The following is a 115,343-nucleotide window of genomic DNA, read 5'->3' on the forward strand; positions in this document are numbered from 1 at the left end:
CCCGTGGTCATGCCTTCCGGTAGCCGTACGCCTCGGCCGCCGCCGCTTCCACCGAATCCAGGTCGCCGCCCGCCGACGCGGTCACCACCGCGGCGATCGCGCCCTCCAGGAACGGCGCGTCCACCAGCCGGGTCCCCGCCGGCAGCTCGTCGCCCTCGGCGAGCAGGCTCTTCACCGTCAGCACGGCACTGCCGAGATCGACCAGTACGGCCACCCCCGCGCCGCCGTCGACCGCCTCCGCCGCCCGGACGATCAGCTCCGAGCTGGTGCCGAGACCGCCGTCGGGGGTGCCGCCCGCCGGTGCGACGGGGGCGGTCGCGGCCCCGCCCGTCAGCCCCCGGGCGAGGTCGGCGACGGCCGAGGCCACCTCCCGGCTGTGCGAGACGAGGACGATGCCCACCGGCCCCGGCCCGCTCATCCGGCGGCCTCCGCGAGCGCCTCGAACAGCAGCGCCGACGAGGTCGCGCCCGGATCCTGGTGCCCGATACTGCGTTCGCCCAGATAACTGGCCCTGCCCTTGCGGGCCTGGAGCGGCACGGTCGCGAGCGCCCCCGCCGCGGCGGCGTCCCGGGCCGCCGCGAAGGTGCCGGCGGTCTCCCCCAGGGCGGCGACCGCCGGTTCCAGCGCGTCCAGCATGGTCTTGTCCCCGGCCCGGGCCCCGCCCAGCTGCGCCACCGCCGCCACCCCCGCCCGCAGGGCCTCGGCGAGCTCGGCGGGCGTCACCTCGGCGGCGTCGCCGAGCGCCTTCCCCGTACGCCGCAGCAGGGTTCCGTACAGCGGCCCGGACGCGCCGCCCACCGAGGAGATCAGCTGCCGTCCGGCGAGCGTCAGCACGGCGCCGGGGCTCTGCGGCGGCTCCTTGTCGAGCGCCGCCGCGACCGCGGTGAAGCCGCGCTGGAGATTGCTGCCGTGATCGGCGTCGCCGATCGCCGAGTCCAGCTCGGTCAGCCGCCCGGCCTCACGGTCGATCAGGGCGGTCGCGGCGGCGAGCCAGCGGCGGAAGAACTCGGTGTCGAGCACATCAACTCCTTGCGGTCGGCGGTTCCGGACGAGCCGTGCGTACGCGGAGGGCGCGGTCAGGATCCCCAGCGGAGCGCGGGGGTGCGCACCGGCGCGTCCCACAGCCGCAGCAGTTCCTCGTCGGCCTGGCACACGGTCACCGAGCACCCCGCCATGTCGAGTGAGGTCACATAGTTTCCGACGAGCGTACGGGCGACCACCACCCCGCGCTCGGCGAGTACCCGCTGGACCTCGGCGTTGAACCCGTACAGCTCCAGCAGGGGAGTGGCGCCCATGCCGTTGACGAGCACCAGCACGGGCCCGGTCGGTCGCCGGTCCTCCAATACGGCGTTCACCGCGAAGTCGGCGATCTCCCGCGAGGTCATCATCGCGCGCCGCTCCCGCCCCGGCTCGCCGTGGATGCCGATGCCCAACTCCAGCTCCCCGGCCGGAAGGTCGAAGGTGGGGGAGCCCTTCGCGGGGGTGGTGACGGCGCCGAGCGCGACCCCGAAACTCCGGGAGACGTCGTTCACCTGCCGGGCGATGGCCGCCACCCGCTCCAGCGGCGCCCCCTCCGCTGCGGCGGCCCCGGCGATCTTCTCCACGAAGAGCGTGGCCCCGGTACCCCGGCGGCCCGCCGTGAAGAGGCTGTCGGTGACCGCCACATCGTCGTTGACCAGCACCGTGGCGACCTGAACGCCCTCGTCCTCGGCCAGCTCGGCGGCCATCCGGAAGTTGAGGACGTCACCGGTGTAGTTCTTGACGACGAAGAGCACCCCCTCACCGCTGTCGACGGCCGCGGCGGCCCGCACCATCTGATCGGGCACCGGGCTGGTGAAGACCTCGCCGGGGCATGCGGCGGAGAGCATTCCGGGCCCCACGAACCCGCCGTGCAGCGGCTCATGACCCGAACCGCCGCCCGAGACCAGCCCCACCTTCCCGGCGACGGGCGCGTCGCGGCGCACGATGACCCGGTTCTCCACATCCACACTCAGCTCGGGATGGGCGGCGGCCATCCCCCGCAGGGCATCGGCGACAACCGTCTCGGGAACGTTGATGAGCATTCTCAACTGTCTCTCCTCGGGGTGGAGGGCGGACTTCCGAGCTGCGTGGACGCAGGCCGGAGCAGATGCGGTGAGCCGGTGTTCCCGGCGTACCGCGCCGGGTCCCCGCGCGGCCGGCGCCGGCCCGGCGCCGTTCGTCCTTCCGTCCTTCCGTCCTGATGAGGTGCCGGGCTGCTCCGGTCGGGGTCGGATCCTCCGGCGCGAACACGCGAACCAGTATCAGGCGTGAGTCTCCCCTCGCGGGGGAGAGCTCGCCATACAGTGCCGCCGTTCCGCCGTGACGGCCCAGGCGGGCCGCCGGGCGGGGGCGCGGGACATGAGGAGAGGCCCTGGCCCGGATGCCGGGGGCCGATGACGCCGTCCGGACGGGTGACGGCGCCGCCGGGCGCGGGCCATCAGGTGCGCGCGTGACTCCCGGTGGGCCGGGGGCGCGGCCCGGCCCCCGGAATCCGGGTCACCGCGTCACACCGGTCTTCACCGCCCGGATCCGGCGGCACCCCGGCGTCCGGATTCCGTACGGGGGAGGCGCCGTCCCGGATCCGTACCGCATGCCCGGCGGTGCGCCGTCCGGATACGCCGACAGGGCCGTCAGGCCCGCCGGCCCCGGCTCGCTGCCGGGGCCGCCCGCCCTCACACGGCATCCCGGGACACCCTCTAAGCTCCACGCCATGAGTGGTGGGGACAGCGGAAGAAGAGTCATCGACGGGCGGTTCGCGCTGGAGGCGCGGCTCGGCGGCGGCGGTATGGGTCTGGTGTGGCGCGCACGCGATCTGGTGCTGGACCGGGCGGTGGCGCTGAAGGAGGTGCGCCCCGCCGATCCGGGGCTCGCCGAGTACGACCCGGAGGCCGCGCGGACGCTGCGCGCCCGGGTGCTGCGGGAGGCGCGGGCGCTGGCGCGGGTCGACCATCCCAATGTGGTGACCATCCACCATGTCGTGGACGGCGGCGAGGACACCTACCCCTGGCTGGTGATGGAGCTGGTCACCGGCGGGTCGCTGCACGAACGGCTCGCCCGGGGGCCGATGGACCCCGCCGGGGCCGCGCGTCTCGGCAGGGAACTGCTCTCCGCGCTGCGCGCCGCGCACGACGCCGGGATCCAGCACCGCGATGTGAAGCCCGCCAATGTCCTGCTGCGGCCCGACGGCCGCCCGGTCCTCACCGACTTCGGCATCGCCGCCATCCGGGAATCGACCGCGCTGACCGCCACCGGATCCATCATCGGCACACCCGACTACATGGCCCCCGAGCGCATCAGCGGCGAGAGCGGCGGACCGGCCTCCGATCTGTGGTCGCTGGCGATGATGCTCTATGTCGCCGTGGAGGGCAGCCATCCGCTGCGCCGGGCGACCACCCTGGCGACCCTCGCGGCGGTCCTCAACGAGGAACTCCCGCCGCCGCTCCGGGCCGGCCCGCTCGCCGCCGTGCTGAACGCGTCGCTGGCCAAGGACCCGGCCGCGCGGCCGGACCCGCAGACCATGGACCGCATGCTGGCCGCTGCCGCCGGGCAGGGACCCCCGGCCGCGGCTCCCGAGGCGACCTCCTACCATCTGACCCCGCCGCGCGTCCCGCCCGCCGGGCCGCCGCTGGACGCACCGCCCGCCGGCCCGCCCCGGGGCCCCGATCCGCGCACCACCGCACCCGTGGCGGCCGGCTCCGCTCCCGGGCGGCTGCCGGGACGCCGCCGCCCCGCCGCCATCGGCTCCGCCGTCCTCGGTGTGGCGCTGACGGGCGTACTGATCTGGGCGGTGCTGCCCGACAGGAACGACTCCGGTCTCCCGTCCGGGGCCGCCGACCGGACCGCCTCGCGGACCCCCGGCGGCTCGGGGCCGCAGCCGGACGCGGAACCGGCGGCGGACGACAAGGCGAGGGAAACGGACGACAAGGCGGAAGAGGCGGGCGAGGATCTGCTGACGCCGGCCGGTATCCGGGTGGCCGTCCGCGAGATGAAGGCGGAGATGGGCACCGGCCGGGTGGGCAGATTCGTCGTCTACCCGGAATATGTCTCCGCCGATGCCATGGTGAAGGGGAGCGACAAGAAGTACGACAGCTACACCTACCGAGTGGGCCAGGGCGTCTCCCGAGGTCCGATCAGCGGAACGCTCGCCGGAGGCCGGCTTCCGGTGAACATCGACAGCTTCGACTGGGATCTGCTGCCCGCGCTGATGACCCGGGCGGCGAAGGACCTGAAGGTGAAGGACCCCACCTCGCGCTATCTGGTGATCAGACAGCCGAATGACATCTTCGGCACCGAGGCGGGCTTCGCCGTCTACTTCTCCGACGAGTACGGCGGCGGTTATCTGGAGGCCGATCTCCAGGGCAAGGTCACCAGGGTGACACCGGCGGATTCCTGACGCGGTGCGCCCGGCCGGGGCGCCCCGGGGAAATCCCGGCTCTTTCGGCCATGCGGTGTACTCCGGCCATTGTCCCCGCCGCGGATGCGCGGAGGGGACCGGCCGGATAGCTTTCTCTCTCGTTCAGGGAAAATTCGCACAGCGGCCGTTCGGGCTCTGCCGTCCGCTGTGCTCGAACCTCACTTCTGTTTCTCCGGCCACACCCGGCCCGGGAAACCGGCAGGGAATGCGCGCACGGTCTCCATTTCGCCCGAGGGGCACACCGTTACGCAGGAGGGCTTTGTTCCATGAGCGAGCACACCGCCATGACATGCGGAAGCGGCGATATCGACCGCTTTCGCGGGCAGGGATACCTCGTACTCCCCGGATTCCTCCCCCCGGACCTCGTCGCCCGCCTCAAACCGGAGGTCGACCACTGGGTCGACACCGGACTGCGCCGCCGCTCCATCGACGCCTGCCTCGCCCCCGACACGGACGGTCCGCCGCCCCTGGTCGAGCTCCAGTTACCCGCGCACGGTGAACTCGCCGCCCACCCGCCGCTGCTGCGGCTGCTCGCCGGGCTGCTCGGCCCCTCCTTCGTCTTCCACCATCTCCACAGCGACCGGCGCCCCCCGGACGGTCCCGGCAAGAGCTGGCACCACGACTACGAGCAGTATCCGCAGCTCGACCGGGTCCATGCGATGGCGCACGCCCTGCACTACATCGGCGGTCTGGAGCCCGGTATGGGCGGTCTCGCGATACTCCCCGGATCCCACCGTGACATCGCCGACAAGACCGCCCTCGCGCATTTCGGGACGGCCGAACTGCCGGGGGAGGTGCTGCTCGACAGACTGCCGCCGGGATCCACCGTGCTGCTGCACTCCGCGCTCTTCCACGCCCGCCGCGCCGCGCCCGCGTCCGGCGAAGGCGTGCCGCGGGCGTCCGGCCCCCGCTATATGATCGACGGTTCCTACTGCCAGACCGGCAGGAAATGGCCTCCGGTCAAACCCTACTGGCGGCATCTGCTGGCCGCCGGACGCGCACGGCGACTGGACCGGGGCGAGTGGCCCGACCTCTTCCGCGAGGCCCACTTCACCGAGTACCGGCACCGCGCCGTCCAACCCGCCGCGCCGCCCGGCGGACCCTCCCGTGCGGCCGGGGCCGGTCCCCGCCGCCCGCCCACGGCCCCGGCCGACCGCGACACCGAGAGGCAGCCCCATCCATGAGAGTGCTCGGTCCCGTTCCGTTCGACGCGGTGCTGCGGGAGTTCGCCCGGGACCATCCGTTCGACCCCGGCGACGAGGCCAACACCAACGACGAGGCGTCGGAACACATCCACGACGCCCAGCGGACCCTCGGCCACTGGTACCGGGTGCTGCTCGACCGCCGGGACCTCCTCGGGATCGTCCTGCCCTGGCACCTCGGCGAGGACGGCACGGTCGAACTCATCCCCCCGACCGGTCTCACCGTCGCCGCCGCGGTGGCCCGGCTGCGCGCGCTGGGCGCCGCGTACGCCGAGTCCAATCCGCTCTGCGCGCACAAACTGGACCGCCAGGCCGGCGCCCCGCTCCGCCCTCTTCATCTCAGTACCCGTGCCGCGCCCGGGGTCGACTACGAGGCTCTGGAAGTGCGGGAAGGGCTGATCCACCTCGACGGACTGCACCGGATGCTGGCCTGGGCGAGGGCCGGGCGGATCACCGGGAACACCCGGATCACCGCCTTCGTCGCGGCGGACGCGTCCTGGCCGGGCCGGGACCCCGTGCCGTCAGCCCCGGCCCACATAGGGCATGGCGCTGGGCATGACCGTGACGGACTGGATGTTCACCCCGAGCGGCAGCCCCGCCATGGTGACCACCATCTCGACCACATGTCCGATGTCCATGGTGGGCTCCACCCGGAGTGAGCCGTCAGCCTGCCGGACGGCGGGCTGTTCCCTGCCCTGAGGGGTCACATTGCCGATGTCGATCTGGCCGCAGGAGATGTCGTGGCGGCGGCCGTCCAGCGAGAGTGACCGGGTCAGCCCCGCCACCGCGTGCTTGGCGGCCGTGAAAGCGGCCGAATCCGGGCGGGGCACCTGGGCCGATGGAGCGCCATTGTTGATGATCCGCCCACCGCGCGGCGACTGCGCCTTCATGATCCGGAAGGCGGCCCGGGAACAGAGGAAGGTGCCGGTGGCGATGGAGTCCATGACCCGGTGCCAGTCCTCGGCGGACACCTCCTCGGTCGGGGTGTACGGCATGGTGTCGGCCGCGTTGTTGAAGAGTAGATCCAGCCTCCCGAAGCGCCGGACCACCTGGGAGAAGAGCTCGTCGACCGCGACGGGATCGGTGATGTCACAGGTCAGAGGGGCCGCGATCCCGGCGCTCGCGGTGGCGTCGGCGAGCTCGGCGGTCTCCTTCAGCGGTGCTTCGCGGCGGCCGGTGAGGACCACCGTCCAGCCCTCCGCCAGCAGCCCGAGCGCACAGGCCCGGCCGATTCCGCTGCCGGCGCCCGTCACCAGGGCCACCCTCGCGGAGGGCGCGCCGTTTTCCGTGGTTCCGGCCATGGCCGATGTCCCTTCGTCGTTGTCCCCGTGCCGCCCGGGCACCTCCGCGAGGTGATCTTGCCCGAGGTGTTCCACGAGTCTCGGCACGGCCATCGGGTACGTCAAGAGAGTGCGTTCACGCCAACAGAGCCCGTGCGCCAACCATATGCACCCCGAAATCCGGCGTAATTCACAACCGGCCCCAGGGCCATTGAGGTGGGAGTGGCGGATGGATATTCAAGAATTCCCCGGTGACTCGGGTGACTCCGTCGGGCGGCCTGTTCCGGCGCTCGGCGGAACAGCCGTCAGCCGCGAACTCTTCGAACGCGCGAAACGGTCCCTGGCGGGCGGAATCAGTTCCTCCTCCCGGCTCACCTCCACCGGACCGGATCCCTACCCCCTCTATATGAGCAGCGGTTCCGGAGCGCGCATCCGGGACGCCGACGGCAATGAGTACATCGACTACCTGATCTCCTACGGCAGCGCGATCCTCGGCCACGCGCACCCCTCGCTGACCGCCGGCCTCACCGGGGTGCTCGGCCGGGGAACGATGTTCGGGACCTGCAATGTGCCCGAGGTCGAGCTGGCCGAGCGGATCAGGGAGATGGTGCCCTGCGCCGAGCTGGTCCGCTTCGCCAACTCCGGTTCCGAGGCCGTCCAGGGCGCGATTCGCGCCGCCCGCGGCTACACCGGCCGGAACCGGATTCTCAAGTTCGAGGGCCACTATCACGGCTGGTCCGACACCCTCGCCATCTCCAACCGGCCCGCGGAGACGGAGACCGGCCCCTACGGCGCACCCCGCTCCGTACCGCATTCGCCCGGCATCCCGCCCGGCGTCGTGGACGATGTGGTCATCTGTCCCTGGAACGACCCCGAGGCGCTGCAAGCGGTGCTCGACGCGCACCGGGGCGAATTCGCCGCCGTGATCTGCGAGCCCATCGTGGCCAACAACGCCTGTGTGATGCCGGATCCCGGCTATCTCGACCGGCTGCGCGAGGCATGCACGGCACACGGAGCGGTCCTGATCTTCGACGAGGTGTGCACCGGCTTCCGTACCGGACCGGGCGGCGCGCAGACCCTCTTCGGGGTCCGGCCCGATCTCGCCGTCTTCTCCAAGGCACTCGGCGGCGGCCTGCCCATCGCCGCGTTCGCCGGTGTCCGCGAGGTGATGGAACCCCTGGCGTCCGGCCGGGTCAAACACGGCGGCACCTACAACGCCTCACCGCTCTGTGCCACCGCCGCCGTCATCACCCTGACCGCGCTCGCCGACCCGGCGGTCGTCAAACGGATCGACGAGACCGGACTGCGGATCACCGAGGCGATCCGCCGGGCCGCGCGCGACCGCGGGATCCCCTGCGCGGTCCAGGGCGTCGGCGCGATGTTCCAGGTGGTCTTCACCCCCGACGGCGCACCGGTCCGCCAGTACCGGGACACCTTCCGGATCCAGCAGCGGCGGTACGACACCTTCCGCCATGAACTGCTCCGCCGTGGTGTGCACTCCAACGCCTACGGTCTCGCCTGCTGGTTCGTCCCGGCCGTGGTGACCGCCGACGAACTGGCGGAGACCTGCGAGGCGATCGAGGGCGCGTTCGCCGCGCTGACCTGACCGGAGTGGAGGGGGCCGCACCCCCTCCACCCCGTGGACCGCGACTGGGCCGCGGTGGAGCGGTTCTGGCCGGTGGACGGCCACGTCGACGCGCTGCCCCGGCGCCACCGGCCCGAACCCGCCCCGGCGTACCGCGCGGCGGGACGATTCCGCAGGGCGTCCGCCGGCGGACGGCACGGCCTACGGCGGCGGGGCGGGGAGCCATGACGGCCCCGGCCCCGCCGCCGTGTGCCGCCCTCACCCCGCCCCCGGCTCCCGCCACATCGGCCAGAAGCCGGGTCCGTCCTCCGGAAGCCGCAGCACGGGCCCCGAGTCCATGAAGCCGAACCGCCGGTAGAGCGCGCGACTGCCCGGACTGGTCGCCTCCAGATACGCCGGCAGACCGTCCCGGTCGTATCGGTCCAGGGCGCTCCGCAGCAGCGCCCCGCCCAGCCCCCGGCCCTGCCGCGCGGGGTGCACCGCGATCAGCCACAGATAGGCGTGCGCCCGCTCCTTGGGATGGACCGCCGCGGTGAGCCTCCCCAGGGTCTCGATCCGCTCGTTGCCCGGGTCGACGGCGTCCCGGAAGAGCGCCGCCTCGTCGCCGTCCCCGTGGCCGCCGGCCGGCACCGGCAGCCACAGGGCCACACCGCCGCCGTCCACCCGCAGATCGACCCGGCCCTCGCTCAGCACGGTGTCCAGACAGGCCGCCATCAGCATCGGATGCGTCCGGCGGCGGTACTCCGCACCGGGAAGCACCCAGCTGCTCACCGCGTCGTTCCCGAACGCCGCGTCCAGCAGCCGGATCACCGGCTCCCGGTCGCGCGCGTCCGCCTCGCGCACCCGGTCGTCCCTGTCGTCCGTCACTCCCACTCCCTCATCACCCTCGCCCTCGGTCTTCCGTCCGCCCAAGCATCCCCCGCCGGAACCGGTCCGGCCGGACGTTCCGCACCGCCGGCACCCCCTCCGCCGCGCTCACCCGGGAGGAGGGCCGTCCCATGGCCGCCCGGCCCCGGTGCCGCCCGTGCTCAGCGGCCGGTCCCGTACCGCCGTTCGAGATGGATTCCGGTGAACACGGCGACCTTGGCCCGCAGCACCCACGGGTCGAAGGGCTTCCCGATGTAGTCGACCGCGCCGGCCGCGTACCCCCGCGCCGAGTGCTCCGCGCCCGTACCCATCGCGGTCAGGAAGATGATCGGGACATCCCGGGTGCGGCTGCGGCGCTTGATGTGCGCCGCCGTCTCGTAACCGTCCATGCCGGGCATCTGCACATCCATGATGATGACCGCGAAATCGTCGTGGTCGAGGAGCGCCTTGAGCGCCTCCCGGCCCGAGGCCGCAGCCACCAGCTCCTGGTCCAGTGTGGACAGCACCGCGCTCATCGCCAGCAGATTGTCCGCCTGGTCGTCCACGATCAGCACCTTCGGCATCCTCGGCGGCCCGGCCGCCGAGGGCCCCGTCGCGGCGCCGCCCGGCCCGGCCGTCGACAGCGCCGCGTTCCGCTGCGCCCGCTCCATGGTCTCCAGCTGGCGCTCCAGCAGTTCACAGCGTTCCTCCGCCAGATCCCGCCGGCGCCGGGCGGCCAGCAGCTCCGCCGAGAGCCGCCCCACCTCGCCCTCCAGCCGGTCGCGTTCGCGGAGCAGCGCCGACACATCGGGCGCCGCCTCGGCCAGCCGGTCCGCCCGCTCCCGCTCGGCGCTCCAGTCGGCCTCCAGCTGACCGAGCCGCACCTCCAGATCCGCGATGCGGTGCCGGCGGTCCAGCAGCGCCTCGCCCAGCGCGTCCCCGCGCACGGAGGACCGCCGCGAGACCCGGTCGGCGTCGGCGAGCTGCTGCTCCAGCACCTCCACCGCGTGACGCGGCGACGCGCCGGTCCGGACCGCGGTCATGTGGAGGCCCCGCAGCAGCTCGATCGTCCCCGGGGTCACCGCCGTCCCCCGGTGCTCGGCCAGATCCGTGAAGAGATCGGTCACCACCTCCCAGGGCGGCACCCGGGTCCCGCTCAGATAGCGCGAGAAGGCACCGGCGTCCCGCCGCCGCCGCGCCGCGTAACGCCGCACCGAGATGTCCAGCCCGTCGAAGAGCTCGCGCAGCGCCTTTGCCAGCGCCCGTGACTCCTCGGTCAGATCCGCCGCCAGCGGCTGGAGATCACCCATGGTCCGCCCCGCCCGGCAGGGCCGTGGCGCGCCCCGCCGGCGCCGTACCGCACATCGCACCGCGCACGGCGCCGCCGCCCGTACGCGCGGGCGGCACCCCCGCACCCGTATCGCCCGGCACGGCCGGCGGCACCAACGGCGTCGCCCGCGCCGACAACAGCGCACGTTCCATCGCATCCCTCTCGTCACCCGGCCGGCCTCCCGGGCCGGGGCGTTCCGGCGCGTGCCGGAACGGTGAGGCACAGCATGGAGCGGTACGCGGGCGTTGCGCCCGCCGGATGGCGATACCGGCAACGTTGCCACCGCGACACCCCCGCGGGCGGCCGGTGCCGTCCGCCGCCGGTCAGTGCGCCCCGGCTCCCTCCATGGGCAGGGACAGCAACTGCTCACGGACGGCGCCGTGCACCGCGTCCGCCTGATCATGGAGATAGAAGTGCCCGCCGGGGAAGACCCGCACGGTGAACGGCCCCTCGGTGCAGCCGCGCCACTCCTCCACCTCCGGCAGCGCCGCACGCGGATCCGCGTCGCCGGTCAGCGCCACCAGCGGGCAGCGCAGCGCCGGCCCGGGGACATGGACATGGGTCTCCGACGCCCGGTAGTCGCCCCGGATCGCGGGCATCACGATCCGCAGCAGTTCCGGATCGGCCAGCGCCTCGGCGGCCGAGCCGCCGAGCAGCTCCAGCTCCCGCAGAATCCCCCGGTCGTCCCGGAGATGGACGTGCTCGTTCCGTGCCAGCTGCGGTGCCCGCCGGCCGGAGACGAAGACCACCGACGGACCACTCCGCCCGTCCCGCTCCAGCCGGCGCGCCACCTCGTACGCCACCGTGGCTCCCATGCTGTGGCCGAACAGCGCCGGCGGGCGGCCGCCGAGCCGGGCGGCCAGCAGCGGAGCCAGCCGGTCGGCGAGCTCCGTCAGGCTGCCGGCACATGGCTCGGAGTGCCGGTCCTGCCGTCCCGGATACTGCACGGCCAGCACCTCGGCGACCGGCGCCAGCGCCGCCGACATCGCGTGGTACGCGGTCGCCGAACCCCCCGCGTGCGGAAAGCAGACCAGCCGCACCCGGGCGGCCGGGGCCGGGTGGTACCGCCGGAGCCACAGCCCCGCCTCGTCCCTGTGACGCGCCATCATTCCCCCTCCGCCGGCCCGCGGCCCGGGCCGTGTCCGGTGGATAGGCATGCCCATCACCCGCCCGGCCCTAACCGCGCGGCCCGGTCGCGCCCCCCGGGGCGACGCATGTCACCCCGGGTCCCGCCGGGCGGGGGTGAGGCGGCCGGTGAGTCTGGGTACGGATGCCGTCATGAGAGCTTCCGGTCGGGCCATGGGCACACTCATGGCCACGAGCGACCTTCATGTGGCCCATCCGGAGAACCGGCGGATCGTCGAGGAGATGCGTCCGGGCTCCGGCGACGACTGGCTCATCGTGGCCGGGGACGTGGCGGAGCTCGTCAAGGACTTCGACTGGGCGATGCGCACCCTGAGCGAACGTTTCGCGAAGGTCGTCTGGGCGCCCGGCAACCATGAGCTCTGGACCCCGCCGAAGGACCCCGTCACCCTCCGCGGCGAGCGCCGCTACCGTCATCTGGTGGAGATCTGCCGCGATCTCGGGGTGCTCACCCCCGAGGACTCCTACGCGGTGTGGGAGGGGCCGGGCGGGCCGGTCACCATCGCCCCGCTCTTCCTGCTCTACGACTACAGCTTCCGCACCCCCACCGCGGCGACCCGCGAGGAGGCCCTGGCCCAGGCGTACGAGGCGGGGGTGGTCTGCACCGACGAGGTGCTGCTGCACCCCGATCCGTACCCCAGCCGGCAGGCGTGGTGCCATGCCCGGCTGGCGGAGTCCGAGCGCCGGCTGGCCGGGCGCGATCCGGCTCTGCCGACCGTACTGGTCAACCACTATCCGCTGGTCAGGGAGCCCACCCGGGTGCTCTTCCACCCGGAACTCGCCCAGTGGTGCGGCACGGAGCGGACCGCGGACTGGCATCTGCGTCACAACGCCGCGGCCGTGGTCTACGGGCACCTCCACATCCCGCGCACCACCTGGCACGACGGTGTGCGCTTCGAGGAGGTCTCGGTCGGCTACCCGCGCGAGCGGAGCCGGCGCGGGCTCTCCCGGGGCCCGCTCCGGCAGATCCTCCCCGAGCTCCCGGCGGACCCGCGGTGATCGGCCGTCTGCTGCCCGCCGAGGTGTCGACCGCCCACGCACTGGACGACTCCGGCGGGGCGGACGGCGCCGGGCTGTTCCCGGCGGAGGAGGCCGCGATCGCCGAGGCTGTCGACCGGCGGCGCCGCGAATTCACCACGGTACGGGTCTGTGCGCGCCGGGCGATGGCCCGGCTCGGACTGCCGCCCGTGCCGATCGTGCCCGGTGTGCGCGGCGCCCCGGTGTGGCCGCACGGTGTCAGCGGGAGCATGACGCACTGCGCGGGCTACCGGGCGGCGGCGGTGGCCCGTACCTCCGCGGTCCTCGCCGTCGGCATCGACGCGGAGCCCCACGCGGCGCTGCCGGACGGCGTGCTGGCGGTGATCTCGCGGCCCGAGGAGGCGTCCTGGGTCGCCGCGGGCGGCGCCGGTCCCGGGGTCTGCTGGGACCGGCTGCTGTTCAGCGCCAAGGAGGCGGTGTACAAGGTCTGGTATCCGCTGACGGGCAAGGAACTCGACTTCGGCGAGGCCCTGGTGGGCTTCCACGCCTCGGGCGGGTTCACCGTCCGCTTCCTGGTGCCCGGCCCGGTGGTCGGCGGCCGGGAGCTGACCGGGCTGGCCGGCCGCTGGGCGGTGACCCAGGGGCTGGTCCTGACCGCCCTCGCGCTCCCCGCCCCGCGCTGAAGCGGGCGGGGGCGGCCGGCCCGGTGCGACCCGGGCCGGCGCGCGTCCGGCGTCCGGCGCTCACCGCACCCGCAGCGACTCAAGCAGCCGGGCGAGCGCGGCCCTGGTGTCGGCGAGATCCTCCGGTCCGCCGGACGCCGCCAGCCAGAGCGCCGCCTCGTTCATCGCGCCGGAGAGCAGATGGGCCAGCGGCGCCACCGGCTGCGGCGCGATCACCCCGAGCCGCACCAGGCCGGTCAGGGCCTCGGCCAGATGACGGGCCGACGACTTCTCGTCGAGGCCCCGCCATTCGTTCCAGCCGAGCACCGAGGGCCCGTCGATCAGCATGATGCGCTGGATGTCCGGATCGGTGGCCGCGGTGATGAACTCCTGGCATCCCGCCGTCAGCTGCTCCCAGGGGTCCTCCCGGGCGTCCGCCGCGTTCATCACCCGCTCGCCCACCTCCTGCTGCACCTCCTCCAGCACGGCCCGGAAGAGCTCCGCCTTGCCGGCGAAGTGGTGGTAGAGCGCCCCCTTGGTCACCCCCGCCGCCGTGACGATCTCCGCGAGCCCGACCGCGCCGTACCCCTGGGCGGCGAAGAGTTCCCTGCTCACGGCGGTGAGTGTCCGCCGGGTCCGCTCGCGCTGATCGGCTCGTGTCATCCCGGCCATGGTGCTCCCGTCCCTGTCCGCCCGATCCGGTGAGCGCGTCCGCCCCCACCGGTTGACATACCGATGGTACGCCAATAGCGTTCTTCGCATACCAACGGTATGTGAACGAGTGAAGGGCAGTGCCGTGCTGAGCAGCTTCTACCCCGTGATCGCCACCTCCCGCATCAGGGAATCCACCGACTTCTACACCCGTCTGATGGGTTTCGAGGTCACCTTCGAGACCGACTGGTACGTCAGCCTCCGCCACCCCGGCAAGCACCCCTGGGAGCTGGCCCTGCTGGACCACACCCACCCCACCATCCCCGAGGGCCACCGCGCCCCGGTCTCCGGTCTGCTGCTCAACTTCGAGGTCGACGACGTCGACGCCGAGTGGGAGCGGCTGGTCGTACGGGAGGGGCTCACCCCGCTTCTGGAGATCCGCAGCGAGGACTTCGGACAGCGGCACTTCATCGTGGCCGACCCCAGCGGCGTCCTCATCGATGTCATCACCGAGATCGAGCCCGCCGGTGAGTGGGCCGACAGCTTCCGCGCCCCGTGAGCCCGGCCCCCGGAGCGCACTCGAACAGACGCGCAGAACGCGCGGGCACCGGCCGCCCGGGCTGAAATGAACGGGTGACCGCGCCCCCCGACGACTGCCTCGCGCGCAATGAGTGGATCTGTGGCGAATACCTCTCCACCCGCCGCGAGATCCTGCTGGACGCCACCGCCCAGCATCTGAGGCTGACCGCGGTATCCGTCCTCCTCGCCCTGGTCATCGCCGTGCCCCTGGCCGTCGCCGCCCGCCGCTGGCGCTGGGCGGCGGGACCCGTCCTCGGTGTGACCACCATCCTCTACACCATCCCGTCCCTGGCGATGTTCTCCCTGCTGCTGCCGGTGTACGGACTCTCCGCCTCCCTGGTTATCGCGGGGCTGGTGCTCTACTCCCTCACCCTCCTCGTCCGCAATGTCCTCGCCGGACTCCGCGCCGTCCCCGAGGAGACCCGGCAGGCCGCCCGGGGCATGGGATACGGCCCGATCCGGCTGCTGCTGGCGGTCGAACTCCCGCTCGCCCTGCCCGCCGCCATGGCGGGTCTGCGGATCGCCACCGTCTCCGCGGTCTCCCTGGTCACCATCGGCGCGATCGTGGGCCACGGCGGTCTCGGCAACCTCATCTACTCCGGCATGAACACCTACTTCAAGGCCCAGGTGCTCACCGCCTCCGTGCTCTGTGTCCTCATCGCCCTCGCCGCCGATCTGCTCCTGCTGCTCGTCCAGCGCTTCGCCACCCCGTGGACCAGAGCGGTGAGCGGGTGAACACGATCACCGGGGCCTGGGACTGGCTGACCACCGCCGCCAACTGGTCCGGTGAGAACGGCGTCACCAACCGCCTGCTCGAACACCTCTTCCTCACCGCGGTCTGTCTCGGCATCAGCTGTCTGATCGCGCTGCCGGTCGCCCTGGTCCTCGGCCATCTCGGCAGGGGCGGCGCGCTCGCCGTCAACATCTCCAACATCGGCCGGGCCGTCCCGACCTTCGCCGTACTGGTGCTGCTGCTCCTCAGCCCGATCGGCGACTGGGGCTCCTGGCCCACCATCATCGCGCTGGTCCTCTTCGCGGTGCCGCCGCTGCTGACCAACGCCTATGTCGGCATGCGCGGAGTCGACCGCGATGTGGTGCGCGCCGCCCGCGGCATGGGCATGACCGGGTCGCAGCTGCTCCGCGGGGTCGAGATCCCGCTGGCGCTGCCGCTGATCCTCACCGGGGTGCGGATCGCCGCCGTCCAGCTGGTGGCCACCGCCACCATCGCCGCCCTCGCCGGCGGCGGCGGGCTCGGACGCATCATCACCGCGGGCTTCAACCTCGCCTCGACCTCTCAGGTCGTCGCCGGGGCCGTCCTGGTCGCCGTCTTCGCCCTGCTCGTGGAGGGGGTCTTCGAGGCCGGGCAGCGGATGGGCCCCGACTGGGTGCGGGGGACCGGCTGATGCGGCGCCGCCCCGTCCGTGCTCTTCTCACCGCGGCCCTCGCCCTCCTCGCCCTGTTCACCGCTTCCAGCTGCACCGCCGGACCCTCCCTGGAGAACCAGGGCGACATCACCGCGTCCCCGGGCGACAGCCGGCAGCTGACCATCGGCTCCGCCGGATTCACCGAGAGCGATCTCCTCGCCCGGATGTACGCCCTGCTCCTCGGCCACGCCGGATACGAGACCGAGGTCCTCTCCGTCACCAACCGGGAGATCTACGAACCCGCCCTGGAGAGCGGCCGGATCGATGTGGTGCCCGAGTACGCGGCGACCTTCGCCGACTGGCTGAACGCCAAGGCCAGCGGACCGGACGCGCCCCCGGTCGGCTCACCCGACCTCGCCACCACCATGACCGCGCTCCGCCGGCTCGCCGCCCCGCGCGGCCTCGACGTGCTCGACCCCGGCCGGGCGGTGGACCAGAACGCCTTCGCCGTCACCCGGGAGTACGCCGCCGAGCACCGCCTCCGAACCCTCGGCGACCTGGGCCGGTCCAAGCTGCCCGTACGCCTGGCGGCGGGCGACGAGTGTGTGCGGCGGCCGTACTGCGAACCCGGGCTGAGGAAGACGTACGGCATCGACATCACCGCCGTCGACCCCCTGGGCGTCGGTACCACCCAGGCCAAACAGGCCGTCCAGAACGGCCGTGACCAGATGGTGCTCACCACCACGACCGATGCGACGCTCGACGATTTCGGACTGGTGATCCTGGCCGACGACAAACACCTCCAGAACGCGGACTACATCGTGCCGGTGGTGAACCGGGCCCGCGCGGGCGGCGAACGGGTGACCGGCGCTCTGGACCGGCTCAACACGGTGCTCACGACCGCCGATCTCGCCACGATGAACGAGGAGGTGGACAGCTGGCGCAGACTCCCCGAGGACGTGGCGCGCGCGTATCTGGAGTCCAAGGGGCTGCTGAACGGGGGGAAGTGACGGCCGCCGGCGTCAGCCGGTGTGCAGGTTCTCCAGCCGCCGCCGCAGCACCTGGAGCGCCCCGCGCTGACGTCCCGGCACCCGCTGCCGCAGCGCCACCAGCCGGGGGGCCAGCTCACGCGCCCGAACCGGGTCGGGGATCTGCTCCCACTGATGATGGGCGCGGTCCACGGCACCCTCGACATCCGGATCGTCGGCGGTCTGCTCACGGGTCAGCCTGGCCTCGGCGGCGGTCATCCACAGCTCACAGCTGACCCCCGGCTCCCGGGCCAGCCGCGCCAGATCGGCCCGCACCTCGAGCCAGTGGATCGCCTGCGCGGAGCCGGGGCCGTGCGCCCGTGTCTCCTGTCGCTCCCACTCCGCGGCGGCGGCGGCGGCTTCACCGTGCCGTCCGGCGCGGGCGGCGGCGAGTATCGCCGGATGCGGGTCGGGCGCGGGCGCGGCGGCGGGACGCTGCTCGGCCGGTCCCCGGGGCCGTGTCCCCGCCCCGGGCGCCGTCGCGGTACGGGCTCCCCGGGCCGAGCGCCGGCCCGCGCCGGACGCCGGCACCGTGATCCGGCCCACGCGCGGCACCACACCGGTGCCAGAAGCGGTCGCGGAAGTGGTTCCGGCACCCGGGGCGACACCGGTGCCGATGGCCGTGGCCGCGCTCCCCGGTGCCGGCCCGGGTGAGGCGGCGGATACGGCTCCGGCGGCCGGTACCGGTGTGGTGCCGGGACCGAACCGGGAGGATCCGGAGAGGAAGAGGGCCCCCGCGGTCTCCGATTCACCGGCCGCGCGCTCGTGCAGAGCGTCCGGATCCGGGCGGGCACCGCCCCGCCAGATCGCGGCACAGGCCGCGAGATACCCGGGTACCGCCGCCCCGCGCCGCGCGGGCGGGGGAGCGATCCGGCCGTACAGCCGGATGGCCAGGCCCAGTTCCAGTCCGTCGTCCGCGATCCGCTGCCACGCCTCGCGGTCCGCCACCAGGTCGACGAAGACCGTGGTGGTGTCGGGCCGGCGGACGGTCAGCTCCGAGGCGAGCCAGTGCCAGGGCAGAGCGGTGTAGCGCAGGGTCGACGCGGTGCTGCGGGCGAGTGCCAGATGGGGCAGCCGCTGTTTGCGGTCGAGCTGTATCTGCCCGGCGATGAACAGGAACAGCGGCCCCTCCGCGGCGGCGGCGGCCCGCACCCTGGTCAGGACCGTCTGCGGATCGAGCGGGTCGGCGAGTTCGATCACCGTCGCCGCTTCGGTCCCGGTCAGCACGCTCGGCGGTACGGCGGCCAGTGCGGGCAGCACCGAACTCGCGTCGATGAGACGGCCCTTCCCGACCGGCGCCGCCGCGATCAGCAGCGCCGTTCCCGGCGCCCCTCTGTCCCCTCCGGTGATCAGCACACCCCGCACGGTATCCGACGCGGCCCGCCCGAACTGCCCGCCCCGCCCCGCGCGCCCACCGCGTCGTGATCCCCGGCCGCACTCGCCCGGCCGGCTTCCCGCACGGTCACCCCGGCGCCGCGAGTCCGCCCTGCCGGCGCGCGGCGCTCCGGCCGTTCCCGCGCGCCGCGCCATCGCCCCGGGGCCCCGGCAAGTGCGGTGTCGCCGCGCGGAGTCGGCGGTCCGTCGCCGGGCGTTCCGGCAGCGCGCCGCGGGAGGCGGGTCTCCGTTCGCGCGGGCGGTCCGCCGGAGGGCGTGGATCGTTCCGGTTGGTGTGCTCGGCCGGCACCGTCCCGGACAGGGTGCCCGGACGCGTGGAGCCGCGTGCCGGGGAGGGGGAGCCGCCCCGGGGTGCGCCGGGCGGCGGATGTCCGCCCCGCCCCGGTGGGCGGTCCGCCCGGAGGACCCGCGAACCCTCGGGTCGGCGTACCCCGCCGGCACCCTCCCGGTGCGCCCCGGCGGGCGGGTGCCCGGACGCGCGGGGGACGGGCGCCCCCGGCTCACCCGGCCGGACGGCCCCTACGCGTCGGAGACCGAGTCGAAATCCACCTCGTCCCGTGCGATCCCGCGCTCGTCCGCGTCCACGGAACGGCGCAGTGCCTCATGGAGCTTCGCCGGGGTGAGGACCCCCGCGAAGTGCGCCCCGTCCACCACCGCCACCCACCCCGCGTCGTACTGGAGCATCTCGCTGAACGCCTTCTTCAGCGGTGCCCCGAGCGGGACCCAGGCGTCCATCCGCCGGGCGAGGTCGGCCACCGTGCCCTGTTCGCCGGCGATGGTCAGGGCGTCCGCCGACACCCAGCCGTGCAGATCGCCGTCCGGGTCCAGGACCACCGCCCAGCGGGCGCCCTCCGCGCGCATCCGGGCCGCCGCCGCGCCGGCCGGCTCGTCCAGGCGGGCCACCGGCGGCTGTTCCAGGTCGTCCTCCTCGATGGTGGTGACGGAGAGCCGCTTCAATCCCCGGTCCGCGCCCACGAACCGCGCCACATACGGCGTCGCGGGCGCGCCGAGCACGGCGGCCGGGGTGTCGAACTGCTCGATGCGGCCCTGCCCGTACACCGCGATGCGGTCGCCGAGGCGCACGGCCTCCTCGATGTCGTGGGTGACGAAGAGGATGGTTTTGCGGACCTGGGACTGGAGCTTGAGGAATTCGTTCTGGAGGCGTTCGCGCACGACCGGGTCGACCGCGCCGAAGGGCTCGTCCATCAGCAGTACGGGCGGATCGGCGGCGAGCGCCCGGGCCACCCCGACGCGCTGGCGCTGGCCGCCGGAGAGCTGGGCCGGATAGCGGGATCCGTACACCGACGGATCGAGCCCGACCAGATCCAGCAGCTCGGCCGCGCGCTCCCGGGCCCGCGCCTTCCGCCAGCCGATGAGCGCGGGCACGGTCGCGGTGTTGTCCAGGACCGTGCGGTGCGGAAAGAGGCCGACCTGCTGGATCACATAGCCGATACGGCGGCGCAGTTTCACCGGATCGACCCCGGCGATGTCCTCGCCGTCCACGAGAATGCGCCCGGAGGTGGGCTCGATCAGCCGGTTGACCATCATCATGGTGGTCGTCTTGCCGCAGCCGGACGGACCCACCAGCGTGACCAGTTCACCCTCGGCGACCTCGAAGGACAGATCGTCGACGGCGGTCGTGCCGTCCGGATAGACCTTGCCGACCTGCTCGAACCGGATCATGCGGCCCACGGTAGGAGGAGTGCCGCCCCCGCGCACACGGACCGCGACCGTACGAGTCGGCCGCGCACCGGCCGGCGGTACCGCCCGCATCACCCGTGGGGAGCAATTCTTGTCATGAGCCTTGTCAGTTGCACGGGGTGACTGCTTCCATCGTTAGGAAAGTTTCCTTCCAATCCCGGTCCCCACATCACCAGGAATCAGGGAGACACCTTGACACCCTCATGGAACCGGCTGCGTTCGCTCGGCGGCGCCGGTGCGGTCGCCGCCCTGCTCATCGGCCTGATGACCGCCCCCGCGGCCCCCGCGGCCCCCGCGGCCGGCCGGCCCGCCGCTCCCGCCGTCCCGGCCGGGCACGCCGGGAACACCGGCACCGCCAAGGCCCCCACCCCCGTCGACGCCAACGGCCGCCTCACGGTCTGCGGCACCAGGCTCTGCAACCAGCGCGGCAAACCCGTCCAGCTGCGCGGCATGTCCACCCACGGCATCCAGTGGTACCCGCAGTGCGTCACCGGCGGCTCGCTCGACGCCCTCGCCAGGGACTGGAACGCGGACGTCCTGCGCATCTCCATGTACATCCAGGAAGGCGGCTACGAGACCAATCCGCGCAAATTCACCGACCAGGTCCACGCGCTCATCGAGCAGGCCAGTGCCCGCGGGATGTACGCCATCGTCGACTGGCACATGCTCAGCCCCGGCGACCCCCACCACAACCTCGCCCGCGCCAAGACCTTCTTCACGGAGATCGCCAAGCGCCACGCCGGCAAGCGGAATCTGCTCTACGAGATCGCCAACGAACCCAGCGGCGTCTCCTGGTCCCGGATCAAGAGCTACGCCGAGCAGCTGATCCCGGTCATCCGCGCACAGGACCGGAACAGCCCCGTCCTGGTCGGGACCCGCGCCTGGTCCTCCCTCGGGGTGTCGGAGGGGGCCGGTGAGACCGAGATCGTCAACAACCCGGTCAACGCCTCCAACATCATGTACACCTTCCACTTCTACGCCCTCTCGCACCGCGAGGAGTATCTGAACACCCTCGCCCGCGCGGCCGCCCGGCTCCCCGTCTTCGTCACCGAGTTCGGCACCCAGAACTACGCCGGCGAGGGCGACAACGACTTCGCCATGGCCCAGCGGTATCTCGACCTGATGGCGGAGAAGAAGATCAGCTGGGTCAACTGGAACTTCTCCGACGACCACCGCACCGGCGCCGTCTTCAAGGAGGGCACCTGCAACAGCAACGGTCCCTGGACCGGTACCGCACCGCTGAAGCAGGCCGGAGTCTGGATCCGCGACCGGATCAGGACCCCGGACAGCTTCCCGGCCCACTGACCCGCCGGACGCCCCGCGCACCCTCCGCACCCGTTCGGCGACCCGCGCCCGCCCCCGGTCCCACCCGTGTGATCCCATGGGCGGGCGCGACCGCACCGAACAGGAGTACCGTGACCAGCTACCGCCAGCCCGGAGTCGTCCTCACCGACCGCACCTTCACCGTCCCGCTCGACCACGCCGACCCCGGCGGCGAGCGGATCGAGCTCTACGGACGCGAGGTCGCCGCGACCGGCCGCGCCGGTGAGGAGCTTCCCTGGCTGGTCTATCTGGAGGGCGGCCCCGGCTGCGGCGCCCGCCGCTTCTCCGGCAGGCAGGCATGGCTCGAGCGCGCCGTCCGCGAGTACCGCGTACTCCTCCTCGACCAGCGCGGCACCGGCCTCTCCACCCCGCGCAACCGCCAGACCCTCACCGCTGTCGGCGGGCCCGATGCCCAGGCCGCCCACCTCACCCACTTCCGCGCCGACAGCATCGTCCGCGACTGCGAGCTCATCCGCCGGCAGCTCACCGGGGGAGAGCCCTGGTCCGTACTCGGCCAGAGCTTCGGCGGATTCTGCGCCACCCACTACCTCTCCACCGCGCCCGAGGGACTGCGCGAGGTCTTCATCACCGGCGGTCTGCCCTCGCTCGACGGGCACGCCGACGATGTCTACCGCGCCGCCTACCCCCGCATGCGCCGCAAGAACGAGGCCCACTACCGCCGCTACCCCCAGGACGTGGAGCGGGCCCGGCGCGTCGCGGCCCACCTCGCCGAGCACCCCGCGGTGCTGCCCACCGGATACCGGCTCACCCCCGAGGCGTTCCAGTCGCTCGGCATCCTCCTCGGCGGCGGCGACGGCAGCCACCAGCTCCACTACCTCCTGGAGGACGCCTTCATCCGGGTGGGCGGCCGCCATGAGCTCTCCGACGCCTTCCTGGAGGCGGCCCACGCCGCGCTCTCCTTCGCCGCGCGCCCCCTCTACGCCGTCCTCCACGAGGCGATCTACGGACAGGACGCCCGCCCGACCGCCTGGGCCGCCGAACGCGTACGCGCCGAATTCCCGCACTTCGACGCCGCCGCCGCGCTCGACGGGGGCGCGCCGCTGCTCTTCACCGGGGAGACCGTCCACCCCTGGCACTTCACCGCCGACCCCGCGCTGCGCCCGCTGCGCGAGACGGCCGAAATCCTCGCCGCCCACACCGGCTGGACCCCGCTGTACGACACCGCGCGGCTCGCCGCCAACGAGGTGCCCGTCGCCGCCGCCGTCTACCACGACGACCTGTACGTCGACACCGCGCACTCGCTGGCCACCGCCCGCTCCATCCGGGGACTGCGCACCTGGGTCACCGACGAGTACGAGCACGACGGGGTGCGCGCGAGCGGGACGCGGGTCCTCGACCGGCTGATCGCCCTCGTGCGCGACGAGGTCTGACCGCACCGCGCGGAGCACCGCCCGGCGGGGCGGGGGCGGTGCTCCGGGCCGCCCGCGCCGTAGAGTTCCGTCATGACCGACCCCATGAACGAGGCACAGCTGGAGCCCATGCCCGGCGACTGGCGGCGGGCGCTCGCCGTCGTCGCCCACCCCGACGACCTGGAGTACGGCTGCGCCGCGGCCATCGCGGGCTGGACCGACGACGGGCGGGAGATCGCCTATCTCCTCGCGACCCGGGGCGAGGCCGGCATCGACACCATCGCCCCCGCGGACTGCGCCCCCCTGCGCGAGCGCGAGCAGCGGGCGAGCGCCGCCGTCGTGGGTGTGTCCACCGTGGAGTTCCTGGACCACCGGGACGGGGTCGTCGAATACGGCACCGGGCTGCGCCGGGACATCGCCGCGGCCATCCGCCGGCACCGGCCCGAGCTGGTCATCACCCTCAACCACCGGGACACCTGGGGCGGCACCGTCTGGAACACCCCCGATCACCGGGCCGTCGGCCGCGCGACCCTGGACGCGGCGGCGGACGCGGGCAACCGCTGGATCTTCCCCGAGCTGATCTCCGAGCAGGGTCTCGAACCATGGGACGGGGTCCGCTGGGTCGCCGTCGCCGGATCCACCTCACCCACGCATGCCGTGGACGCCACGGCGGGTCTGGAGCGCTCGGTCCGCTCGCTGATGGAACACCGCAGCTATATCGAGGCGCTGACGGAGCAGGACCCGGAGAGCTACTGCCGCTCCTTCCTCCTCGGCAGCGCCGAGGCGGCGGGCGCCCGCTTCGGCGGCAGGCCCGCCGTCACCTTCGAGCTGTTCTCCCGCTGACCGGCCGACCCGCCGACCCGCCGACCCGCTGACCGGCTTACCCGCCGACCCGCCGTCCGGGGGCCACGGGCCCTCCGGGCGGCGCGGTCACCGCGGGGTTCGGACAAGGCGCGGTCACCTCGGGGCACAGGTACGGCGCGGTTCCAGGCCGGAAAGGAAGAGCCGCCGCTCCTCCGCCACCGGATCGAGGGCCAGCGCCCCGCACAACTGCCGCTCCGTGCGCTCGGGATCGGTGTTCCACAGCCGCACCGTCCCGTCGTTGCCCGCCGAGGCGAGCAGCCCCCCGTCCGGGCTGAACGCCAGGGTGCGCACCTGCCCCTGATGACCGGTGAGGGTGGCCAGCGGGGTGCGCCGCCCGGTGTCCCAGAGCACCACCGAGGAGTCGGCCGTGGCGGTGGCCAGCGTCCGGCCGTCCGGCGAGAAGGCGACGGCGTACGTCCGTCCGCCGGTCAGCACGGCCCGCTGCCTCCCGCTGCGCACATCCCACAGCCGCACGGTCTGATCGCGGCTCGCGGTGGCCAGGGTCCGGCCGTCGGGCGAGAAGGCCACCGATGTCACCCCGGCGGCGTGACCGGCCGGGGACACCGCCGGCACCCGCCGCCGGACGTCCCACACCGTCACCCTCCCGCTCCGGCTCGCGCCGGCGATCAGCCGGCCGTCCGGGCTGAAGGCGACGGCCGCGACACCGTGGGCAGTCGGACGCCCGGGGCCGAGGACGGCCCGCCGGGTCCCGCGGACCGGATCCCACAGAACGATCCCGATGTCCCCGCCCGCCGCCAGGGTGCGCCCGTCGGGGCTGAAGGCGGCATCGGCGAGGCGCCCGGTGCCGGCCCGGAGCCGCATCGGCGGACCGGACCGGCCCACGGACCACAGCAGCACGGCACCGTCACCGGGCCGCGACCGGTGCGTCCGCGCCGCGGCCGGTATCCGCTCCACCCCGAGCACCGCCGCCAGCGTCCGTCCGTCCGGGCTGAAGGCCACCGATCGCACCGGCCCGGCACCGCCCGGCAGCGTCGCGCGCCGCTCCCGGCGTGCCACGTCCCACAGCGCGCCGTCCCGGTCGTGGCCCGCGGTGGCCACCGTGGTGCCGTCCGGACTGAAGGCGATCCGGTTCACCAGGCTGCGGTGACCGGCCAGCGGCGTCTGGGCCGTGTTCCACAGCGTGATCCGCCCGGTCTCCCCGGCCACGGCCAGCAGCGGTGACCGCCGGTGGAAGCCGAGGCCGTGCACATTCCCGCCGTGTCCGGTGAGGGTGGCCCTGCGGGTGCGGTGCGGCGCGTCCCAGAGGATCACCGTCCCGTCGTGGCCCCCGGAGGCCAGCGTGCGCCCGTCCGGGCCGAAGGCCACCGAGCGCACCTCCGCCCGGTGTCCGTCGAGCAGGGCGGTCCCGACGCCGCGGCGCGTGTCCCAGAGCCGGACGGTGTGGTCCCGGCCCCCGCTGGCGAGCGTGCGCCCGTCGGAGGCGAAGGCGACCGTGTGGACGGGGCGGGCGTGCCCGGTCAGACGGGCGAGGAGGCGGCCGGTCGCCGTGTTCCAGAGGCGTACGGTCCGGTCGTCCCCGCCGGTGGCCAGCAGCCGCCCGTCCGGGCTGAAGGCCAGCGTCCGCACCGCGCCGCTGTGCGCGTTCAGAGCGAGCCGCACCCCGGAGGCCGCCGCGCCCCGGCCCGGACTCTCCCGGAACAGCACCTTCCCTTCGGTGTCCGCCGAGGCCAGCAGCCGGCCGTCCGGAGTGAAGCCGACCGCAGCGACCTCTCCCCGGTGCCCGCCGAAGACCCCCACCGCGGCCCGGCGGGCGGTGTCCCACACCACCACCCGGCGGTCGTCGCCACCGGTGGCGATCAGCCGGCCGTCCGGACTGAAGGCCACCGTCCGCAGCCGGGTGCGGTGCGCGGTGAGCGCGGCCAGCCGGGTGCGCTCACCGGTGTCCCACAGGGTGAGCGTCCGGTCCCCGCCGGCGCCGGCGAGCAGTCCGCCCGGCCCGAAGGCCATCGCGGACACCGGCCCCCGGTGGCCCGGGAGTTCGGCCACGTGGGCGCGGCGCGCGGACATGCTCAGCAGCGCCCCGCGCGCCTCACGGGTCCGCGCCGTCCGGTACGCCTCCACACTCAGCAGCATCGCCGTGCTCGGCCGGGCGTCGGCCAGGGCGAGGGCCTGCGAGGCCAGTTGGCGCGAGAGCGCCTCCCGCTGGGCGACGACCGCCTGTTCCCGCTGCTGGAACAGGGCCACGCCGCCGCCCGTGACCAGCATCAGCAGGACCGCCAGGGTCGCCGAGAGCCGGCGCTGCCTGCGGTCGCGCCCGCGCGCCGCGAGGCGTTCGGAGTCCCGCAGCGCGGCACTGGCGTGGAGGAAGTCCCGCTCCACCGGGTTGAGATCGCGGACATTGCCGTTGCGCTCCGCCCACTCGCGGGCGACGGCGAGCCGGGTGCCCCGGTACAGGGCCCCCTCGTCCCGGTCCAGCTCGGCCCAGGCGGTGGCCGCCTCGGTCAGCCGCCGGTGCACGCCGAGTCCCTCCCGGTCCTCGGCGATCCAGCCGCGCAGCCGGGGCCAGGCGGTGATCAGCGCCTCGTGGGCGAGATCGACCGTGTCGCCGTCGAGGGTGACCAGCCGGGCCCGGGTGAGGTGTTCCAGCGCGGTGCCGGCCTCCGGGGAGCCGTCCGCCGCCAGCTCCGCCCGGTGCGCGGGCCGCCTGGTGTCCTGGGCGCCCCGGCCGGGGCTGATGAGACGGAGCAGGATGCGGCGGGCATGCGCGGCCCGGGCGGGACCGAAGGAGGCCCAGGCGCGTTCGGCGGTGTCGGCGACGGCGCCGTGGACACCGCCGACGGCCTCGTAGGCGGCGAGGGTGAGGGTGCGTCCGCGGCGGCGGCGCCAGATCTCCAGCAGGGCGTGGGACATCAGCGGCAGCGCGCCGGGCTCACCCGCGGTCTCCCCGACGATCCGGGCGGTCAGCTCCCGCTCGACGATCAGCCCGGCGGACCTGGCCGGGCCGACGACGGCCTGGCGCAGCTCGGCCGGGGTCATCGGGCCGACCGGCAGATGCGCCTCGCGCAGGATCCCGATCAGGTCCGGGTGCTCGGTGCAGTGACCGTAGAAGTCCGCGCGCACGGCCGCGACGACCCGCAGCCCGCTCCCCGGCTCCCGGGCCGCCGTCAGCATCCCCAGGAACCGTGCCCGCTCCGCCGGGTCCCGGCAGAGGGTGAAGACCTCCTCGAACTGGTCCACGATCACCACCGTGTCGCCGGCCGGCTCCGCCCCCGGCCCGGTTCCGGCGCGCGGGACGAGGGCGCGGGCATGGGTGGCGGCGGGCCGGGGACCGGGGGTGAGCACCCGGACCGCGCCGCAGGGCGGGCCGCCGCCCCCGGGCGTGCGGAGCAGGGGGATCAGCCCGGCCCGCAGCAGTGAGGACTTGCCGCAGCCGGAGGCGCCGGTGAGGATCACGAAACGGTGGGCCGTGAGCAGGGCGCCGAGGCGGTCGATGAGCTGGTCGCGGCCGAAGAACAGACTCCGGTCGCCGGTCTCGTAGCGGGCCAGCCCCCGGTACGGGGAGTTCGCCCCGTCGCCCTCGTCCGGCGCCCGTCCGGCCGGTTCCAGGGCCGCGCGGTCCGCCCGGTGCCACCGGGCCGCCCACTCGTCCGGGTCGCCCCCGCACGCCCTCGCGTAGGCCAGGGTGACCGGCAGCGAGGGAAGCTGCCTCCCCGCCGCGGCCGAGGCCAGGGTGCTCACCGAGTAGCCCGCGAGCCGGGCCATCCGGCGGTAGGTCATTCCGCCCGCGGCCGAGCGCAGTCCGCGCAGATCCCGGGCGAACCGCGCCACCGGTCCCGCCTCCGGATCCAGCGGCCGTTCCCGGCGTCCCGCCATCAGCCCGCCCTCCGCTCACGGCACAGCGGCGCGCGAGTTCCCGCGCCGTGCCCCATCCGACACCGGGCGGCGCGGCCGGGCCAAGACATTGTCCGGACAGCTCGGATCCGGGTTTCCGGACAAAGCCGGGCCCGCTGGAATCTGTTGCGGACAGCGGGCCGCGGTCACTTCGCGACGGCGCTCCGGGGTCCCGGAAGTTCTCCTCATCCGATGTGAACGGAGACATCATCGTGCGATCGCGCACTCTCCTCACCGGCGCCGCCCTGGGCGCCGCACTGCTCGCCGGAGGGGTCGCCGCCCCCGCGCGGGCGGCCCCCGCCGCCTCGCCGGCCGAGGTTCCCGCCGCGGCACCGGACCGGGGACCCGCCCTGGTGCTCGCGGGGTGGACCACGGCCCTGAGGGCGGGCGACCCGGTCAGGGAATGCCCCAGCTCGGCCTGTCGCGTGCTCTGGCGCACCGCGCAGTCGGGGCAGCAGCTCCACTGGTACCACCGCGAGCACAACAGCGCGGGCAATCTCTGGTACGCGCTCGACAGTCCCCGCCATGGCTGGATCTTCTGCGGGAACGTGGCCGCGCCCTGCTGACCGGTGTGAACCGCGCGGTTCCGCGGCGCTGAAGCGCCGCGAGTCCGGACGAGGGCCCCCGCGCGGGCCGGTCGCACGGCACCCGTCCCGCCCCCCACCCGCACGGGGACGGGTGACCGGGCTCCCGGGGGATCCCCCCCGGGAGCCCATCGCCGTGTCCCCGCCCTCAGGCCCGGAGCAGCAGGGTGACGAAGCCGAGCGTGCCCCGGTAGCCGTGCAGCCAGGCGTCCCGGTGCTCTCTCGCCGCCCGCAGCGCCTCGGCGCTCTCGGGATGCGCGGAGTTGTCCAGCCCCCAGCGCGCCAGTGTGCCGGTCCAGGACCACTCGTAGTCGTCCCACTCGGCGAGGCTGCTGACATGGGCGTGCACCGGGGTCCAGCCGTCCGCCGTGATCCGGTCGACGGTCACCGCGAGACTCTCGTACTCATCGGCGGTGAATCCTGCGGCAAGGGTCCTCGCGTCCGGCTCCCGCTCCCAGAAGCCCTCGCCGATCAGCACCGATCCGCCCGGCGCGAGATGCGCGCGGGCCGCGGCCAGGGAGGGCAGCAGCCCGCCGAAGGCATGGGTGGAGCCGACACAGAGCACCAGATCGAAGGGGTGTGAGGGGGCGAAGTCCCGGGCGTCCCCGGCGTACAGGGCGATCTGGTCGTCGAGACCGTTCGCGGCTATCACCTCGCGGGAGCGGTCGATCGTCGCCGTGTCGATGTCGATCCCGACGGCCCGGAGCGCGGGCCGGTCCCGCGCGGCCCGTTTCAGCCAGGTCCCCTCCCCGCAGCCGAGGTCGAGCAGCCGTTCGTCCCCCCGGGGCAGCGCGCGGTCGAGGAGTCCGGCCACCGAGGCGTCGGCGAGCGGGGCGGCGATGGGGTGGTCACCATGGGCGATGGCGCTGATCGTCTGTCGGTCCATGCCCCGAATCCTGCCCTTCTCGCTCGCGGCCGTCGCCCGGAATTCCGGCCGTCGTGGCTTTCGGCCCGCCCGCCTGTCGCCGGCCCGCACGCCCGCCGCCGCCGGACGGCCCGCATGCGGGCGAGGAGGAGTGTGTCCAAGGGCACGGCGGTGCGGGAGCGACCGCCGGAATGAGCCGGGAACACCCCGCCCATCTCCCTCCCGCGCGGGCCAAGTCGGCCGGGACCGGGCCCTGTTCCCCCGGCGTCCGCGAGGCGGTCCCGGCCGGAATCGCCGGCATTCCCGCACCCCGGGGACCGCTCCCCACCCGCCCCGGCCCCCTTCCATGTATCAGGCACCCTTTACGTGATGTTTAATGCAATCGGTTTATTGCCAACGATTCGCAAGAACTGCTGATCTTCCGTAGGGGTGTGGAACCGTGTCTGCCCGACCGATCCGAGCGAAGCGACCGACTCGTCCGATACGCGGGCTGGCCGCCGTCGCCACGGCAGTCGCCCTGACCGCCGGCGCCGCCGCCTGCTCCAACCCGGCCGGCTCGGCCGCGGGCGGCAAGGGGGACGGCGAGTCGGCGGTCGTCGGCATCGCCTACGAGCCCGAGAGCCTCAGCCCACTCCTCGGTTTCGGCAAGGACGGCAACTCCAAGATCTTCGACGGGCTCCTCGCCCTCGGCCGGGACATGAAGCTGAAGCCGGCCCTCGCCGCCGCCCTCCCCGAGATCAGCGCCGACGGCCTCACCTACACCTACAAGCTCCGCCGGGGGGTGAAGTTCAGCGACGGGAAGCCCTTCGGAGCCAAGGACGTCGTCTTCACCTACCGGACCATCCTGGACCCGAAGACCAACAACGCCTCCAAGTCCGAACTCGACGCCGTCGAGGACGTCCGCGCGACCGGCGACGACACCGTGGTCTTCACCCTGAAGTACCCCTACGCGCCCTTCGCCCAGCGCACCGTCCTCCCCATCGCCCCCGAGCACATCGCCGGGAAGCAGGACGTCAACACCGGCCGCTTCACCACCGCGCCGGTCGGCACCGGACCGTACATCCTCACCAACTGGTCCAAGGGCGAGAAGATCCAGTTCAAGGCCAACCCCGGCTACTGGGACGGCGCGCCCGCCGTGAAGAAGTTCACCATGGCGATCATCAAGGACGACGATGTGCGCGCCACCCGGCTCCGCGCCGGAGACCTCGACGGCGCGATCCTGCCGCCCAACCTCGCCAAGGGCTTCGCGGGCGACAAGGCGAAGCGCACCCACGCCGCCACCACCTACGACTACCGGACCGTGACCCTGCCGACCGGCAACAAGGTCGCCGGCGACACCGCCATCCGGCAGGCCCTCGACATCGCCGTCGACCGGCGGACCATGGTCGACAAGATCCTCGAAGGGGCCGGAAAGCCCGCCCACGGCCCGGTGCCCACCGGCAGCGAGTGGTTCACCGAGGGCACCGAGCGCACCTTCGACCCCGGGAAGGCGAAGAAGATCCTCGACGCCGCCGGCTGGAAGCCCGGCGGCGACGGCATCCGGGCCAAGGACGGCGTCCGCGCCGCGTTCCCGCTCTGGTACCTCTCCGGCGACAAGCTCCGCCAGGAGCACGCCCTCGCCTACGCCTCCGACGCCAAGAAGGCCGGCATCGACATCAGGACCCAGGCCGGCACCTGGGAGGTCATCGAGCCCCGGATGAAGCACGACGCCGTCCTCGCCGGCGGCGGCGCCCCCGGCGACCCCGACTTCGACCAGTACCTCCTGCTCACCTCCTCCCTCGCCGGGGACGGCTTCAACAACATGGCCTGGTACGACAACCCCGTCGTCGACAAGGCACTCCGGGACGGCCGCGAGAGCGGCGAGAAGGCCGTCCGCAAGGCCGCGTACGACACCGTCCAGCGTGAACTGGTCAAGAACCCCGGCTACACCTTCCTCACCCACATCGACCACCTCTATGTCGTCAACGACAACTGGGACGGCCTCTCCACCCAGATCGAGCCGCACGACCACGGACTCGCCTCCGGCCCCTGGTGGAACGTGGAGAAGTGGACGCCCAAGGGCAAGCGGAAGTGACCCTCGGACCCACCCGGAAGGAGACCGCGCCCCCTCCGGCGCGCGGTCTCCCCTGGGGACAGATGGGACGCATGGCGGGCCGGCGGCTCCTCTTCGCCGCGCCCGTCCTGCTCGTGGTCACCTTCGGTGTCTTCGCCGTCGCCGAGGCGTCCCCCTTCGACCCCGTCAAGGCGTACACCGGCACCGCCGGACTCACCGCCTCCCAGGAGAGCCTGGACCAGATCCGCGCCAACCTCGGTGTCGACCAGCCGGTGACCACCCGCTGGTGGAACTGGCTCACCGCCGCCCTGACGGGCGACTTCGGCGACTCCGCCACCATGCGCAGGCCCGTCGCCGAGGTCATCGCCGAACGCCTCGGCTGGTCCGTCCTGCTCGCCGTCACCGCGTTCGCCGTCGCCGTGCTGCTCGGCACCGCGCTCGGAGTGCTCGCCGCCCGCCGCCGGGGCGGCCCGCTCGACCGGATCGCCGGCTCCGCCGCCTACACCCTGGAAGCCGCCCCCGCCTTCTGGCTCGGCCTCCTCGCCATCTGGTTCTTCGCCGTCGAACTGCGCGTACTGCCCTCCGGCGGACTCACCGACACCGCCAGCGAGATCGTCACCCCCGGCCAGGTCGCCACCCATCTGATCCTGCCCGCCGCCGTCCTCGGCATCTCCCAGCTGCCCTGGTTCTTCCTCTACGTGCGCCAGGGAGTCGGCGACGCCCTGGACGAGGACCCGGTGCGCGGCGCCCGCGCGCGCGGCCTGAGCGAGACCACCGTCCTGCTCGGACACGCGCTCCGCTCCGGAATGCTGCCGATGCTCACCCTCATCGGCTCCCGGGTCCCCGAGCTGATCACCGGCGCGCTGCTGGTCGAGACCGTCTTCAGCTGGCCCGGCATCGCCGCCGCCACCGTGGAGTCCGCCACCGCCGCCGACTTCCCGCTGCTGGCCGCGCTCACCGTCCTCGCCACCGCCGCCGTCCTGCTCGGCAATCTCCTCTCCGATCTGCTGTACGGACTCGCCGACCCGAGAGTGGGCTTCGATGGCTGACCCCCGGCCCGTGAAAGCCGAAACCCGGACCGCGAAGGCCGAAACCCGGACCGCCAAGACCGAAAGGCGAACCGCGAAGGCCGCGGCCGGGACAGCGGAGGCGGCGACCCGCCCCGGGACGGCCGGCTCCCCGGCCTGGCGCTCCCGGGGCCGCACCCGGCGCTCCACCCGTTCCGTCCGTGTCTCGGTCTCCGCCGTGATCGTGGCCGCCGTGGTGCTCGCCGTCCTCGTCATGCCGCCCGTCGTCCAGCTCGACGAACAGGCCGTCGACCTCTCCCGGAAGCTGCTGCCGCCGTCCTGGGAACACCCCTTCGGCACCGACGACGTCGGCCGCGACCTGCTGCTCCGCTGTGTCTACGGACTGCGGGTCTCCCTCCTCGTCGGCCTGGTCGCGGCGCTCGCCGCCACCGTGGTCGGCACCCTGGTCGGAGCCGCCGCCGCGGCCTTCGGCGGCTGGACCGACCGGATCGTCATGCGCCTGGTCGACACCTTCGCCTCCGTACCGCATCTGCTGCTCGGCATCTTCATCGTGGCGATGTTCCGCCCCGGGGTGTGGCCCGTGGTCGCCTCCGTCGCCCTCACCCACTGGCTCTCCACCGCCCGTATCGTCCGCTCCGAGGTGCTCTCGCTGCGCTCCCGGCCGTTCATCGACGCGGCGATCTCCGGCGGCGCCTCCCGGGCACGGGTCATCGGCCGCCATCTGCTGCCGGGCGTACTGCCCCAGGCGGGCCTCGCGGCGGTCCTGATGGTGCCGCACGCGATGTGGCACGAGTCCGCGCTCTCCTTCCTCGGCCTCGGACTCCCCTCCCACCAGGCCAGCCTCGGCAATCTGGTGCAGACCGCGCGCGGTTCGCTGCTCGCCGGCGACTGGTGGCCCACCCTCTTCCCCGGCCTCTTCCTGATCATCCCGACCCTCGCCATCGCGGGCCTCGCGGGCGCCTGGCGGGAGCGGATCAACCCCCGCCGCCGATCGGAGCTGATGCTGTGACCGAGCCCCGCCCCGGCACCCGTGCCGCGGTCCTGACGGTCCGGGATCTCTCGGTACGGTTCCGGATGCGCGGCGGACGCCATGTCGCCGCTGTCACCGGAGCCTCGTTCGACCTGGCGGCGGGGGAGTGCCTGGCCCTCGTCGGCGAGAGCGGCTGCGGCAAATCCGTCCTCGCCTCCGCGCTCCTCGGCCTCCTCCCCGGCAACGCGCAGACCTCGGGCACCGCCCATGTCGACGGCATCGACCTGCTCGCCGCCGACGAGCGCACCCTCGCCCGCACCGTACGGGGACGGCGGGTCGGCCTCGTACCGCAGAGCCCCGCCGCCCATCTCACCCCTGTGCGGACCGTGGGCGCGCAGCTCGCGGAGACCCTGCGCGCCCTCACCGGGACACCCCGCCGGGAGACGGCCGCCGCCACCGTCGCCGCGGCCGGGCGGGCCGCCTTCCCCGCCGACCACCTCGACCGCTATCCGCACGAACTCTCCGGCGGACTCGCCCAGCGCGCCGCCACCGCGCTCGCCCTCATCGGCGACGCACCGCTTCTCCTCGCGGACGAACCCACCACCGGGCTCGACCGCGACCTCGTCGACCGCACCGCCGACGAACTCCGCCGCCACACCGACGAGGGCCGCGCCCTGCTGATGATCACCCACGATCTGGCGGCGGCCGAGCGGATCGCCGACCGGGTCGCCGTGATGTACGCGGGCCGGATCGTCGAGCTCACCGGAGCCCGGCCCTTCTTCGGCGAGCCGGGCCCGCGCCACCCGTACGCCCGGGGGCTCCTCGCGGCCCTCCCCGAACGCGACTTCACCCCCATCCCCGGCCTCCCCCCGGAGCTGGGGAACCTCCCGGCCGGGTGTGCCTTCGCCGCCCGCTGCGACCTGGTGTCCGAACGCTGCGGAACCCGCCCCGCCCTCCTCTCCGGAGTGGCCTGCCACCACCCGCCGGCCGCCCCCGGCGACCGGACCGGCAACGATGCCTGAGCCCCGCCGGATCCCGGAGCACCCGCCCGGCTCCCCGGTCCCGCACCCCTGTGCTCCGCACTCCCGTGCTCCGTACTCCCGTGCTCCGCGCAACCGCCAGGACGGCCCGCATGCTTGAACTCCAGGAGATCACCGCGGGGTACGACCCGCGCCGGCCGGTGGTGCGCGATGTCTCGCTCACCCTCGCCCCCGGCGAGTCGACCGGCCTCCTCGGCCCGAGCGGCTGTGGAAAGTCCACCCTGGCGAGGGTCGCGGCCCTGCTCCACCGCCCCTACGCGGGCCGTGTCGTCATCGACGGCGAACCCGCCCGGGGCTGGCGCCACACCGCCCCCCGCGCCCAGCGCACCGCGATCGGCGTCGTCTTCCAGCAGCCCAGACTCTCCGCCGACCCGCGCCTCCCCCTCCGCGACCTGATCGCGGAACCCCTCCGCGCCACGGGCCGCCGCGCGGAGGCGGCCGCCCGGACCCTGGAACTGGCCGACACCGTGGGCCTCACCGGGGACCTGCTGACCCGCCGCCCGCACGAGGTCAGCGACGGCCAGCTCCAGCGCGCCTGCCTGGCCCGCGCGCTGGTGCTCCGCCCGCGCTGGCTGATCTGCGACGAGATGACGGCGATGCTGGACGCGTCGACCACGGCCGCGCTGGTCGCCGCCGTGGAACACTACCGCCGCCAGGAGGGCGCCGGCCTGCTGGCCGTGGGCCACGACCGGGTCCTCCTGGAACGCTGGTGCGACCACACCGTGAACTGGCCCCCACCACCCCGCGCCGGAGATTAGCTCCTCCGCCGATCCCGGCTCTGCCGCCATCGCCCCATCCGGACCCTGTCGGGCTCGGCGGGTGCTGCGGCCCCGCCGGGTGCGGGACGGCTTCGGCGGCGATCTCAGCCCCCGCCGGCGTTTGAGGCGCGGGGTCCGGGGCGGAGTCCCGCAAGGGGCCGCGGCCTCGGGCGCGTTGAGGCCGGCGCGGCCGAGTCCGGCTCCTGGCGAGGGGCCGAGCCGCCGGGTCCCCGCGAGCGGGCCCCGCCGGCGACCTCGTGCCGGCCGGATCCGGCCGGCCGCGCGCCAACGCCCGCGACGGGCCCGCGACAAAGCACGCAGCGGCCGCGCGAACGGCGCACGGACCCGCACCCGGCATCAATCACCCGTACGGCGGGCACGCCAGTCAGCCGTTCGGGACCTCCGCTGCGCCAGACTACGGCCGAATGCCGCAAATCCGGCGCGGCGAAGGAGGTTGGCGATGGTCATTTCAATTTCGGTGGTGCTGCTGCTGGTGGTACTGGCGGTGATCTTCATGAAGAACGGCGGGCTGAAGTTCTCCCACGGCCTGGTCTGTCTCCTGCTGGGATTCTTCCTCGCCGGCACCAGCATGGCGCCCTCCATCCATGAGGGAGTGGCGGCCACCGCCGAGGTCGTCAGCGGTCTCCACCCCTGACCGGGGCTCCTCGGTCCGCCCGCCCGGCGGACGGTTCCACCCCCTGCCGCGCGGGGTCCTCCACCAGATGGGAGCGGATCAGGAACCGCACTCCTTCCGGCGCCTCCAGCGAGAAACCGCTGCCGCGGCCCTCGACCACATCGACCACGAGCCGGGTATGGCTCCACAGCTCGTACTGACTGCGCGACATCCAGAAGGAGATGTCCTCGGGCACCCCCGCCACCCGCAGCTCCTGGAGCAGGATGTCGGACCGGCCCGTACGGAACTCGCCCCGCGGGTAGCACATGGGCGCGCTGCCGTCGCAGCAGCCTCCCGACTGGTGGAACATCAGCGGACCGTGGAGTGCCCGCAGCCGGCGCAGGAGGTCGGCGGCTGCCGGGGTCAGTTCCACACACGGAGAATCTGCCATCTCCCCAGCAGAGCACCGGCCGGGTTGCGACACCGTTGCAACGCGCCGCGACGCCGGGCCGGCGGACCCGCGCGGGGCGGAACGCGCCTCGTTCCGTCCGGTGAGAGCCATCCCGCTCCGGCCCGGCGGAATCCGTGCCGCCGATTCGCGTACGGTGTTGCCCGCCGCCCGCTCGCACCGATGTGACCGCGGAGTGGCCGAGGAGTCCGTTTTTCTCTGGCGTTTCCCGGGATCCCGGGTCATGACGATGGGATGGAACCATGCCTCTTGAGGGAGAGTACGCGCCGAGTCCCCAGCAGTGGGTACGCGATCAGGTGGACCTCTACGAGAGCTCCGGCGGCACCGAGGGCACGACCATGGCGGGCATGCCCGTCGTCATCATGACCACTCGGGGCGGCCGGAGCGGTCTGCTCCGCAAGACCCCGCTGATGCGGGTGGAGCACGACGGCCGGTACGCCGCGGTCGCCTCCTCCGGCGGAGCGCCCAAGCACCCCGTCTGGTACCACAATCTGGTCGCCGACCCCCGGGTCGAGCTCCAGGACGGCCCCGGGCGCCAGGACATGCGGGCGCGCGAGGTGAGCGGCGCGGAGCGCGAGGAGTGGTGGACGCGCGCGGTCGCCGCCTTCTCCGGCTACGACGGGTACGCGAAGAACACCGACCGCACGATCCCCGTCTTCGTGCTGGAGCCGGTGCCGGAAGGGCACTGACCGCGGGGCCATCGCCGCGCCGGGGCGGGCGCTGGAGCCTCCCCGCCGAGTGTCCGCCCGGCCGGCCGGAACCGTGCGCATGACCGCCCCCCGCCCCGCCGCCGAGGCTGTCCGGCCGTGCGCGTGCACCCGGACCGGCTGCTTCACCGCTCGTCCATGAGTACGTTTCCCCGGCGGCCCGGCCCCGGCCCGGCCGGCCCGCCCCGGTGAAGGGCTTTTCGCCGCCGGACGGGCGGCGACGCTGTCAAAGAGGCCCGGCGGAAGGGGAGTTGTTGGCATCCGTGTGACGCGTGGGGAAACATGGATGATCAACCCCGTGCGATCGGCGCGGGGAAGGCACGAGGAGACCCCCCATGAGCGCGGAGCAGCCGCAGCCGCAGGCCGACCAGATCGACACCACGACACCGCATTCGGCGCGGGTGTGGAACTTCTGGCTCGGCGGCAAGGACAACTACGCCGTCGACCAGGCGCTGGGTTCACAACTCGCCCGCTCGTTCCCGCAGATCATCGAGATCGCCCGGGCCTCCCGCGCCTTCCAGACGCGAGCCGTGCGCCATCTCGCCGGGGAGGCGGGCATACGGCAGTTCCTCGATCTCGGCACCGGGCTGCCCACCGCCAACGCGACCCATGAGGTGGCGCAGCGCGCCGCTCCCGACGCGCGCATCGTCTATGTGGACAACGATCCGATCGTCCTGGCCCACGCCCGCGCCCTCCTGGTCGGCCACCCCGCCGGGGAGACGAACTACGTCCACGCCGACCTCACCGACCCCGCGGCCGTGCTCCGCGAGGCCGCCCGCACGCTCGATCTGAACCGGCCCGTGGCCGTGATGCTGCTCTCCACGCTCGGCCATGTCACCGACGACGGCGGGGCGGCGGCCCTGGTCCGGGGCTATCTGGACGCGCTTCCCGCCGGGAGCTGTCTCATTCTCTGCGACACCGTCGAGACCCCGGAATCCCGTGCCGCGTCCGACGAATGGGCCGAGGGCGGTGCCCTGCCCTATGTCTCACGGCCGGCCGGGACCGTGCTGTCCTTCGCCGCCGGACTCGATCTGATCGAACCGGGTTTCGGCCCGATCAGCCTGTGGCGGCCCGACGGCCCGGTCCCCGCCGAGCCGGTGGAACAGTGGGGCTTCGTGGCGGTCAAGCCCTAGGCCGCAAGAGACGGCCTGGCTTCCGGACGCGTTCCGGCCGCTTGGGGTTGCTCCGGGGCGTGAATTCCCGTGCACAGATGAAAGGGGGATCGGGAATGCGCCAATTGAAGTCGTATCCCTCATTTTTCTGGCGGAAAACAAACAGAATATGAGCGATTGGTGAAGGCGGCGGCGGGGCTCTCCCATGGACGCGGCATTGTGGTGAAGACGCGGCCGGCGGGCTCCGAGTTCACTGCTTGACAAGGTGTTTCCTTTGTTGATGAGTTGTTCCCGCATGCCCATGCGCAGGGCATGCGGAAGCACGTCCAGTCACCACAGTTGGGAGAAAACTTGTTCTTCCGCACCTTGTCTCCGGCCACCTCGAACAGACCCCGCCGCGCGGGCCGGACGCGCCGGCTCTCCATCGCCGCCGTCGCGCTCGTGTCCGCGGCGGTGACCCTCCAGCCCACGGCGTCCGCCGTCGGATCCCCGGCCGGGGAAAAGACGGTCAGCCCGCACTCGGGATCCCTCTCCGCGAGCATCCGCTATACCGAGTACGGCATTCCGCACATCACCGCCGGGAATTACACCGGCCTCGGATTCGGATCGGGCTGGGCGCAGGCGGCCGATCAGGTCTGTGTGCTCGCCAATGGCTTCCTCACCCTGCGCGGCGAGCGGTCCCTGCATTTCGGCCCGCGGGCCCGGCCCGCGAGCGGGTACACCGAGGCCCGGACCAATCTCTCCAGCGACCTCTGGTTCCGCGGGCTGCGCGATGCCGGGACCGTCCGGAAACTGCTGACCGCCCCGCCGCCCGTCGGGCCCGGGAAGAACACCCGGGACATGCTGCGCGGCTGGGCCCGCGGCTACAACGCCTGGCTGGCACAGAACGAGATCAAGGACCCCGCCTGCCGGGGGAAGTCCTGGGTCACCCCCGTCACCGCCGAGGATCTGGCCGTCCTGGGCCACGCGCTGAATGTGACCGCGGGCCATGGCCTCGCCGCCGAGGCCCTCTCCTCCGCCCGCCCGCCCTCCGGCGCGGGCGCCGGAAAGCCCCCGAAGCCCCCGAAGCCCGCGAGGGCCGACCTGGCCCAGGCCGCACGGGAGGCCAGGGCCGCCCACGGCCGCGTCATGCCGGGCCTGGGCTCCAACGCCGTCGCCCTGCACGGCTCCACCACGGCCAACGGCCGCGGTCTGCTGCTGGGCAACCCCCACTACCCCTGGCAGGGCGGACGCCGATTCTGGCAGTCCCAGCAGACCATCCCGGGCGAGCTGAATGTGGCGGGCGCCTCCGTCCTCGGCTCCCCGGTGATCAACATCGGCCACACCGACAAGGTCGCCTGGAGCCACACCGTCTCCACCGGAGTCACCGTCAGCCTGCACGAGCTGAAGCTCGATCCGGCCGACCCCACCGCCTACCTCATCGACGGCCGGCGCGAGCGGATGGCCAAACGCACCGTCACCGTCCCCGTCGGGGATGGCGAGACCGTCACCCGCCACCAGTGGTGGACCCGGTACGGCCCGGTCGTCACCTCGCTGCCGTATCTGGGCCGCACACCACTGCCCTGGACCACCACCTCCGCGTACGCGCTCAACGACCCCAACGCCGCCCATCTGGGGATCTGGGACAGCGCGCTCGCCCTCGCCGGCTCCCGCACCACCGGTGAGATGCGGGCAGGGCTCGGCCGCGTCCAGGGTCTGCCCTGGCTGAACACCATCGCGGCGGACTCCCGCGGCGGCAGCCTCTTCACCCAGTCGCAGGTGGTCCCGAGGATCACCGACGAGCTGGCGGAGAAGTGCTCCACCGCCCTGGGCCGTGCGACCTACCCGGCCGGCGGACTCGCCGTGCTCGACGGCTCCCGCACCGGCTGCGCCCTCGGCCGCGACCGGGACGCCGCCCGCCCCGGGATCTTCGGCCCCGCTCGGATGCCGACCCTGCGGAACGCCCCGTACACCGTCAACTCCAACGACAGCGCGTGGCTCGCCCACCCGGACCGTCCGGTCACCGGCTATGAGCGGGTCTTCGGTGACACCGCCACCGCCCGCAGCCTCCGCACCCGGGGCGGCACCGAGGACCTGTCCGCACTCACCGAGCGCGGCGGGGTGCGGCTGAAGGACATCGAGCGGCACCAGTTCGCCAACCGGGCCCCGGCCGGGGACATGGCGGCGGCCGATGTGGCGCGCGCCTGCGCCGCCCTGCCCGGCGGCACCGCGGCGGCCTCGGACGGCACCCGGATCGATGTCTCGGCCGCCTGCCCGGTACTGCGCGCGTGGGACCGGAAGATGAACACCGGGAGCCGGGGAGCCCTGCTCTTCGACCGGTTCTGGGAGCGGCTGACCGACCGTGTGCCCGAGGACGAGCTGTGGCGTACGCCCTTCTCCGCCTCCGACCCCGTCCGCACCCCGCACACCCTGGACACCGGCAGGCCCGCCGTGGCGACCGCGCTGGCCGACGCCGTACAGGAACTGCGTGCCATGGGGGTCGCGCCGGACGCGAAGTGGGGCAGCCACCACTTCGTCGAGCGGACCGGATCCCGTATCCCGCTGCCGGGCGGCTCGCACACGCTCGGGGTCTGGAACTTCATCGCCTCCGAGTGGGACCCCGCGGCGGGCGGATACCACGACGCCGTCCACGGCTCCAGCTACATCCAGGCGGTGACCTGGGACGGCTCCGGCTGCCCGGTCGCCCGCACCCTGCTGACCTACGGCCAGTCGTCCGATCCCGGCTCGCCGCACTCGTCCGATCAGACCCGGCTCTTCTCCCGGGAGAAGTGGGTCACCCCGCGATTCTGCGAGGCGGAGATCAACGCCTCGCCCGAGCTGAGGAGGGTGGTCGTGCGCGAACACCGCTGACCGGCCGCCGGCGTCCGGTTGCCCGCCCCCGCGAAGGGGGCGGGCAACCCCGGTCCGGAACCCCGGTCCGGAACCCCGGTCCGGAACCCCGGTCCGGAACCCCGGCCCGGGTTCCGCCGGGGAGGCCGCATACCCCGCGTACCCCGGCGACACTGATCGCTGCCCGTGCGCCCCTCGGTGCCGCCGGTCTCGCCGTACCGCCGTACCGCCGTCCACGCCGTCGGCCGCTGCGCTCGCCGCTCCGGAACGGCGGTCGGCGGTGTGCCCCTCGACAGCCTCCGACGGGGCCCGGCCCTCCGCTCGCGGTGCCGGTGACGCTCCCCGTACTCCCGCTCGGCCCCGGCGCCCGGCGCGAGGGCGATTCCGCCGGGGCGGAGACCGCGGCCCACGCCGTCCACCGGAGTGGCCGCGCGGCGCCAACGCGCCGATCCCGGCCCCATCGCGGAACCGCGGGGAAGACGTCGCGGAGGGCGCGCTCGCTCTCCGGGAGGAAGGTCTCGCCGTCCTTCGCGCCACCGGCGAACCGAGGGGCTGCCCGGCGCGACCGCCTCGCCTTCAGCCCCTGCGGCGCCTTACGAAATGATCACGGCCCCCGGGGAGTGCCGAGCGCGGTGGCCTCGGACAGCCGGGACCGCGCCGCGGCGGCCTGCGGTCCTGACAACGTTGGCCCGGTGAAGCCGGCCGGGCCGCGGCCGGGCCGTGCTCCGGCCGGCCGTGGGCACGGTCGCGCGTTTGCTCTTGGCGCGGGCGAAGGCCGCCCCGCGGGGGAACGGCTCCCGATACGGTGCCGGCGCCGCCGAATCCCGACGGGCCCCGGCCATGCGGGAGACCTCGCCCGGACGGCCGGAGTCCGCACCGGTGGCGCGGAGAGGACCGGTGGGCGTACGGGTGCCCTCGCCCGCCGGCCGGGCGCCATCCCGCACGGGTCGCGCCGCGACCGGACCATCGCACTCCGCCGGTCGGCGTACGGACGCCCCCCGTTGGAGCCCGTGTCGCGGACCGGAGCCCCGCGGTGCGCGGCCGGGGCACCGTCCGGGCCGGGCCGCGGCCAGGACAGCCCTGGCAGCGAAGGATCTCTGTTCGCTTCTGCGACCGCACGCACGGTCCGCCGGGGTGAAGTCACCGGCCGCCGGGAGCCGTGGAACGGCGCCGGGCCACGGACCGGACCGGGCGCACGGCGGACGCGCCCCAACCCCCGCCCCGTCGCGGCGGCCCTTTCCGGAATCCGGCGGGCGCGCCCCGGACCGCGGTTGAATCGGTACCGTGCGGGCACTTGTCCCGGACCGCTCGCATCGAGTTCAATGCGGCTCCGCACACGTCCGTGACTGTTGCCAAGGGGGAGGGGCGAGGATGACCACGGAACCGACCGGTTCCTCATCACCCGCGTCCAGACCGGGCCCGCCGCTGCCCGGATCAGGACACCGGTCGCCCGGCGGGCGCAGAAACGGAACCCTCGCGGTGGTTGGGGCGATCACCGGAGTCGTCGGTCTGTATCTGGTGTTCAACGGCGTCCCCTCCTGGGTGACTCCGCCCGCCGAGGACACGGCGGTGGTGGCCACGACACCCCCGCCGGTCGCGTCGGCGCCGTTCCCGGCGGGCACGGACGCGCCCGAGGACGGCCCGGCACCCACCACCGAGGTTCCGCTCACCGGTATCGAGTCCGTCAATGGACTCGGCACCTGGGAGCGCGGTCCGGTGACGATGGGCGGCAAGCGGTACGCCGACGGCATCGCCACCAGCTCCGGCTGGGACGTGATGATCTTCAGTACCCGTGAGGAGTACAAGAGCCTCACCGTCATGGTGGGACTCGCCGACGGCTCCGCGGACCACTCGGCCACGGTGACCTTCAAGGACGGCCGGCGGACGATCGAGAGCGTCCCCGCCGCCCTCGGGAAGCCGGTCCGCGCGACGGTGGACCTCACCGGGGTCGTCACCCTGCGGATCACCGCCGAACCCACCGGCGGCAAGACCCCCACGATCGCCCTCGGCGATCCCGTGCTCCACGGCGGCTGACCCGCCCGGGGGAGCGCACTCACCACACGGCCGGCCGGGGGCGGGAAGCCCCCGGCCGGCCGCCGGTCAGCCGCCCAGCCGGGCGTCCTCGCGAGGTGCGCTCGGTGCCGCCACGAGCGGGTTCGCCGGCGGGACGCTCGCCGCGGGCACCGGCGGTACCGCCTTTCCGCCCAGCTCACGGTCGAGCCGGCGCACCGCGACGGCCGCGGGCAGCGCCAGCAGCACCGCGATCGCCACACCGCCGATGAACCACTCCGAGGCGCCGTTGGCGTCCGCCTGGGTGGCGGCCACCGGGGCGATCCCGCCCAGCACCGCCGAGGTCAGCGCGTACGGCAGTCCCATGCCCAGCGCCCGGATCCGGGCCGGGTAGATCTCCGAGAGCAGCTTGGGAAGCACGATGCTCGCGCACACCAGATAGGTGGCGCCGGTGCCGTACGCGAGCACCAGACCGGTGACGGTCGCGTCCATGCTCAGATACGCCCAGACACCCACCGTGGCCATGCCGACCGCCGCCACCGAGAGGAAGCGGGCCGCCCCCACCCGGTCGGCCAGCAGGCCGAGGGGCACCTGGAGCAGGATTCCCGTGCCGGTGACGGAGACAATCACCCAGAACATGGTCTCCGGACCGGCCAGGCGCTGGCCCATCGCCGGAACCACCGTGGTCCAGCTGCCGGCCACACAGCCCAGCCCGGCCGCGAACATCATCGACACCACCACATTGCGGCGGTAGCGGGTCAGCAGCAGCCGCAACGAACCCCGTGAGGCGTGGGTCCGCGCCTCGCGCTGGAACACCTCGGTCTCGGCGAGCTGATTGCGCGCCAGCAGCAGCAGGATCCCGAGCACACCCCCGATCAGGAACGGCACCCGCCAGCCCCAGGAGGTCATCCCGTCCTTCCCGAGTACGCCGGTCAGCACACCCCCGAGCAGTGAGGCGGTGAAGGCGCCGCCGACCGTGGTGAGCGAGAAGAGGCTGCCGTAGAGGCACCTCCGCTTCGCCGGCGCCATCTCCATCAGATAGGCGGTCGCGGACGGCCACTCACCGCCGGCGGAGATGCCCTGCGCCATCCGCGCCACCAGCAGCAGGACCGGAGCGAACCACCCGATCTGCTGATGGGTGGGGCTGACGGCGATCAGCAGGGAACCGGCGCCCATCAGGGCGATGGAGAGCATCAGGGCCGGCTTGCGCCCGCGCCGGTCGGCGAGCCGGCCCAGGAGTATCCCGCCGAGCGGTCTGACCAGCACCCCTATGCCGAGCACCGTGAACGCCCCGAGCAGCGAGGTCACCGGGTTGGACGAAGGGAAGAACTGTGCCGCGAAGAGCGGTGCGAAGAGTCCGAAGGCGAGCCAGTCGAAGGACTCCACGAAATTGCCCACCACGGTCGCCGCGACCGAGCGGCGGTGCGACTGCGGCCGGCGCGGCGCCTCGGCGCCGGACGCGGCGTTGAGCGTACTGGTCATGGGGTCCCTCCTCACACTGCCGACGGGGTGGACAGGCCACGGCCGTAGCCCTGGCCGACGATGCGACGGGCCGCCTCGTCATAGAAGGCCGGATCCGCCGGGATGGCGGTGTCCAGGCAACTCACATAGCGGTTGAACAGGCAGAAGGCCGCGGCGATCAGCACCGTGTCATGGATGTCGGCGTCCTCGGCACCCTCCTTCCGGGCCTCGGCCACCGCCTCGGCGGAGACCGGCCGGGCCGCCTCCTGGACCTCGGCCGCGATCCGCAGCAGGGCCCGCAGCCGGGGACTCACCGGAGCCGTTCCGGGATCCCGGAACACCGCGGCCACCGTGTCGGCGCCCCCCTCCAGCTGGGCTCCCGCCGCCGCGCCGTGGGTCCCGGAGCAGAAGGCGGTCTTGTTGAGCTCCGAGACGTACGCGGCGATCAGCTCCCGCTCACCCCGGCTCAGCGAGGCCGGTTCGCGCAGCAGGACATTGGCGAGCTGATTCAGCGGGGCGGCGGTGTCCGGCCGCTGGGCCAGCAGGCCCCGGATCCCCGGATGGTCGTTGTTCAGCGTGATGTGCGGCATATACGGCACGTCCTCGGAGGTCGGGCTCGGCAGAGGGAACTCATGCTCCCGATCCGGCCCGGGCCGCCCAACTCCCAGATTGCCGGATCGGGCGTCCGCATGGCCGGATCCGAACCTTCCGCTCCGGCCCGCCACGACACCGGGCCCGCTGCCCCGGTATCAGCCATGAGCAGCGAGGACTTACGCGCACGCCCGTCCCCCGGCGGCGCCGAACGGCACCGATTACCGCCGGACGGCCTCTCTTCGGCAGGATGGGGCCATGACCGAGATCCGTACCCCCCGCCTCATCCTCCGCCGCTGGCACGACGACGACCTCGCCCCCATGGCGGAGATCAACGCCGACCACGAGGTCATGCGCTGGACCGGCGACGGTTCGGCCATCGGCCTCGACGAGACGGCGGAGGAGATCGAGCGCTGGGAGGAGGAGTGGGACGACGAGGGTTTCGGTGTCTTCGCCGTCGAGCTGCTGGCCTCCGGCGAGCTGGCCGGCGCGGTCGGGCTGACCGTCCTGGACTCCCTCCCCGGCACCCACTCCGCCGTACGGATCTGCTGGCGGCTCGGCAGCCCCTTCTGGGGCCAGGGGTACGCCTCCGAAGCGGCCCACGCCACGCTGGAGTTCGCCCTCCAGGACCGGGGCCTGGAGCGGGTCATCAGCGTCAGCCGGGCGGGCGACGACGCCTCGGGGAATGTGATCCGCAAGCTCGGCATGGAGCTGGAGCGCGAGGCGACCGACCCGGAGCACGGCCACGCGCTCAACATCCACGCGATCGACCTCACCGAGTACGAGGGCTGACCGGGCGGTGTGCCCCGTGCGCCGCCCCGGCCGGCGGCCCGCGGGCACCGCGCCGGGACGGGGCACACCGCCCGGCGGAACCCGCGCATCAGGCGCTCTCGGTCACCCGGGCCACGAAGCCGTCCAGATTCTCCGACATACGGCCGATGCGCTCGTCCAGAGTCAGGGACTCCTCATAGCGGCCCGACCGCAGCCTCGGCTGCCGCTTGCCGCGCAGATACAGCGAGCAGGCGAGGTCGGCACAGACATAGAGACCGACGGTGTTGCCCGCACGCCCGCGCGCGCCCGCCAGGGGGGCGGCGAACAGGGTGACGCCGGAGGACGCATGCCCGGTGAGGCAGAGCTGGCACAGACTGGACTTCACCGCACTGGTGCGGCCCACCGCCGGAACACGCAGCGCGATCCCCAGCGGACCATCGGCCCGGGGCAGTACGAGATGGGCCCGCAGCGGCGCCCCCGGATCCACCCAGCCCAGGAAATCCAGCTCACCCCAGGGAAGTTCGGCGAAGTCGAGCGGCAGCTTGAGCCGCGCCGCCTCACCCTTGGTGCAGTTGACGAACGACGACCGGATCTGATTCTCACTGAGCGGTTCCACGGGCCCCGACCCTATGCGACGCGGAATCATGGCGCACTCTGATTAATCGGCACGATTCGTCCGCAGGGGCCCCGGCCCCCGGCCCCCGGCCGGGACCGCGCGGGTCCCGGAGGGGAAGCCGCTCCCTCCGGGACCCGCGCCGGCCGCCGCCGTCAGCGGACGGGCTCGGTCTCCTCCGCGCCGGGACGCTCGAACTGCGTGCGGTACAGCTCCTCGTACCGGCCCCCGGCCGCCAGCAGTTCGGTGTGCGTGCCGCGTTCGGCGACCCGGCCGTCCTCGATCACCAGAATCAGATCGGCCGCCCGCACGGTCGACAGCCGGTGGGCGATCACCACCGCCGTACGCCCCTCCAGCGCCTCCGCCAGCGCTTCCTGCACCGCCGCCTCCGAGGTGGAGTCCAGATGCGCCGTCGCCTCGTCCAGGATCACCACCCGCTGACGGGCCAGCAGCAGCCGGGCGATGGTCAGCCGCTGGCGCTCGCCGCCGGAGAGCCGGTAGCCGCGTTCGCCGACGACGGTGTCGAGACCGTCGGGCAGCGAGGCCACCAGGCCGTCGAGCCGGGAGCGGCGCAGGGCGTCCCAGATGTCGCTCTCCGCGGCGTCGGGCCGGGCGAGGAGGAGATTGGCGCGTACCGACTCGTGGAAGAGATGCCCGTCCTGGGTGACCATGCCGAGGGTCTCGCGGATCGAATCGGTGCTCAGATCGCGGACGTCGACGCCATTGAGGCGGATGGATCCGGCGTCGGTGTCGTACAGCCGGGGCAGCAGCTGCGCGATCGTGGACTTGCCGGCCCCGGAGGAGCCCACCAGGGCCACCATCCGACCGGGCTCGGCGCGGAAGGAGACGTCGTGCAGCACGGTGGTGCCGCCCCGGGTGTCCAGGGCCGCGACGTCCTCCAGCGAGGCGAGCGAGACCTTGTCGGCGCTCGGGTAGCCGAAGGTGACCCCGTCGAACTCCACCGAGACCGGCCCGTCCGGCACCCGCAGGGCATCCGGCTTCTCGGCGATCAGCGGCTTCAGATCCAGGATCTCGAAGACCCGCTCGAAGCTCACCAGGGCGCTCATCACCTCGACCCGCGCCCCGGCCAGCGCGGTCAGCGGGGCGTAGAGACGGGTGAGGAGCAGGGCGAGGGCGACCACGGCGCCGGGTTCGAGGCTGCCCCGGAGCGCGTAGTGGCCGCCCAGTCCGTAGACGAGGGCCAGGGCCAGCGCGGACACCAGGGTGAGGGCGGTGATGAACAGGGTCTGCGCCATGGCGGTGCGGATGCCGATGTCATGGACCCGGCGGGCGCGGGCGGCGAACTCGGCGGACTCGTGGGCCGGCCGCCCGAAGAGCTTGACGAGGGTCGCCCCGGGGGCGGAGAACCGCTCGGTCATCTGGGTGCCCATGGCCGCGTTGTGATGGGCGGCCTCGCGCTGGAGACCCGCCATCCGTGCCCCCATCCGCCGGGCCGGGATGACGAACACCGGCAGCAGGACCAGGGCGAGCAGGGTGATCTGCCAGGAGATGCCGAGCATGACCGCGAGGGTCAGCAGCAGGGTGACGAGGTTGGAGACCACACCGGAGAGGGTGTTGCTGAAGGCCCGCTGGGCGCCGAGTACGTCGTTGTTGAGCCGGCTGACCAGGGCGCCGGTCCTGGTGCGGGTGAAGAAGGCGACCGGCATGCGCTGGACATGGTCGAAGACCGCGCTGCGGAGGTCGAGGATCAGCCCCTCGCCGAGGGTGGCCGACAGCCGCCGGGTCAGCAGTCCGAGGGCCGCCTCGGCGACCGCGATCACGGCGATGAGCACGGCGATCCCGGTGACCGCGGAGCTCTCGCCGCCCCGCACTATCTCGTCGACGACGCGGCCGGCGAGGACCGGGGTGGCGACCGCGACCAGGGCGGTGACCACGCTGAGGAGCAGGAAGTGAAGAATGCGGCGGCGGTGGGGGCGGGCGAATTCGCCGATACGGCGCAGTGCGGCCCGGGAGAAGGGCCTGCGGTCCGCCTGGGCGTTCATCGCGCTGTGCAGCGATGTCCACGCGGTGACTTCCATGTCCATGTGTGCCTCCGGAATGTGGGGGGCCGGTGTTCGGGTCCCGTCGGCCGGTGCGGCTCCGGGGCGCACACAGAACGCTAAAACCTCAAGCAAGCTTGGGGTCAAATCCGGCCGGGCGGGCCGGACGGGAGGGGCGTGGCTCGCCCCCACCTCATCCGGCCCCGGGTCCCGGCGGAAGAGTGCCTACTTCAGATGGACCACGGGCTGAACGGCGCTGGAGGGCGCGTAGAGCTCGCCGCCCGCGAACTCCACCCGCACCTGATCGGGCCAGAGGGAGGGGGAGATGCCGGGCTTGGAACAGGTGAAGAGCCCGGCGTCGTCGGTGGTCATCTCGCAGGAGCCGACCGGATCGCCGGAGCGGAGGAAGGTCGCCGTGACGATCGCGTACGGCACACCGCTGATCTCGGCCTCCCGTTCCACCAGGATCCCCTCCCCTTCCAGATTGCCGTTCTCGATCACGATGTTGAACCGGAGGGAGACCATCGACGTGGGCATGGGGACATTGGCCCGTACGGCAGCCGCGGCGGCCGGGGCCGTCGCGGTCGCCTGCGGGGCTCCGGTCCACAGCGCGGCGCCGGCCGCCGTGGCGACGACGACGGCGAACAGACCGCGGAGCCGGAACCGGGACCGGGTGGTACGGGACGCTGACGGAAGACGCATCGCTCTTCAACTCCTGGGAAGGACAGGGGACCGGAGCCGGGAAACCGCCACGGGATGGCCCGGGGCCGCGGACCGGAGCCCACCGACGGGGAAGATCGTTCACCCGCCGGGAGCGCCGCCGCGCCGAAACGCGCGCGGCTGAATCCTTTCGTGGGAACCACCCCCCCGACTCTTCACCCTTTCGAGGCCCGGCGGGCGGGCCCGGTGGACGCCGATGGGCGGGCCCGCCCGTGCTCGGGCCCGTCCCGGCCCGGCTCACGGAAAGGCGTCCCGGAAGACCCGTCCCAGCCGGCCGCCGGGATCCCGCTCCCCGCCCCGGACCGGTGCGTGCACACGGAAAAGCCCCCGGGGTGTGCACCCCGGGGGCTCCTCGCCGTACGGTTCAGACCGTTTCCCGCGGGCCCGGCAGGATCCGCGGGAGTCGGCCTAGTCCTTCTTGAGAAGGACTCCGAAGCGGTCGTCGTAACTGTCGCTCTTCCCCTCGAGGGTGAAGGACAGCTTCCGCCGCTCCCCCTTGAAGGTCACCTCGACCCAGACCGACTTCACCGGTTCACTGAAATCCGCCGTCATGGGCTGCTGGGCGAGATCGCCCCACTCCTTCACCCATGCCCGGGCGGCCTTCTCGGCCCCGCCGTCGTCCAGGGACAGCTTCGCCAGCCCCTTCGCGTCCTTCGCCTGAAGACGGGCCAGGACGTGTTCGGCGGCGGAGAGCGACCCGGGGGTCGGGCTGCCCGTGACGCTCAGCTGAAGGCTGGAGATGCCGTCCCGGGCGCGCTGCGGGGTCTTGTCCGTGTCCAGGGCGTCGCACGCCCCGAGGAACAGCACCGCCGCGAGGGCACCCGACGTCATTCCTGCTTTTCTCAACTGCGTGTCCCCGGTCGGATGATGCTCACCTTGGTGAGGTTCTTGTTCCTCAGCCAGCTGCTCAGTGTCGCATATGTGCTGCTGCCGTGCTGAATGATGTGGATGGTCCCGCCGTTCACCCCGCTGACGACACCGGCGTGGTTCCAGCGCTTCGAGGACTTGTAGTAGCCGAAGATGACATCGCCCCGGCGGGCATTGCGCTGGGACATCTCCTTGCCTCCCCGGAACCGCTTGAGGTGGTCACGGAGGTTGGCGGCACCCGCCCAGGTGTAGCTGTCGAGCCGCTTGGGACCGATGTTGTTGCGGAACCAGCGGGAGGGGTTCTTGCGCCCGCCCTTGCGGATCTTCATCTTGCCGCCGTGGTGCAGCGCCTTGGAGACGAAGTTCGTGCAGTCCTGCGTGTACTCCCACTTGATGTCGCGGTACTTCAGGGCCCAGTTCGCGGTGCCCTGCGCGTCGGGCGCCGCGGCCCGCGAGACACCCTGGCCGATCGGCTCGGCGTTCACCGGGATCATGCCGTCGCTGTCCAGCTCGACCAGCGGGGGCTCCTCCTCGACGGGGGTGACCTCGTCGATGCTCTCGGCGGCGGGCTCGGCCACGTGCGCGGCCGTCACCGCGGTCTCGTTCTCCGGCATCGTGCCCTCGACCGCGTCGTCATTCGCCTCCACGCGCAGGATGCCCTGCTGGTCGAAGACGAACCGGCCGGGCAGCTCGCCCTCGTCCGGCTCCTCGAAGCCGGTGGTGTGGGTGAGGACCGCACGCTCCTTGATCCGGCCGCGGACGACGACCGTGCTGTTCGGGCCGGACCCGATCAGCAGGTCGCCGAAGGTGGTGGTGACCGAGGAGTAGTGCCGGTTGTGCCGGGCGAACGCCTCGCGGCGGCGGTTCAGCTCCGGCGTCTGCTCGGCGAGCAGCTCACGGAACTTGGCGCCGTTCGGGGAGGAGGCGGTGGCCTGCTCCAGCGTGGTGTACGTGCCCTTGAGGAGCCCGGCACGGGCCGCCGCGTAGTCCCGCACCGTCTGGGTGTAGGTGTCACGGCCGGCCACCGCCTGCGGCTTCACGGCGGCGGAGACCGCGGCCGGGGAGGTGCCGTAGGTGGAGGCGGCGGTGACCGTCACGGTGTGGTCGGCGCCATTGGTCAGACCCGGGACGGTGGCCCGGTTCTCCGCGGTGGTGGTGCGGAAGACCTCGGTGGTGCCCCGGCGGACGACCACGGTGTAGGTCAGGGCGCCGTCGGACGAGCCGGTGTCGGCGGGGGTGTTCCAGGTGGCCAGCAGGCCGCCGTCGGCCGCCACGGCCTTGACGTCCTCGGCGGCGCCCGGGGCGCCCGCCGCGATGTAGTCGACGACCAGCCGGGGCCGCTTGGCCGGGTCCACGGCGCGCGAGGAGTGGTAGACCACACCGGGAGCCGCGGTCTTCTCGTCGCCGAAGCGGAGGCTCAGACCGTGGTTCTCGTCCCCGGAGCGCCAGGCGTCCAGCAGGGTGCCGAGGCCCAGCTCACCCAGCGGGGTGGGCATCTCGTCGTCGGCCTCGTACGCGGCCTCGCCGGTGGCGGCGGCCAGGTCCTGACCGCTCTGCTGCGGGCCCCAGGCGGACGCGAGATCGTGCAGCGTGGCGGCGGGCTCCTCGCAGATCTCGCCCTCCACACAGTCCGCGCGGTGCAGCTTCAGCCGCGCGTCGGTGATCCGGGCACCGGCCGGAACGGCCGTCAGCTCCGGCTTGAACCAGGTGCGCCAGGAGATCCCGCCCGGTGTGCCGACCCGCAGGTGCTCGTCCTGGACGGCGGCGCACGGTGTGCCCCCGCAGTCCTGGGCGCCGACCGGCGCGGCGGCGTCCTGGAGCGCGGCACCGGTGATGGTGACCGAGCGCGTCTGCGCGGCCGGCTCGGACTTCGCCGCCTTGGCGGTGAAGGTCCGCTTCGCGCTCCACGCGGAGCACGCCGTTTCGGTGCACGCGCGCATGGCCCACTGGTAGGAGGTGCCCGGGGTGAGTGTGCCGCCGGGGATCACCGTGGCGACGCGGTTGCCGCTCTCGGCGTCCGAGGGGGGCAGGGTCACGCCGGGCAGGGCGCCGCCGGCCGCGTCGAAGAGCGCGAACTCACCGCTCACCAGATCCCGGTCACCGGAGGTGACCACACCGGAGAGCAGCGGAACGGCGGAGTCCATGCCGCCCTCCTGAAGTGCTCCGGGGACATCGGGCACCGTGAGGACGACCGGCTTGGGGCCCACGCCGAACTGGAACGCGACCACACCGGAGAGCAGCCCGGCGGAGTCCACCGTACGGGCGTGCAGGGTGTGCCAGCCCTTGGTGACCTTGACCTTCACGGTCTGCGGCCGGCCGTGGGTGCCCGCGGGGTCGTACACCGACTGGGCGGTCGCCGGGTCGTCGAGACCCCAGAGGAAGCCCCGGCCGTCGGTGGAGGTGGTGGTGAAGGTGCAGCTGACCTCACCGGGCGCGATGTTGTTCCACTGGTCGCGGGTGAGACCGGTGCAGCTCACCGCGGGGGTGACGGGACGCGCGACATTGGTCCGGAAGGGGGAGTAGGCGCTCCACGGCCCGTACACCGCGCCGTCGAAGGCCCGCGCCCGCACCCGGTACCCGGAGGAGATGAGCTTGTTCGCCGCCGGGAGGGTGAGCTTGGCGACGGAGCCGGAGGCGACCGCCGTGCTCGTGCCCGTCCAGCTGTAGTTGGTGGCGTCGGTGGCCGTGGGGTCCGCGGTCACCTCGAACTGCGCCTGGAGTGTGCCGCCCTCGGGGTCGGCCACCTTCGCGGAGAAGGTGGGGGTCACGGAGGTGGCGTACGTCCGGTTGAGGGACGGGTTGTGCGCGGAGGGCGTGAAGGCCACGGCGGCCGGCGTGCCCGGGAGCGAGTTGTACGTGACGGAGAGCACCGGCACATTGCTCGCCGCGTTGCGCGAGTGGAAGCGCTTCCAGGCGAACTCGTCCGTCTCGTCGGTCGCCCGGATGCCCATGGTGTTCTCCAGGTGCGGGTTGCTCGCCCACGCCTGTACCAGGGTCTTCACATCGGCGGTCACCCAGCCGTCGGTGCAGGCGGTGCCGCCCATGGTCTGGGTGGAGGTCGCCCATTTGCGGTTCCAGTTGGGCTGGGCGGTCCAGCGGCTGGCCGTGGTGGCCGTGCTGGTGTCCCAGACCTCCCAGGAGCGCGCCGAGCAGGACCACGAGTGGTGATTCCACAGCCGCAGCGTGGCCGCCGTGATCTGGCGGTTCTTCACCGGCCGGTTGTCGAAGCGCAGGAAGGAGCGGGCGACCTGGCCGGAGCCGTTGTTGCCGAGCTTCAGTTCCTGTGCGGTCGACTGGTCGGTGGTGTAGCCGTCCTGCACAAAGGTGGTGAAGGTGGTCAGCAGGTTCACCGACGGGTCCACGGTGACCGGGAACTTCGTCGCCGGGTCGGCCAGGAAGGCCCTGCTGGGCCGCAGGGTGAGATCGACCTGGTCACCCCGCTGGGTGAAGGTCATGGCCACGGGCGCGCGGTGGGTGTGCTCACCGGAGCGCTTGTTCACCCGGGCGTCCCACATCACCGGGGCGGGCATGGTGCCCGCGGGCTTGCCCGTCCCCTTGTCGGTGAAGGTCACCCCGCCGTCCTTCGAGGACTCGGCGGTCAGCCCCTTGGCGGTGAGGGTCATCCGCAGGGTGCCCGCCTTGCTCACGGCCTTGCGGGAGCGGAGGGTGAGGAACTGCTCGAAGCCGGTCCTGGTGGCGTCCACGACGAGGTCCGCGTCCGGCAGGGCGTCGCGGTACGTGGCCCTAGTGCCGTCGATGCGCGGCTCGGGCAGCGCGCCCCGCCAGCCGAGGCGGACCTGCTCGCCCTTGCGGCCGGTCAGTGAGACCAGGGGGGAGGAGCCGGCGACGGGGGCCGGGGCGCGCAGGCGGCGGGTGGCCGCGGCGTCGGTCCGCTGCTCGGTGGCGCCGGCGAGGGTGAGGCCGAGCGGGTGCGCCCTGGACGCGATCCGTCCGTCGGCCTTCTCGACCAGATCGATGTCGACGGCGGTCCAGGAGCCGTCCGCGGCGCGGAAGCGGACCGGGCCCGCGGCCTGGTCCTCGGTGAGCGTCCCGTCCGGGTTCGCCCACATGGTGCGGGTCTCGGTGCGCTCACCGACGATCTCGACGCGTTTCTGCCCGAGGCGGGCCTCCAGGATCGCGGCCGTGATGTCGTCGCCCGCGGCCGGCTTTCCGGCGGGCGGGGTGATGACCACCCCGTCGGCCGCGAGGGCGGCGTGCGGTGCGCCCGCTTCCAGTACCAGCGCACTGGCGAGTGCGAGACAGGTACCGACGGCCCAGTAGCGTCTTGGTATGTGACGCTTTGTCACAGAGTGCCCTTTCTTTGAGCTAAAGAAAATGTCAGGAAGTGGCAAAGTTAGTCGGGTCTTTCGGCCATTCTGTGCGCTGAAAGTCCTGAAACGGACAGGCCGAAAGTCATTTGATCTTCATCGGCCGGTGGTTGGGCCGGCGGAGGGGTCTCCGGGGGCCGGCCGGAGCCGCTCCGGCGCGCCGGGCCGGCCGGTGTGGCCGCTCCTTGTAGCAAGGTGCAGTGCCTTATGTCCTCGATGTGGTGACCGCCGGTGCCGACGGGCCGGTGTCCGGGGCCCCATGGCGGCGCTGATCCTCGGTCACTTCCTGCTCGCCGCCCTCGCCGGGCCGCTCACCGCACGGCTGGGAACCCGGGTCTTTCCCGTACTGGCCCTGCCGCCGGCCGCCGCGGTGGTGTGGGCCGCCGCGCACTGGGAGGAGGCCGCCGCCGGCGGGACGGTGAGCTGGTCCCTCGCCTGGCTCCCGGCGTACGACGTCACCATCGCGCTCCGCCTGGACGCCCTCGCGCTGCTGATGGTGCTGCTCGCGGCCGGAGTGGGCGCGCTGGTGCTGCTGTACTGCGTGCGCTACTTCGCCGGGGAGGGAGACAGCCCACTGCTCGGGCGGTTCGCGGGCAATCTGCTCGCCTTCGCCGGCGCGATGCTCGGACTGGTGCTCGCCGACGACCTGATCATCCTCTATGTCTTCTGGGAGCTGACCACGGTCTTCTCCTATCTGCTGATCGGCCACGGCAGCGAGCGCAAACAGAACCGCCGCGCGGCACTCCAGGCGCTCACCGTGACCACCCTCGGCGGACTGGCGATGCTGGTCGGCTTTCTGATGCTGGGACAGGCGGCCGGCACCTACCGGATCTCCGCCCTGGTCGCCGACCCGCCCGCGCCCTCCACCACCGTCTCGGTGGCCCTGGTGCTCGTCCTGGCCGGGGCGCTCTCGAAGTCGGCGATCTGGCCGTTCAGCGTCTGGCTGCCCAATGCGATGGCCGCGCCCACACCGGTCAGCGCCTATCTCCACGCCGCCGCGATGGTGAAGGCGGGCGTCTATCTGATCGCCCGGCTCGCCCCCGCCTTCGCCGACGCCCCGCCCTGGCGGCCCGTACTGCTGGTCCTCGGGGCGCTGACCATGGTGCTGGGCGGCTGGCGGGCACTGCGGCTGGGGGATCTCAAGCTGGTACTGGCCTACGGAACCGTCAGCCAGCTCGGCTTCCTCACCGTGCTGGCCGGTGCCGGGAACCGGGAGACCGCGCTGGCCGCCGCCGCGATGATCCTCGCCCACGCGCTCTTCAAGGCCCCGCTCTTCCTGGTCACCGGGATCGTCGACCACGCCGCCGGAACCCGGGATCTGCGCCGGCTCTCGGGCGTCGGACGCGCGCTGCCCGGGGTCGCCGCGGTCGCCGTCCTCGCCGGGGCGTCCATGGCGGGACTGCCGCCGCTGCTCGGCTTCGCCGCCAAGGAGGCCGCGTTCACCGCGCTGGCGCACGGGGACACGGCGGACCGGTGGACCCTCGCCGTCGTCACCGCGGGATCGGTGCTGACCACCGCGTACACCCTCCGCTTCCTCTGGGGGGCGTTCGCCCGCAAACCCGGTCTGCCGGACACCCCCGTGCACCGGGTCGGCCCGGCCTTCCTCGGCCCGCCCGCGCTGCTCGCGGCGGGCTGTCTGATCCTGGGCCCCGGGGTGTTCTGGCTCAACGGCCTGCTGGGGGCGTACGCCGACGGCTTCCCGGCCGGCCCGCACCCGTACCGTCTCGCGCTCTGGCACGAACCCGGCACGGCGCTGCTCCTCTCGGCCGTCGCCTGGGCGGGCGGCCTGGCGCTCTTCCTGCTCCGCGAACCGGTCATCCGCTTCTCCCGGAGAGTGGCCTGGCCGACCGCCGACCGGGTCTTCGGTCTGGTGCTGCTCGGCCTGGAACGGATCGCGCTCCAGGTGACCGGCTTCTTCCAGCGCGGCTCGCTCCCGGTCTATCTGGCCACCGTGCTGCTGGTGATGCTCGGCGGTCAGCTCGCGGTCCTGGCCGTGGACCGGCCCTGGCGCGGCGCCGCCCCGCCCCGGCTCTGGGACTCACCCGTCCAGGCCGGGATCGCCCTGCTGACCTGTGTGTCGGCCCTGCTCTGCCTTCAAGTGCACCGCCGGATGCGGGCGGTGGTGATGGCCGGACTGACCGGATACGGCACGGCCCTGCTCTTCGTGGTGCACGGCGCTCCCGATCTGGCGCTCACCCAGTTCTGTGTGGAGACGGTCTCCCTGCTGGTCTTCGTGATGGTGCTGCGCCGGATGCCGGTGTACTTCCGGGAGACCATCAGCCGGTGGCGGCTGATGGTGCGGGTGCCGCTCGCGCTGGCCGCCGCGGCCGGGGTGGCGGTGGTGCTCTGGGTGGTCGCCGCCGCCCGGGTGGCCGAACCCGCCGGCGCGGCGCTGGTGTACGAGACCGCCCACCACGGTGTGAAGGACGTGGTGGCGACGATCCTCGTCGAGTACCGGGCCTGGGACACCCTCGGCGAGTCGGCCGTGCTCGGCGTCGCGGCCGTGGGGGTGGCCGGCCTGATCTACTTCAACCGGCGGACCGGGGCCGCCGAGGACTCCGCCCGCGAGGCCCGCCCGGTGCCCGGTGTGCAGGGCGGACGGACCGCCTGGTCCTTCGGGTCCGGCGCCGTCACCCCCGTACCGGCGCCGGAGGACAACGCGCCGGAGCGCACCTGGCTCGCCGCCGGACGCACCCTCGCCCCCGAGTACCGGTCGGTGGTCTTCGAGGTGGTGGCCCGGCTGGTCTTCCACCCCATCCTGGTCCTCTCCCTCTATCTGCTGTTCTGCGCGGAGAATCTGCCGGGCGGCGGATTCGTCGGCGGGCTGGTGGCGGGCGTGGCGGTGACCGTGCGCTATCTGGCGGGCGGGCGGTACGAGTTGGGCGAGGCGGCCCCCGGCCACCCGGGCATCCTGATCGGCTGCGGCCTGCTGCTCTCCACCTCGGTGGCCCTGCTCGGCCTCGCCGAGGGCACCGCGCTGCACGCCTTCTCCCACGAGGGACGGCTGCCGCTCTTCGGCGACTACCACCTCGGTACCCCGGTGGTCTTCGACCTCGGGGTGTATCTGCTGGTTCTCGGGGTTGTCGTGGACATCGTGCGGGCGCTCGGCGCCCGGGTGGACCGGCAGATCGAGCGGGAGGCGGCGGCCGGGACGGGGGCGGGCCGGTGACCGTCAGCCTCACTCTCCTGGTGACCGCCGGGGTGCTGTGCGCCGCCGGCGGGGTGCTGCTGCTGATGCGCGCGCTCAGCCGTATCCTGCTCGGCGCGGTGATCCTCTCCAACGGCATCAATCTGCTGATGCTCGCCGCGGGCGGGGCCGCCGGGCAGGCGCCGCTGCTCTATCCGGGGGTGCGGCTCTCGGCGGTGGCCGATCCGCTGCCGCAGGCCATCGCGCTCACCGCCATTGTCATCACCCTCGCCACCACGGCGTTCCTGCTGGCGATGGCGTACCGCACCCAGCGGGTGAGCGGCACGGACGAGGTCCAGGACGACATCGAGGACCGGCGGGTGGCGCTCCGCGCGGAGGTGCAGGAACAGCGGGCCGCCCTGCGGGAGCGCCACGGCCCCCGGGGGCGCGGACCGGAGGGGGACCGGGCCGAGTACCGCTCGGAGCGCAGACGGCTGCGCTCGGTGCTGCGGGAGGACCGCGCGCTCCAGGCCAGGGCCCGGGACGCCTCGGGCGATCTGTGGGACGACATCCTCGGGGAGGACCCGGGGGACCGCGCGGGCGACGACGGCGGCGGTGACGGCGGTGGCGGTGGCCGCGACGGCCGCCCGGACGGCCCCCGCCCGGAGGAAGGTGCCGGATGAACGCGCTCGTACCCCTGCCGGTGCTGCTGCCCCTCCTCGCGACCGGTCTCGAACTCTCCTTCGGCACCCGCTTTCCGCGCGGCCGGCGCGTGATCAGTGTGGTCGTCCTCGCCGCCGTCCTGGCGCTCTCGGTGACCCTGCTCATCGCCGCCGACAGCCGCGGCCCGCTCGCCGTCCACCTCGGCGACTTCGCACCGCCGCTCGGTGTCACCCTGGTCGCCGACCGGCTCTCCGGGCTGATGCTCACCGTGTCCTCGGCCGTGACGCTCTGCGTGCTGGTGTACTCCCTCGGCCAGGGCATGACCGACCGCGACGACCGCACCCCGCTCGCCGTCTTCCACCCCGCCTATCTGGTGCTGGTGGCCGGTGTCTCCTGCGTCTTCCTCGCGGGCGACCTGGTCAATCTGTATGTCGGCTTCGAGATGATGCTGGTGGCGAGCTTCGTGCTGCTGACCCTCGGCGGCACGGCGTCCCGGCTGCGGGCCGGCGCGACCTATGTCGTCGTCTCGCTGGTCTCCTCCATGATCTTCTTCACCGCCGTCGCCCTGGTCTACGCGGCGGCCGGCACCGTCAACCTCGCCCAGCTCGCGGTCCGGCTGGCCGAACTCCCGCTCGGGGTGCGGACGCTGCTGGAGGCGACCCTGCTGACGGTCTTCGTGGTGAAGGCCGCCGTCTTCCCGCTCGCGGCCTGGCTCCCCGACTCCTATCCCACCGCACCGGCCCCGGTCACCGCGGTCTTCGCCGGACTGCTCACCAAGGTCGGCGTGTACTGCATGCTCCGCGTCGAGACACTGCTCTTCCCCGGCAACCGCCTGGGGGATCTGCTGCTCGCCGCCGCCCTCGCCTCACTGCTGATCGGCGTCCTCGGCGCGGTGGCCCAGACCGATCTGAAACGGCTGCTCTCCTACGTCCTGATCAGCCATATCGGCTACATGGTCTTCGGGATCGGGGTCGGCTCCCGCGCCGGTCTCGGGGGCGCGATGGTGTACGTCGTCCACCACATCACCGTCCAGACCGCGCTGTTCCTGGTCGCCGGGCTGATCGAACGGCGCACCGGGACCACCGAGCTCACCCGGGCCGGCGGGCTGGCACGGGCGGCCCCGCTGCTCGCCGCCCTCTTTCTGCTGCCCGCGCTGAATCTCGCCGGCATCCCCCCGATGTCGGGTTTCATCGGGAAGCTGGAACTGCTGCGGGCGGGTGTCGCGATGGCCGGCGGCTGGGCCTGGACCCTGGTCGCCGCCGCCTGCCTCACCAGCCTGATCACGCTGTATGTCATGGCCAAGGTCTGGAACCTCGCCTTCTGGCGCACCGAGCCGCGGGCCCTGCCCGCGCGCGGCACGGTGCTGGAGGAACAGGACAGCACGGACGACTGCGGCGACGGCGAGGGAGACGTGCACCCGGCCGCCGCCGCGCCGCGGCCCCGGCCGGAGCCGGCGGGACGCGCGGTGACCGCCACGCTCTCCGGCCGGGCCATCACGACCACCACCGAGCGGCTGCCGTCCACCATGATCTGGGCGACGGCGGCGCTGGTGACGCTCTCGCTGGCGTACACCGTGCTGGGCGATCCCCTCACCTCGCTCACCGACCGGTCGGCGGCCGAACTCCTGGAACGTTCCCCCTATATCGAGGCGGTGCTCGGCCGATGACGCTTCCATGATCTCCCTGCGCTTCCGCGACCCGGACCTGCCCCCGTACAGCTGTGTGGTGGCGGGCCGCCGGCGCCGGGTGCTGGATCTGCCGCTGATCGGCTGGCTCGCCGTCATCTGGGTGCTGCTGTGGGGCAATGTCAGCTGGGCCAACGCGGTCAACGGCGTGGTGGTGGCCGTGATCGTGTGTCTGGTCTTCCCGCTGCCGGTGGTCAATCTGGGGCTGCGGCTCCATCCGCTTGGCATCGTGCGGCTGGTGGTCCATCTGCTCGTGGACATGTACACCTCGGGGGTGAAGGTCGCCCGGCAGATGTTCGACAGCAGGCCCTACCGGGCGGCCGTGCTCGCGGTCCCGCTGCGCTGCCGCAGCGATCTGATGCTCACCGCGACGGCGGTCGCCGTCTCCAATGTCCCGGACGGGTCGGTGGTGGAGGTGCGCCGGGCCAATGCCACCCTCTTCCTGCACATCCTGGAGGCGGACGACCCGGCCGCGGCGGACCGCGCCAGACGGTCGGTGTGGCGGATGGAGGAGCTGGTCGTCCGGGCGTTCGGCGACCGCGCCGAGATCGAACGGGTCCGTGCGGCGCCGCCCCGGGGAGACGGGCGGTGAGCGGGCCGCGCGCCGTGGACCAGGCGCTGCTGACCGCCGCGGCCGTGATGATCCTGATCGCCGGGGCGCTGGTGGTGTACCGGATCTGGCGCGGTCCCACGATGCTGGACCGGGCGATGGCGCTCGATGTCTGTGCCGCGCTGATGATCGCGGGCATCGCGGTGCGGTCCGCGTTCACCCGGGACGCCTACTACTTCCCGATCATGCTGGTGGTGGCCTTTCTGGGCTTCACCGGCTCGGTCGGCATCGCCCGCTTCATCGCGGTCCGCGACCGGGCCCCGGACCGTCCGGCCGGCGGCGAGGACCCCGGGGAGGTCCGGTGAACGGCTGGGCACAGGCCGCCGACACGGCCGGCGCGGTCCTTCTGCTGCTCGGCGCCGCGGTCAGTCTGCTCGGGGCCATCGGGATGCTCCGGCTGCCCGATGTGCTCTCCCGCGGCCATGCCGCGACCAACCCGCAGTCGCTCGGCATGCTGCTGGTACTGGGCGGGGTGGCCCTGCGCCTGCGCAGCGGGATCGACCTCGGCACGCTGGGCCTGATCGGCTTCTTCCAGCTGCTGACCGGCCCGGTCGCCGCCCATCTGGTGGCCCGGGTGGCGTACCGCACCGGTCATGTCGGCCGTGCGGGGCTGCTCTTCGACGAACTGGACGAACAGCTCAGCGGCGGGCCCGGACCGCGCGGCCCCGCCGGGCCGGACGGGGAGTGAGCCCGGCCGGCGCACCGGGCGGGCTCAGTGGAGGAGTCCGCCCGAGGGGTGGACCGCCGCGCGCTGGGGCGGTGTTCGCGGCCGGAGCTGATTTCCGGCCGGCATGGGCAGCAGACTTCGCAGCGCGGGGGAGGGCTCCAGGCCGAGTTCGTCGAAAAGGATGCGGCGGCATTGTTCGTATTGTCGTAGCGCCGCTCCTCTGTTTCCGGCGGCGAGATGCGCTTTCACCAGGACCCGGTGTGCGCTTTCCCGCAGCGGTTCCGCTCGTACGGCGGCGAGTGCGGCGGCGACGGCCTCGCCGTGGCGCTTGGCCGCGGTGAGGCGTTCGGTCATCGCCTCCAGTGCGTGGAGCCGGAGTTGATGATATTGCTCCTGCTCCAGAAGAATCCAATCGCTCTCCGACCATTCCGGCAGCAGATCGGCCGAGAAGTCCGCCCGGGTCCGGGTGGTGAGAATGTCGTCGCAGGGGTGCGAGGCGTCGAGGACGCGGTGCGCGCGGGCCACGGCCTCGTGCAGATCCACGGCGATGTGCTGGGGAAACGAGAGTTCCTGGGTGGATGTGTCGATGAACTGGTGTCCGTTCCGCGCCGCCCGCCACAGGGACGACCGGAGATTCGCGTGGGCGCGTGGTGCGGTGACATCGGGCCACAGCATTCCGGCTACATATGTTCGAGTGCGCGGCATCTCCTGCAGTGCGAGAAATGCGATGAGACGTTGGGCGCTGGAACACATCGGAACGCGAATGTGATCGACCGACAGCGAAAATCCCTTGAGCAGTCTGAGCGTGACGACATGGGCGTGTTCGTGCATCTGCTCCCCCGGCCGGTGTCGGCTCCAGTGATCCTCTGTGCGCTTCCCGGGATGCTGGAGGACATATTACGAAAGAACCCGTGATCGTGCATCGGGAGTCTTTGTGCGAAAAATGCGAAAGGTGTTGTCGGAGCATCACCGAGACGTCGCGGAAACGTCACCCGCGCGCTTCGAGTAACTCATTGAGCCAGGTCCGCACGGCGGCGATGACATCGTCGGCGCCGCCCGCCGCCAGCGGTGGTGCCCGGTGCCCGTCGACGGACCGGAGAACGCGTGCCCGGAATCCGTCCGGTCCGCCGTCCTCCACCCATACCCGCAGGATCAGTACACCGGTGTGCTCCGAGGGGGTCTCCATAAGCGGACAATCATGTCCGCGACGGTGTCACCCGGGCGTCGCGGATCCGTCGCGCCGGCGTCCGCGCGGCCGGCCGAACGAGCCCGTGACGGCCGGGTGACGCACGGATCGCGGCCCCGACACGGCGGCCTCCCCATGCTGGCCGGGCAGGTTGCCGTCAACCGGTCCGGGGGTGGATCCGCGTGGGGGATTACGGTGTCATCGCCGATGTCTCGGCGATCATGGTGGACACCCTGACACGGGCCCTGCGCCCCCTCAGCCGGGTGGAACCGCCGATCGCGGAGCTGAACGACCTCTCCGGCACCGTACAGACACCACCGCCCAAACTCACGGTCTTCCTGTACGACATCGCCGAGGACCCCTCCGCGCGCAACCGGCCGCCGGTGCGCTCGCGGCCACCGGACCCGCCGACGACCCGCAAGCCCCCGATGGCGCTGCTGCTGCGGTATCTCATCACCCCCTGGGGCGGCGACCAGGACACCCAGCACCGGATGCTCGGCCGCGCCCTCCAGGCGCTCTACGACGAGGCGATCCTGGACGGCGGCCGGCTCTCCGGCACCCTGGCGGCGGGCAATGACGCGCTCCATCTGAGCCTGACCCCGCTGCCCCTCGATCAGAAGTCCTGGGTCTGGTACGCGATTCAGAAGCCGTACCGGCTCTCGCTCAACTACGAGGTCAGGGTGGTCAATCTGGACGCGGAGCTCACCCTGCCGGTCCGGCCGGTGCGCAGTAGGACGCTTCAGGGGGAGCCGGTGTCATGAGCCGCTTCCTGCCGCTGGAGCGGCCGCCGCTGCACAGCCCGGTCTGGTTCGTGCCGTTCGACGAATTCGCCGGGCGGGTGCGCACGGCGGGCGTCGAGGCCCGCCTGGAGCGGCTGGCCGACGGCGGCTGGCTGGCCCTGGACGACCCGGCGGTGCGCACCCCCAGCGGGGCCATCGCCTATCCCCGGCTGGGCCGGCGCGGCGGACTCTGGACGGCCCGGCCGCGCCTGCACCGGGTCCGATTCGCCGCCCCCGGGCTCCAGCCGCTGTACCCGGCCGACGGCGTGCCCTTCTCGGCCGCCCTCGACGGTGTCGAATTCACCGTCCAGCCCTACGATCCCGGCCGGCCGCCCGGCGGTCCCGACACGGCACGGCTGGTGCGGCTGCTCCCGGCGGTGACCTTCGCCTACCCGCCGCGGGTGCGCACGGTCCACGGCACGGTGCGCGACGCCGTCACCGGGGCGCCGGCGGCCAATGCGCTGGTCGAGTCCGACGGGCGCACCAGCCGGGACCGGACGTCCTGGCACGAGCGCACCCTCACCGACGCCTCGGGAGCCTTCCGGCTGGCCCTGCGCTGGGAGGGCGTGAGGGACGGCACCGGCACCGAGGAGGAGACCTTCCGTCTGCGCGCCGCCGAACGGCCGGGCCGGGCCGGGTCACTGGTCCTGCGGCTGCCCCGGGACGGGCAGGGCCCGCACGTCATCGAGATCCGCGAGAACTGAGGAGTCGTCCATGGCGGAGTATCTGAGCCCCGGGGTCTACATCGAGGAGATCGACGCGGGTCCGCGGCCGATCGCGGGCGTGAGCACCAGCACGGCCGGCATGGCCGGTGTCACGGTGCGCGGCCCGTACACCGGGAAACCCAAACTGGTCACCAACTTCCTGGAATTCCAGAACACCTTCGGCGGCTTTCTGCCGGAACCGGAGCAGCCCGTCAGGGACGCCTGGGCCAACGACCCCGCCGAGGGCGGCCGGTGGTGGCTCTTCCCGCTGGCGGTCAAGGGCTTCTTCGACAACGGCGGCCGGCGGCTGTACGTCAAGCGGGTCGCCGCCGCCGACGCCGTACCCGCCTCGGGGACGCTGGTCCACGGCCTGGTGAGCCCGGTCACCGGCGACGCGGCACGCGGCGCGACCGCCCTGGAGATCGGCCATCTGATCGGCTTCACCGGAGTGGGACAGCCGGTCCGGATCGTCCGCGGCGACGACGGGCAGTCGATCCACACCGCGGTGATCGCCGGCTACGACCGGAGCGCCCGCCGGATCGAACTGAGCACCGCCCTGCCCGCCGAGGTCAGGACCGCCCGCGGCGACTACGTCCAGGCCGGGCCGCGCGGTACGGAGACCACCCTGAGGTTCTCCGCCGTCAGCCCCGGATCGTGGGGCGGCGCGGTCCAGGTCCGGGTCCTGCCGGTGGCCGCCGCCGCGCTGCCGGTGCTGCCCGATCCGCAGGAGGGCGCCCTCTTCGTCACCAGGCTCACCGAGGACGCGGCGGCCGGCGGCGACACGGTCGAGGTCGCCGCCGCGGCCGGACTCGACCCCGCGGAACTGCCCGCTGACGTCTGGGCGCAGATCGGCACCGGCCGGTTCCGCGTCACCGTGGGCGAGCCGGCCGGCGGCAAGGTCACCCTCACCTTCCCGGCCGGCACCGCCCATCCGGCCTGGCGCGCCGGGCTCCTGGTGCGCCGGGTGCGCCGGGGCAACACCGCGGCGGGCCGGACCCTGCGGATCGGCGGCGCGAGCCGGCTCTACCCGGACGCGGTCGTCCAGCTCGACAGCGGTACCCAGCTGACCGTACGGCGGGTCGACACCATCGCGGCGGACCTCGTCACCTTCGACGCCGACCTCCCGGCGACCTTCTGGGAGACCGACCGGATCGCGCTCGTCGAGGCACAGGTCGGCACCCGGTTCACCGACCCCGGCGGCGCCGCGGTGACCGAGACCTTCGACAACCTCCGGCTCACCGGCGAGAGCCCGGCGAACCTGGTCACCGCGCTGGAGAGCCGCTCCCAGCTGGTGCGGGCCGAGGCACTGGCCGGTCTCTCCACCGACCCGGCCCGCTTCCCGCTCCCGGTGACCGGCTCCTGGCTCACCCTGGAGAACGGCGACGACGCCCACGGCCGCCTGAGCGTCGCCGACTTCGTGGGCACCGACGGCGGCAGCGGCCGGCGCACCGGGATCGTCGCGCTGGAGGACATCGACGAGATCTCCGTCTGCGCCGTGCCCGGGGTCTGGTCGGGCACCGTGGAATCCGCCCTGGTCACCCACTGCGAACTGCTCAGGGACCGGTTCGCGGTGCTCGACCCCCGCGACGGCCTGGACATCGAGGGCGTCCAGTCCTTCCGGGAGCGTTTCGACACCCGGTACGCGGCCCTCTACTACCCCTGGCTCGTCACCAGGGACCCGCTGACCGGCCGGGATGTCGAGGTGCCGCCCTCCGGCCATCTGGCCGGCATCTACGCCAGGGTCGACGCCGACCGGGGAGTGCACAAGGCACCGGCCAACACCGTCATCCGGGGCATCCGGCTCACCGACGGCATCGCCCAGGACGTGACCAGGCGCCACCAGGACGTCCTCAACCCCAGGGGGATCAACGCACTGCGCTTCTTCCCCGGACTCGGCCACCGGGTCTGGGGCGCGCGCACCCTCTCCTCGGACACCTCGTGGAAGTACATCAATGTCCGGCGGCTCTTCCTCTATCTGGAGGAGTCGATCGACGAGGGCACCCAGTGGGTGGTGTTCGAGCCCAACGACGAGGCGCTGTGGGCGCTGGTCAGGCAGACCGTGACCAACTTCCTCACCACGGTCTGGCGCAGCGGCGCACTCGCCGGGACCACCGCCGACGAGGCGTTCTTCGTCGCCTGCGACCGCACCACGATGACCGAGGACGACCTGGCCAACGGCCGGCTCATCTGTGTCATCGGCGTCGCGCCGGTCTTCCCGGCCGAGTTCGTGATCTTCCGGATCCAGCAGCGGACCCGCGAGAACCAGCTCGGCTGAGCCGGCCCCCGGCCCCGAACACACGGCCACCAGCAACGGAGAAGAGGCCACCATGCCGCCCATCACCAGGGACGACCCCTACGCGTCGTACAACTTCCAGATCATCGTCACCAATGTCAGCGACGACGGTGTCGCGGTCAGCGGCTCCTTCACCGAGGCCAGCGGGCTGGAGCTGGAGATCCCGCCGATCGAGTACCGCAACGGCAGCGAGGACATCACCGTCCGCAAGATCCCCGGACTGAAGAAATTCACCAACCTCACCTTCAAACGCGGCATCACCGGCCATGTCGGCTTCTGGAACTGGGTGGTGGAGGCGCTCAACGGCAAGGTCCGGCGCACCTCCGGATCCATCGTGCTGCTGGACGAGAACCGCCAGGAGGCGATGCGCTGGAACTTCGACCGCGCCTGGCCGACCAAGTACACCGGCCCCTCGCTGAGCGCCGGCAAGAACGAGATCGCCATGGAGACCCTGGTCCTGGCGGTCGAGAAGCTGGAGATCGACGTCTGACATGACCACTGACGCGCTCCCCGGCGCAACCCTGACCTCCGAACCGCGCGGCTCGGGCGAGGAGCCGCTGCGGACCGATGTGGCCGTGTTCCTCGGCCGGCTGGGCCGCGGCCCGTTGGGCACTCCGGTGCGGGTGGAGAGCCGGCTCGCCGCCGAGGATGTCTTCGGGCCGGCCGGCGACGCGTCCGACACCCCGCACGCCGTCCGCGGCTTCTTCGAGAACGGCGGCCGCACGGCCTGGGTGGTACGGGTCTGCGGCCCCGCCGGGACCGCGCGGGCCGTGTGGCACGCCGGGCCGGTGAACGGCTTCGCCGCCGTGCGGTATCTGGCCGTCGCCACCAGCCCGGGAAGCTGGGCCAACGGCGGCCGGATCACCATCCGCCACCGGTCCAGCACCGTCGCCGGGCCGCCGACCGTGAGCGTACGGGTCAGAGTGCCGGGGGAGCCGGCCGAGACCTTCGGCGACATCCCGCCGGCCGAGGTCGCCGAACGGCTCACCGCCTCCCGGCTGATCCGGCTCGTCCCCGACGGGCCGGCGCCCGCCCCGGGCCCGCCCGGCCCGATCTCGCTCTCCTGGGACCTCACCCTCACCGGCGGCACCGAGACACCCCCGGGCGCGCCCGAGTACTCCGCCGCCGTCGCCGCACAGGCCGAACTCCCCGAGCCCGCCCTGGTGTCCCTGCCCGACCTCGGCCGGGACCTGACCGGGGCCGCGCACACGGATCTGGTGCTGGAACTGCTGCGGACCGTCCGCCCGCTGCTGGACCGGCTGGTCGTCCTGGACGTCCCGCCCGCGCTCTCCTCGGCGGACTCCGCCGTCGCCTGGACGGGCGCCCTGGCCGCCGCCGGCGACGACGAACTGCTCTCCACCGCCGCCGTCCACCATCCGCCGCTGCGGATCCCCGGCGGGCACCGGACCCGGACCGTCCCCGCCTCCGGGCACGTACTCGGACTGATCGCCCGGCTCGACGCCGAGCGCGGCGCCCACCACACCCCGGCCAACGCGGTGCTCCTGGAGGCGGTCGACCTGGCGGTCGCCTTCCCCGGGCCCCAGCAGGTCCGGCTCTTCGGAGCGGGCGTCAACCTGATCCGGTGCAGCCGGGGCCGGGGCCTGACGGTCTGGGGCGGACGCACCCTCTCCGCCGCCCCGAGCACCCGCTACATCGCCCACCGCCGGCTGCTCCATCTGCTGGTCCGGGCCATCCGGCGGGCCGCCGCGCCCCTCGTCTTCGACGTGAACTCGCCCGAGCTGCGGCTGGCCCTGGTGCGTGCGGTCACCTCCGTACTGCTGGCCGCCTTCCGGGCCGGCGCGCTCGCCGGCGCCCGGGCCGAGCAGGCGTTCCGGGTGGTGTGCGACGACGGCAACAACCCGCCGGAGGCCGACCCCGGCCGGGTGGTCTGCGACATCGAGGCGGCCCCGGCGGTCCCGATGGAATTCATCCGCATCCGGCTGGTGCTCGGCCGGGACAGCGGTCTGGAGGTGATCGAGGCATGACCCCCGACCCGCTGCCCAAGTACCGCTTCCTGGTCACCCTCGACCCCGGGGACGCCTATCTCCCCGCCGCCCAGGCACTGCTGCTGCCGCTGGCCGCCGCCGGCGGATTCCAGGAGGTCACCGGCCTCGGCGGCCAGCTGGAGGTGACCGGCTGGCCGGAGGGCGGCCGGAACGACTCCGTACACCAGCTGCCGCTGCGCCACACCTGGAACCGGATCGTCCTCAAGCGCGGAGTGGTGCGCGACCCCGGTCTCTGGTCCTGGTACCGGGCCGGACTGGCCGACGCCATCGGGGCCCGCCGCGACGGCGCGGTGATCGTCCTCGGCCCGGACGGCGTCCCCGGCGCCGCCTGGGCCTTCCACGGCGGGCTCGCCGCCAAGTGGAGCGGCCCCGACCTGCACGCCGAACAGAACGCCGTCGCCGTCGAATCCCTGGAGATCGCCCACGAGGGACTGACCGAGGTCCTCCGGGACACCGCGGCGACCGCACTGCGACAGATCAACAACCCGAGGTGAGCGACATGCCGAAAGTGACCATTCACCACCTCGAAGTCCGGTTCCGGACCGAGGGCGACGACGCGGCCGTCTTCACCCGCCTCTTCAACCAGCACATCCGGGCCTGGGCCCGGCTGTACGAGGACGCCTGCGCCCGCGACCGGCACACCGGTGCCGAACGGCGGCTCGGCGACACCGGCGGCGGGGAGGGACCGAGGTGAGCGTCACCCCCGTCTCCTTCGCCCGCCAGGGCGCCGCCCGCGCCCGGCTGGAGATCGTCCGCCCGGTGATCGCCGACGAGCGCCGGCGGCGGATCCCGCTGCGCTTCAACCCCGCCGACTACAAACTGAGCAAGAGCAACACCTTCGCCGAGATCACCATCCCCGGGCTGGAGACCCCGCCGCTCCAGTACGTCCGCGGCGGCACCGAGACCCTCACCGTCCAGGCACTCGTCGACACCTCCGACACCCTGGAGAACGTCCGCACCGCCTATGTCGACGCCGTGCGCGATCTGCTCCGCCCCGACAGCCGCGAACACGCCCCGCCGGTGGTCCGCTTCGTCTGGGACGAGGCCGTCTTCACCGGGGTGGTGGAGAAACTGGACGTCAGCTACCAGCTCTTCCGGCCGGACGGGGTGCCGCTGCGCGCCCTGCTGGATCTCGCGCTCAAGGAGTACCGGACGGCCGCCGTCCAGACCGCCGCCACCCCGTTCTCCTCGCCCACCGTGGAGAAGAGCTATGTGGTGCGCCGGGGCGACACGCTGAGCAGTGTCTCCGCCGCGCTCTACCGGCGCCCCGATGCCTGGCGGGAGCTGGCGCGGGCCAACGGCATCACCGATCCGCGCGATCTGCGTCCGGGCCGGGTGCTCACCGTGCCCCGGCTGCCGTGAGGAGCCGGCCATGACCGCCCCCGTACCCGAGGTCGCCTCCCCGGACCGGTACGCGCCCGAGTTCGAGGTGCGCATCGAGGGCCTGGAGGTGGACCCGTCCACCAAGAACGACATCATCGACATCAAGGTGAACCGCGACATCGACGAGATGTCCGGCTTCGATCTCACCCTCAACAACTGGGACGACGTCCGGCTGCGGTTCAAGCACAGCGACTCACCCGCCTTCCGGCTCGGCGGCCGGGTCTCGGTCAGACTCGGCTACGCCGACAGACTGCTCACCGTCGCCACCGGCACCATCAGCACCCTCAGCCCGAAATTCCCCGACGGCGCCTCGCCCACGGTCGCGGTCAGCGGAGTGGACGGAATGCTGCGGCTCAAGGACCGCAAACCCGCCGGGAACGAACCCAAGGTCTACCGCAATCTGCCCGACTGGCGGATCGCGGAACAGATCGCCCGGCGCAACGGGCTGCGGATCGAGGTCACCCGGGAGGGGCCCGCCCACGACCTGGTGGTGCAGAAGAACCAGGACGACGCGAGCTTCCTCATGGAGCGGGCGAAACGCCTGGACTTCGACTGCCACATCCTCCCCGACCCGGCCTCCGGCGAGGACACGCTGTACTTCATCAGGCCCACCGACGGCCGCGACGGCCGACCGATCCGCCTCTACCGGCTGGCCTACGCGCCCGGACTGACCACCGGCCCGGCCGCGCAGCCCGCCGGACTGATCCCCAATCTCCTGGACTTCACCCCCACCCTCACCGTCTCCGGACAGGTCGGCAAGCTCACCGTGCGCGGCTGGAACCCCCGCACCAAGGCGCCGATCGCCTTCACCGCCACCGCCGAGAACCTCCCGGCCGGACAGAACTCCGCCGACGGCCAGAGCGGGCCGCAGGTCGCCGAGTCCACCCTCCAGGGCCGCCAGGAAGTCCTGGTGGACGCCCCCGTCACCAGCGACCAGGAGGCCCGCGAACTCGCCATCAGCCTGCTGCGCGAGCGGGCGTACGAATTCATCACCGCGACCGGCCGGGTGGCCGGCCTGCCCGAACTGCGGCCGGGCGACAACCTGGAGATCCACGGCCTCGGCAGACGGTTCTCCGGCACCTACTTCGTCAAACGGGTCGAGCACTCGCTGAACACCAGCGGCTTCTTCACCCAGTTCACCGGCCGTCGAATCCACCAGGGGGACCAGTGACGGGCAGAACGGCGCCGCGCGCCCGCACCACCGACAAGCGGTACTACGGCGTCGTCGAGGCGCTCGTGGTGGAGAACGAGGGCGACGACGAGGCCCGGGTCAAACTCCGCTTCCCGTGGTTCGACGAGAACACCGTCACCGACTGGTGCCGCGTCGGCCAGCTCTACGCGGGCGGCGGATACGGATCGGTGTTCGTCCCCGAGAAGGGCGACGAGGTCCTGGTCGCCTTCGTCCACGGCGACATGCGCTTCCCGATCGTCCTCGGCGGGCTCTACAACGGCGAGGACAAGCCGCCCGCCGCCCGCACCGGCGGGAAGGACCGCAAGACCATCCGCACCCGGCACGGCCACGAGGTGGTGCTGGACGACACCGCGTCGGAGGCGGCCGTACGCATCACCTCCGCCGCCGGCCATGTGATCGAACTGGACGACGCGGGCGGGGCGATCCGCGTCACCGCCGCCGACGGCGGCAGCGTCACCGTCACCGCCCGGGGCGACATCGCCCTCAAGGCGCCGAAGGTGACCGTCGACGCGCCGAGCATCGACCTCGGCGGCGGTGCCACCGAACCACTGGTGCTCGGCAACGCCCTGCTCACCGCCTTCAACACGCACACCCACGCCTCCGCCGCCGGCCCCACCGGACCCCCGGTCCCGCCGCTGACCCCGGCCGTGCTCGCCAGAAAGGCGCGAACCGCATGACCATCACGGGTGACGGGTCCGGCGCGCCCTTCCTCGGCACGGGCTGGCGCTTCCCGATCCTCCCGGACGAGGCCGGCCGGCTCGGATACGCCGAGGGCGAGCGGAGCATCGACCACTGTCTGCGGGCGCTGCTGCTCACCGCGGCCGGCGAGCGCGTCATGCGCCCCGGATTCGGCACCCGGGTCACGGAGTCGGTGTTCGCGCCCGGCAGCGTCCAGAACCTGCGCGACCTGGAGAACTCGATCGCCGAGGCGGTCCGCGACCACGAGCCCCGGGTGACCCTGGAGGAGGTCCGCGCCGAACCGGACCTCGCGGACGAGTCCCGGGTCACCGTCTCCGTCGTCTACCGGATCCGCCGCAGCAACACCAAGGCCACTCTGGTCTTCCCCTACTACGCCGGCCTCACGGGGAGCACACCGTGACCCTGCCCCCGCCGAAACTGGACGACCTCGACTGGGCCGCGATGACGGCGGCCATCCGCCGCCGGATCCCCGCCGAGTCCGACGGCATCTGGACCCTGCACGCACCCGTGGACCCCGGCATCACCCTGCTGGAGCTCTTCGCGTATCTGCTGGAACAGCGGCTCTACTGGCTCGACCAGGTCCCGGACGCCCTGGTCGTCGCCATGCTGCGGCTGCTCGGCACCGACCCGCCGAGGCCCGCCGTCCCGGCCGCCACCGTACTGCGGCTGACCGCCGGGGGGCCGGGCACACCGGTGCCCGTGGCCGGTGCCGGCACCGCGCTGACCCGCGACCCGCTGGGGCGGCTCACCTTCACCCTCGACCACGAGGCCGCCGTCTTCCCGCTCGACCCCGCGGGCGAGGTCACCGTGTGGACCGACGCCGACCGCACCGCCGATCTGCGCGCCCGCGCCGGAGTTCCGCTGCTCGGCCGCGACGGGGGCCCGGCCGAGGCCCGGTTCACCCTCCCGCTCGTCCCCGGCACGGCCGCGCCCGGCCCGCTCTGCCTCCTTCTCGAACTGGACACCCCGGCCGCCTCGGTGCCGTCCTGGCTGCCCGGCGCGGTCGACGGCGTACCCGAACCCGCCGCGCTGACCTGGTCCTGGTTCCGCCCGGACGGCGGGATCAGCGGTCCCTTCGCCCGGGTCGAGGACGGCACGGCCGGGCTGCGCAGATCCGGAGTCGTACGGCTGTATCCGCCGCCCGGCTGGTCCACCCGGGAGTGCGGGGTACGGATCTCCACCCCCGCCGCGACCTTCGCGGCACCACCGAGACTGCTGCGACTCGCGGTCAACGCCTGCGCCGCGCGCAACCGCGAGCGGCGCACCGCGACCGGGGCGGAGCTCGCGGAACAGATCGCGCTGTGGCTGAAACTGCCCGGACAGCGGCTGGTGCTGCCGGACGCCGAGGGCCTGCTGCTGGACGCCGTGCTGCGACTGGGCGAGGACGAATGGCGCACGGTGCCGGACTTCACCTTCGGCGCCGGTGCCGACCGGATCCTCACGCTCGACCGGACGGAGGGCGCGCTGGTCTTCGGCGACGGGCTCACCGGCCGCATTCCGCTGCCGGACCCCCGGGTGCGCGTCGAGTACACCATCGGCGGCGGCCGGGCCGGCAACGGCGGGCTGACGGAGAACTGGGCACCCGCCGGTGATCCGCCGGCCGCCGGCGGCACCCTCGGGGCCGTCAGTCTGGTGGGGGCGGCCGGCGGCGAGGACCCCGAGACCACCGGTCTCGCCCGTGCCCGGGCGGCCGGCGAATGGGGCGAGGTGACCCGCGCGGTCACCGCCGAGGACCATGTCACCCTCGCCCGCACCACCCCGGGCGTCGCCGTCGCCCGGGCCCACCCCCGGATCGGCGCGCACCCCGGCTTCCCCTGCCATCCGGTCCCGGGCGCGGTCACCGTCCACATCGTCCCCGAGGTGCCCCGGGACGACTTCACCCGGGCCGACTTCGTCGCCGCGCCGCAGCCCGACCCGGGCATGGTGTGCGCGGTCGCCGCCCGGCTGGACCGGGCCCGGCTGCTCACCGCCGAGATCTTCGTCCGCGGGCCCGAGTACCGGGAGGTCGCCGTACGGGTCGATCTCGCCGGCGCCCCCGCCGACCGCGCCCGGGTCTCCGCCGTCGTCACCCTCGCGCTCCGCCGTCATCTGGACCCGCTGACCGGCGGCGAGGACGGCGAGGGGCCGGGGTTCGGCGCGCCCCTGCGCCCCTCCGCCCTGCTGCGGGCCGCCCAGCGCGCCCTGGGCGACCTCGCCGAGATCGCCGCCGTGGCGATCGGCCTCGACGGCGCCGAACCGGACGAGGCATGCCGGGAGGTGGAGCTGCGCGCCGGTGAACTGCCCGCCCTGCGCACGGTCCTGACCCGGGTGGTGCCCGTCGCCGAACCGGGGGAGGGACTGCTGTGACCGGCCCGGTGTGGTGGGAGCGGGACGCGCGCGCCGGGGCCCGGCTCGTCCGGGCCGACGGCCCCGGCGGCGTACGGCCCGAATTGACCGAGGCGACCCGGGAGGCGGTCCGCGCCAATGTCCGCGCCCGCATCAGCGGGTTCACCCCGGACTGGACCAATCCTGACGGACAGGACGCGGGCGTCGCCCTCGTCCGTCTCTTCGGCACCCTGCTGGAGCCCGTGCTCACCCGGGTCAACCGGCTGCCCGAGAAGATCCTGGCCGAGCATCTGGCCACCGCCGGAGTACGGCGCCTGCCCGCCGGAGCCGCGACCGCACTGCTGGAGTTCACCGTGAACCCGCCGGACGGCGGCTCCGTCCTCGTCCCGGCCGGCTTCCAGGCGGCCGCCCCCGGTGACTCGGGACCGGTGATCTACGAGACCGACGAGGATCTGTACGCCACCCCCGCCGGTCTCGGCGGGCTCGCCGTGCAGGAGGCCGGAAGGCTTCAGTCCCTGCCCCTCGGACCGGCCGGTCCCGGACGTCCCTTCGCGCCCTTCGGCCACGACCCGCGGCCCGGCAACGGTCTGTGGATCGCGCTCACCGGCACGGCCGTGCCCCGGCCCCGGCTCTCCCTGGGACTGGTGGTCGCCGCCGCCCCGCCCGCCCCCGCCGAGGCGGCCTTCCCGCCCGCCGCGCGGAACCGCCCGCCCGCCGCCCGGCCGCTGCTGAGCTGGGATGTACTGGACGGCGCCGTGCCCAGGCCCGCCGAGGTGCTCCGCGACGGCACCGACGGGCTGCGCACGAGCGGGACCGTGGTGCTGGGCCTGCCGCCCTCCTGGGCGCCGGGAAACCCGCCGGGCGGCCGGAGCGGACCGCCGCTGCGCTGGCTGCGGCTGCGCGTCGCCCACGGCACCTTCGCCGGCCCGGCGCCGGTGCTCGCCGGCCTCCGGCTCAACACCGTCGCCGCCACCGCCGCCCGCACCATCCGCGACGAGCCGCCGCAGCCGGTCCAGGACCCCTCACGGCCCGGCCGCCGGATGACCCTGAGCCAGCTCCCCGTCCTCGCCGGATCGGTCGTCATCGAGGTCGACGACGACCGGGGCGGCGATGTGTTCGGCACCACCGGGGCCACCGCCTCCCGGTGGCGGGAGGTGGAGAGCCTCTCCGCCCACGGGGCCGACGACCGGGTCTTCACCGTCGACCGCGAGACGGGCGAGCTGACCTTCGGCGACGGTGTCCACGGCGCCGCCGTCCCGCCCGGATTCCGCAATGTCCGCGCGGTCCGGTACCGCGTGGGCGGCGGCGGCGCGGGCGCCGTGCGGGCCGGCGCCGTCAACTCCGCGGTGACCGCGCTGCCGTTCGTCACCGGGGTCACCAACCCCTTCCCCGCCTCCGGCGGCACCGACGCCGAGCCCGACGCCGAGGTCATCCGCCGGGGAACCGGCGAACTGCGCTCCCGGGGACGGGCGGTGGCCCCCGCCGACTACGGTCTGCTCGCCCTGCGCGCCCCCGGCGCGTCGGTGGCCCGCGCGCACGGTGTGCCCGGCCTCCACCCCGACTTCCCCGGTACGCCCCTGCCCGGTGTGGTCGGCGTCCTCGTCGTCCCGCCGGGCGACGACACCGGCCGGCCGCCCGTCGCCGACGCCGCCACCCTGCGGGCGGTGGCCGACTTCCTGGCCCGCGCGGCGGCCCCCGCCGGCGTCACCGTCGTGGCCGCGCCCGCCCCCTACCGCCGGGTCGCCGTCCGGGCCCGCGTCGCCCTCGACCCGGACCTCGACCGCGCCGCCGTGCTCGCCGGCGCGGCCGCCGCGATCACCGGCTATCTCGACCCGCTGCGCGGCGGCGAGGACGGCGCGGGCTGGCCCTTCGGCGGAGTGCTGCGGCACACCGCCCTGGTCCGGCGGCTGCTGGCGGCGGACGGTGTTCTCGCCGTCTCCCGGCTCTCCTTCACGGTCGACGGGGTGAGCGCGGCACCCTGCACCGACCATCCGATCGGGCCCAACACGCTGGTCCATCCCGAACGCCCGCTGCTGATCCCGGTGGGGGAGCTGCCATGACCTGCACACCGTCGCCCGCGACCTTCCGACTGCTCGACGCCCTCGTCGGCTGGGACGCGCACACGGGGAACACGCCCGGCGGCGAACCCCCGGTGGACGGCATCACCGGATTCGACGACCCGGCCGGGCTCCGGCTCGCCTTCCGCGGCCCCGCACCGGAGGGCCCCACCCGGGACCGGCTGCTGTCGTGGTTCCCCGACCCCCGGCTCGCCCCGGGGTGCGGCCCCCGCGACTGGTATCTCCTGACATCCGGCGAACGGCCCCGGCTGCTGCGCCGGGACGCGTGCGGGGGGTGGACTCCGGTGTGGGCGCGGGGCGCGGCTTCCGGGGCGCTGTCCGGCCTCGCCCCGGGGCCGGTGTCCGGCTCCGGGGAGGGCCGCGGTGCCGGGCCGGCGGGCGGTCACGGTGCCGATCCCTTCCCGGATCCCGGCTCCGGGTTCGGGCCGGGGCCCGGTCGGGGTCGCGCGCCGATTCGCGGTTCCGGTTCCGGTTCCGGCCCGGATTTCGGGCCCGACTCCGATGTCCGGCCCGATTCCCGGCCGGGGGCGGGTGCTGATCGCGGGTCACGGCCGGCGCCGGTGCCCGAATCCGGGCCGGGAACCGGTCGCGGCCCGCTGCCCGGCTCGCGCTCCGGGCACCTGTCGGACGCCGACGCCGACGCCGGGGCGGGATCCGGTGATGGCACCGGCCCCGGTCCGGCGTCCGGCACCGTGTCCGGGGAGGGCGCCGCTCACGGCGGCGCGCCGCCGTCCGGCGTCGGCACCGGACAGGCGTCCGGCTCCCGCCCCGGACCGCCGTCCGGACGCGGCGGCGGACCGCTCCGGCACCCCGTCGCGGTCGCCGCGCGCGGACACCGGCTGGTGGTCGTCGACTCCGGGCGGGTCCTGGTCCTGCGGCGGGAGGGCGGACGGCCCGCCGGGGTGATCCGGGCGCGGGGCGCGCGGCTCGCCGCCCCGGCACCCGGTGACGAGGTCTGGGTGATCCGCGAGCACAGTACCTCCCTGTGGCGGTTCAGTTCGGCCGGCCGGTTCCGCGGTGTGCTCCGCACCGGGGTCGCCGGCACGGTCGTCGGGCTGCGCGCGGGGCCGGACCGGACGGTCTGGCTGCTCACCGACGACGGTGTCCGGCTGCGGATCCACCAGGGCGGCCCCGGCCGCCCCTTCCGTACCGCCACGCCGGACGAACTGGCCGCGGCACTCCCGCCCAGCGCGCTGACGGCGGCCGGCGAGAGCGGCTTCTGTCTGCGCGAGAGCACGCCCGACAACCCCGGGGCGACCCGCTGCTTCACCTGGCGGGGCGAGCCGATGGACGCCGCGCCCCCGGCACCCCTCGCGTACCGGACCGACGGCCGGTATCTCACCGGCCTGATCGACAGCGGCATCTCCCGCTGCCGCTGGCACCGGGTGCGCCTGGACGCCGACCTGCCGCCGGGCACGGCGGCCGAAGTGGCCGTCGTGGTCACCGAGGACGGCCGCCACACCCCGGCCGACTGGCAGACACCGGCCCCGGGAACCACCGACTTCCTCGTCGACCAGCCGCCCGGCCGCTATCTGCAACTGCGGCTGCGGCTCTCGTCGGACGGCACCACGACCCCCCTCGTACGCCGGATCCGGCTGGACTTCCCCCGCGTCACCAGCGCCGACCTGCTCCCCGCCGCCTTCCGCGAGGATCCCGCCGCGGACGATTTCACCGAACGCTTCCTGTCGCTCTTCGACGCCTCACTCGCCGAACTCGACCGGATGATCGAGCGGTATCCGGCGCTGCTGGACCCGGCGGGTGTGCCGGACCGGGTGCTGCCCTGGACGGCGGGGCTGCTGGGGCTCTCGTACGAATCCGGCTGGGACGCCCGGACCCGGCGCGCGCTGCTCGCCGCGGCACCCGAGCTCTACCGGCGCCGCGGCACCCCCTGGGCGCTCGCGGAGGCGGTGCGCATCGTCTTCGGCGTGACACCGGTGATCGAGGAGCCCGCCGGGGACCGCCGCTGGGCGCGGATACCCCTCACCCCGGGGGGCTCCGGGCCTGGACTGGGCTCGGTACGGCTCTTCGGCCGTTCGTCGGGCCGCTTCCGGCTCGACGGCTCGGTCCTCGGCGCGGCGCCGCTGCGGGGGTACGGCGACCCGGACAACGACCCGGTCACCGCGCATGCGCACCGGTTCCGGGTGCTGCTGCCGGCCGGAGCCGCGGGCGAGGAGGCGCTGCGGCGGCTGGTCGCCCGGCAGGCACCCGCGCACACGGTCGCCGAGGTGCGCACCGGCGCCGCGGGCTTCGTGGTCGGCTCCCGGTCGACGGTCGGCGTGGACACCGCTTTCGTCCCGCTGCCGCCGCCGGTCCTGGGCGGCGGCCGGCCGCCGGCGCTCAACCGCGACACGGTGCTGCGGCCGGGGCCGCGCGGGCCGCGCCAGGGGATCGACACGGGAACGGTGTCCGCCGTCGGTGTGCACACACAGGTGTTCTGAGAAGACGAGAACGAGGGTGAGGACGGGGCGATGACGGAACCAGGCACAAGGACGAGTACAGGCACGACCGCGGAGGCCGGAGCGGCGGCGGGATTCGATGTGCCGCCGCTGCGCAGACTGCGGTACTTCCACGGGCAGATGCTGGGCGCCCGGGACTTCCAGCGGGAACAGGAGTACTTCCGCGAGCGGCTCGGGCTGCGCATGCGCGCCCTGCTCGGCTACGGAGTGGTGTGCGGACTGTTCGTCGCACCGGTGCCGCCGGACCGCGACGACTGTCACCCCGGCCGGCCGCCCGGGGAACCCGGACCGGCCGCGGAGACCGGAGCGCCGGATACCACCCCGGAGACCACCCCGGAGAACGCCCCCGAGGACACGCCGGACGGCGCGCCCGAGGGCACGGGCGGACACCCCTGGCGCGGACCGTCGGTGCGGATCACCCCCGGCCTGGCGGTGGACTGCGACGGCAATGAGGTCGTCGTACGCTCCGGCTGTGTGGTCGACCTGTGGCGGGCCCTGCCCCCGGACGAACGCGACACCGACACGGTCTGGGTCGGTGTCCAGTACGCCGAACGCCCCGTCGAACCCACCCGCGCCGTCTACGGTGACAGCTGCGCGGACACCCCCGACTGCGAGTTCGGCTGGACGGAGGAGTGCTTCTCCGTCCGGGTGACCGGCCGCGAGCCGGCGAAGGACGAGCGCTGCGACACCTGCTGCTCCCGCTGCCGCCACCGGGTGCTGTGGCTGGCCCGGATCGACGGGGTCGACCGGTGGCGGCCGGTGCGCGAGGACCGGATCCGGATGAACATCCGCCGCCCCTTCGGCCGCCATGTGCCCACCGTGATCACCGGGGTGAGCTGGATCCACGGCCACACCTACACCGTCGACGAGGCCAGGGCGCTGCTCGGCACCCATGACGAGAGCGGCGGGCTGGAGGTGCGTTTCTCCGACGGTGTGCGCACCGACACCCTGCGGCCGGGGGTGGTGGAGATCCAGGTCATCGAGGGCGGCGCCGGACGGAACGCCTCCACCTGGTACATGGGCGGCGCCTTCACCGAGCCGGACGGGGAGTGCGAGTTCACCACCCGGCTGCGCTACCGGCAGACCACCCGCGAGACCCTCCAGGACGGCGACCGGGTGCTGATCAGCGTCCGCGCCGCCTTTCTCCTCGACCGCTGCTGCCGTCCGGTCGACGGCACCCATGTCGGCGGGCGGGTGCCGGTCATCGCGGACCGGCACGACGCCGCCGCGGAATCCGCCGGCGGCTGTGTCCTCCCGCCGTCCGGCATCGGTCCGTGGACCTCGGGCACCGGCTCGGGCGGGGACGTCTTCGAGAGCTGGTTCTTCGTGAAGGAGCGCTGACCCATGGGAACAGGCTGCGGATGCGGCTGCGGGGGCGCCCCCCAGGGGCCGTCCGTCTTCGTCAGGCCCCGGTTCTTCGCCGGCCAGCTGCTCACCGAGGACGATCTGACCCTGCTGGCCGACTACACGACGGCGAAGAGCAGGCTGCACAACCGGTCGCTGTACGGCCCGGGGGTGGTGTGCGGGCTCGGCGTCGTCTGCGACCCCTGCGGCGGCGGGACCGTCCTGGTCCACCCCGGCCACGCGTTCGACGGCGCCGGTCACGACATCGTGGTGGCCTGCCCCGAACGCGTCGACGTCCTCGCACTCGTGCGCGAGCACCGGGTGGCGGCGCTCGGCGCGGAGTGCCCCGACACCTGTGCGCAGGACGGGCCGCGCCGCTGGGGGCTCTTCGCCCGGTACGAGGAGTTCCCGGCCGACCCGGTGGCGCCGTACGCGACCGAGGAGCCCTGCCCGTCCCCGGGATGTGTGCCCTCCCGGATCCGGGAGGGGTTCCGCTTCGTCATCGGGGACGACGCCGCCGGGGACCACGCGCACCGCCCGGGCACCCGGCTGCTCGCCGCCCTCGGCGACCGGGACGCCTTCGGCCGGGCCCGCGCCCGCGCGGAGCGGATCGCCCACTGGACCGAGCCGCTTCTGGTGGTCTCGCTCGCCCCGGGCCGGACCTTCCGCTTCGACCCGGCGGACGCGGAGCGCTTCACCACCGGGCTCGCCCGGCTGCGCGAGATCACCGCCGGCGGCGCCCCTCCGACCCCGTCCTCGGCCCGTGAACTGGCCGAGCTGGTGCGGGCCGTGTCCGCCTCCATCGCCCGGTTCGACACCCATGACCGGGCCGGACAGGACCGGCTCACCGGACTCCACCCCGGCCTCGCGGGGGTGCCGGAAGCCCGGACGGCCCTCGGCACGGCCTGCGATCTGCTCGCGGCGGCCGACGCGGAGGCGGCCTGGCCCGATCCGCTGCGCCGGTCCGTCGCCCGCGCCGTCGTCACCGAGACCCGGGCCCGGATCGTACCGGCGCAGGGCGACCCGGACGCGCCCCTGGAGGTGCGGCTGCTGGCCCAGGGCACACCGCTCGGCCCCGAGCTGAACGCGGAGTTCCGCGCGGATCTCGCCCTGATCCGGGAGTGGCTGCTGGGCCGTCTCGACCGGAACGCCGGAACCGGCGACTGCCGGCTCCGCGCGGACGCCGCCGGAGCCGATGTGCCGCCCCCGCGCCCCGCCGGACCGGAGCCGCTGACCACCGCCGCGGCACGCCGGCTCGCCGAGGCCGCCGCCGTGCTGACGGCCGCGCTGCGCCGCCACCTCACCGACGCGGCCTGCGCGGCACTCCAGCCGCCCTGCGGGCCGGGCACCGCGACCGATGTCCTGCTGGCCTCGGTCGAGGTGGACGGCTGCGACGTCGTCCGGGTCCGCACCGCCGGCCGGGAACAGGTACTGCCCGGCGGAGCGGCGTACGGTGCGTGGCTCCCCGTGCTCCACCGCTTGCGCGAACTCGCCGGGCGGCTCTCCCGCGCGCCGCTGCCGCACCCCGCCGACCCGCCGATCCCCGCCGAGGGCCCGGTGCCGCGCCCGTACGCCGAAGGTTTGCTGATCCCGCCGCCCGCGGGCCGCGCCGGCGAGCTGGAGGAGATGATCAACCTGCTGCTCGGCACCGTACCGGCGGAGCCGGCGGACACCCCCTGCGAGCCGCCCCCGGCGCCGCCGGAACTCGCCCTGCTCGGAGCGCGGGTGAGCGAGCTGGCCGCGATCGTGGCGGAGCTGCGGGCCGCACCGCGTCCCGAGCAGGCGGGCACACCGCCGGGGGAGCCGCCGGGCCGGGTACGGGAACGGGCGCCCAAGCGCCTCGGCCCCCGGCTGGCGGAGCCCGCGGCCGAATCGCCGCCGCCCGCCGCCCCCCGGCGCCCCCGCTCCCCCCGCACTCCGAAGCGGGGTGAGACCACATGACGGGACCGCTGCGCCCCGTGTTCCGCGAGGGCCGGATCCTGGCCGCCGCGGATCTGTCGGCGACCGTCGAGTACGCCCGGGCCGCCGCCGCGCGCCACGCCCGGTATCTGCACGAGTGGGGGATCGCCGAGGGGCTCGCCCTGGTCACCGCGGACCGCACCGATCCGCTGACCGGCGCCCGCCGGACCGAGGTGAGCGTGTCGGCCGGGACGGCGATCGACGCCACGGGCCGGGAGATCGTCGTCACCGAGCCGGCCGTGCTGAGCGAGAGCGAGTTCGAGGAGGTCAACGGCGCGGACCAGCCGACGGACGAGCCCTATCCGGTCTTTCTCGGCGCCGTGGACCGGGATCCGCCCGGCTCACCCGGGGCCGACTCCTGCGGGGTGAGCGCCGGCGGGACCCGGGTGGAGGAGACCTACCAGATCCTCTTCGGACGCCTCGGGGACGAACTGCTCACCGCCGGGGAACAGCCGCCCGGGATCGCCGACGCACCCGCCGTCCCGCCCGCCCGCCGGCCGGTGCTGCTCGGCTATGTCCGCTGGACCGACGGCCGCTTCACCGGTGTCGAGACCACCGCCCGCGGTGTCGCCCCCCGGTACGCGGGTGTCCGCGCGGACACCGTGTCGGCCCGCGCGGGCGCCCTGGTCCTGCGGACGGAGCCGGCGGCCCGGGAGGGCACTCCGGTGATCGTGCTCTCCGGCGGCGACCCGCCGGGGCTGGTCTTCGGCCTCTACCGGCCCGGCGGCACCGTCGCCCCGCTGATGACCGTGGCGGCCAACGGGAATCTGACCATCGAGGGCAGCTTCACCGGCCGGATGCCCGCCGGCAGTACCCAGGTGATCTCGGGCACCGCCACCGACGGGATGCTGCTCCCGCTGCCGCCCGGGATCACCCCCGAACAGGTCGCCGACGGCCGGGTGGTGCTGCACATCCTGGTGACCCCGAGGATCCCGCCGGCCGCGACGGCGACCACCCTGGTCTCTCCGGTGGAGTCCGGTGTGGACGACGCCCGCCGGGTGCGCTGCCGGGTGCGGCTGTTCGATCCGGCGGTCCCCGGCGGCACGGTCACCGAACAGCCCGGAGCGGTCGACTTCTGTGTGCTGGCCACCGCGTCGGCCGGCCCGGTGAACGGTGGTGACGGGCAGTGAGCTACTCCGTGGTGTACGTCGCCGGGACCGGCCATGTGGTCGGCGCGCTCGCCCTGACCGGGTCCGCCGCGACCCCCTCCCTCGCCGAGCTCGTCGGCCCCGCGCTCCCGCTCCGGGTCTCCCTCGGCCCGGCCGGCACCGTCTCCCTGCCGCTCCCGGCCCGGCTGCTGGGCGCGCTGGCCGCCGACGCCGAACCGGGCGTGCTCACCGACCCGCTCGCCCGCGGTGTCGACCGGCCGCCGGCCGGCCCGCCCGGCCGCGCGCTGCTGCGGCTGGCCGCCTGGCCCGGCGGGGTGACGCTGGAGAGCCGCGGCGTCACCGTGGAACTCCCCGTCGCGGGCACCCGGGACACCCCGGTGGCCGCACTGGTCTCCGGTGCCCGCGACACCGATGTGCTCACCGGGGTGATCCCGGCCGGACAGCGCGGCATCACCCTGCCGATCGCCCTGGAACCGGCGGCCGAGCACGGCGTCCTCGTACTGCCCGCCGGCTGGGCGGGCAAGCTGCTGAGCGCGAGGGTGAGTTGACCACACCGTCCCCCGGCCCGGACAACCCCGCGTCCGGCCCGGCGGGCGGCGGCGGGATCGAAGTGCGGCGGTGCACGGTGACGGTGGTCCGGCGCGGCGGATGGAGCTGGGGACCCGACCCGCGCGCCCTCGCGCAGCGGGCCGTCGAGGCTCTCCCCGGGCTGCTGGAGCACTGGTTCGCCGGCCGGCTCGCCGCCGGCGGACCGGATGTGGAGATCACCGAGCCGGTGACCGTGACGGTCCGGCTCCCGCCGCCCGGGCATCCCGCCCACCACACCGGCGACATCCTTCCCGCCGAAGCCGGCCCGCCGTGGGAGGCCCGGGTCGCCCCGCCCCCGGACGGCACCGCCCCCGGCGCGCCCGCCGATCCGTTCCCGCACTCCCTCACCGCGCCCGGGGACCGCGGCTGGTCCCCGCCCCCGGCCGCCGCGCTCTTCGCCGAACTCGCCGAGCGCGGCGAACTCGAACCGCTCCTCGCGCTGCTGCCCGACCACTCCGTACGGGCCTGTCTGCTCGCCCTGCTCCGCACCGGTGACCCCCTGGCCCGCACCCTGCTCGCCGAACTCCTGCGCCGGCACCCCGGCCCGGCCCCGCACACCCCGGACCGCTCCGGGCCGCCGCCGCCAGGATCCCCCGCCGCCGGCCCCGGGACCCCGGCCGGGCCCGCCGCCCTGGAGCGCCTGCTCGCCGAACTCCTCGCCGCGCACGGTGCCCCGGCCGTCTCCCCTCACCCCGCCGGGAACACCGGCCCCGCCCGCACCGTACGACCGCCCGGCGGATCCGCAGCCGAGCCCTCCGGCGCCGGACGCCCGCTCGCCGGACCCACCGCCGCCGGCCGCGCGGCGGATCCGGCCGGACTCACGGCACCCCTGTCCGCACCCGCGTCCGGAACCGTGTCCGAGCCCGGCGATCCGGCCGGGCAGCAGCAGCAGCAGCCGCCCGGCGGCACGGCACCCCCCGGCCCCGCCGGACACGGACACCCCCGCATTCCCGAGCGCGGCGCGCAGCCGCCCCCAACCGCCGTACCCCGCGCCACCGGAGAGAGGACGGTCCGCTCCGCGCTCCCCTTCCTGCTCGCCGGCCCACTGGCGAGGATCGGCTATCTCGACGCCATCGGGCCCGCCCTGGCCGGTGTCGACCTGGCCGCCGACGCCCCCCTCTTCGCCACCGCGCTCGCCTACAAGGTCCTGGGCGCGACCGGACGCGGCTGGCGGCGGGAGCACGGGGACAGCGAGGCGGCGGCCGTCTTCGCGGGACTCGAACCACCCGTCCCCGAGGAACGGCTGACCTCCTTCGCCCGGCTCGCCCGCCCCGTGCTCCCGGTGCTGGACGCCGTACTGGCGCTCGCGGTCTGCCGGGGCCACGACCCCGCCGATCCGCTCCTCGTCACCGGCGCCGGCGGCGGAGTGCTGCTCGTCGACGCGCAGGGCATGTTCCCGGTCGCCCGGACGGAGGGGACGGCGGGCCTGCTCCCGCACTGGCGGACGAGCGGCCGTCCGCCCGTCCTGGTCTGCGACGGCCCGCTCCCGCCCGGATTCCTGAGGGAACTGGCCTCCGAGGGGGTGCGCTTCGTCTCCGCGGTCCGGCCCCTGCGCGGCGACCCGGCCCTGCGACTGCCGGGGCGCACCCCGCTGTGGACGGCGGCCCCGGCACCGGGGGACCGGCGGCTCGCCGCCGCCCTCCCCGGCCACGCCGCGGACCTCGCGGAGCTCGTCCGCGCCCTGACCGCCGAACGCCGCGCGGTCCCGCGCGCCCCGGACACGGCCCTGGAGGACACCGTCACCCTGGCCGCCGCACTCGGTCTCGCCACCATCGCCTGGACGCTCTGGCGCGGCCGCGAGACCACCGGGCCGCTGCTCGCCCTGAACCGCTTCGCCGATCTGGAGGCCGCGGTCCGCTTCGGCCCGGACACCGTCCGGGTCCGCGTCCCCCTCGGCCGCCGCCACGCGGACCTGCTCCGGGCCGGTCTGCTCGCCGACGTCCCCGACGTGGTCTGGCTGGGCGGCCGGACCCTGACCTTCTCCGGCGGGTGAGGGCCGGTGACCGCGGGCGGGCACGGGAGCGCCGGCCGGCCTGCCGCGCGCGGGAAGAACCGGCAGGGCAACGGCCGGTGCCGGTGCGGGCGCAGGGGGTGCCGATGACCGGAGCGGGGCCGGGGAACGCGACCGCCGGAGACGCATGCGGGCAACCGCGGGCCGGGCGGATGGGGGGCGGGCCCGTGGGCGGCGCGGTACGGGGCCGGGCCGCGGGACGGGCGGGGAAGTGCCGATGGCCGAACGCGCACAGGGGGAACCGATGACCGGACCGGTACGGGAACATCTGACGGCCGAACAGACGGCGGACACCCCGCCGGCTGCCGGAAACCCACCGGGACAGCCCCCGGCGGACCCCGCACCGGAGCCGCCCCCGGCCGCATTCGCGCGAGCGCACCTGCGGATCCGGCTCGCCGGGGTGCATCGGGCCCTGCGGGTCGCCGTCTCGCGCCGGGCGGCGCTCACCGCCCGGCTCACCAGGCCGGACCTCACCCCGTACTGCGTCACCGACGATCAGGTCGGCGTACTCCTCGACGAGGTCGGCACCCTCACCGCGACCCCGGCCGAACCGGCCGGTCCCGGAGAGCCGGAGCCGGCCGTCGAGCGCGAACTGCGCCGGAGGGCCGCCGCCGGCGGGATCACCCTGCCGCTGGACGCCCTCGCCCGGAGGTTCGGGCTGACCCGCGCGGACCAGGACGCCCTGCTGCTGGTCGCCGCACCCGAGCTCGACCGGGCCCATGAGCGGATCTACGCCTACCTCATGGACGACCTCACCCGCCGGCTCCCCACCGTCGAGCTGCTGGCCACCGTCGGCGCCGGGGCCGCACCCGACCGCCCGGCCCGGCTCCGCGCGCTCGGCCCGGCCGGGCCCCTGCGCCGGTACGGGCTGCTGCGGCCGTACGGGGAGTTCCCGGCCGGGTCCGAGCGGGAACTCTCCCTCGGACCGGGAGTGTTCACCTATCTGCTCGGCTGGGGCGGTGACCCCGGACTCCTCGGCCACGACCCCGGCGAGGTACCGCCGCCGGATCCGGGGACGGCATCCCCGTACCTCTCGTCGGAACCGCTCACCCGGCTCGGCCGCGCGCTCGGCTCGGGCGCCATCGATCTCGCCGGGCTCTGGGGATGCGCGGCCGGCGCCGCGTCCGACGCGGTGCACGCGCTCGCCCGGGCGGCCGGCCGGAGTCCGCGGATCGCGACCGGCGACCCCGAGGCCGATCTGCGGATGGCGGCCGAACTGGGCGCGCTGCTCTGGATCCCCACCGACGACCTGCACGGCGATTCACACCACGCGCTCGCCGACTCCGTCCGCGCCGTGCTGCTCCGGTCGCGGACCCCGGTGTGCCTGACCGGCCCCGGCCCCTGGCGCCCGGCCGCCCCGCTCGCCGCACGGAGGTACGCCGAACTCACCGTCCCCGTACCGGCCCTGCCCGACCGGCGCGCCATGTGGTCGGCCGCGCTGCCGGAGCTGAGCGGGGCCCTCCTGGACGATCTCGCCGTCCGGTACCGGATGAACGGCGGCGAGATCCGGGCCGTCGCCTCGGTCGCCCGTACCGGGGCACGGCTGGCCGGCGACGGCCGTCCGCTGCCGGTCGGCGACCACATCGCCCCCGCGATCGCCACCGTCACCCGGGGCCGCGCGGGCGCCGGTGTGCACTCCGTGGTCTCCCGGCACACCGCGGACGACCTGGTGCTTCCCGACGCCCAGCTGCGGCAGATCCGCGAGATCGCCGCCGCCTTCCGCGCCTGGCCGAGGATCGCCGAGGAGTGGGGATTCGCGCGCCGCGCCGCACACGGCGGGGTCAAGGCGCTCTTCACCGGGGAGCCCGGGACCGGCAAGACGATGTCCGCCGCGATCGTCAGCGGGATGCTCGGTCTGGAACTGCTGAAGGTGGACCTCGCCGCGATCGTCTCCAAATGGGTGGGGGAGACCGAGAAGAACATGGAGGCCGCCTTCCGGCAGGCCGAGGAGAGCCATGCGGTGCTGCTCTTCGACGAGGCCGACGCGCTCTTCGGCAAGCGGGGCGAGGTGAAACAGGGCACGGACCGGTACGCCAACCTCGAAGTCGGCTATCTCCTCCAGCGGCTGGAGGCCAGCGACGGGCTGGTGATCCTGACCAGCAACCTCAAGGACAACATCGACCCGGCCTTCACCCGGCGGTTCCACTTCGTGGTCCACTTCCCGCGCCCGGCCGCCCCCGAGCGGCGCCGGCTGTGGCGCCTCGCCTTTCCCCCCGAGGCCCCGCTCGCCCCCGACTTCGACTTCGACGCCCTCTCCCGGCTCGACATGACGGGTGCCGGCATCGCCGCCGCGGCCCGTACCGCCGCACTCGCGGCGGCCGACGGCGGCAGCCGCGCGATCGGCATGCGGCATGCCGTACGCGGAGTGACCCGGCAGTTCCAGCGCGAGGCCCGGCTGCTGCGCCCGTCCGAACTCGGCCGGTACGCGGAGCTGCTCGGCGACGACGACGGGCCGCAGGACTGATCCCCGGCCGTTCGCTACTTGGGCGGGTCGAGCAGCGAACGTCCGTCGATGCGCTTGGCGTTCTTCACCCCGCCGTCCGCGAGACTGCTGGTGAACGACTTCCCGAGCTCGGGACTCCTGCTGTACTGGAATCCCCCCGCCTGCTTGCTGGCGTTGTGGGACTTGGTGATGAGGTCCCACTTCGACTCGTCCACACAGTGATTGCGGCGCTCGGTGTCGTCCGAGGCGCGACCCCGTCTGTGCCAGTGCTCGGCGAGCGGTTCGGAGTGGTCGACCTCGTACGCGGTGGTCTCGACATGACTCGCCCTGAGCTTGCCCTTGTCGAACAGATCGAGCGCGCCCTCCGGCAGCTTGAACTTCTTGTCGAGCCGGTTCAGCTGCGCCTCCCCCTTCGGCTTCGGCGCCTCCAGTGCCGCCTTCACGGTCTTGACCAGTGCGGCCTTCTCCTTCTCCCGCCAGTTCCGGGACTTCGACTGCCAGCCGCTCCCCAGTACATAGAGCCGGGTACGGACGTCGTAACCCGCGGGGATCCAACGCTTGCCCGGAGTACCGGTGAACTGCTTCATGCTCGTGAGCCTGCTCAACTCCCCGATCTGGGCGGCGAGGAGCTGCTCGATGGGCCGGTGGAGCCGCTGCTCCTTCTCCGCGAGCCACTGCTTGCTCAGCGCCTCGGCCTGCTCATCCGTCGTGATCTTCTTCTTGTCGCGCCGTGTCTGGATCCGCCGGGCCACGTCCTTCTCCGCCGCCTTCTTCCCGGAGACCCATTTCGCCTCCGCCGCCTTCATGCGCGCCAGCTGGGCGTCGATCCGGCCGATCGTCGCCAGCGCCCCGGCCCGGTCCGGCTCGGGCAGCTTGTCCGCCTCGGCCCGCACCTTCCCCATCACCGCCCGGACCTCGCCGGCGAAGGCGCTCGCGATGGTCACCCTCAGCGCGGAGTCGCCCGGGTGGGCCGTGAGGGTGTGCGGTTCCCCGGAGACCATCGTGAAGGACTTGGCCACGGTCTTTCCCTTGATCTTCCGGGCGATCCAGCCGAAGGCGGACCCGGCGAGGCCCTTGACCTTCTCCCACACCTTCTTGACCAGCCCGACCAGCTTGTCCACCACCCAGTCCACCGCCTTGTTCACCGGCGCGGCCAGGGCCTGCACGATCTGCTTCACCTTCGCGGCGATGCCCTCGATGCCGAGCAGCGAGGCCAGAAAGCCCAGCAGCACCGGGACGGACCGGGCCAGCGCGCGTTCCACCAGATCCGGCACACCGCCGCCCCCGCCCCTGGCGATGGCGATGACCGAATCCAGGACGGCATTGACGAAGTCGATGATCCGGCGTGCCTGCGTCACCACGAAGGTCACGATGTCGATGATCAGCTTGACCGCCCGGACAAAGGCCGAGGCGGGGTTGAGCAGGGAGAGCACCCAGGTGATCCCGGCCATCACGATCGTGGGCGTCACATACTCGATGACCTTGTCCAGCAGGGTCTTGCGCAGATCGCCGACCCGGGATTTGAGCTCCTCCCACAGGGCGGCGAAGCCCCGCCTGCGGACCTCGGCGATCAGCTGTACGGCGGTCTCGGCGGCCGCGATCGCCGGCTCCGGCACCTGGCGGGCGATCCGGGACCGGATGTTCTGCCAGGTCAGACCGAGCAGACCGGCGATCATGCCCAGAATGCCCGGTGCGTCGAACTTCGCCGGGAGCTGGATTCCCGCCCCGCTCACCTGGCCCAGCAGCCAGGACATGATGCCCTGCCGCAGATGAGTGCCGATGTTCCGCAGGAACTGCCGCAGCCCGGCGCCCACGGCCGCGACCAGATGGCGCAGGAAGCCGACCGGGTCGCCGAGAATCATCAGCACCGCCTGCGCGGCCTTGGCGAGCACCGCCAGCAGCAGGCGCTTGAGCTCCAGAATGGTCTCGATGACGCCCATGACCGCCTCGGCGGCCTTGGCGATCAGCCCCTTGTTCTTCTCCTTCTCCGCGGCGATCTCGCTGTCGACCGCGGCCAGCGCCTCGGTGTACCTGGTGGCCAGGGTGTCGACCAGCTGGGTGCCCTTGTCGTCCACCGACCGGGTCAGCTCCGCGAACCGGTCGGTGAATTCGGCCGCCGCCTCCCTGCCGATGGCCCGCAGGCCGGCGGGGAGCTTCGCCACCGTGTCCCGCAGCTCCTCCCGGCCCCGCGCGATGCGCCGCTTCGCCCGGCCGAGCTCCGCGCCGACCGTGGTGGCGACGTCGGAGATCACCTGCCGCATCCGGCGGAGATAGCCGTCCCGGGCCCGCGTGAAGATCTGGTCCGCCTCGGCGGGCAGCCCGGTGAACAGATCGCCGATCCAGCGCAGTTTCCCGGCCGCGCCCGAGTAGCGCCGGTCCTTGTACTCGTCCATCCGCCGCCGGTGCTCGGCGGTGAACCACTCCCTGGCCTCCTTCTCACCCCGGTCGAACTGATCGTCCACCAGCTTGTCGAGGCCGCTGAGCACGCCCTCGACCTCCCGCTTCATGGTGTCGAAGACGCCGTGCAGAACCGCCGTGACCTGGGCCCGCCGCTCCTCGTCCCGGTCCCGGGCGCCGGCCTTGCCCGTATCGACCAGCTCTCCCGCCGTCACCCGCCCGGCGGCCATCGCCCTCATCGCGCCGGTGCCGAGCGCCTTCGCGTTCGCCGCGGCGGCGCGCAGCCGGTTCGTCTCGCCGGCGCGCAGCCGTCCGGGGGCAGCGGCCGAGTGCGCCTCAAGGCTCTTCTTCTCGTTCAGCGCCTTGGCGAACGCGGGTTCGTTCGACCGCTTCAGCTGCGCCTCGGTGACCTTCCCCGCCGCCATCCGCCGGTTCACATCCGCCGGCCCGGCGGACATGTCGGTGGCGGAGGACGGCAGTCTCTCCGGAACCGCGTTCCCCGGGGCGGGCGCGGGCGGCGCGCCGGGCGGGCGGTCGGCGGTGAGCGGGACGACATTCTTCGGCACGGCGGCGGACAGATCCGGCGGCGCGGCGGTCGTCGCCGTGATCTCCCCGGCCGACTCCGCCCGGCCCTCGCCGGCCTTCCCCCGCACCTCGGCGCGCACCTCGTCGGCCTTCCCCGAGTCGGCGAATCTGTCCGCCTCGTCGAGATTCCGCGGCGCCTTCTCCGCGATCGCCTTCTCGACCGCCCTGATGAAGGCGTCCCGGTCGAACTCCCGGGGCCGTGCCTCGTTCATCCTCTCGGCCTGCGCGGCCTTGCCCTGCGCCGGCGCGTCGTCCCGGGGCGGGCGGGCAGCCTCCTGAGCCGCCGCCGCCTCCGCGCTGGGCGGCGGATGCGAACCCGCCACGGACCGCTGGGTGCGGCGCACCGCCGTCTTCAGCGCGGCGAACCTCGGATCCGCGTGCGGCCCGGGCCGCGCCCCCGCCGTTCCCGCCGCGCCGCCCGGTCCACCGCCGGCCGGGGGGCGGGCTCCGTGCGCTGAGCGGCAGCCGCGAACGCCCCATTGCCCACCCCGCTCCGCGCCGCGGCCGGCGGCACCCGGGTCCCCGCCGCCGCGGCGGCGGCCACCGCCGCGTTGGAGACCCGTGCGGCCGGGTGCGGCGGCGCGGGCCGCTCCTTGACCGGTACGGCCGAAGTCGCCGGGGCCTTGGCCCGCGGCGCGAGAACCCTGGGCGATGGCATCGGATCGCGCCTCCCCGCTCGGTGCCCTGCGGGCACTCCCCGCGCCACAGTGCGGGAAGGGGCGTCGCCGGGCCGTCGCCCGGCTGTCGCCGGACCGTTCACGGGACGGGCGCGTCACGGCGCACCGCCCGGTGGAGCCCGTATGCCGGCGGAACGTTCGCGGCGCACCGCCCGCAGGAGCCCGTATGCCCGGCGGCTCGCGGCCGGGCCCTGCGTCAGGGTGGGCCGGACACCGCCCCGGGAGCCTCCGACTCGTTCACGATCCGCAGCATCTCGGCCGCCGGGGCACGCCGATTCCCCTTCGTCAGGGACTGCCGCCCGGACGCCCCCTCCGCACCGAGGACGAGCCGCCCGCCGGCGGTACCCGGATCCCCGGTGACCGCCGGCGGATCACCGCGCCCCCGCCCGTACCGGCCCCCTTCCCTCCGGAGCCCGGCCCGCGCGGTGAACCGGTCCGGGTGAATCCCGCCCGCGCGTCCGGCTCCGCGGCTACGATCACGGACATGGCCGACCCCCTGGGCAACTGCCCCTCCCCGGAAGCCACTTCGCGCAGCGCGCGCTCCTGTCGCCGCTGAATCCGGCCGGCCCCCTCTCTCCGTACCCCTTTCGCCCCCCGTTCCCGGAGGCTCCGATGTCCGCTGCCCATGCCCCCGGCCGCCGCGCGCTCCTCAAACTGCTCGGTGCCGCCCCTGTCGCCACGGCGATCCCCCTCACGGCCGGCTCACCCGCCTCGGCCGCCCCCGCCGCTCCTGCCCCCGCGCCCGCCGTCGCCCCGGGCATCGTCAAACCGCTGCCGCCCGAGCTGTTCACCATCCGCGGCACCAATGCCGAGACCAAGGTCACCGCCCTGCGCGACACCGGTGTACTCACCCCCGCCGACCGCTTCTTCGTCCGCAACCACACCTCCACCCCGCGGCTCGCCGAGAGCGACTGGAGTCTGACCGTCTGGGGCAGCGGCCTGCGCGGCCGCACCCCCGTCCGCTTCAGCTACGGGCAGCTGCGCGACCTGCCCTCCGTCACCCGGACCGCCGTCGTCGAATGCGCGGGCAACGGCCGCAGCTTCTTCGCCACCCAGCAGGGTGAGACGGTCAGCGGCACCTCCTGGACACTCGGCGCCATCGGCGCCGCCCGCTGGCGCGGCGTACGGCTGCGCGATGTCCTGCACCGCGCCGGACTCTCCGCCTCCGCCGTGGAGGTGATGCCGCGCGGTCTGGACGACGAATTCATCAGCGACGGGGTCAGTCTCGGCAGAGTGCGCCGGCCGCTGCCCATCGCCAAGGCGCTGGACGATGTGATCCTCGCGTACGAGATGAACGGCGAGCCCCTCCCGTACGACCACGGCTTCCCGGTCCGTGTCGTCGTCCCGTCCTGGATCGGGATCGCCTCCATCAAATGGCTCGGGGACATCGAGGTCAGCGACACACCGCTCACCTCACCGTGGAACACGCGCTTCTACCGGCTCTTCGGAGCCGCCCACCCGCCCGGCGGCAGCGAACCGCTCACCCGCCAGACCCTCAAGAGCTCCCTGGAACTGCCGCTCGGCGCGACCCTGGAGGCGGGCGCGACACACCGGCTCACCGGCCGCGCCTGGTCCGCCGCCGCGCCGGTGCGCAAGGTGGAGATCAGCACCGACGGGGGCGGGCGCTGGCGGCCGGTACGGCTGCGCGACACCCCCCGCCGCGACAACTGGGTGCGCTGGACGGCCGACTGGCGCCCGCGCCACCCCGGCCCCGCCGAACTGCTCGCCCGCACCACGGACGCCGCCGGGAACACCCAGCCGGCCAGGACCGTGCACAACACCCAGGGCTATCTCTTCGACGCGGTCGTCCGGCACCCCGTGACCGTCGTCTGACCACCGGCCTCCCCGCCTCCCCGCCACGCCTCTCACGCCGGCGGCCCGCCCCCGGCGTGAGAGGGAGCCGGTGCTCCGCCCGGTACATCTTTCGGTGTACCGGACCTTCGTCTTCAGTCAGGACGAAGCCGGCCCGGCCCGGCGGGACGATGCATGCATGACCGACATCCTTCCGTCCCCTGCCAAGGCGGCCGGACCATCCACCCGTCTCCCGCTCCTCGATGTCCTGCGCGGCGCGGCGATCATCGGCACCCTGATGACCAATGTCTGGGTCTTCACCGTGCCCGGCGCCGAGTGGGGCGTCCTGACCGGCGGGCAGCCGCAGACCTCCTTCGCCTCCTTCCCGGAGGCGGCCGGCAGCGTGATGCGGATGCTGGCGAACGGCAAGTTCCTCTCCCTGCTGACCATCCTCTTCGGTGTGGGACTCGCCATCCAGTACGCCTCCGCCCGCCGGCGCGGCAAGCCCTGGCCCGGCCGGTACCGGGGGCGGGCGCTCTTCCTCTTCGCCGAGGGGACCGTCCACTTCCTCCTGGTCTTCGCCTGGGACGTACTGATGGGGTACGCGGTCACCGCGCTGCTGGTGGCCTGGCTGCTGACCCGCTCGGACCGGGCGCGGCACAGGGTGATGTGCTGGGCCGCGGGGGCGCATCTGACGCTGATGGGCCTGCTGACGGCCGTACTGGCGGCCGAGGGGGCACAGAGCGGCGCCGGGGTCTCGCGCGAGGCGGTCGAGCTGTACGCGCACGGCGACTGGACCGACCAGGTCGCCTTCCGGCTGGAGAACGCGCTCGCCTTCCGGGTGGAGCCGGTGCTGTCGTTCTTCCTGCTCCTCTTCCTCTTCCTGCTGGGGGTGCGCCTCTTCCGGGCCGGCGCCTTCGGTGCCGACGAGACGGGGCGCCGCATCCGGTCGCGGATGCTCGTATGGGGTCTGGGCCTCGGCGCTCCCCTGACCGTGCTCACCGCCGCGGCGGGTCCGGAGCTGTTCCTGCTGGACCGCTACATCGCCGGGCCGCTGACCGCCGTCGGCTACATCGGTCTGATCGGAGTTCTCGTGGACCGGGTGCGCCGGCCGGGGATCCTGCTGAACGGGCTCACCTGCGTCGGCCGGACCGCGCTCTCCGGCTATGTGCTCCAGAACGTGCTCTGCATGTTCCTCGCGTACGGCATCGGACTCGGACTCGCGCACCGGCTGGGCGAGTCGTGGCAGCCCTGGTGGGTGATGGGCCTGTGGGCGGTGGTCAGCGCGATACTGATGGCGGGATCCGTGCTCTGGCTGCGGCGCTTCCGCACGGGGCCGCTGGAGTCGGTGCAGAAGTGGGCGCTGCGGCGCTGACACCGCACGCCGGCCGGGCGGGGGACCCCGCCCGGCCGGGCGCTCGTCACGGCTTCGAGAAGCTGACCAGCTTCCGTACTCCCATTCCGTCGACGACCGGGGGATCCACCCCCAGCTCGTCGTTCCAGAACCGTTTGTCCCGCAGCACATCGAGGACCAGCGGGAGATGACCGTCCTGGGAGAAGACCCGGCCGCCGGGGGAGAGCCACGGGTGGAGGTACTTGAGGCAGGTACGGGTGGAGGCCGCCAGATCGACATCGAGATAGAGCGCCGCGATGGGCTCGCGCCAGGACGGCAGCGACTCCTCGAACCAGCCGGGCACGAAGGAGCACACCTCGGGGGTGCCGAATCTCGCGATGTTCCCCCGCACCTCCTCCAGCGATCCGGCGAAGTCCCCCTCGTGGAAGACCACCGGACGCCCGGTGATGCTCAGCCCGTGCCGCTCCGCCACCCGGGGAAGCCCCTGGAAGGAGTCGCAGACGATCAGACGCCGGCCCGCCAGCCCGGCCGCGACGCTGAACTTCGCCGAGCTCGAACCCTGATAGCTGCCGGCCTCCACCACACAGCCGGGCACCTCGGGCGGCAGGGTCAGAACCGCCCGGCAGAAGGCGAGCATCTCACCGGTCGTGTGCGGGCTGATCAGGTACCGCGACGCCAGATAGTGCTGCCGCAGCAGCCGGCGGCGCTGTGCCGGGGAGATCCCGAGGCCCCTGTCCGCCAGGAATTCCCGGGCCGTCCGGCGTTCCGCGTCGCAGAGCGCGTCGAAGCAGGCCACCACCCCGCTCGGCAGCATCCGCGCGGCCCAATCCGGGCCGCGCGGGGTGAGATACCCCTCCCGCGGCGCCCCGGCACCGCCGGCCGCGGTCACGCGCGCACGGCCGGCAGCGCGGAAGCCCGTTCCCGTACGACGCCGAGCTCCGCCGACACCATGAGCTCGGCCGCCCGCTCCCGCTGGACCGCGCACCACGCCTCGGCCTCGTCCAGCCGGTCGGGCGGCGTCAGCCGGGAGATGCGTTCCACACTGGACTCCCTGAGGAAGAACTCGCAGTTCGCCAGCGCGTACAACTCATTGAGCAGCGGCTTCGGCACCGCCTCGCAGACGGTCGGCAGACCGTAGGGGGTCGCCGAGCCGAACAGATCGGGGCGCGGGCGGATGTTCATCCCCGTTCCCTCGTCACCGAGGGAGCGCAGCAGCGGTATCCGCTTCTTCGCCCGGCTGAACTCGGCGGTGCCGATGTCCGGGGTGAGGATGGCCGCGCTCAGGAACATGATCGGCAGCTCCAGCACCTGATCGATGTCCTGGAGGATGCTCTCCACCGTGTCGTGCGGAGCCCCGATGATGAAGCCGCAGACGACACCGATCCCGGCGGCGTCGAGCACCCGCACCCCGTTCTTGTTCATCTCGACCGTGGTGCCCTTGCGGTAGTGGTCGAGCGTGCGCTGGTTCAGCGACTCGATACCGAGGAACACCTTCCGGCACCCGGCCCGGTACAGCTTCCCGGCCATCTCCTCGTCCATGAACTCGGAACGGGCGTTGCAGCTCCACGGCACACCCCGGCGCCCCAGATCGTCCAGCAGCTCGTCCAGTTCGCCGTGCTGGAGGAGATCGTCGTCATGGAACTCGATGGAGTCGTGTCCCAGCTCGCCGATGATGTGGTCGAGATCGGCGGAGATCAGCGGAACCGGCCGGGAGACCAGATTCCCGTGGATGACATAGGTCGAGCAGAAGGAGCAGCGGGCCCGGCAGCTCTGGGTGCAGATGTAGATCTGCGGACGGCTGCCGAGCGACTTCCACCAGCGCACCCGGACCGGCTCGACGGCCTCGCCCGCCGGCCTGCTGAGGTCGTAGCGGAAGGCCGGCGCGGGAATCGTGGCGAGTGATCTGTCGAACGCCGGGGGGCTCACCCGCGACTCGCCGCCCCGGGTGAAGCAGATTCCGCGGGCCTCGGGTCCCTCGCCGAAGCCCGGTTCCAGCAGTTCGTTCAGCATGTGCCGCAGCGCCGCGCCGCCCTCCCCTCTCACCACCAGATGGGCGAAGTCCGCCTGCGGCGCCATGGTGGGGTGTGCCCCGCCGATGACGATGCACATCTCCGCCGGGTCCAGCAGCGACAGCATGCGCGCGGTGCGCTCGAACGCCAGCGAGTACAGGCTGACCAGCACGAAGCGTGCGCTCGCCGGACGCAGCCACTCGGTGATCGCCTCGGCCAGCCGTTTGTCGTCCGCGTGCCGGTCCTCGTCGAAGTACCGGAATTCGGGGCGGTACCGGATCCTGTTCCGCTCGAAGTCGACCTCGGCGGAGCGCGCCAGATTGAGCAGACCGAGCGAGGAGTAGCGGTCGGTGAAGCGGTCCTGACGGGAGTCCGCGAAACCGATCTGGTTCGCCCGGAATCCGTGATGCACCAGTGCCAGCCGCGGCGGTCCCGCACGGACCGAGAAACGGCCGCCGCCGCTGAGTGTGTCCAGATCGATCATCGGGCTGCTCCCGGTTCAGGCGCACAGGGGATCGGCGGGATCCCAGCGGTGGAAGCGGGGCCGTTCCCGGCCCGCCAGGGTCCGCCGGGCGGCCCGCCAGGACGCCGCCCACTCCCCGGGATCGGTCAGTTCGTCCCCGGGCCGGGACCTGCTGCGGGCGAGGAAATCCGGATACCAGCGGCGGCCGGTCGGCATGTCGGCCGGGCTGTAGCGCAGATCGAAGCTCCAGCGTCCGCCGTCGCTCAGGTTCGGCAGCGAGGCATGCATGATCAGCGGGTGCAGAAAGATGACATCGCCCGGGGAGACGGGCAGCGGCACCCGGTGCTCGCCGACGACATCGTCCGGGATCCCCTGATACGCCGGGGTGTCGCAGTGCCGCACCAGACCGCGCCGGTGGCTGCCCGGCACGACCAGCAGACAGCCGTTCTCCGCGGTCGCCTCATTGAGCGGGATCCACGCGCTGATCAGATCGGTGTCGTCCGCGTCCTCCGTCACCACGGCGAGATCCTGATGCCAGAACGTCCGGCCGGTCAGCGTCAGCGTATGAGCCCTGTTCTTCTCGGAGATGGCGCGCTCCGGCGGTTTGATCCGCATGTGCTGCACCGGATTGGAGAGGATCTCCGGGCCGATGAACGCCTCCACCGCGTCCAGCAGGGCCTCGTTCCGCAGCAGGCGGAAGACCGCGGGGCCCAGGTGCAGCGGGGTGTCCGGGAGGATGTCGTCCTCCATCGGGAGGGTGATGTCCAGGGCCTGGAAGCAGGCGCCGTGGGTCTCGCGCATGAGGTGGAGCAGCCGGTCGACGGGGGCGGCGTCCGCGTCGAGCTCCACCGGCGGACCGCCGTGGACCCCCGTCCGCGCCAGCCGGCCGACCGCCTCGGCGTATTCGTCGATCACGGGCTTCAGCGCGGTCTCCGGATCGAGGATGTCCTTGCCGATGACATATCCCTGGTCCCTGAATTCCGCGAGCAGGCTCGGGTTCATCATCTTTCCCACGCTCCGAGGATTTCCGCCCGGATCGGGCGCGCCGGCGAGGCGTCGGGGGAATTACTTCCGCGACATCTCCTGGAGTTGATACAGCGACTTCGGGTCCCCTTCGGGCCGGTGGATCACCGGCGCAGGTCCGCCGAATCGAGCCACTGAGGACCGTTCGCCCCGGATGTGATGTGCGCACTCCTCGACGGCCACCACATGTTTTCCGGTGTAGATCGGGAACGCGTCGGCCGCCCGGTATTGATAGATCAGTGCCCGGCGCCGTTGCGGAGATCTGTTCTCCGCCGATCGGTGTGGTGTCAATGGATGCAGAAAGATCGCACTTCCCGCTTTTCCCTCCACCGCCACCGGGGCGCCGTGGCGTTCCTCGTCGAGGGATTCGGTGATCCGGCCGGCGAAGGAGCCGTCCGGCAGCGAGTGATCGAGAAAGCGCCGGTGCCGCCCGGGCAGCAGCTCGACGCAGCCGTTCCGCTCGGTGGCGTCGTCGAGGTGGATGAGGACGGCCACCAGGTCGTCGTTGGTGTGCGGGAAGTAGGTCAGATCCTGATGCCAGTCGACCGGGGCGCCCACCCGGGCCGGCTTGAGGTTCAGCTTGCTGTGCTGGAGCGCCAGATCCGGTCCGAGCAGGGAGACCACACGGTCGGTGACGCGCTCGTCCGCCGCCAGCCGGGCGAAGGTCCGGTGCTGCTCGTACGGCTGGTGGAGACGGCGGGCCACCCGCTCCCCGCCGACGGATTCCCGCTCGAACTCGAAGACGGCCGCGATCCGCTCCGGGTCGCCGTCGCCGGCGAGCTCCTCGACCGCCGCGTCGACGAGTTGGATGTCCGCCGCCGTGAGCAGCGACGGGACCACGACGAAGCCCTCTCGCCGGTAGTGCTCGATCTGTTGCCGCGTGAGGCCGGGCATCGGGTACTCCAGATGTCGGGCGGCCGGATCCGGGCGGTGTCCGTCCGGCCGGCGCGACGGCCGGACGGACACGGGCGGCACCGCTACACGGTCGCCGAGAGCGTCAGGGTGAAGGCCCGGATGAACTGGGTGGACACACCGCGGCGTCCCTCCAGATCCAGGGTCACCCGGCCGCTGAACTCGCCGGCCAGCTCGTACAGCTTCGCCGCGCTCACCCGGCCGCCGAGCGAGGCGACCACCCGGGCCGCGACCTCGGGCGAGAACATGAGGCTCCGGCAGTACTCCGGGAGGCTCTCCATGATCCGGCCGAAGAGCTCGCGCTCCCGGTCGATGAGCTTCTCCGCGCTGGTGTCGTCGGCTTCGGCCAGAGCCGTGCCGAGGTCGCGGAAGCCGCGCAGCACCAGACAGGCCGCGTCCAGCGCGTGGTAGGTGAACTCGGACCGGGCGGGCTCGCCGGACACCCGGTGCTCGACATACGCGATGTCGCGGACACCGTCGTACACCCCCGAGACGACTTCGGGGGAGAACCCGACGGCCGAGAAGATTTTTTCGACGGTCTCACGGTCGAGGATGAACATGGCCTGACCCCAGGAATCGGTCAGCTCCATTGCCTTCTTGCCGAGACCGGACGCCTCGTCGCGCAAATACGAGAGATTTTCGGCGCCGACTTGATTGATCCGCAGCGGTGTATTCACGCTGATGGCTGTACCCATTGCTTCGGCCTCCTTGAGATGACATCCCAAAGACGAGGGCGGATATTGCCGGAGTACGCTGCCGAATGCTACCAACGGCCCCGATGGGGGTCAAGAAGTCATTGCGAATCCACTGCGCGGGATGTGTACACGCGAGCGACGGCCCGTCATATGCCGCTCAGCCGGAGGAATGTGATCACGAAATTCACCGGGCATCGGGAAGTTCCGGCGCCGGTAATTCCCTGACGGGATGTCCGGGCGGGGAGTGCCCGGACATCGCGCGGCGCGCGGCGCGCGGCGTCGGCGCCTGCGACCGTGCGGGCCGGCACCGTGAGCCGAGTGCCGAGTGCCGAGTGCCGAGTGCCGGTGTCCCGGTCCCGTCCGTCACGGGCGGTCCCGGCCACGGCCCGCGCGGGCCCTGACGCCGCGCCGATTCCCGTGGACCCGCGCCCGGCCGGCTCCCGGGAGCGGCCGGGCGCCGCGTGGCATCCTGTCCGCGTGCCTTCCCACCCGATACCCCCTCAGCAGGGCCTGCGAGCAGGCGGAATGGTCGTCTGCGGCGACGACGGGCTCGCCCACCGGCTGGCGGACGAACTGTGTGAGATCTACCAGGAACAGGTGACCCTCGTGGTCCCCGAAGCCCGGCAACCCCAGCCGGCCGGCGACCGCCGGACCGGCCGAAGGCTCGGATTCCTCGGCCGGAACACGGCGGCCGGGAACCGCCCGCCGGGCGGCGGGCCACCCTCCGCGGGGGCGCTGCGGGTGATCGAGGCCGCCGAACCCGCCGGCGAGGTGCTGACCGGCGCCGGTGTGCCCGGGGCCGCCGCACTGGCGCTGGTGTACGAGGACGACGAGGTCAACGTACGTGCGGCGCTGACCGCGCGGCGGCTCAACCCGAGGCTGCGGCTGGTGATCCGGCTCTACAACCGCAAACTCGGCCAGCATCTGGAGGAGTTGCTCGACCAGGCGGCCCTGGTCGCCGCTCCCGGTATCGGCATGAGGGAACTCGACGCCTCGACCACCGTCCTGTCGGACGCCGACACCGCCGCGCCCGCGCTCGCGGCCACCGCCGTGGCCGGCGCCGGAAAAGTGATCCAGGCGGACGGCCTGCTGCTGCGCGCGGCCGAACGTCCGCCCCCGGGGCCCGGCGAGATCCCCGATCCGGGCCTGTGCACCCTGGCGCTGCTCTCGGCCACCAGGAGCGACCCGGCCGGCAGCGAGGGCTCGGAGCACAGCGGCGAGGACGGACCCCGGCTGCTCCCGGACGAGCGGGAGACGGCGACCGCCGCCGGCCGGGCCACCGTGGTCCTGGAGGCGGTCTCCCACGACGGCCCGGCCCGGGCCGAACCGTGGCCGATCACCGCCTCGCTCCCGGTGGCCTCCCTGCTCTCCCGGCGGCTGCGCCGGTCCCTGGCGGGGCTGACGGCCGCCCTCGCCGGACTCACCCTCGCCGCCTGGCTGACCACGGGCGACCACCCGCTGCAAGCCGCCTATCTCACCCTGCTCGATCTGCTCGGCATCAACGAACCGGCCGTGGGCGAGCCGGCCGGCCGCCAGCTGCTCCAGATCCTGGCCGGACTGGTGGGACTGCTGCTGCTCCCCGTCCTCTTCGCGGCCGTCCTGGAGGCGTTCGGAGCCTTCCGCACGGGCAGCACGCCCCGCCGGCCGCCGCGCGGTCTCTCGGGACATGTCGTCCTGCTCGGCCTGGGAAAGATCGGCACCAGGGTGCTGGCGCAACTGCGCGAACTGGAGATCCCCGTGGTCTGTGTGGAGGCCGACCCGGAGGCGCGCGGACTCGCGCTCACCCGCCGGCTGCGCATCCCCGTGACGCTCGGCGACGTCACCGACGAGGGCGTACTCAAGGCCGCCCGCATCCACCGCGCGCACGCGCTGCTCGCCCTCACCAGCTCCGACATCACCAATCTGGAGGCCGTGCTGCACGCCCGGTCGCTCCAGCCGGACATCCGGGTGGCGCTGCGCCTGTACGACGACGACTTCTCCACCGCCGTGTACCGCACCCTGCGCGCCACCCACCCGGACGCGCTCACCCGCAGCCGCAGCGTGACGCACCTCGCCGCCCCCGCCTTCGCCGCCGCCATGATGGGCCGGCAGATCCTCGGCGCGATCCCGGTCGAGCGCCGGGTGCTGCTCTTCGCCTCGCTGGAGGTCGCCGCTCATCCGGGACTGGCGGGACGGACCATCGCGGAATCCTTCCGGCCGGGAGCCTGGCGGGTGATCGCCCTGGACACCGCCGCTCCCGAGGACCGCCGGCCCGATCTGGGCGCATCCCGCCCGGACGGTCCCGGCGGCCGTCCGGGACTGCTCTGGGAGCTCCACCCCGGCTATGTCCTCCGCTCCCGCGACCGGGTGGTCGTCGCCGCCACCCGCCAGGGATTCGCCGAGCTCGTCGGACACCCCGGCGCCGGGCACACCGCGGACGGCCGGATGGACGCACGCTGAGCCCTGCCCCGGAGGTTCACCCGGACGAGTGGCGGCGGCCGGTGACCGGCCCGCGCGGTGCCGGTGGACACGCGCCCCGGGCCGGTCACCGGCGGACGGCGCAGGTCACCGGGGTGCGGCCCGGCGGTGGGGCCGTCCCGGGGCGGCTAGCATGAGGCCGGCATGCCGAGTCGATCAAGCGAGGAGCTGTTCGTGCGAGACATAGCCGTGTTCAGTGGGAGCGCCCACCCCGAATTGGCGTCGGAGGTCTGCGCGCATCTGGGGGTTCCGCTCAGCCCGTCGCGTGTCGCCCGGTTCGCCAATGACTGCCTGGAAGTCCAGTTGCAGGCCAACTGCCGGGAACGGGACATCTTCCTCATCCAGCCCCTGGTCACCCCCGTGCAGGAGAATCTCGTCGAGCTCCTGCTGATGTGCGACGCGGCCCGGGGCGCGTCCGCCGCCCGCGTCACCGTGGTGATGCCGCACTACGCCTACGCGCGTTCGGACAAGAAGGACGCGCCGCGCATCTCCATCGGCGGCCGGCTGGTGGCCGACCTGCTGGCGACCGCGGGTGTCGGCCGGGTACTGGCCATGACCCTGCACTCACCCCAGGTGCACGGCTTCTTCTCGGTGCCGGTCGACCACCTCCACGCCCTGCGCGAGCTGGCCGAGCACTTCCGCGGCCACGACCTGTCCCGTACCACGGTGGTCTCGCCCGACCTGGGCAACGCCAAGGAGGCCGCGGCCTTCGCCCGGCTGCTGGGTGTCCAGGTGGCGGCCGGCGCCAAGCAGCGCTTCGCCGACGACCGCGTCACCATCAGCTCCGTCATCGGCGAGGTCGCCGGGCGGGACATCATCGTCCTCGACGACGAGATCGCCAAGGGCAGCACGGTGCTGGAGCTCCTGGACCGGCTGCGCGAGCTGGGCGCGCGCTCCATCCGGGTCGCGTGCACGCATGGGCTCTTCGCGGCCGGCGCGCTGAAGCGGCTCTCGGACCAGCCCGATGTGCTGGAGATCGTCTGCACCAACACCGTGCCCATTCCGCCCCGGGAACGCACCGACAAGCTGCGGATTCTCTCGATCGCCCCCGCGCTGGCCGAGGCGGTCCGGCGCATCCACAACGGCGAATCGGTCAGCGCCCTGTTCGACCAGGGCTGACGGCGGCCGGACCCGGGGGAGAGGGGCACCCGATGTCCGTGACGGAGTTCGATCCCCGCCTGGTGCGGTGGTGTGCCGTCGAGCTGGGGGCGGTTCCGGTGGAATCGCTGATGGCCGCCGCGCGCGTGTCGCGGGTGCTGGGGGTGCGGCTGGACGACGGCCGGGAGGTCGTCGTCAAGTCCCGGCCGGATCCGGCGGGCCGCGCGGCGGTCTGTGTGACCGTGCAGCGCCGGACGGCGGCGGCGGGTTTCCCCTGCCCGAAGCCGCTCACGGACGCCGTGGTCCGTGACGGGGTCGCCGTGCACGCCGAGGAGTGGCGGCCCGGCGGCGAGCCGCTGCGCGGTACCGGCGGCGACGCGGCAACCCGTTCCGCCCGGCTGCTCGCCGCGCTGGTGAGGATCACCGCGGGATTCGCGCTGCCCCCTCCGCTGCCGAACCCCGAGTGGGTGCGGTACGACCACACCGGCCCCGGACACTGGCCGCCCAATCCGCTGCACGACGGTCGGCCCGGCGCGGACCGGCTGCCCGCCGCCCTGACCGGTGTCGCCGCGCGCGCCCGGGCCCGGCTGGCCGCGGCGGCTGATCTCCCCCGGGTCCTCGGCCACGCCGACTGGGAGGCCCAGAATCTCCGCTGGACGGGCGGTCTTCCCCATACGGTGCACGACTGGGACAGCATGGCCTGGCTTCCGGAGGCGGCCGTCGCCGGGACGGCGTCCGGGGCCTTCGCCAGTGCCGAGGTGCCCTCGCTCGCGCCGGTGGAGAGCTCGGAGGTGTTCCTCGCCGCGTACGAGCGGGAGCGCGGCCGGGCCTTCGGCGCGGACGAGCGCGAGGTGGCCTGGGCGGCGAGCCTCTGGCCGGCGCTGCACAACGCGCGCGCCGAGATCCTCTGGAAACACCCCGCCGTCGCGCTGACCGAGGTGCTGGCCCAGGGCGGGGAACGGCTGGCCCGGGCCGGCGCGTGAGGTGCCCCGCCCCGGTCCTGTGCCCGGCGAACGACGGTGTCCGGCGCGGGCGGGCGCGACGCGGAGGACCGGGGAGGCGCGCGATGCCGCCGCGATCCGGAGAGGACGGCCTACGCCGGGACCCGCGGCTCCCCGTCCCTCCGGGCGGCGGGCTCGCCGAGATGTCCGGCCGCCGTCCGCCATGCCGCCGTCACCGCGGCGTGCGCCTGTGCCGTACGGGCCGCCCGCTCGCCCATGAGGACGACCGGAGCGCCGACATGGACATGGAGGGCGGGGCGGCGCAGCGGCGCGGTCACCACTCCCGCGAGCTGCTTGACGCGGCCTCCGGAGGTGACCCGGCGGGCCCCCGCCTGCCCCAGCGGTATGACGGGGGCGCCGGTGCGGTCCACCAGCCGGGAGAGTCCGCTCCGGAACGCCTCCGGGGCAGCTTCGGCGGCGTCCTCGCGGCGGGGCAGCCCGCCCTCCCCGTAGATCAGGACGAGCCGTCCCCGGGCCAGCGCCTCGGCCGCGCCGTCCAGGGCGTCGGCGGCCCGCCGGTCCCGGCGGTGCACGGGGATGTGCCCCTCGCGGATGAGCGCCCCGCGGAGCAGCGGTATCCGCCACAGGCCCGCCGTCGCCATGACGACCGGCTGGACACCGAGCCGGTGCAGCGCGGCGAGGACGACGGCCGGGTCGGCCAGTGAGGTGTGATTGGCGGCGATGATGCCGCCCGGCGCGAAGTCGGCGTCCGCGTCCGCGGTGACCGTCAGACGGCCGGCGGCGGGTACCAGGGTGTCGGCGAGGCGGCTGAGCATGTGCGGGTTCTCCCGGTCTCGGATGGCGGTGATCCACATCATGGACCGGGAGCGCTCCGGCGCCATGAGTACCCGTACTCAGCCGGGGCGTTCCGTCCACTCGGCGCGGGGCGGAGTGCGTACCGGTACGGGTGCCGGGCCGCCGATCGGGCCCGGCACCCGCACCGTCACCGGGCGGCGCGGCGCGCGGATCGCGCACCGGCACCACCCGGCCGGCGGGCGTCGCTGATTCGCCTCCCGACGCCATGCGCATCAGCGCCTGCCGCCCGGCGGCTCCGCCCTGCCGACCTCGCCGGTCCGCTCGACAGCGGTGTACGCCGTCCCCCGGCGGTGCGGGCGCTGACGGGGACGAGCTCACCGGCGGGGGTGTCCGGCCCCGCGTCCCCGGGGATCCCGGACTCCGGCGTCTCGGCCGTGCCGGCCACCCTGACGGCCGCGGTGGCCGGCACGACGAGGAGCGGCCACCCCACGACGGCCGCCCCGCGGTTTCGCCGAGCCGGGACTGCCGGTGCCGGACGACGACAACCGCCGGGTGCTCGCGGTACCGGCGTATCCGGACCGGGGCTGAGAGCCCCGGGGCGCGGGAGGGCGGAACACCCGCGCCGCACCCCGGGGCCGCGGTTCACCTGGCCACGGATCTCAGATCATCGGCCGCCACGAACCCGAGGCCGCGCTCCAGCAGCCCCTCGATCACCGCGGGCAGTGCCCGCACGCTCTCGCGGCGGTCCCCTCCGCCGTCGTGCATCAGGATCAGCGAACCCGGCTGGGCGTGGTCGAGAACGGTTTTGGCGATCTTCTCGGGTCCCGGTCTGGCCCAGTCCCAGGAGTCGACGTCCCAGAGCGCCAGGGCGGGCCCGCCCGTGAGCAGTTCACCCAGTGACTCCGGGGTGCGCGCACCGTACGGCGGGCGGAACAGGGTCGGCACCTCGCCCACCGCCCGCTCGAAGGCATCGCTGGTCCGGTCGATCTGGAGCCGGAACTGTTCGGCCGTCAGATCCGGCAGGAACGGGTGCGACCAGGTGTGGTTGCCGAGACTGTGACCCGCGTCCCTGATCCGCCGCACCTCGTCGGGGAGGGCGTTCACATGCAGCCCGACGCAGAAGAAGGTGGCCCGCACCTCATAGCGGGCGAGGATGTCCAGGACCTGGCGGGTGAAGACCGGATCGGGCCCGTCGTCGAAGGTGAGGGCGATCTCCCGGCGGTCGCGCGGGCCGTGCCGCAGGCAGCGGCCCGTACGGCCGAGCTCCGCCTCCAGCGGTTCGCTGTGGCGTATGCCGTTGTGGTAGTCGTCGTCCCGCCCGGTCTGCCCGCCGCCCTCCGCCGTGAGGGGGGAGAGGGAGCCGAGTGCGGTTCTGGCGCTCTCGGCGAGGGCGAGCGCGGACACGGACCCGAAGGCGGGCCGCTCGGGCAGGACCCAGGGATCGGCGCGGTGCACGGCGAGCCCGGCCGCCGTGAGCAGTCCGTCCAGCAGCCCGTTGGTGCTGTCCACGACCACGGCGCAGGGCAGCCGGGACTCCCGCTCGGTGTCCAGGAGCCACTGGGTCAGCTCGCTCACCCGCTCGGCGCCCCATTGCGCCGGAGCCGCTGCCCGGTTCCCCCGGGCGTCGATGACCTCGACGTCGTAGCCGTCGGCGGTCCAGGCGATTCCCACGTACAGCATGCGTTCTTCCTACTCGCTCGCCCGGGCGGCACGGTGCGCCCGGGGGCCGGATGATGAGTGGGTCGGGCGTGGGCCGGGTCCGGCCGTGCGCATCACATGACGGGCCGCGGCGCGCCGGTGAACACCCGTGCGCATGCGCCGGGTTGGCCGCGCGGGCGGCCGGGCGCGGTGCGGTGGGCACGGCCGGGGTCCCGGATGTGCCGTGAGATCAGCGGAGTCGGCTCCGCCGAGGTGTCACGGCTCTCCGGACGAGTGGTCCGGAGCGCGGTGCGGCGAGGCCGGCGGAGGCGGTCGGGGCCCGGTGGGCGGAACGGTCCCACCGTTGCCGGCCGGGGCTGTCCGCGGCGATGTTCCGTCGCGGGCGCCATTGTTCGGCCGGCTCGTCCACACGGGTCGGAACGGTCGTCATGATGGCCCTCTCCGGATCCGCCGGCCCCGCACCACGAGGCCCGTTGCTCGCTTGCACCCTCCCTGAGGAGGGGTTTTGCCATGACGATCGTGCCCGGTCAGTCCTGTCCGGATCCCGGACCTGCCCTCACCGATTTCCACGAACTCTCCACTAAGGCGCCACAAGTACGACAGAGGCGCGCTATTGTTCGCGTGCCCCGTCGAATGGTCCAGACCATATCCATGCGGGACGGATGTGCGCTATGCCCTGACCGTCTCTTGTGCCACCGATCCTGGGTCAACTCCCCAGCAGGCCAACGCTCCTGGAGGACACCATCAACGCATCGCCCACTCCGTTGACCGTGCCCGATCCGCCTGCCGCCGGGACCGCCGCCCGCCCCGCCCGCACAGCCGCCCCGAACACCCCGAACACGCCCGCCCGTCCGGCTGTTCACTCCACCGGCGTGGCGGCAGCGCCGCCGCCCGCCGGGCCGGCCGGCGGCCGTACCGACGCGCCGGACGCCGCCGGTCACTGACCCGCGGCCCCCGCCGGACCGCCCGTCCACCCCCCACCGCCGGCCACTCGGCCGGCCGGTCCTCCGCACCCACCGGACCCATGGGCTCACCCGCCCGGGTCGGTCCTTCGGCCTGCCCACCCCGCGGGCCCCTCGCCGAGCCGCCGCGCCCCCGGGCGCCCGGCCGCGCTCCCATGCCTTCACCGCCCCGCCCGCCCGCCGTACCGACGCCGGACAGACTGAGGAAACCTGTGACCAGCACCCCTGTCAGACCCGCCCAGCAGGGCATCCGGGCCCATCAGCGGCTCACACCGCCCGGCTCCGCCCACCGCCTGCCCCGCGCCGCGCACATCGAGCGGACCCCGGACACGGCGTCCCGGCGCCCCGCACCGGTGACGACCGGCCGCGCCACACCACCGCACGCCCTCCGCGAGGAGCCCGCCCCGGCCGGTGCCGTCACCCTCGAACCGCGCGCCGAGGAGAACTGATGGAACGCCTGGACCACCCCGCGCCCGCCGCGCCGGGCGGCGCCCCGGCCGGCACCGCCGTCACCCCCCGGCCCCGCCCGGCGCTCACCGACGAGCAGCGCGCACTGCTCGCCCGCCGGCTGCGCGAGCGCGCCTCGGGAGCCGCCCGCCCGCCCGCGCGCACCGCCCCCATACCGCCCCGCCCGGCCGGCACCCCCGTACCGCTCTCGCTCGCCCAGGAACGGCTGTGGTTCGTCGAGCAGCTGACGCCCGGCACCGCCGCGTATGTCCTGCCCATGGCGGGGCGGCTGCGCGGACCGCTGGAGCCCGGACGGCTCGCCGCGGCACTGCGCCTGGTCGCCGTCCGGCACGACACCCTGCGCAGCTCCTTCCCCGCCGACGAGGAGGGCGCACCCCGGGTGCGCATCGCCCCGGCGGACTCCTTCACCCCGCCCTGGGAGGAGCGCGAGCTCACCGGCCTGCCCGCCGGCGAGCGGGAGGCGGCGGCCCGGGCGGCGGTCGAGCACGAGATCGGCCGGCCCTTCGACGTGACCGAGGGGCCGCTGATACGCGCCCTGCTGCTGCGCCTGGACGCCGAGGACCACGTCCTGGTGATCTGCCAGCACCATCTGGTCGGCGACGGCTGGTCCGCCGGGGTGCTGCTGGACGAACTCCTCGCCGGATACCAGGACCCGGCCCCCGGGGACCGGCCCGCGCCCGACGCGCTCCCGCTGAGCTACGGCGACTTCGCGCACTGGCAGCGCGAGCGCCAGGAACGCCCGGAAGCCGCCGCGGACCTGCGGTACTGGTGCGACGCCATGACCGGCGTACCGCCGCTGGAACTGCCCACCGACCGGCCCCGCCCCGCCCTGCCGGGACCCGGCGGCGCGAGCTTCAACTTCCGGCTCGGCCCGGCGGCGCACCAGGCCGCCCGCACCCTCTCCAGGGCCCGGGGAACCACCCTCTACATGACCCTGCTGGCCGCCTTCCAGGTGGTGCTGGGCCGCTGGTCGGGACAGCCGGACTTCGCCGTAGGCACCCCTTTCGCCGGCCGCCGGATGGAGGAGACCGAGGGACTGATCGGCCTCTTCAGCACCATGCTGCCGCTGCGCGCCGATCTGAGCGCGCCGCCGGCCGCGGAGGCGGACGAGGGGGCGTCACCGGACTTCGCCACCGTCCTGGCCCGGGTCCGCACCGCCGCCCTCGCCGCCCAGCAGCACCAGGAGACCCCCTTCGAGCGGCTGGTGGAGGCCCTGAACCTGCCGCGCGAGGTCTCCAGGCCGCCGCTCTTCCAGGTCTCCTTCGCGCTCCAGAACCACCGCGCCCAGGAATTCCGCCCCCGCGAACTGGACTGGCGGACCTTCCCCTTCGAGGGCACCGGCGTCCATCTCGACCTCGGCCTCTACTGCACCGAGACCGACGGCGGCCTCGACGCCTTCTTCACCTACCGCACCGATCTCTGGGACGCCGACACCGTCTCCCGGCTGGCCGGACACTGGGAGCGCGTGCTCGTGGCGGCGGCGGCCGACCCGCATGCGCCCATCGCCGCACTGGAACTCCTCACACCCGCCGAGCGCCGGCGTCTGCTGTACGAGTGGAACGACTCCGGCACCGCGCTGCCGGCCGCCGCCACCCTCGCCGAAGCGGTGGCCGGACAGGTCGCCCGCACCCCCGGCGCGACCGCCCTGGAACACCGGGGGGAGACACTGACGTACGCCGGGCTCGACCGGCGCGCCAACCGTCTCGCCCATCTGCTGCGCGCCGCCGGGGCCGGGCCCGACCTCCTGGTCGGGGTCTGTCTGGACCAGGGACTCGACCAGGCCGTCGCCCTGCTCGCGGTGCTCAAGTCGGGGGCGGCCTACGTCCCGCTCGACCCGGAGCAGCCGCGCGAACGCCTCGGCCACATGCTCACCGACTCCGCTCCGGTCGTCCTGGTCACCACCGGAGCCCACCGTGCCCTGCTGGCCGGTTCCGAGGCGCCCGTCCTGCTGCTGGAGGAGGCGGCGGAGCGGCTCGCCGAGGCCCCCGACACCGCACCCGAGAGCGGCGCCGGCCCGGATCATCTGGCCTATGTCATCTACACCTCGGGCTCCACCGGCACCCCCAAGGGAGTGGCCGTCCAGCACCGTCAGGTGCTCACCTATCTCGCCGGGGTGCGGCAGCGGTTCGCCGAGGCGGGGCTGGAGGACGGCGCCCGCTACGTCCTGCTGCAGTCACTGGCCTTCGACTTCGGCCTCACCACCCTCTATCTCTCCCTCACCACCGGCGGCCGGCTGTATCTGCTGGCCCCGCGCACCCCGGGCCCGGAGCTCGCGGCCCATCTCGCCGAGCACCGCATCGACTGCGTCAAGCTCACCCCGTCCCATCTGGCGGCGCTCTGCGCCGAGGTGGACGACGAGGCGGCGCTCCTCCCGCGCCGGCTGCTGATCCTCGGCGGTGAGGCATCGGGCTGGGAGTGGAGCCGCCGGCTCGCCGAGACCGGTGCCCGCACCGGCTGCCGGGTGGTCAACCACTACGGCCCGACCGAGGCCACCGTCGGCGCCACCACCCAGCTGATCGACCCGGAACTGCCCGCCGTCGCCGGGGCCACCACCCCCATCGGCCGCCCGCTGCCGGGCGCCCGGGTCTATCTGCTCGACGACCGTCTGGAGCCGGTGCCCGCCGGGGTGCCCGGCGAGCTCTGGATCGGCGGCGACCGGCTGGCACGCGGCTACCTCGGTCTGCCGGAGCTGACGGCCGAGCGCTTCCGCACCGACCCCTTCGCCGGCCCCGACTCCGTACTCGGAGCGTCCTCCCCGCCCCGGATGTACCGCACCGGAGACCTCGCCCGGCACCGCGCCGACGGCACCGTCGAATTCCTCGGCCGCGGCGACAACCAGGTCAAGATCCGCGGCTACCGGGTCGAACTCGGCGAGGTGGAGACCCATCTCGCCCGGCTGCCCGGCGTCGACCAGGCCGTCGCCGCCGCCCGCGGCCCGGCCGGGGAACAGGTCCTCGTCGGCTATCTGGTGCCCGCCGCGGACACCGCGCCGCCCCCGGTCGCCGACATGCGCCGGCTGCTGGCCGAGAAACTGCCGGACTACCTCGTGCCCTCCCGGTTCGTGGTCCTGCCCGAACTGCCCCGGCAGGCCCACGGCAAGGTCGACCGGCGCGCGCTGCCCGAACCCGGCGCCGCCGGAGCCGGCGAGGGTGCCGAGTACGTCACCCCGCGCACCCCCACCGAGGAAACCATCGCCGGCGTCTGGGCCGATCTGCTCGGCCTCGAACGCGTCGGCGCCGACGACGACTTCTTCGACCTCGGCGGACACTCGCTGATGGCCATGCGGATGGTCGCCGCGCTGCGCAAGCTGCTCGGTCCGGACGCGGGGATCACGCTGATGGACGTCTTCCAGGAACGCACCGTGGCGGCACTGGCCACCCTGGCCGGCCGGTCCGAGGACGAACGCGGCCCGCGCCGCCTCCTCCACGAGCTGACCCCCCGTCAAGCGGCGTCCACTGTCGCGCTCTCCCTGGTCTGTCTGCCGTACGGCGGCGGCAGTGCGGTGGTCTATCAGCCGCTCGCCGACGCCCTGCCGGCCGGGGTGGCGCTGCATGCCGTCGCCGTACCCGGGCACGACCTCGGCATGTCCGAGGAGTCGCTGCCGCTGGAGGAGGTCGCCCGCCGCTGCGCCGATGAGGTGCTGGCCTCGGTGGAGGGGCCGGTCGCGGTCTACGGGCACTGCGGGGTCGGCGCGGCACTCGCCGTCGAGCTCGCCCGCCGGCTGGCCGCGGCGGGGCGCGAGCCGGCCGCCGTCTATCTGGGCGGGATCTTCCCCTTCGCCCGGCCGACCGAGGGCCTGCTCGGACTCCTCTCCCGCTTCTCCGTGCTCGACCGGCGGCGCAGCGGACGGCTCCATCTGAACTGGCTCCGCTCCATGGGCGCCGATCTGGAGGGCCTGGAGCCGGACCAGCTCAACACCATCGTCCGCAATGTCCGGGAGGACTCGCGGGCCGCCGAGGCGTATTTCACCGAACGGCTGGCACAGCCCGCCGACGGGCTGGCGACACCGGTGATCTCGGTGATCGGCTCGGCCGACCCCGGCACCGAATTCCACCGCGAGCGGTTCCGCGAGTGGGGCTTCCTCGGCAACAGCACCGCCGTGGCCGTACTGGACGAGGGCGGTCACTACTTCCTGAAGCACCGTGCGGCCGAGCTGGCGGAGATCGTCACCACCGTCCACCCGGCGGTCACCGCCGGAGCGGACGCCGGCGCCGCCGAGCCGGTCCCCGAGCGGCGGCCCGAGGGGGCGACCTGGTGGGTCGACGGCGTACATCACCGGTCCACCGGTACGGGGGAGCCGGACGACGCCGCTCCGCGCACCCGGCGCGACACCCGGCGGTTCGTGGCGGTGGCCGCCTCCCAGCTGATCTCGCAGACCGGTTCGGCGCTGACCGAGTTCGCCCTGCCGCTCTGGATCTACCTCGCGACCGACTCGGTGGCCTGGTTCGGCCTCTTCGCCGTGCTCGGCATCGTGCCGGGGCTGCTGGCGGCGCCGGTGCTCGGCGGTCTGGTGGACCGGATCGACCGGCGCCGGGTGATGCTCACCTCGACCGCGGTCTGCGGCACCGCCGAGGCGGTGCTGGCGGTGCTGTACGCCTTCGACGGGCTGCGGCCCTGGCATGTCGGGGTGCTGATGGCGATTCTCTCCGTCTCGCTCACCGGGCAGCGGCTCGCCTTCCAGTCGGCGATCCCGCAGCTGGTGCCCAAGCGCTATCTCGGCCACGCCAATGGCGCCGTCCAGGTCTCGGGCGGCATCGCCCAGGTGATCGCCCCGCTGGCGGCGGTCGGCATGCTCGCCGCGATCGGTCTCGGCGGAGTACTGCTGCTCGATGTCATCAGCTACACGGTGGCGGCGACGGTGCTGCTGATCGTGCGCTTCCCCCGCACCCTGCCGTCCACCCGGCGGGAGACCCTGCGCCAGGAGATCGTGGCCGGCTTCCGGCTGGTGGTCGGGCAGCGCGGGTTCCGCGCGATGCTGGTCTTCTTCGCCGTGCTCAATCTCTTTCTGCCGGTGCTCTTCCAGCTCGTCTCGCCGCTCGTCCTCGGCTTCTCCAGCCTCTCGTCGGTGGCCACGGTGTCGCTGGCCGGCGGTGTGGGCGCGGTGGTCGGCGGACTGGCGATGGGTATCTGGGGCGGGCCCAGGCACCGGCGGATGCGGGGCATGCTGCTGGTGGTGCCGGTGCTCGCGCTCTTCTGCGTACTGACCGGTCTGCGCCCGGACCTGCTGGCCGTGGGCGCCGGGGTGTTCGGGATGTCGGCGTCGCTCTCGCTGCTGAACGGCATCTATCTGACGATCATTCAGGTGAAGGTGCCGCAGCGGTTCCACGGACGGGTGATGGCCATGAACCAGCTGGTCGCCTGGTCCACCCTGCCGGTCGGACTGCTGCTGATCGCCCCGCTGGGCAGCCGGCTGCTGGAACCGCTGATGGCCGAGGGCGGCGGACTGGCCGGCACCGTCGGCACCCTGCTGGGAACCGGCGACGGCCGGGGGATCGGTCTGCTCTATCTGCTGCTCGGCGCGGCGATCCTGGTGCTCGGCGCGGTGTCGCTGCGGATGCGCGCGCTGTCCCGGTTCGACCAGGACGTGCCGGACGCCCGCGCCGACGACCTCGTCGGCCTGGCCGCGCTCGGCTCGGGCGGCCGTGATGCCGGGGGGCCGGGCGTGAACTGAGCCCCGGGACCGCGCGACCGCGCGGGCCCGGGCGCCCCTCGCGCGTACCGACCACACGGCTCCCCGGCGGGAAACCCGCCGGGGAGCCGTGCTCACCCGTCAGACATAGGTGTAGAAGCGGGTGTGGTCGAGCATCTGCGCGGGGGTCACACCGTTCGGGCCGTCCCACGGCGCCATCGGCTCGTGGAGATCGACGACGCCCGCGGTGTTCGCGGTCGGCAGATAGCCGCTGTTCGGCCAGCGCCGCTGCCAGTCGGCCCAGAGCTTGTCGATGAACGCGTGGTGCATGAAGAACACCGGGTCGTTCGGGGAGACGGGCTGCCCCATCTGCCCGCCGACCCAGTTGTGCACCGCGTTGTGGAGCCCCGGGCCCCAGTTGCCCTCGATGGTGTTGCGGAAGCTGCCGGGGGCGTTCTCGTTCCACGGCGGTGCGTCATAGGTGGGGACGGCCAGCGCCTGATCGATGTCGGACTGGACCGGCAGGTGCTGGAACCCCCCGAGCGTCCGTCTCAGGAACGGATGGGTGTCGACCTGCACGGTTATCGGCCAGTTGCCGGTGGAGTGGGCGAAGGGCCCGTCCATCACCTGCTGGTCGCCGAACCGGCCGGCCCCGCCGAGGAAGTCCGGCGCCCAGAGGGAGGAGGTCGGGCTGCGGTCGATGGTCCAGTCCCAGTAGGGAATCGACACGGCCCAGTTGACCTTCTGGAGCTCCCGCTCGAAGGCGAGCAGATACTGGCGGTGCCAGGGCAGGAACGCCGCCGTGTTGTGGCCCGTCCGCGTGTGCGCGGGATCCATGTCCTGGATGAACCGGGTGCGGTGCATGACGACGAACTCGTCGTAGACCCCGCGGCGCTTGAGCTCCACCACCGCGTCGGTGAACGCCTTCTTCTGCGCGGTCGTGAGTGTTGCCTGGTTTTTGCGTACGGTCATGGCTGCGTGCTCCGGTTCAGGCGGTGGGGAGGGGGACGAGGTGCGCGCCCTGGAGGGTGGTCACCGCGGTGCGGGCGGCCTCCAGAGGGGTGCGGAAGGTCTGGTAGTGGTTGATCGCACTGGTCCAGGTGTTGTCCGCGCGGAGCATCAGATGCAGTTCGCGGCCGTCGATGAGCACGCGGTAGCCGGAGCCGTGGTGGGCGTGGGCCGCGTGCGCGCCGGTGGCCCGCAGTCCCTGGATCCTGCGGCCCTCGAAGACCTCGTCGAAGGGCGCGGGGCCGTCGGAGCCCCCGGGGCGGGCGGGGCCGGCCGTCTTCCGCTCGGACGTGGTGCTCGCCGACGCGGTGGCGACTCCGGCGACGGCTATGCCCGCGACGGCGCCGGTGAGGGCGCCCACGGTCTGGCGGCGGGTGAGTTTGGACATGGTGAAGGAACCCCCTGAAACATGGTCGGAGGTGGCCCACCGGGCTGTTTCGGGCCACCGACCCCATGCCTACTGAGAGGAGCCGCCGAAGGGGAAGAAATCGGATTCCGGTTGGCTGTGAAGTGGACAATTCCTGGGAGGTGAATCCGTGCCAGAGGTGTCGAAGATCATGTTCCGTTTGAACTTCCCGGGGGCGCTGGGAGGAGGAACTTCCCGGGAGGGGCCACCGGCCCGCAGAACTTGCGGGACGGATGGCGGTCCCGTGCCCCGGGGGGCCGTCGGGAACATGTCCGGAACTCGAACATTCACTTTCCCTTCTCGCCCTCCCGGCCACCCGTCCCGCTCGCTCCGGCCCAGCCGGATCACGCTCCGCGACGGCCGCGCGGCGCCCGGCGGACCGGGCCGCGGCGACCGGCCTCCCGGCCCGGACGAGCGCGATGACATGGGCGAAGTCCCCTCCGCGCCGGTGCCGCTGTGAAACTCTGGTCCCGGCAGCAGCGCCCGGAGCCCTGTTGTTACCCGGGCGACGGCTGGAGGCAGTGGTGAAGGTCCCCGACATGACGCACGGCGCGCGTCTCACCGGACACGGCGCCGTCTCCACCGCCCTGGCCCTGCACAGCGACCGGTCCCTGACCGGGCTCCTGGACACCGCCGTGCCCATCGGATCCGGCATCGGCGGGACCTCGGCACTGCTGGAGGTGGCCGGCACCCCGGTCTTCGTGAAGCGG

90 protein-coding genes and 1 pseudogene (1 of these 91 only partly in view) are annotated in these 115,343 nt (G+C 73.6%); 59 read left to right on the forward strand and 32 right to left on the reverse strand.

Features of this window, described 5'->3' with window-relative positions:
• Window positions 1–7 precede the first annotated feature (7 nt).
• Genes AAFN69_RS12995 through dhaK form a run of 3 tightly spaced genes read right to left on the reverse strand, consistent with a single transcriptional unit; the run spans window position 8 to window position 2,069 of the window.
• On the reverse strand, window positions 8–418 hold the full coding sequence (locus AAFN69_RS12995) for a PTS fructose transporter subunit IIA (RefSeq protein ID WP_347728595.1): 411 nt from the start codon (window positions 416–418) through the stop codon (window positions 8–10).
• Entirely contained in the window at window positions 415–1,020 is a 606-nt protein-coding gene (gene dhaL / locus AAFN69_RS13000; RefSeq protein ID WP_347728596.1) for a dihydroxyacetone kinase subunit DhaL, read from the reverse strand. Before dhaL ends, AAFN69_RS12995 begins: the two co-directional genes overlap by 4 nt.
• A 56-nt stretch (window positions 1,021–1,076) precedes the next feature.
• Window positions 1,077–2,069 carry a dihydroxyacetone kinase subunit DhaK gene (gene dhaK, locus AAFN69_RS13005; protein ID WP_347728597.1) on the reverse strand — a complete coding sequence of 331 codons (993 nt, stop codon included), beginning with the start codon at window positions 2,067–2,069 and terminating at the stop codon, window positions 1,077–1,079.
• Between the two features lie 662 nt (window positions 2,070–2,731).
• On the opposite strand from dhaK, the gene AAFN69_RS13010 reads away from it, so the two are divergent.
• From AAFN69_RS13010 to AAFN69_RS13020, 3 genes and pseudogenes are all read left to right on the forward strand, one after another.
• Entirely contained in the window at window positions 2,732–4,414 is a 1,683-nt protein-coding gene (locus AAFN69_RS13010; RefSeq protein ID WP_347728598.1) for a serine/threonine-protein kinase, read from the forward strand.
• A 287-nt stretch (window positions 4,415–4,701) separates the two neighbouring features.
• Window positions 4,702–5,619 carry a phytanoyl-CoA dioxygenase family protein gene (locus tag AAFN69_RS13015; protein ID WP_347728599.1) on the forward strand — a complete coding sequence of 306 codons (918 nt, stop codon included), beginning with the start codon at window positions 4,702–4,704 and terminating at the stop codon, window positions 5,617–5,619.
• Window positions 5,616–6,068, forward strand: a pseudogene (locus tag AAFN69_RS13020) (DUF6309 family protein); the annotation flags it as partial. The gene AAFN69_RS13015 and the pseudogene AAFN69_RS13020, both read left to right, overlap by 4 nt.
• 90 nt (window positions 6,069–6,158) lie before the next feature.
• On the opposite strand, the gene AAFN69_RS13025 reads toward AAFN69_RS13020, so the two are convergent.
• A complete protein-coding gene (locus AAFN69_RS13025; RefSeq protein ID WP_347728600.1) occupies window positions 6,159–7,025 on the reverse strand; it encodes an SDR family oxidoreductase in 867 nt (288 codons plus the stop codon).
• A gap of 121 nt (window positions 7,026–7,146) precedes the next feature.
• Here AAFN69_RS13025 and AAFN69_RS13030 point away from each other — a divergent pair, with 121 nt between their 5' ends.
• Complete coding sequence (locus AAFN69_RS13030) at window positions 7,147–8,523, forward strand: glutamate-1-semialdehyde 2,1-aminomutase (protein ID WP_347728601.1); 1,377 nt, start codon at window positions 7,147–7,149, stop codon at window positions 8,521–8,523.
• 237 nt (window positions 8,524–8,760) lie between these two features.
• Here AAFN69_RS13030 and AAFN69_RS13035 read toward each other — a convergent pair whose 3' ends face one another.
• From AAFN69_RS13035 to AAFN69_RS13045, 3 genes are all read right to left on the reverse strand, one after another.
• Window positions 8,761–9,369, reverse strand: a complete 609-nt coding sequence (locus tag AAFN69_RS13035) for a GNAT family N-acetyltransferase (RefSeq protein WP_347728602.1) — start codon at window positions 9,367–9,369, stop codon at window positions 8,761–8,763.
• A gap of 161 nt (window positions 9,370–9,530) precedes the next feature.
• The gene (locus AAFN69_RS13040; RefSeq protein WP_347728603.1) at window positions 9,531–10,658 is read right to left on the reverse strand and encodes a response regulator; all 1,128 of its coding nucleotides are present in this window, start codon (window positions 10,656–10,658) and stop codon (window positions 9,531–9,533) included.
• 343 nt (window positions 10,659–11,001) lie between these two features.
• On the reverse strand, window positions 11,002–11,784 hold the full coding sequence (locus AAFN69_RS13045; protein ID WP_347728604.1) for an alpha/beta fold hydrolase: 783 nt from the start codon (window positions 11,782–11,784) through the stop codon (window positions 11,002–11,004).
• A 205-nt stretch (window positions 11,785–11,989) separates the two neighbouring features.
• On the opposite strand from AAFN69_RS13045, the gene AAFN69_RS13050 reads away from it, so the two are divergent.
• A complete protein-coding gene (locus AAFN69_RS13050) occupies window positions 11,990–12,820 on the forward strand; it encodes a metallophosphoesterase (protein ID WP_347728906.1) in 831 nt (276 codons plus the stop codon).
• Complete coding sequence (locus AAFN69_RS13055) at window positions 12,817–13,482, forward strand: 4'-phosphopantetheinyl transferase superfamily protein (RefSeq protein ID WP_347728605.1); 666 nt, start codon at window positions 12,817–12,819, stop codon at window positions 13,480–13,482. Before AAFN69_RS13050 ends, AAFN69_RS13055 begins: the two co-directional genes overlap by 4 nt.
• A 60-nt stretch (window positions 13,483–13,542) precedes the next feature.
• Here AAFN69_RS13055 and AAFN69_RS13060 read toward each other — a convergent pair whose 3' ends face one another.
• Complete coding sequence (locus AAFN69_RS13060) at window positions 13,543–14,124, reverse strand: TetR/AcrR family transcriptional regulator (protein ID WP_347728606.1); 582 nt, start codon at window positions 14,122–14,124, stop codon at window positions 13,543–13,545.
• Window positions 14,125–14,242: 118 nt separating this feature from the next.
• Here AAFN69_RS13060 and AAFN69_RS13065 point away from each other — a divergent pair, with 118 nt between their 5' ends.
• From AAFN69_RS13065 to AAFN69_RS13080, 4 genes are all read left to right on the forward strand, one after another.
• On the forward strand, window positions 14,243–14,671 hold the full coding sequence (locus AAFN69_RS13065; protein ID WP_347728607.1) for a VOC family protein: 429 nt from the start codon (window positions 14,243–14,245) through the stop codon (window positions 14,669–14,671).
• 74 nt (window positions 14,672–14,745) lie between these two features.
• Window positions 14,746–15,426 carry an ABC transporter permease gene (locus tag AAFN69_RS13070; protein ID WP_347728608.1) on the forward strand — a complete coding sequence of 227 codons (681 nt, stop codon included), beginning with the start codon at window positions 14,746–14,748 and terminating at the stop codon, window positions 15,424–15,426.
• Window positions 15,423–16,094: an ABC transporter permease gene (locus tag AAFN69_RS13075; RefSeq protein ID WP_347728609.1), complete on the forward strand. Its 672-nt coding sequence runs from the start codon at window positions 15,423–15,425 to the stop codon at window positions 16,092–16,094. Before AAFN69_RS13070 ends, AAFN69_RS13075 begins: the two co-directional genes overlap by 4 nt.
• The gene (locus tag AAFN69_RS13080) at window positions 16,094–17,065 is read left to right on the forward strand and encodes an ABC transporter substrate-binding protein (protein ID WP_347728610.1); all 972 of its coding nucleotides are present in this window, start codon (window positions 16,094–16,096) and stop codon (window positions 17,063–17,065) included. Before AAFN69_RS13075 ends, AAFN69_RS13080 begins: the two co-directional genes overlap by 1 nt.
• 12 nt (window positions 17,066–17,077) lie before the next feature.
• Here AAFN69_RS13080 and AAFN69_RS13085 read toward each other — a convergent pair whose 3' ends face one another.
• Both AAFN69_RS13085 and AAFN69_RS13090 read right to left on the reverse strand, forming a co-directional pair.
• Complete coding sequence (locus tag AAFN69_RS13085; protein WP_347728611.1) at window positions 17,078–18,439, reverse strand: hypothetical protein; 1,362 nt, start codon at window positions 18,437–18,439, stop codon at window positions 17,078–17,080.
• 558 nt (window positions 18,440–18,997) lie between these two features.
• Window positions 18,998–20,161: a betaine/proline/choline family ABC transporter ATP-binding protein gene (locus AAFN69_RS13090; RefSeq protein ID WP_347728612.1), complete on the reverse strand. Its 1,164-nt coding sequence runs from the start codon at window positions 20,159–20,161 to the stop codon at window positions 18,998–19,000.
• Window positions 20,162–20,443: 282 nt separating this feature from the next.
• On the opposite strand from AAFN69_RS13090, the gene AAFN69_RS13095 reads away from it, so the two are divergent.
• The 3 genes from AAFN69_RS13095 to AAFN69_RS13105 all read left to right on the forward strand — a co-directional run bounded on the left by AAFN69_RS13095 (window position 20,444) and on the right by AAFN69_RS13105 (window position 23,715).
• A complete protein-coding gene (locus AAFN69_RS13095) occupies window positions 20,444–21,484 on the forward strand; it encodes a glycoside hydrolase family 5 protein (RefSeq protein ID WP_347728907.1) in 1,041 nt (346 codons plus the stop codon).
• A 110-nt stretch (window positions 21,485–21,594) separates the two neighbouring features.
• Window positions 21,595–22,893, forward strand: coding sequence for an alpha/beta fold hydrolase (locus AAFN69_RS13100; RefSeq protein WP_347728613.1), 1,299 nt, complete (start codon window positions 21,595–21,597; stop codon window positions 22,891–22,893).
• A 72-nt stretch (window positions 22,894–22,965) separates the two neighbouring features.
• Complete coding sequence (locus tag AAFN69_RS13105) at window positions 22,966–23,715, forward strand: PIG-L deacetylase family protein (RefSeq protein WP_347728614.1); 750 nt, start codon at window positions 22,966–22,968, stop codon at window positions 23,713–23,715.
• Between the two features lie 114 nt (window positions 23,716–23,829).
• Here AAFN69_RS13105 and AAFN69_RS13110 read toward each other — a convergent pair whose 3' ends face one another.
• Window positions 23,830–27,570: a hypothetical protein gene (locus AAFN69_RS13110; protein WP_347728615.1), complete on the reverse strand. Its 3,741-nt coding sequence runs from the start codon at window positions 27,568–27,570 to the stop codon at window positions 23,830–23,832.
• 230 nt (window positions 27,571–27,800) lie between these two features.
• On the opposite strand from AAFN69_RS13110, the gene AAFN69_RS13115 reads away from it, so the two are divergent.
• On the forward strand, window positions 27,801–28,154 hold the full coding sequence (locus AAFN69_RS13115; RefSeq protein WP_347728616.1) for a hypothetical protein: 354 nt from the start codon (window positions 27,801–27,803) through the stop codon (window positions 28,152–28,154).
• 166 nt (window positions 28,155–28,320) lie between these two features.
• Here AAFN69_RS13115 and AAFN69_RS13120 read toward each other — a convergent pair whose 3' ends face one another.
• Window positions 28,321–29,058: a class I SAM-dependent methyltransferase gene (locus AAFN69_RS13120; protein WP_347728617.1), complete on the reverse strand. Its 738-nt coding sequence runs from the start codon at window positions 29,056–29,058 to the stop codon at window positions 28,321–28,323.
• 460 nt (window positions 29,059–29,518) lie between these two features.
• On the opposite strand from AAFN69_RS13120, the gene AAFN69_RS13125 reads away from it, so the two are divergent.
• From AAFN69_RS13125 to AAFN69_RS13150, 6 genes are all read left to right on the forward strand, one after another.
• On the forward strand, window positions 29,519–31,111 hold the full coding sequence (locus AAFN69_RS13125; protein ID WP_347728908.1) for an ABC transporter substrate-binding protein: 1,593 nt from the start codon (window positions 29,519–29,521) through the stop codon (window positions 31,109–31,111).
• A 62-nt stretch (window positions 31,112–31,173) separates the two neighbouring features.
• On the forward strand, window positions 31,174–32,139 hold the full coding sequence (locus AAFN69_RS13130) for an ABC transporter permease (RefSeq protein WP_347728909.1): 966 nt from the start codon (window positions 31,174–31,176) through the stop codon (window positions 32,137–32,139).
• A gap of 10 nt (window positions 32,140–32,149) precedes the next feature.
• Window positions 32,150–33,127, forward strand: a complete 978-nt coding sequence (locus tag AAFN69_RS13135) for an ABC transporter permease (RefSeq protein WP_347728618.1) — start codon at window positions 32,150–32,152, stop codon at window positions 33,125–33,127.
• A gap of 65 nt (window positions 33,128–33,192) precedes the next feature.
• Complete coding sequence (locus AAFN69_RS13140) at window positions 33,193–34,110, forward strand: ABC transporter ATP-binding protein (protein WP_347728910.1); 918 nt, start codon at window positions 33,193–33,195, stop codon at window positions 34,108–34,110.
• Between the two features lie 110 nt (window positions 34,111–34,220).
• Window positions 34,221–34,886: an ATP-binding cassette domain-containing protein gene (locus AAFN69_RS13145; protein WP_347728619.1), complete on the forward strand. Its 666-nt coding sequence runs from the start codon at window positions 34,221–34,223 to the stop codon at window positions 34,884–34,886.
• Between the two features lie 460 nt (window positions 34,887–35,346).
• Window positions 35,347–35,541, forward strand: a complete 195-nt coding sequence (locus tag AAFN69_RS13150) for a hypothetical protein (protein ID WP_347728620.1) — start codon at window positions 35,347–35,349, stop codon at window positions 35,539–35,541.
• On the opposite strand, the gene AAFN69_RS13155 is transcribed toward AAFN69_RS13150, so the two are convergent.
• Window positions 35,522–35,950 carry a DUF779 domain-containing protein gene (locus tag AAFN69_RS13155; RefSeq protein WP_347728621.1) on the reverse strand — a complete coding sequence of 143 codons (429 nt, stop codon included), beginning with the start codon at window positions 35,948–35,950 and terminating at the stop codon, window positions 35,522–35,524. The two genes, AAFN69_RS13150 and AAFN69_RS13155, sit on opposite strands and share 20 nt — an antisense overlap.
• Window positions 35,951–36,210: 260 nt before the next feature.
• On the opposite strand from AAFN69_RS13155, the gene AAFN69_RS13160 reads away from it, so the two are divergent.
• The 4 genes from AAFN69_RS13160 (at window position 36,211) to AAFN69_RS13175 (ending at window position 42,650) form a co-directional block, all read left to right on the forward strand.
• Window positions 36,211–36,657, forward strand: a complete 447-nt coding sequence (locus tag AAFN69_RS13160) for a nitroreductase family deazaflavin-dependent oxidoreductase (RefSeq protein ID WP_347728622.1) — start codon at window positions 36,211–36,213, stop codon at window positions 36,655–36,657.
• A gap of 353 nt (window positions 36,658–37,010) precedes the next feature.
• Window positions 37,011–37,808: an SAM-dependent methyltransferase gene (locus AAFN69_RS13165; protein ID WP_347728623.1), complete on the forward strand. Its 798-nt coding sequence runs from the start codon at window positions 37,011–37,013 to the stop codon at window positions 37,806–37,808.
• A 345-nt stretch (window positions 37,809–38,153) separates the two neighbouring features.
• Window positions 38,154–40,637 (forward strand): penicillin acylase family protein, encoded by a 2,484-nt coding sequence (locus AAFN69_RS13170; RefSeq protein ID WP_347728624.1) that lies wholly within the window; start codon window positions 38,154–38,156, stop codon window positions 40,635–40,637.
• Between the two features lie 1,458 nt (window positions 40,638–42,095).
• On the forward strand, window positions 42,096–42,650 hold the full coding sequence (locus AAFN69_RS13175) for an NPCBM/NEW2 domain-containing protein (RefSeq protein ID WP_347728625.1): 555 nt from the start codon (window positions 42,096–42,098) through the stop codon (window positions 42,648–42,650).
• 66 nt (window positions 42,651–42,716) lie between these two features.
• Here AAFN69_RS13175 and AAFN69_RS13180 read toward each other — a convergent pair whose 3' ends face one another.
• Both AAFN69_RS13180 and AAFN69_RS13185 read right to left on the reverse strand, forming a co-directional pair.
• The gene (locus tag AAFN69_RS13180) at window positions 42,717–44,108 is read right to left on the reverse strand and encodes an MFS transporter (RefSeq protein ID WP_347728626.1); all 1,392 of its coding nucleotides are present in this window, start codon (window positions 44,106–44,108) and stop codon (window positions 42,717–42,719) included.
• 11 nt (window positions 44,109–44,119) lie between these two features.
• The gene (locus tag AAFN69_RS13185) at window positions 44,120–44,677 is read right to left on the reverse strand and encodes a peroxidase-related enzyme (protein WP_347728627.1); all 558 of its coding nucleotides are present in this window, start codon (window positions 44,675–44,677) and stop codon (window positions 44,120–44,122) included.
• A 259-nt stretch (window positions 44,678–44,936) separates the two neighbouring features.
• Between AAFN69_RS13185 and AAFN69_RS13190 the strand changes: the two genes are divergently transcribed.
• The gene (locus AAFN69_RS13190; RefSeq protein WP_347728628.1) at window positions 44,937–45,470 is read left to right on the forward strand and encodes a GNAT family N-acetyltransferase; all 534 of its coding nucleotides are present in this window, start codon (window positions 44,937–44,939) and stop codon (window positions 45,468–45,470) included.
• Between the two features lie 88 nt (window positions 45,471–45,558).
• Here AAFN69_RS13190 and AAFN69_RS13195 read toward each other — a convergent pair whose 3' ends face one another.
• The 5 genes from AAFN69_RS13195 to AAFN69_RS13215 form a co-directional block, all read right to left on the reverse strand.
• On the reverse strand, window positions 45,559–46,065 hold the full coding sequence (locus AAFN69_RS13195; RefSeq protein ID WP_347728629.1) for an FBP domain-containing protein: 507 nt from the start codon (window positions 46,063–46,065) through the stop codon (window positions 45,559–45,561).
• A 152-nt stretch (window positions 46,066–46,217) separates the two neighbouring features.
• Window positions 46,218–48,107, reverse strand: coding sequence for an ABC transporter ATP-binding protein (locus tag AAFN69_RS13200; RefSeq protein ID WP_347728630.1), 1,890 nt, complete (start codon window positions 48,105–48,107; stop codon window positions 46,218–46,220).
• Window positions 48,108–48,287: 180 nt separating this feature from the next.
• Window positions 48,288–48,764, reverse strand: coding sequence for a hypothetical protein (locus AAFN69_RS13205; RefSeq protein ID WP_347728631.1), 477 nt, complete (start codon window positions 48,762–48,764; stop codon window positions 48,288–48,290).
• Window positions 48,765–49,190: 426 nt separating this feature from the next.
• Window positions 49,191–49,613, reverse strand: a complete 423-nt coding sequence (locus AAFN69_RS13210; protein WP_347728632.1) for a hypothetical protein — start codon at window positions 49,611–49,613, stop codon at window positions 49,191–49,193.
• Between the two features lie 11 nt (window positions 49,614–49,624).
• The gene (locus AAFN69_RS13215) at window positions 49,625–53,956 is read right to left on the reverse strand and encodes a DNRLRE domain-containing protein (protein WP_347728633.1); all 4,332 of its coding nucleotides are present in this window, start codon (window positions 53,954–53,956) and stop codon (window positions 49,625–49,627) included.
• A gap of 280 nt (window positions 53,957–54,236) precedes the next feature.
• Here AAFN69_RS13215 and AAFN69_RS13220 point away from each other — a divergent pair, with 280 nt between their 5' ends.
• Genes AAFN69_RS13220 through mnhG form a run of 6 tightly spaced genes read left to right on the forward strand, consistent with a single transcriptional unit; the run spans window position 54,237 to window position 60,749 of the window.
• Window positions 54,237–57,146: a Na+/H+ antiporter subunit A gene (locus AAFN69_RS13220; protein ID WP_347728634.1), complete on the forward strand. Its 2,910-nt coding sequence runs from the start codon at window positions 54,237–54,239 to the stop codon at window positions 57,144–57,146.
• Window positions 57,143–57,787 (forward strand): Na(+)/H(+) antiporter subunit C, encoded by a 645-nt coding sequence (locus AAFN69_RS13225; RefSeq protein ID WP_347728635.1) that lies wholly within the window; start codon window positions 57,143–57,145, stop codon window positions 57,785–57,787. Before AAFN69_RS13220 ends, AAFN69_RS13225 begins: the two co-directional genes overlap by 4 nt.
• Entirely contained in the window at window positions 57,784–59,433 is a 1,650-nt protein-coding gene (locus tag AAFN69_RS13230) for a Na+/H+ antiporter subunit D (protein WP_347728636.1), read from the forward strand. Before AAFN69_RS13225 ends, AAFN69_RS13230 begins: the two co-directional genes overlap by 4 nt.
• 7 nt (window positions 59,434–59,440) lie before the next feature.
• Window positions 59,441–60,043, forward strand: coding sequence for a Na+/H+ antiporter subunit E (locus AAFN69_RS13235; protein WP_347728637.1), 603 nt, complete (start codon window positions 59,441–59,443; stop codon window positions 60,041–60,043).
• Window positions 60,040–60,366 carry a monovalent cation/H+ antiporter complex subunit F gene (locus tag AAFN69_RS13240; protein ID WP_347728638.1) on the forward strand — a complete coding sequence of 109 codons (327 nt, stop codon included), beginning with the start codon at window positions 60,040–60,042 and terminating at the stop codon, window positions 60,364–60,366. Before AAFN69_RS13235 ends, AAFN69_RS13240 begins: the two co-directional genes overlap by 4 nt.
• Window positions 60,363–60,749, forward strand: a complete 387-nt coding sequence (gene mnhG / locus AAFN69_RS13245; protein WP_347728639.1) for a monovalent cation/H(+) antiporter subunit G — start codon at window positions 60,363–60,365, stop codon at window positions 60,747–60,749. The genes AAFN69_RS13240 and mnhG overlap by 4 nt, the downstream gene beginning before the upstream one ends.
• Window positions 60,750–60,773: 24 nt before the next feature.
• Here mnhG and AAFN69_RS13250 read toward each other — a convergent pair whose 3' ends face one another.
• Window positions 60,774–61,403, reverse strand: a complete 630-nt coding sequence (locus AAFN69_RS13250; RefSeq protein WP_347728640.1) for a bacterial transcriptional activator domain-containing protein — start codon at window positions 61,401–61,403, stop codon at window positions 60,774–60,776.
• Between the two features lie 313 nt (window positions 61,404–61,716).
• The gene (locus AAFN69_RS13255; RefSeq protein WP_347728641.1) at window positions 61,717–61,914 is read right to left on the reverse strand and encodes a hypothetical protein; all 198 of its coding nucleotides are present in this window, start codon (window positions 61,912–61,914) and stop codon (window positions 61,717–61,719) included.
• A gap of 182 nt (window positions 61,915–62,096) precedes the next feature.
• On the opposite strand from AAFN69_RS13255, the gene AAFN69_RS13260 reads away from it, so the two are divergent.
• From AAFN69_RS13260 to AAFN69_RS13355, 20 genes are all read left to right on the forward strand, one after another.
• Entirely contained in the window at window positions 62,097–62,675 is a 579-nt protein-coding gene (locus AAFN69_RS13260; RefSeq protein WP_347728642.1) for a DUF4255 domain-containing protein, read from the forward strand.
• Complete coding sequence (locus AAFN69_RS13265) at window positions 62,672–63,397, forward strand: carboxypeptidase-like regulatory domain-containing protein (protein WP_347728643.1); 726 nt, start codon at window positions 62,672–62,674, stop codon at window positions 63,395–63,397. The genes AAFN69_RS13260 and AAFN69_RS13265 overlap by 4 nt, the downstream gene beginning before the upstream one ends.
• Window positions 63,398–63,407: 10 nt before the next feature.
• Window positions 63,408–65,672, forward strand: coding sequence for a phage tail sheath C-terminal domain-containing protein (locus AAFN69_RS13270; protein WP_347728644.1), 2,265 nt, complete (start codon window positions 63,408–63,410; stop codon window positions 65,670–65,672).
• 52 nt (window positions 65,673–65,724) lie between these two features.
• Window positions 65,725–66,180, forward strand: coding sequence for a phage tail protein (locus AAFN69_RS13275; protein ID WP_347728645.1), 456 nt, complete (start codon window positions 65,725–65,727; stop codon window positions 66,178–66,180).
• Between the two features lies 1 nt (window position 66,181).
• Window positions 66,182–67,675, forward strand: a complete 1,494-nt coding sequence (locus AAFN69_RS13280) for a phage tail sheath subtilisin-like domain-containing protein (RefSeq protein WP_347728646.1) — start codon at window positions 66,182–66,184, stop codon at window positions 67,673–67,675.
• A complete protein-coding gene (locus tag AAFN69_RS13285) occupies window positions 67,672–68,190 on the forward strand; it encodes a phage tail protein (RefSeq protein WP_347728647.1) in 519 nt (172 codons plus the stop codon). The genes AAFN69_RS13280 and AAFN69_RS13285 overlap by 4 nt, the downstream gene beginning before the upstream one ends.
• A 5-nt stretch (window positions 68,191–68,195) precedes the next feature.
• The gene (locus AAFN69_RS13290) at window positions 68,196–68,390 is read left to right on the forward strand and encodes a putative phage tail protein (RefSeq protein ID WP_347728648.1); all 195 of its coding nucleotides are present in this window, start codon (window positions 68,196–68,198) and stop codon (window positions 68,388–68,390) included.
• Window positions 68,387–69,058, forward strand: a complete 672-nt coding sequence (locus AAFN69_RS13295) for a LysM peptidoglycan-binding domain-containing protein (RefSeq protein ID WP_347728649.1) — start codon at window positions 68,387–68,389, stop codon at window positions 69,056–69,058. Before AAFN69_RS13290 ends, AAFN69_RS13295 begins: the two co-directional genes overlap by 4 nt.
• Before the next feature lie 10 nt (window positions 69,059–69,068).
• Window positions 69,069–70,250: a type IV secretion protein Rhs gene (locus tag AAFN69_RS13300; RefSeq protein WP_347728650.1), complete on the forward strand. Its 1,182-nt coding sequence runs from the start codon at window positions 69,069–69,071 to the stop codon at window positions 70,248–70,250.
• Window positions 70,247–70,948, forward strand: coding sequence for a phage baseplate assembly protein V (locus tag AAFN69_RS13305; RefSeq protein ID WP_347728651.1), 702 nt, complete (start codon window positions 70,247–70,249; stop codon window positions 70,946–70,948). The genes AAFN69_RS13300 and AAFN69_RS13305 overlap by 4 nt, the downstream gene beginning before the upstream one ends.
• Entirely contained in the window at window positions 70,945–71,370 is a 426-nt protein-coding gene (locus tag AAFN69_RS13310; RefSeq protein WP_347728652.1) for a GPW/gp25 family protein, read from the forward strand. Before AAFN69_RS13305 ends, AAFN69_RS13310 begins: the two co-directional genes overlap by 4 nt.
• Window positions 71,367–73,316: a hypothetical protein gene (locus AAFN69_RS13315; RefSeq protein ID WP_347728653.1), complete on the forward strand. Its 1,950-nt coding sequence runs from the start codon at window positions 71,367–71,369 to the stop codon at window positions 73,314–73,316. Before AAFN69_RS13310 ends, AAFN69_RS13315 begins: the two co-directional genes overlap by 4 nt.
• Window positions 73,313–75,355, forward strand: coding sequence for a putative baseplate assembly protein (locus AAFN69_RS13320; protein ID WP_347728654.1), 2,043 nt, complete (start codon window positions 73,313–73,315; stop codon window positions 75,353–75,355). The genes AAFN69_RS13315 and AAFN69_RS13320 overlap by 4 nt, the downstream gene beginning before the upstream one ends.
• The gene (locus AAFN69_RS13325; protein WP_347728655.1) at window positions 75,352–77,811 is read left to right on the forward strand and encodes a phage tail protein; all 2,460 of its coding nucleotides are present in this window, start codon (window positions 75,352–75,354) and stop codon (window positions 77,809–77,811) included. The genes AAFN69_RS13320 and AAFN69_RS13325 overlap by 4 nt, the downstream gene beginning before the upstream one ends.
• 30 nt (window positions 77,812–77,841) lie before the next feature.
• Window positions 77,842–79,170, forward strand: coding sequence for a hypothetical protein (locus AAFN69_RS13330; protein WP_347728656.1), 1,329 nt, complete (start codon window positions 77,842–77,844; stop codon window positions 79,168–79,170).
• 3 nt (window positions 79,171–79,173) lie between these two features.
• Window positions 79,174–81,114, forward strand: coding sequence for a hypothetical protein (locus AAFN69_RS13335; RefSeq protein WP_347728657.1), 1,941 nt, complete (start codon window positions 79,174–79,176; stop codon window positions 81,112–81,114).
• Window positions 81,111–82,262, forward strand: coding sequence for a hypothetical protein (locus tag AAFN69_RS13340; RefSeq protein WP_347728658.1), 1,152 nt, complete (start codon window positions 81,111–81,113; stop codon window positions 82,260–82,262). The genes AAFN69_RS13335 and AAFN69_RS13340 overlap by 4 nt, the downstream gene beginning before the upstream one ends.
• Window positions 82,259–82,789: a hypothetical protein gene (locus AAFN69_RS13345; RefSeq protein WP_347728659.1), complete on the forward strand. Its 531-nt coding sequence runs from the start codon at window positions 82,259–82,261 to the stop codon at window positions 82,787–82,789. The genes AAFN69_RS13340 and AAFN69_RS13345 overlap by 4 nt, the downstream gene beginning before the upstream one ends.
• Window positions 82,786–84,822: a hypothetical protein gene (locus AAFN69_RS13350; RefSeq protein WP_347728660.1), complete on the forward strand. Its 2,037-nt coding sequence runs from the start codon at window positions 82,786–82,788 to the stop codon at window positions 84,820–84,822. Before AAFN69_RS13345 ends, AAFN69_RS13350 begins: the two co-directional genes overlap by 4 nt.
• A 235-nt stretch (window positions 84,823–85,057) precedes the next feature.
• Window positions 85,058–87,304, forward strand: coding sequence for an ATP-binding protein (locus tag AAFN69_RS13355; RefSeq protein ID WP_347728661.1), 2,247 nt, complete (start codon window positions 85,058–85,060; stop codon window positions 87,302–87,304).
• A 14-nt stretch (window positions 87,305–87,318) separates the two neighbouring features.
• Here the strand turns inward: AAFN69_RS13355 and AAFN69_RS13360 are convergent, their stop codons facing one another.
• The gene (locus tag AAFN69_RS13360) at window positions 87,319–90,588 is read right to left on the reverse strand and encodes a hypothetical protein (RefSeq protein WP_347728662.1); all 3,270 of its coding nucleotides are present in this window, start codon (window positions 90,586–90,588) and stop codon (window positions 87,319–87,321) included.
• Between the two features lie 966 nt (window positions 90,589–91,554).
• Between AAFN69_RS13360 and AAFN69_RS13365 the strand changes: the two genes are divergently transcribed.
• Window positions 91,555–92,775: a sulfite oxidase gene (locus AAFN69_RS13365; protein WP_347728663.1), complete on the forward strand. Its 1,221-nt coding sequence runs from the start codon at window positions 91,555–91,557 to the stop codon at window positions 92,773–92,775.
• Between the two features lie 157 nt (window positions 92,776–92,932).
• Window positions 92,933–94,108 (forward strand): DUF418 domain-containing protein, encoded by a 1,176-nt coding sequence (locus AAFN69_RS13370; protein ID WP_347728664.1) that lies wholly within the window; start codon window positions 92,933–92,935, stop codon window positions 94,106–94,108.
• Window positions 94,109–94,154: 46 nt separating this feature from the next.
• Here AAFN69_RS13370 and AAFN69_RS13375 read toward each other — a convergent pair whose 3' ends face one another.
• The 5 genes from AAFN69_RS13375 to AAFN69_RS13395 form a co-directional block, all read right to left on the reverse strand.
• Window positions 94,155–94,976, reverse strand: coding sequence for a TylF/MycF/NovP-related O-methyltransferase (locus tag AAFN69_RS13375; protein WP_347728665.1), 822 nt, complete (start codon window positions 94,974–94,976; stop codon window positions 94,155–94,157).
• Window positions 94,973–96,580, reverse strand: coding sequence for a B12-binding domain-containing radical SAM protein (locus AAFN69_RS13380; RefSeq protein WP_347728666.1), 1,608 nt, complete (start codon window positions 96,578–96,580; stop codon window positions 94,973–94,975). Before AAFN69_RS13380 ends, AAFN69_RS13375 begins: the two co-directional genes overlap by 4 nt.
• A 15-nt stretch (window positions 96,581–96,595) precedes the next feature.
• Window positions 96,596–97,564, reverse strand: coding sequence for a phytanoyl-CoA dioxygenase family protein (locus tag AAFN69_RS13385; protein WP_347728911.1), 969 nt, complete (start codon window positions 97,562–97,564; stop codon window positions 96,596–96,598).
• Between the two features lie 60 nt (window positions 97,565–97,624).
• Window positions 97,625–98,476, reverse strand: coding sequence for a phytanoyl-CoA dioxygenase family protein (locus AAFN69_RS13390; protein WP_347728667.1), 852 nt, complete (start codon window positions 98,474–98,476; stop codon window positions 97,625–97,627).
• A gap of 83 nt (window positions 98,477–98,559) precedes the next feature.
• Complete coding sequence (locus AAFN69_RS13395; RefSeq protein ID WP_347728668.1) at window positions 98,560–99,189, reverse strand: hypothetical protein; 630 nt, start codon at window positions 99,187–99,189, stop codon at window positions 98,560–98,562.
• A 525-nt stretch (window positions 99,190–99,714) separates the two neighbouring features.
• Between AAFN69_RS13395 and AAFN69_RS13400 the strand changes: the two genes are divergently transcribed.
• From AAFN69_RS13400 to AAFN69_RS13410, 3 genes are all read left to right on the forward strand, one after another.
• Entirely contained in the window at window positions 99,715–101,628 is a 1,914-nt protein-coding gene (locus AAFN69_RS13400; protein ID WP_347728912.1) for an NAD-binding protein, read from the forward strand.
• A gap of 192 nt (window positions 101,629–101,820) precedes the next feature.
• Complete coding sequence (locus AAFN69_RS13405) at window positions 101,821–102,765, forward strand: ribose-phosphate pyrophosphokinase (RefSeq protein ID WP_347728913.1); 945 nt, start codon at window positions 101,821–101,823, stop codon at window positions 102,763–102,765.
• Window positions 102,766–102,797: 32 nt separating this feature from the next.
• A complete protein-coding gene (locus AAFN69_RS13410; protein WP_347728669.1) occupies window positions 102,798–103,727 on the forward strand; it encodes a hypothetical protein in 930 nt (309 codons plus the stop codon).
• A gap of 110 nt (window positions 103,728–103,837) precedes the next feature.
• Here the strand turns inward: AAFN69_RS13410 and AAFN69_RS13415 are convergent, their stop codons facing one another.
• Window positions 103,838–104,521 (reverse strand): lysophospholipid acyltransferase family protein, encoded by a 684-nt coding sequence (locus AAFN69_RS13415; protein ID WP_347728914.1) that lies wholly within the window; start codon window positions 104,519–104,521, stop codon window positions 103,838–103,840.
• 622 nt (window positions 104,522–105,143) lie between these two features.
• Window positions 105,144–106,181 (reverse strand): polysaccharide deacetylase family protein, encoded by a 1,038-nt coding sequence (locus AAFN69_RS13420; RefSeq protein WP_347728670.1) that lies wholly within the window; start codon window positions 106,179–106,181, stop codon window positions 105,144–105,146.
• Window positions 106,182–107,334: 1,153 nt separating this feature from the next.
• Here AAFN69_RS13420 and AAFN69_RS13425 point away from each other — a divergent pair.
• A complete protein-coding gene (locus AAFN69_RS13425) occupies window positions 107,335–107,571 on the forward strand; it encodes a hypothetical protein (protein ID WP_347728671.1) in 237 nt (78 codons plus the stop codon).
• Window positions 107,571–113,261: an amino acid adenylation domain-containing protein gene (locus AAFN69_RS13430; protein ID WP_347728672.1), complete on the forward strand. Its 5,691-nt coding sequence runs from the start codon at window positions 107,571–107,573 to the stop codon at window positions 113,259–113,261. The genes AAFN69_RS13425 and AAFN69_RS13430 overlap by 1 nt, the downstream gene beginning before the upstream one ends.
• A gap of 99 nt (window positions 113,262–113,360) precedes the next feature.
• Here the strand turns inward: AAFN69_RS13430 and AAFN69_RS13435 are convergent, their stop codons facing one another.
• Both AAFN69_RS13435 and AAFN69_RS13440 read right to left on the reverse strand, forming a co-directional pair.
• Window positions 113,361–114,191, reverse strand: coding sequence for a tyrosinase family protein (locus AAFN69_RS13435; protein ID WP_347728673.1), 831 nt, complete (start codon window positions 114,189–114,191; stop codon window positions 113,361–113,363).
• A 16-nt stretch (window positions 114,192–114,207) separates the two neighbouring features.
• Window positions 114,208–114,615: a tyrosinase cofactor gene (locus AAFN69_RS13440; RefSeq protein ID WP_347728674.1), complete on the reverse strand. Its 408-nt coding sequence runs from the start codon at window positions 114,613–114,615 to the stop codon at window positions 114,208–114,210.
• A 557-nt stretch (window positions 114,616–115,172) separates the two neighbouring features.
• On the opposite strand from AAFN69_RS13440, the gene AAFN69_RS13445 reads away from it, so the two are divergent.
• On the forward strand, window positions 115,173–115,343 hold the 5' portion of the coding sequence (locus AAFN69_RS13445) for a protein kinase family protein (protein WP_347728675.1). It continues 897 nt past the right edge of the window; only the first 171 of its 1,068 coding nucleotides appear in the window; the start codon lies at window positions 115,173–115,175; the stop codon falls past the right edge of the window.

The sequence above is a fragment of the Streptomyces sp. CAU 1734 genome (genome assembly GCF_039888735.1).
Lineage (GTDB): Bacteria > Actinomycetota > Actinomycetes > Streptomycetales > Streptomycetaceae > Streptomyces.

Bases quoted from the DNA above. Each gene is read 5' to 3' on its own strand.
- AAFN69_RS12995 (WP_347728595.1), bottom strand. From the start codon at position 418: ATGAGCGGGCCGGGGCCGGTGGGCATCGTCCTCGTCTCGCACAGCCGG.
- AAFN69_RS13010 (WP_347728598.1), top strand. From the start codon at position 2,732: ATGAGTGGTGGGGACAGCGGAAGAAGAGTCATCGACGGGCGGTTCGCG.
- AAFN69_RS13015 (WP_347728599.1), top strand. From the start codon at position 4,702: ATGAGCGAGCACACCGCCATGACATGCGGAAGCGGCGATATCGACCGC.
- AAFN69_RS13030 (WP_347728601.1), top strand. From the start codon at position 7,147: ATGGATATTCAAGAATTCCCCGGTGACTCGGGTGACTCCGTCGGGCGG.
- AAFN69_RS13040 (WP_347728603.1), bottom strand. From the start codon at position 10,658: ATGGGTGATCTCCAGCCGCTGGCGGCGGATCTGACCGAGGAGTCACGG.
- AAFN69_RS13045 (WP_347728604.1), bottom strand. From the start codon at position 11,784: ATGGCGCGTCACAGGGACGAGGCGGGGCTGTGGCTCCGGCGGTACCAC.
- AAFN69_RS13050 (WP_347728906.1), top strand. From the start codon at position 11,990: ATGGCCACGAGCGACCTTCATGTGGCCCATCCGGAGAACCGGCGGATC.
- AAFN69_RS13060 (WP_347728606.1), bottom strand. From the start codon at position 14,124: ATGACACGAGCCGATCAGCGCGAGCGGACCCGGCGGACACTCACCGCC.
- AAFN69_RS13080 (WP_347728610.1), top strand. From the start codon at position 16,094: ATGCGGCGCCGCCCCGTCCGTGCTCTTCTCACCGCGGCCCTCGCCCTC.
- AAFN69_RS13090 (WP_347728612.1), bottom strand. From the start codon at position 20,161: ATGATCCGGTTCGAGCAGGTCGGCAAGGTCTATCCGGACGGCACGACC.
- AAFN69_RS13095 (WP_347728907.1), top strand. From the start codon at position 20,444: ATGACCGCCCCCGCGGCCCCCGCGGCCCCCGCGGCCGGCCGGCCCGCC.
- AAFN69_RS13105 (WP_347728614.1), top strand. From the start codon at position 22,966: ATGACCGACCCCATGAACGAGGCACAGCTGGAGCCCATGCCCGGCGAC.
- AAFN69_RS13110 (WP_347728615.1), bottom strand. From the start codon at position 27,570: ATGGCGGGACGCCGGGAACGGCCGCTGGATCCGGAGGCGGGACCGGTG.
- AAFN69_RS13120 (WP_347728617.1), bottom strand. From the start codon at position 29,058: ATGGACCGACAGACGATCAGCGCCATCGCCCATGGTGACCACCCCATC.
- AAFN69_RS13130 (WP_347728909.1), top strand. From the start codon at position 31,174: ATGGGACGCATGGCGGGCCGGCGGCTCCTCTTCGCCGCGCCCGTCCTG.
- AAFN69_RS13140 (WP_347728910.1), top strand. From the start codon at position 33,193: ATGCGCGGCGGACGCCATGTCGCCGCTGTCACCGGAGCCTCGTTCGAC.
- AAFN69_RS13145 (WP_347728619.1), top strand. From the start codon at position 34,221: ATGCTTGAACTCCAGGAGATCACCGCGGGGTACGACCCGCGCCGGCCG.
- AAFN69_RS13150 (WP_347728620.1), top strand. From the start codon at position 35,347: ATGGTCATTTCAATTTCGGTGGTGCTGCTGCTGGTGGTACTGGCGGTG.
- AAFN69_RS13155 (WP_347728621.1), bottom strand. From the start codon at position 35,950: ATGGCAGATTCTCCGTGTGTGGAACTGACCCCGGCAGCCGCCGACCTC.
- AAFN69_RS13160 (WP_347728622.1), top strand. From the start codon at position 36,211: ATGCCTCTTGAGGGAGAGTACGCGCCGAGTCCCCAGCAGTGGGTACGC.
- AAFN69_RS13165 (WP_347728623.1), top strand. From the start codon at position 37,011: ATGAGCGCGGAGCAGCCGCAGCCGCAGGCCGACCAGATCGACACCACG.
- AAFN69_RS13180 (WP_347728626.1), bottom strand. From the start codon at position 44,108: ATGACCAGTACGCTCAACGCCGCGTCCGGCGCCGAGGCGCCGCGCCGG.
- AAFN69_RS13185 (WP_347728627.1), bottom strand. From the start codon at position 44,677: ATGCCGCACATCACGCTGAACAACGACCATCCGGGGATCCGGGGCCTG.
- AAFN69_RS13190 (WP_347728628.1), top strand. From the start codon at position 44,937: ATGACCGAGATCCGTACCCCCCGCCTCATCCTCCGCCGCTGGCACGAC.
- AAFN69_RS13200 (WP_347728630.1), bottom strand. From the start codon at position 48,107: ATGGACATGGAAGTCACCGCGTGGACATCGCTGCACAGCGCGATGAAC.
- AAFN69_RS13205 (WP_347728631.1), bottom strand. From the start codon at position 48,764: ATGCGTCTTCCGTCAGCGTCCCGTACCACCCGGTCCCGGTTCCGGCTC.
- AAFN69_RS13210 (WP_347728632.1), bottom strand. From the start codon at position 49,613: ATGACGTCGGGTGCCCTCGCGGCGGTGCTGTTCCTCGGGGCGTGCGAC.
- AAFN69_RS13220 (WP_347728634.1), top strand. From the start codon at position 54,237: ATGGCGGCGCTGATCCTCGGTCACTTCCTGCTCGCCGCCCTCGCCGGG.
- AAFN69_RS13230 (WP_347728636.1), top strand. From the start codon at position 57,784: ATGAACGCGCTCGTACCCCTGCCGGTGCTGCTGCCCCTCCTCGCGACC.
- AAFN69_RS13235 (WP_347728637.1), top strand. From the start codon at position 59,441: ATGATCTCCCTGCGCTTCCGCGACCCGGACCTGCCCCCGTACAGCTGT.
- AAFN69_RS13250 (WP_347728640.1), bottom strand. From the start codon at position 61,403: ATGCTGTGGCCCGATGTCACCGCACCACGCGCCCACGCGAATCTCCGG.
- AAFN69_RS13255 (WP_347728641.1), bottom strand. From the start codon at position 61,914: ATGGAGACCCCCTCGGAGCACACCGGTGTACTGATCCTGCGGGTATGG.
- AAFN69_RS13265 (WP_347728643.1), top strand. From the start codon at position 62,672: ATGAGCCGCTTCCTGCCGCTGGAGCGGCCGCCGCTGCACAGCCCGGTC.
- AAFN69_RS13270 (WP_347728644.1), top strand. From the start codon at position 63,408: ATGGCGGAGTATCTGAGCCCCGGGGTCTACATCGAGGAGATCGACGCG.
- AAFN69_RS13275 (WP_347728645.1), top strand. From the start codon at position 65,725: ATGCCGCCCATCACCAGGGACGACCCCTACGCGTCGTACAACTTCCAG.
- AAFN69_RS13280 (WP_347728646.1), top strand. From the start codon at position 66,182: ATGACCACTGACGCGCTCCCCGGCGCAACCCTGACCTCCGAACCGCGC.
- AAFN69_RS13285 (WP_347728647.1), top strand. From the start codon at position 67,672: ATGACCCCCGACCCGCTGCCCAAGTACCGCTTCCTGGTCACCCTCGAC.
- AAFN69_RS13290 (WP_347728648.1), top strand. From the start codon at position 68,196: ATGCCGAAAGTGACCATTCACCACCTCGAAGTCCGGTTCCGGACCGAG.
- AAFN69_RS13300 (WP_347728650.1), top strand. From the start codon at position 69,069: ATGACCGCCCCCGTACCCGAGGTCGCCTCCCCGGACCGGTACGCGCCC.
- AAFN69_RS13310 (WP_347728652.1), top strand. From the start codon at position 70,945: ATGACCATCACGGGTGACGGGTCCGGCGCGCCCTTCCTCGGCACGGGC.
- AAFN69_RS13325 (WP_347728655.1), top strand. From the start codon at position 75,352: ATGACCTGCACACCGTCGCCCGCGACCTTCCGACTGCTCGACGCCCTC.
- AAFN69_RS13330 (WP_347728656.1), top strand. From the start codon at position 77,842: ATGACGGAACCAGGCACAAGGACGAGTACAGGCACGACCGCGGAGGCC.
- AAFN69_RS13335 (WP_347728657.1), top strand. From the start codon at position 79,174: ATGGGAACAGGCTGCGGATGCGGCTGCGGGGGCGCCCCCCAGGGGCCG.
- AAFN69_RS13340 (WP_347728658.1), top strand. From the start codon at position 81,111: ATGACGGGACCGCTGCGCCCCGTGTTCCGCGAGGGCCGGATCCTGGCC.
- AAFN69_RS13355 (WP_347728661.1), top strand. From the start codon at position 85,058: ATGGCCGAACGCGCACAGGGGGAACCGATGACCGGACCGGTACGGGAA.
- AAFN69_RS13365 (WP_347728663.1), top strand. From the start codon at position 91,555: ATGTCCGCTGCCCATGCCCCCGGCCGCCGCGCGCTCCTCAAACTGCTC.
- AAFN69_RS13370 (WP_347728664.1), top strand. From the start codon at position 92,933: ATGACCGACATCCTTCCGTCCCCTGCCAAGGCGGCCGGACCATCCACC.
- AAFN69_RS13380 (WP_347728666.1), bottom strand. From the start codon at position 96,580: ATGATCGATCTGGACACACTCAGCGGCGGCGGCCGTTTCTCGGTCCGT.
- AAFN69_RS13385 (WP_347728911.1), bottom strand. From the start codon at position 97,564: ATGATGAACCCGAGCCTGCTCGCGGAATTCAGGGACCAGGGATATGTC.
- AAFN69_RS13390 (WP_347728667.1), bottom strand. From the start codon at position 98,476: ATGCCCGGCCTCACGCGGCAACAGATCGAGCACTACCGGCGAGAGGGC.
- AAFN69_RS13395 (WP_347728668.1), bottom strand. From the start codon at position 99,189: ATGGGTACAGCCATCAGCGTGAATACACCGCTGCGGATCAATCAAGTC.
- AAFN69_RS13400 (WP_347728912.1), top strand. From the start codon at position 99,715: ATGGTCGTCTGCGGCGACGACGGGCTCGCCCACCGGCTGGCGGACGAA.
- AAFN69_RS13410 (WP_347728669.1), top strand. From the start codon at position 102,798: ATGTCCGTGACGGAGTTCGATCCCCGCCTGGTGCGGTGGTGTGCCGTC.
- AAFN69_RS13415 (WP_347728914.1), bottom strand. From the start codon at position 104,521: ATGCTCAGCCGCCTCGCCGACACCCTGGTACCCGCCGCCGGCCGTCTG.
- AAFN69_RS13420 (WP_347728670.1), bottom strand. From the start codon at position 106,181: ATGCTGTACGTGGGAATCGCCTGGACCGCCGACGGCTACGACGTCGAG.
- AAFN69_RS13430 (WP_347728672.1), top strand. From the start codon at position 107,571: ATGGAACGCCTGGACCACCCCGCGCCCGCCGCGCCGGGCGGCGCCCCG.
- AAFN69_RS13435 (WP_347728673.1), bottom strand. From the start codon at position 114,191: ATGACCGTACGCAAAAACCAGGCAACACTCACGACCGCGCAGAAGAAG.
- AAFN69_RS13440 (WP_347728674.1), bottom strand. From the start codon at position 114,615: ATGTCCAAACTCACCCGCCGCCAGACCGTGGGCGCCCTCACCGGCGCC.